Source organism: Salipiger pentaromativorans, assembly GCF_024721115.1.
Taxonomy (GTDB): domain Bacteria; phylum Pseudomonadota; class Alphaproteobacteria; order Rhodobacterales; family Rhodobacteraceae; genus Salipiger; species Salipiger pentaromativorans.
The window spans coordinates 7,041-121,239 of sequence record NZ_JAMDHK010000007.1; the positions used below are offsets into that span (position 1 = coordinate 7,041).

The following is a 114,199-nucleotide window of genomic DNA, read 5'->3' on the forward strand; positions in this document are numbered from 1 at the left end:
GGTCGGATCGCAAGGCGATCCGATCCTCCCCCCACCTCGCAAAAGGACCCGCCGCCCCATGCTCTCCGTCAAAGATTTCCAGGTCGCCTTCAAGACCCGCAAGGGCGAGGTGAATGCAGTCAAAGGCATCTCCTTCGAGCTCGCCCGCGGCGAACGCCTCGGCATCGTCGGCGAAAGCGGCTCCGGAAAATCCGTCACCTCCTACGCGCTCATGCGCATCCTCGATGCCAATGGCCGGATCAAGGCGGGCGACGCGGTCTACTCGGGGATCGACCTGCGCCGCGCCGCCGAACGCGACATGCGCGACCTGCGGGGCCGCGAGATCAGCATGATCTTCCAGAACCCGCGCGCCGCCCTCAACCCGATCCGCAAGGTCGGCCACCAGATCGAGGACGTGCTGCGCCAGCACGCCCGCGCCACCCGGCAGGACGCCCGCAAGAAGGCCATCGAAGCGCTGGAAGCGGTCAAGATCCACGACGCCGAGGCACGCTACGACGCCTATCCCTTCGAGCTTTCCGGCGGCATGTGCCAGCGCGTCGTCTGTGCCATCGCGCTGGCCTGCGACCCCAAGCTGATGATCATGGACGAGCCCACCACCGGGCTCGACATCACCACACAGAAAGCGGTGATGGATCTGGTGGACGGGCTGGTCAAAGCCCGGGGCATGTCCTCGATCCTGATCACCCACGACCTCGGCCTCGCCTCGGAATATTGCGACCGCATCGTGGTGATGAAGGACGGGCGCATCGTCGAGGAAGGTGCCCCCACGGCGCTGCTCGGCACCCCGCAGCACGCCTATACCCGCAAGCTGGTCGATGCCACGCCCCGGCGCGGCGTTGCGATCCGCCAGCTTCTGCCCGCAGAGGACCGCCGCCCGCTCGCTCCGCACGAGATCAAGGATACGCCGCTCATCGAGGTGAAGGATCTCATCAAGACCTATCAGGGCAAATCCGGCCCGGTGCAGGCGGTCAAGGGCATCTCCTTCACCATCCGCGAGGGCCAGTCGGTGGGGCTCGTGGGCGAATCCGGCTGCGGCAAGTCCACAACCTCCTCGATGCTGGTGCGGCTCTTCGATCCGACCTCGGGCCAGATCCTGTTCCGGGGCGCGGATCTGGCGCAGATGCCCGCCGCCGATTTCGCCCGCAGCCCGCTGCGCGGCAAGATCCAGATGGTGTTCCAGGACGCCACCGACAGCCTCAACCCGCGCCACACCGCCCGCCAGTCCATCGCCGAACCGCTGAAGCGGATGACCGATCTGCGCGGCGCGGCCCAGGCCGCACGGGTCGAGGAACTGGCAAGCCTCACCGGCCTTCCCGCGCATCTGCTCGACCGCTTTCCGCATCAGCTTTCCGGCGGGCAGAAGGCGCGGGTCGGCATCGCCCGGGCCATCGCCACCGATCCCGATTTCCTGATCCTCGACGAACCCACCGCCGCGCTCGACGTGTCGATCCAGGCGGTGGTGCTGAACCTGCTTGCCGATCTGCGCGCGCGGCTCGGGATGAGCTATCTCTTCGTCTCGCACGATCTCAACGTGGTCCGGCTGCTCTGCGACCATGTGATCGTGATGAAGGGCGGCGAGATCGTCGATTCCGGCCCCGTCGAGCAGGTGATGGACGCCCCCGCGCACCCCTATACCCGCGAGCTGCTGTCCGCCGCACCGCAAGCCCCGATCCCGGCCCCGGCCGCCTGACCGGCCGCGCCCGACACGACCCTTCAAGACCGACGCCAAAGGACTCACGATGACCCAGGATCTGCCTTTCACCCTGCCCGCCCTGCGCGCCGCCTATGCCGCCGGCGCCCGCCCCGAAGACGTGATCGCCCTGGCCTTCACGCGACTCGACGCCGCGGGCGACCCCGGAGTGCTGATCCATGACGCGCGCGAGGCGGCGCTGGCGGCCGCGCGCGGCCTCGGCCCCCGCGACGACCGCCCGCTCTGGGGGGTCCCCTTCGTGGTCAAGGACAATATCGACGTGGCGGGCATGCCCACCACCGCCGCCTGCCCGGATTTCTCCTATGTGGCGGACACCGATGCCTTCGTGGTCGCGCGGCTGCTGGCCGCCGGCGCCATCTGTCTCGGCAAGGCCAACCTCGACCAGTTCGCCACCGGGCTTGTCGGCCTGCGCACCCCCTATCCGGTGCCGCGCAACGCCATCGACCCCGAGATCGTGCCCGGCGGTTCCTCTTCCGGCTCCGCCGTGGCGGTCGCGCTCGGCGTCGCGGCGTTTTCTCTGGGGACGGACACGGCGGGCTCGGGCCGCGTGCCCGGGGCGCTCAACGGCATCGTCGGGCTCAAACCCTCGCTCGGCGCGCTTTCGGCCAGCGGCATGATCCCCGCCTGCCGGACGCTCGACACGATCTCGATCTTCGCGCTGACCACCGCTGATGCCTGGGAGGTCCTCGCCGTCTCGCAGGCCGAAGACCCCGCCGACGCCTATTCCCGCGCCTTCCCCGCGCCGCGCCTCTCGCCCCTGCCCCCCCGGCTCAGGATCGGCGTGCCGACGCAGGACACGCTCGTCACCGATGGCGACGCCGATCAGGCCGCCAGCTTCCACGCCACGCTGACTCGCATGCGCACACAAGGCGTCGAGGTCGCCGAAATCGACCTCACCCCGTTCTACGATGTCGCTCGCCTGCTCTACGAGGGCGCCTGGGTCGCCGAGCGCACCGCCGCCATCGGCGACCGGCTGACCGACAAGCCCGAAACGCTGCACCCGGTCACCCGGCAGATCGTCTCTGCCGGTCTCGGCCTGACGGCGGTCGATGCCTTTCGCGCCCAGTACCGGCTCGCGGCGCTGCGCAAGCTCTGTCTCGAGGCACTTCAAGGAATCGACATGCTCTGCGTGCCGACCATCCCCCGGTTCGTCACCACGGCCGAGATCGCGGTGGACCCGATCGGGCCGAACTCGCTTCTCGGCACCTACACCAACTTCGTGAACCTGCTCGACATGAGCGGCCTTGCCGTCCCCACCGGGCTGCGGCGCGACGGGCGGCGCGGCAGCGTGACCTTCCTCGGCCGCGCAGGCGACGACGCCCGCCTCGCCGCTGCGGCGATGCTGGTCGAGGACGGGCCCATGGGCGCCACCGGCTGGGCGCGCCCGCCGGCCCCCACGATCGCGGCCGGCGCCGGCGACGACGAGTTGCCGGTTTTTGTCTGCGGCGCGCATATGTCCGGCATGCCGCTCAACGGCGAGCTGGCCGCGCTTGGCGCCCGGTTCCTGCGCGCCTGCCACACGGCGCCCGCCTACAAGCTCTACGCACTGGCCGGCGGGCCGCCACGCCGGCCGGGGCTGGCACGCGTGGCCCAGGGCGGGCGGGCGATCGCCGGCGAGCTCTGGGCGCTGCCGCTTGCCAGCGCCGGGCGTTTTCTCTCCGGCATTCCCGCACCGCTGGGGCTTGGCACGGTCGAGCTGGAGGACAAGAGCGAAGAGGTGGGATTCATCTGCGAAGCCTATGGCCTCGATACCGCGCTCGATGTGTCCGAATTCGGAAGCTGGCGCGCCTATATGGCGCAGGCCGTCGCCCCCGTGCGACCGGCGGCAGAGATCCCGGCCCCGTAAGGCTGCCATACGCGGCCCGGACCCGGCGGGTCAGGGCCTCGTGCGGGCGATCCACTCCGTCAGCGGGTCCAGATCATGCGCCCAGAAAATCGCCAGACCGCGCTCCTGCGCGTCGAGCAGGTTGTGCAGCTTGTAGACGCCGCTGAGCACCGCGCAGGGCACGACCTGCCGCAATCCGAAATCCCTCTTCCAGCTCACCGCCTTGACCGCCGCGTCATTGTTGAGGCGCTTGACCGAATTGGTCGATGAGTTCGACACCTTGCACTCGATCGGCATGACCCGGTCGTCGCGCAGCCGGACGATGATGTCTCCCTTGCGGTTCCCCAGAACGCTCTCGCCGCAGAACTCGCCCTGCGCCGGCGCCTGGGAAATCGTCAGGATCTTGCGCGACGGCACCTCGGTGAAGCCCAGCGCCGTCAGCGCGTCCTTCACCATCGCCTCCTGCCGGTCCTTCCCGTGGGTCCGGCGCAGCGTTTGCGTGCGGCTGGCGGCCATCAGCGCGGCAGAGGCCAGCACCGCCGCGTCCCGCTCTGCGGTCGTGGGCGCACGTCCCTCGATTGCCCAGGCAAAGCGGCGCCGGTCCAGAACCTGCCGCACGACCCCGATCAGGCGCTGCACAAGCGCCGGTGTCTTCTCCAACGTGCCCCGCGCGAGCGAACGGGCATCCGCCAGCACCTTCAGATCGTCCTCCGAGACGGGCGGACCGGCGAGATAGCGGAACGCCTCCAGCAGACGGGGCTCGCCCAGAACCGCAAGCGCCGTCTCCTCCAGCCGGGTCAGATCGCCGGTCACGTCGAGGATCTCCTCCACATGACCGCGATATTCGTCGAACGCCTCGAGATAATCCTCCAGAGGCTCTTCCAGACGCTCGGTCGAAAACGCCGAGATGGCCCGAAGGCGATGGGTCTCGAGATCCGCGTCGCTCCAGACAGGCGGGTCGATCAACAGACCGCACCGGCGGCCAGAAGCGCCGGCCCCGGCACGATGAGCCGCTCCATCTCGCGCGGTTCGAACTTGGTCAGACCGCCGGCATAGGTCCGGCCCGAGCGCTGCGAGATATTGCTCTGAAGATAGGAGACGAGGCTTTTCCTCACCGTGTCGCTCATCGGGTCGCGCGGATAGAGCCCGTGCGCGATATTGATGTGGCGGGCATCGACCTGGTTGATGATGAAGCCGGGCGGGCGGCGCGCCATATAGGTCGAGATGATCGGCGCCGCCGCGCGCAGCCCCACCGACCACCAGGCCTTTCGATGGCTGGCCACATAGCCCTTGTTCGCCCCCATCGCGCGCGCAACCTTGAGAAATTTCGTCACCGCCTTGCGCTCGGCGCTGTCCAGCTCATCGAGATCGGCAGGCAGGTCGATCACCCGGCGCAACTTACGGGAATCCGCCAGCAGCCCGCCGGCCTCGAGCACCTCGCGCGCGCGCGTGATCGTCGGAAACAGAACCGTCTCGGGCAGACCGACGCTGTGGGCGCCGGCGATCCAGACGCCGTTCGCCCCGGTCACCGTGCCCCGGTGGACGCGGCAAAGCTCTCCCAGCTCGACATAGCCCTCGGGCGGCTTCTCGCTGTCGCGGGTCAGATGAGACCAGCGCCCCTCGGCCGCCAGACGCTCGCGCGGGACGGTCCGCCCCTTGCCCAGCTCGCCCAGAGAGGCGAGATCCTCGATGCGCCGGAAAGACACCGCGCGCGGTTTCGCCCCGATGTCGAAGGTCGCGATGGCGGCGGTTGCGGCTGCATCCGGGAAGGGCTGGGCGGTCGGGTCGATCACCGTCACGCTCCTGCCGCCCAGCCGGCCCAGCATCAGCGCACGCACCAGCGCGCCATAGTTCACGTCCAGCCATTCCGATGCGGTGATGAATGCGCCGAAATCCCCGGGCTTCGCGCTGCGCGCCGTCGCCAGGAAGAAATAAGCGTGCAGCCCCGCCAGCCGGCTGGCGGGCAGGTCCAGCTTTGCCGCCTCGGCGGTCAGCCATGTCTTCCACACCGCCCCGATCTTGTGGTGACGCACATAGGGCGGATTGCCGATATAAAGCGAGCTGCCCGCCACCTGCCCAGTGAAGCGGCGGTAATCTCCGAGAAGGATGCGCGCGCGGCCTCCCTGACCGGTCACGGCCAGATTGGCGCGGGCCATCAGCGCCGCCAGCGGATCGACGTCGATGCCGACCAGCTCGGCCTCGGGAAAGGCCTGTCCCGCACGGCACAGGAACCGCGCCGAGCCGACGCCGGGGTCGATCACGCGGGCGGGCGTGCGCGTGGCCGCGGCCCAGTCGATCATCGTCTGGACGATGGGCGCCGGGGTATAGGTCGCCCCCTGGTCGCGCCGCACCTCCGGAGAGCGCAGCACCGAGAACGCATCCCCAAGCGGATCCTCTCCGGCCAGGATACGGTCCTTCAGGTCTGCAATCCGGTGCGGCGACACCGGGCGCGCCTCGGCGGTTTTGGCAAGCGCGGTCTCTGCCGCCGACAGCGCCCCGCCGGCCTGCGCCGCGCCAAGCGCCAGCGCCATTGCGACCAGATCGTCTTCGGTCGCGAAGATGCGGTCGCGATCCGCAAGGCCACCGACCATCACGCGGATGTCTCCTGCCGGCGCTGCGCCGGGGTCCGGAACGGCAGGACCTTGATGTCCTTCTCCTTCTTCCGGGTCTCCGCGATGTCGAAACTGTTCTGCATCTGCATGAGCTCGTCCATCGGCACCCCGAATGCCTTTTCGATCCGCAGCGCCATTTCCGGCGACAGATGCGCACGCGCATTGAGGAATTTCGACAGGGCGGGCCGCGTCACGCCAAGCGCCTGCGCCGCATCGGTCACGGAAAGGCCCAGCGGTGCGATCACCTGCGCCCGCACAAACCCGCCCGGATGCGCCGGAGCCTTATTCGTTGTTTTCGCGATCATTCCCGACCATCCCCTGACATGCTTCGCAGCAGAAGCACTGTGCACTGTAGCGTCACGATTTACAATCATGTTCCGTCTATGTTCCGAAGATATATCCCCCCGCGCAGAGTGCCGAAGGATCACAGGCACCATGTATCGGGACACAGGGTTTTCGGGCGCCCGGGCCGCAATTGCAGCGATAACGCGGCGGAAATGACGCATCCAGGGCAATTCGCATCCTCCCGCGCCGGTTTTTCTTGTTTCCGAAACGCGGGACTTTACTCTGCTCGCAGCCAAGCCGGAATTTCAATCACGTCTGAGCCCGTATTCTCTCGGAGGTCTTTCCATGACATCTCTCTCGGCACGCATTTGGACCCTTGCAGCAACGACCGCGCTTTCCCTGACCCTCGCCGTCACGGATGCCCGCGCCGACGACACCCTGGACACCGTCCTGTTCACCGGGATCGACGGCTATGACGGGGGCGCCGGCATCTATGGCGGCTTTGTCACCGCGCTGAACGGCGACATCACGGCCAGCGGATGGACGCTGTCTGCCAATCTCGGCTATTCGCAAAGCTGGGGCTCGTTCTCGGATACCGACAGCACCGGCGCGAGCGTGCTGCTCGGATATCAGTGGCATACGCCGGGATATTACGCCTCGCTGGCGCTCGGGGTCGATGTGATCGAAAACACCGAGGATCCCGATACCGGAGCCCGCAACAACGGAACCCATACCGGCTATATCCTTCAGGCCGGCTTCCAGACCAAATCCGTCGATGCGCTGTTCTTCCAGGGCTATGGCGCCTATCTCTCGGCGAACGAGCGTCTTTACACGCAGCTCCGCTCCGGCTGGGCCAGCGAGAAGATGACCTTCGGCCTCGAGGCGATCTATGCCGACGAGCGCGACTCGGCCGAAACGGTCCGCTACGGGCTCTTCGTGTCGGATCTGCCGCTCGGCAATGGCAGTTTCGGCATCTCGGCCGGCTATCACGACGACCGGGGCAGCGACGACGACGGTGCGTATATCGCATTCGAATATTCCATCCCCCTGTCGCTGCGCTGAAGCGGCGCGGCCAGGGTCACCGCGGTCCAGGCCGAGGCACAGATCTCGGCCAGATCGTGCCGCGCGCGCCAGCCAAGCAGGCGCTGCGCCGCCGAGGTGTCGGCCCAGGAGGCCGGAATATCCCCCGCGCGCCGCGCGCCCAGGCTGTGCGGAACGGCGCAGCCGCTCACACGCTCGTAACAGCGCAGCAACTCCAGCACCGTCGCACCGCCGCCGGACCCGAGGTTGAGCGCCGTCCCGGGCGCCAGCCCCTCGATCCGGGCCAGCACCGCGAGATGCCCGGCGACCAGATCGTCGATGTGCAGGAAATCGCGCAGCCCGGTGCCATCGGGCGTGTCGTAATCGCTGCCAAAGATCTCGATCCCCGCCGTGAGCCCCGCCGCAACCTCGGACACGCGCGCCACGAGGCTGTCGCAGCCGGGCGCCTCGTCGCCCGGACGGATCAGCGCGGGCGCAGCGCCGGCGGGATTGAAATAGCGCAGCGAGACGGCGCGACGGCCCTCCGCCGCGCGCGCCCATCCCGACACAAGCTGTTCTGCCAGGCGCTTGGTCTCGCCATAGGGGCTGAGCGGACGTAGCGGATGCGCCTCGGGGATCGGCAGCGTTTGGGGCGCGCCGTAGACCGCAGCCGACGACGAAAAGACCAGGGTCTCGCAGCCCGCCCGCGTCATGGCGTCGAGGATGCCCTGCACCCCGCCCACATTGACCGCGTGATACCGCGCCGGATCCTGCACAGAGGCCGCGACATCCTTAAGCCCGGCGAAATGGATAACCGACTCGGCGCGGAAACGCGCCATCGCGGTGGCACAGGCCCCGACATCGCGCACATCCGCGACCAGAACCTGTGGCCGGCGTCCCGTCTCCTCCGTGAGCCGGGCGATGACATCCCGCGAGGCGTTCGAGAAATCGTCGATGACAAGAACGTCATGGCCGTCGCGCAAGAGGCGAAGCACGGTGTGGCGACCGATATAGCCCGCGCCTCCGGTGGCCACGACCCGCATCAGGCCACCCCAATTCCAAAATCGACCCGTATCGCCGCCGCGATACCCCGCTGAAACCCCATGCCCACCCCGAGGGTTTTCCGAATACCTGAATCTGTCCGGCGCGACCTTGCGCGCATGCTTCAATACCGAGAATTGTGCCGGGCGGCGGCCGATCCTGTCAAGCCGACCCAGCGATCCGCGCGCGGGACGGCAAGACTATGACGTTTCGCTGAGCATCCGCGCCATCAGCGCAGCCGCCTGCACGCGGATCGCCGGGTCGGCATTGTCGAGCGCCAACCGGAGCAGCGCCTCCCCCTGCTCCGGGAGCCTGCTGGCGAGCCAGGCCAGCACCGCCTGTTTCTCCGCCCGCGTGCCATCCTCGAGGACAGCGGCGGCAGAGCGCGCCGAAAGGGCCTCGGGCGCCGCCCGGCGGCCTTGCGCCAGTTCCCGCGCCAGCCCGTGGCGCGGCGGCGGCAGATCCTCGCCCGCGAGGCGCGCATACCAGGGTGCCAACGCCCGCGCGCGGGACGGATCGGGCGCCGGCAGCAGCAGGGACAGCGCCGCTCCGGCAGGCCCCGCAACCGCAGTCAGAAGCAGTGCCAGCGGCATCGGCGCCCCGAGGCCGCGCCAATGCGCCGCCAGTGCTGCAAGGACGACAAGCCCGCAATGCGCCGCGACGCGCGCGAGCTGAGGCACCGATCCCGGAAGGCCGGCCCAGATTGCCAGCTCGGCCAGCAGCAGCGCGAGTAGGAGCGCCCGCCTCATTGCAGGCCGGCAGCCCGGTCGCGCAGCTCGGCGCTTTGGCGCAGCGCCTCTTCCGCGCGCTGTTCCAGCCGCGCGGCATCGGCCCGCGCGCCGGCGAGCGCCTTGTCCTGAGCGGCGAGCTGCCGTGCCATCCGGTCGCGCATGCCCCCGACCAGCAGCGCCGCCGCCGCCCAGGCGAGCGGCAGCGCGCCTGTCTCGGAGATCCGCCGCAACACCCCCGTTGCGGGCCCCGGCGACAAAACGGCGATCTCCAGCCCGCCGCACAGTATGGCAGCGGCCATGCCCCAGCCCAGACCGTAACGCGCGGCCATCAGCAACACCGGCAGCCAGAACGGATGTACCGCCAGCCCCTCCGGCGACCAGCGCCCCGTCAGCAGGTAGAGCAGCCCCAGCAGCAGCCCGACCATGGCCAGCAGTTCGACCGCCGGCAGCGCGCGCTGGCGCGGCGCGGGCCCGGCCGCCGGTCCGCTGTCGGGCGGCGGGTGCGGCAAGGGTTCCGTCTGCGGGGGAATCGTCTTGGCAGGCTGCATGCGGAGCGGGCAATATCCAGAACATGGCCGGTCTTCCCGGCCCGGAAAGGCAATGTCCAAGGCCTAGCACGGAATGGCGCGTACCGACAGCATCTCGCATCTCCTCTGCCGGATCACGGCGGTGCTGCTGTGTCTGCTCCTCGGCACACTGCCCGCAGGCGCAGAGGCCCCCGCCACCGACACCCGGCGGATCCTCGCGCTTTACGACGGGCGCGAAACCGACCGGCTGGACGAGACGCGCCTGCACCGTCTGGCCGAAATGCCGCTCAATTTTCTCGGCTACGACCTGATCTATCACGATCTCGCCCAGGGGCTTCCGCCGCCCGCGCCCGAGGCCCGCATCCTCACCTGGTTCAGCGGCCCGCTGCCCGACCGCGCCGGCTATCTCGCCTGGATCACCGCGCAACTGTCGCAGGGGGCCAGGCTTGCCATTCTCGGCGATCCCGGCCTCGCCTCCGAAGGCGCGGGCGATCTGACCGGCGCGCTCCTGACTCAGCTCGGGCTCGAGATCTCGGGCACCCTTCCCGTCACGCGGGATGCCGCGCTCCTGTGGCAGGATGATGCGCTCTACGGGTTCGAGCGGGCGCTGGGGCCGGTGCTGCCTCCGCTGCCGCTGGTCTCTGCCCGGAGCCCGCAGGTGGTGACGCATCTGGCGATCCGCGCCCCGGACGGCCGCGCCAGCGCGGTGATCAACAGCGGCCCCCGGGGCGCCTGGGTGCCGCCGGGCTATGCGGTCTACAGCGCCGGAACCGCAGGCTACAAATGGCTGATCGACCCCTTCGCCTTCTTCGACCGGGTCTTCGGGCCCGGCACGCCGCACCCGGTTCCGGACGTCACGACCGTTTCGGGACGCAGGATCTATTTCAGCCATATCGACGGCGACGGCTGGGCGAATGTCGCTGAGACGCCGGATCCCTCGGGGCGCAAGCGCATCGCCGCACAGGCGGTGCATGACGAGCTGATCGCCCCCTATCCCGATCTGCCGGTGACCGTGGGCATCATCGCGGGCGACATGGACCCGACGCTCGGCGGCACCCCGGCCAACCGCGCCGCCGCGCGGGCGCTGCTGGCGCTGCCGCAGGTCGAGGCGGCGGCGCATGGCTATACCCACCCGTTCGACTGGGGCTTTTACGCGGACTATGACCGCCAGACCGAGGAACGGCTGATGGCACGCGCCGCCGACGCTGTGGCCGCCGCCCGACCGGCGCCGGCACCGCTGGCCCGGATCGCCGCAAGCGCCGCGCAATGGCTGGGCCTGCCGGACACACAGGCACCGGTCACCTATGCCACCGCGGCAGAAGTGCTGCCGCGCAGCTACCTCGCGCGCCCCTTCTCGCTCGACGAGGAAATCGGCGGCGCCCTGGCGACGGTCGCCGGGCTTGCCCCGCCGGAGAAGTCACCCGCGCTTTACCAATGGACCGGAGACACGCTGCCCTTCGAAGCGGCCATCGCCGCCACGCGCCGCGCCGGCGTCGCCAATCTCAACGGCGGCAACGCCCGCTTTGACGCGCTGTTCCCGTCGCTCACCAGCCTGCCGCCGATCGGGCGCCCCGTGGGCGCCGAACGGCAGATCTACGCGGCGGCGTCGAACGAGAGCCTCTATACCAACGAATGGACCGGGCCGTTCTGGGGCCAGGCGCTGCTGTCGCAAACGCTGGACCGGACAGAGCAGCCGCGCCGGCTCAAGCCCTTCAATCTCTACTACCACATGTTCAGCGGCGAAAAGCGCGCCAGCCTCGCGGTGCTGAAAGCGTTTCTCGACCGGGCCCGCGACGGCCGCCATATCGCGCTGCCCGCATCGCGCTATGCCGCCATTGCGCAGGGTTTCTACAGCACCCGCATCCACCGCGTGGCGGAAACCGTCTGGGAGATCACGGATCGTGGCGCGTTGCAGACCCTGCGCATCGACGACCCCGGCTCGCTCCGGCCCGACCCGCTGGCAAGCCATGGCCTGATCGGGGTCCGGCAGGTCAACGATGCGCTCTATCTCGCGCTCGATCCCGCCGTGCCCGAGGCCCGCATCGCCCTTTCCGAAACGCCCTCAAGCGCGCCGCTGCTGATCGAGAGCGGCTGGTCGCTGTCCGGGCTCACGCGCGAGGACTGCGGGTTCCGCCTTCGCGCCGAAGGGTTCGGCCCCGGGCGGATGACCTGGGGCGGGCTTCCGGACGGCGCGCTGTTCCTGACCGTCACCCGGGGCGGTGCGCCGCTCTGGTCCGGCGAGGCCACGGTCTCCGGGGGCATTGCCCGGATCGACCTGCCCCTGCGGGCACGGCCGCCGGTCGAGATCTCGGCGCGCTGCGCGGAGGGGACACAATGAAGGCCCGGACACAGGCGCTGCTTGCCTGCCTCGCCGGGGCCGCCTGCCTGCTGGCGCTGCTGCCGGGCCGCAGCGAGTTCGCCGCGCGCGCGCTCGACGACGGCGACTGGCAGGCCGCCGCTCAGGCGGCAGAGGCAGCGCCCCCCGACGGCGCCGCGTCCCCGGCGCTTCTGCTTCAGCGCGCCCGGCTGCGGTCCGAGGCCGGCGACATTGCCGGCGCCGGAACCGCGCTTGCGGCGCTGCATCGGGCCGTGCCCGATGACCCACCCGCAACGCTGGCACTGGCGCAGCACCTGCGCGCGGCGGGGCGGCTGGACGAGGCCGACAGGCTGCTGGCGGCACTCTCTCCCGACGCGCTGTCCCCGGCCCAGCGCGCCCGGCTGGCGGCGGAACTGCAACGGGATTCTCCCGCCGCCGAACACGCCTTTCTGACGCGGCTACGGGAGGCGGGTCTGGCCGATGCGGACCAGCTCGCCCGGCTGGGCATGATCGCGGCGGCAGAGGGGCGCGACCGCGAGGCCGTCGCCGCGCTGACCGCCGCCGATGCGCGAACCGGAGCGGGGCTGCTGCGCGAACGGCTGACCCTGCTCGACCTGCTTCTGGCCTCCGGGCGCCGCACCGAAGCGCGCAGCCGCGCCAGCCGCTGGGACGTGCTGATGCCCGGGCCGGGCATCGCGACGGTTCTGGAAGAGACCTTTGCCGCGCGCGGCCTCGCCCGCACGGTCATGGCCGGTGCGGATAGCTCCGGGGCGCCCGTCTCGCGCTGCACCCTGCCGCTGCGAAGCTGGGCGATCCAGTTGCAGTCGCTGGTCCCCGACGCGCTGCACCGCGCCACCGAGGATCTGCTGATCATCGACCCGACCGACGGCATTCCCGGCGGCGCCTTCCCCCGGGAAACCATGGAGTTGATGAAGCACCGCCCCGACGGCACACGCCGACTGCTCATCGCCTATCTCAGCATCGGGCAGGCCGAAAGCTACCGTCTCTACTGGCGCCCGGACTGGGAGGAAACGCCCCCCGACTGGCTCATGGGGCCCGATCCCCGCTGGCCCGGCAACTACGAGGTCCGGTTCTGGGAACCGGGCTGGCAATCGCTGATCTACGGCAGCGCCGATGCGGCGCTCGATCGGATTTTGGCGACGGGCTATGACGGCGTCATGCTGGACGGCGTGGATGCGTTCGAACGGCATCGGAGCGAACGCCCGGACGCCGCCGCCCGCATGGCCACCTTCGTGGCCGAACTCGCCCGGCACGCCCGCGCGGGGGACCCGGAATTTCTCGTCTTCCCGCTGAACGGGCACGGGCTTCTTGGCAGGGCCGGGTTCGACACGGCGATCGACGGGCTGGTGGAGGAAGACCTCTATTTCGGCCAGCAGGGCGATGGTGTGGCGAACCCGGCCGAGGGGATCGACTGGAAACGCGACCGGCTGGTGCGGGCGACAGAGCGCGGCCTGCCGGTGCTTTTGCTGGAATACCTGGCCGACGAGGCGACACGGGCCGCCACCGCGGCGCGCGCGGAACGCGACAGGTTGCAGCCAAGCTACGGCGTGCGGCGTCTGGACCGGATCAGCGAGCCCTGGCCGGTCGTCACCGGCGCCTCCCTTGCAAACGGCGCCGCCTGCGGCGGTTAACCCGGCGCGGCGGCGCGGCGGAAGACATGCCGGGGCAGCGCGTCCAGCGCCTCGCGCATCAGAACGAAGCCGACGCCGCCCGCCGCAAGCGCCCCAAGGGGAAAACCCAGCCCCAGCGCCTGCGGACCGATCAACAGCGTCAGCCCCGTCGCCAGCGCCGTTGCGCCGCAAAACACGGCCTGCACCGCCAGATAGCGGCGCGCGAGATCCAGATTGATCAGAACCAGCGCCGCCCCGAGGGCCGCGAGGTAGAACACGCATCCCACCGCCGTGAACGCCAGAACCGGCGCCTGCAACGCGCCGATCCAGCCCGCGGCGGCCATGCGGGGCGCGGCGACACAAACCCCAAAGGCCACCACCGCCTGCACCAGCAAGACGCGCCGCAGATCGCCGACTGTCTCCTGGGCAAGATCGGCGCTTTCGGCGCGGATCTCCTCCAGCGTCGCGTGCCCCAGAAGCTCGCCCATCCAGGCCCGCAAGCGCAGGAAGAGACGGCCCTCGAAGGCGATCAGCAGCAGCGCAAGCCCCGGCACCAGCGCAAGAAGGCCGAAGAACACCGCGCCGTCATAGGCCTCGCGATAGCGCAGGCCGATGGCCGAAACTTGCCCGCCGGGCAGGTTCCAGAGGATCAGCTTGTCAATCCACAGCCCCAGCGCCCCCAGAAGGCTGCCTCCGGCCAGCGCCCCATGCCGCCGCAGCGCCACCAGGTGGTCCCGCATCGCCGGCCAGAGCGGCCCGGCATCGAAGGGAAAGGTGCGGAACAGCGCCCGCGCCAGCGCCCCGGCGGACAGCGCGACCCCCGCGCCATAGCCCCATGCCATGGCGGCCAGCCCGCCACCCGCCACCAGCGCCCCGGCCACCGCCGCGACGCTGAGCACGGTGCCCGCCAGAAGCGCCACCGCCACGGCGCCGAAGCGCCGCAAGGCGGTCGCCTGTCCCGCAAGCCCCCAGAGCAGCGCGAACAGCGCCGCCAGCGCGACCGAGGCGGGCATCACGCCGGAGGCCCGGTCAAGACCCAAGAGCGACAGAAACGCGGGGCAAAGCGCGGCGGCCAGCAGCACCGACAGTGCGGCCATGCCGGAAATCAGCGCGGGAATGCGCTCGGGCCGCTGCGCGTAAAGCGCATCCGACAACGCCCGCCCCGCCACCAGCAGCGGCGCCGCCGTGGCCAGCATCGCCGACAGTACGGCAATGGTCACCACGAGGCGGAAGGCGATCACCGTCTCGGGCCCTGCGATCAGCGCGACCAGCGCGCCCGCAGCGGCGAGCCCGAGCACCGCCAGCATCCACTGCCCCGCCGCCAGCAGAAGCGCCTGCCCTAGCGCCAGTGCCGCCAGACCCAGCCCCCCGGAATGGACCATATGGTCGAGCCTTATGCCGATGCCCGCCATGGTGCCCCCCGCACGGCCAGCGCATCGGCATATAGCCCCGCATAGGCCGCCCGCATCGCATCGGCCCCATAGTGGCGCCGCACCCGGCGCCGCAGATTCTCGCCCATCTCCCGACGCTGCACGGGGTCGCGCAGCAGCTCGGCCAGCCGCGCTGCGGTCTCTTCCGGAGCGGCGAGCCGCGTGACAAAGCCCCCCGGTCCCTCCGGCGGGCGCTCGTCCTCGGCCCCCGTCAGGATTTCCCGGCAGGCGCCCACATCTGTGGCCACGCAGGGCCGCCCTGCGGCACCGGCTTCGAGCAGCGCAAGCGGCTGGCTCTCGCTGGTGCTGGTCAGCACCAGAACATCGCTCTGCTCCAGAACTTCGGTCACCGGCATGAGTCCGGGAAACCGCAGCACCCCCTCGAGCCCGAGTTTGCGCACCAGCGCGGTACAGCTTGCGTAATAGGCCGGATCCTCGTCCCAGGGCCCCGCCACGACTGCGGTGACCTGCGGCAGCTCGCGGCGCAGCGCGGCCACCGCGCGGATAAAGCAATGAATGTCCTTGATCGGCACCACCCGCCCCAGCAGCGCCACCCTCGGCGGTCCCGCGCGACGGGGGCCGATCTGCGCGAACCGCCCCGCGTCGATGCCGTTGGGGATCACGCGGCAGCGGTCGGGCGGCGCGCCCAGCATCTTCTGCTCGTGCCGCCCGGCGGCGCTCAGCGCGACGATGTCGCGACAGGCGCCATAGCAGACCTGCGCAAAGCTCTCGAAGGCCATGAGCCAGAAATCGGCGATGTCGCGGCGCGGCGCAGCGCCGATGTCGCGGTCGGGAAAGGCCGGGTGCAGCCAGTCCGCGAGCATCAGATCGACGCGGCGCTCGTTGGTATAGATCCCGTGTTCGGTCAGCAGCACCGGGCGCCCGGTCTCGCCCCCCGCCCGCGCCGCCATCAGCCCGGCATATCCCGTGGTGACCGCGTGATAGGCGCCGGCCCGCGGCAGCGGTGCGCGCAGCACCGAAAGCACCCCGCCGAACAGCGCGCGCCAGGTCCAGTAGAACTGCACGAACGAGGCGCCGGGCACGAAGCGGTCGTAGAGCGCGCAGACCATACCCCACCCCAGCGGCCCGTCGAGCAGCGCCCGGGCAGGGACCCCGCCTGCCTCGCGGGCCACCGCCGCCGCGAGGTCCGCCAGCGCTGCGGGCGTACCCTCTTCGAGCAGCGTGGCCATGGCCGCCGCGAGCCGCGTACCGCCGGCCTCATCCCCTCCGCCGCGCCCGCGCCCTGCGCGGTCGTCGTCACCGAGCACAACGTCCTGCACCCAGTGCAGGTTTGCGGGCGGATCGTAGCGGCGGGGGCCGGCGCCCGGCGCCGACATCGCAATGACTCCAAAACGCCGCTCCGGCTGGGAGGCCATCAGCGCCTGCGTCCAGCCCGAGACGCCGCCGAACACATAGGGGTAGCTGCCCTCCAGGATGAGGCAGATGTCGGCCTCCGGGGCCCTGTCCTGTCGCCGCACCGCGCGCCTCGCTGTGGTTTCCCTCGGATCTCAGTTTCAAAAGCCAGAGCCCGCGGGGTCAAGAGCCCAGATCGCGCCCGGGTGCGACATTGTCCGAAAGACGCGGGGCTGGCGCCGGTCAGAGACCCTTGTAACATTGCAGGGCAAAGGGTTTGCTGTTGCCGCTTTTCTCGGACTTGGCAAAGAAGACGGCGTTTTCACCCGGTCTGACGGCGCTCCAGTCGATCTCGGCCCGCCACCAGTAGACCTGCCCCTCCGGAACCACATCACCGGCCGAGAACGCGGCCCCGGTCCAAGGGGTGAAGGTGGTGTTCTGACCGGGGATCGGCGGCGGATAGACACCGGGCAGCACGTCCGGGGCACCGTCTCCGATCACCGCCACATACATGATTTTGGTGAACCGCTCGGCGGGGCCCTTGGCCAGCACGGTGTAGAGACTGCCTTCCGAATAGCTCACGATTCCGCCGGTGGCTGCGTCGATCTTGTTGTCGGTCACCCAGGTTTCGAGATCGAACAGCGACTGCGCCCAGACCGAAGGCGGGTCCGACGGGATCGGAACCATCGGGTATTGCCGCTTCTGGAAGGGCAGGAATCCGCCGCCGCCGGCCTTGCGCAGCGCCCCGGCCAGACGGGCGACCTCGGCGGCAATGTCCGCATCGTCGTAACGCCCGGCAGCCGTCAGCAGCGCGGTCAGGCGCGCCGCATCGACACCGCCCAGCGACGCCGGATCGGCCAGTGCGCCGGCCATCGTGTCCAGCGGCACCGCCCCGAATACCTCGTCATCGACCAGCGCCTTGGCAATCTCGGCATCGCTGAACCCGGCGGCGCTCAGCGCCAGCGCGATGGTGATCACGTAATCGTAAAGCGGATTCATGCGTAAAGCCCTTTCAGGAGTTCGGCGTCGGACGTCGCGATCCCCGCCGCTGTGGTGCTGCGGAAGACCGTCGTCAGCGCTTCCAGACGGCGGGTCACGGTCTCTGCCGGCACGCCGGCGCAAAGCAGTCCGGCGGCGAAGACCAGCGGGTAGGGCAGACCGTCCGGCGCGGCAGCCATCAGCGCCGCTTCGGCCGCGGCGGGAGACCCCGCCGCAAGGTTGTCGGACGAGGCGATGACCCACGCCACCAGCGTGGTGCCGCCAGCCGGCGGCGCAATCAGAAGCGGCATGGCGCGCAGCCGCAGCTCCGCCGTGAGGGGCCGGGCCAGATCGGTGGCGGCCGCCTCCGGCACCAGCCGGCGCACAAGCGGCGCAACGGTCTGCGGCGGCAGCTCCAGCCGCGAGAAGGCCCGCACCAGCGCGGCGGGGTCCGGCGGGGTGTCCCGCCAGTCGAGCGCGGCGAACCGGATCGAGAACGCTCCCAGTGCGTAATCCGGCCAGGGGCCGCGTGCCAGCTCTTCGGCCCAGAACGGCGCCACCCGCGCGGCGACCACCGGCGGCGGCAGCACCTTGGCGAGAATGCGCGCCACCTCCAGCCCGCGCTCGACCCCGGTCAGGATATGCGCCGCGCGGACGGCCCGCGCCACGGCCACCGCCGCCTGATCGGAGGGTATCGCCAGACCCTCGCTCAGCGATGCCAGCGCGTGCGCCAGCTCTGCCGGGTCGCGCGACGGGTCGGCCTGCCACACCCCCGAACAGCCGAAGAGCGTCAGCCGGTCGGCGAGGCTCCAGTCATCGGCCCCAAGCGCGACGACCTCTGCCAGCGCCGTATCCGGATCGTCGGCGGCATGGGCCGACCAGAGCGGCAGCCCCGCCAGGGTGCGGGCGGCGAGACAGGGCTCGATCATCTGCCCCGCCGAACGGCTCGCGCCGTCCCAGATGTCGCGCAACTGCAAGGGTGTCGGGTCGGCCGCCGCAACCAGCGCGGAAAGCGCGGCCCCGGTGTCCAGCAGGGTGCCAAGCAGCACCGCGCCCAGACCGGTATCGTCCAGCAGCCCCGCCATCAGCCGACGCACCGCCGCCGCATCCAGCCCCAGATCGAGCGCCCGGACCGCAAGCAGCGGCGCCCGCTCGGCAGGGTCTTCGACCCACCAGCTCTGCGCACCGTCCTGGCGTTGCAGGCCAAGCCGGGTGCGAACCAGCAAGAAATCGTCGAGCGCGACACTGCCGTCCAGCACCGCCGCGATCTCGGACCAGCGCAGCACCAGGCCGCTGCCGGTCGTGCGCGCCACGAGCCCGATTTCCTGCACACGCCGTAGCAGATCTCCGGCGGCGGGCTGGACCGCGGGATCCGGCGCCTCGAGCACAAGCCGGCCAGAGAAACGCAGCGGCGCCGAGCCCCCCGGCGCGAGCCGGTCGCCGACGGTTTCGACCATCCCGTCGTCCCGTTCCAGCCGGGCGGTAAAGGCGATCTCGTCCGTACCGTCGTTCAGCAGGGTCAGCCCCCAGGCCGGATCCGGTGCGATCTCGAGCGCGAGGGGGTCCGAAATCGCGCTCTCGTGCCCGTCTGCCAGCGCCTGCACGACAATGTCGTAGCCGCCCTCCATCACCGTGGAGGGAACAGTCACCGGGCCGGGCAGAGCCAGGTCCTGCGTCGTCGAGCTCCCGTCCGGCGCGTCCACCGTCACCCGCACCGCCGTGGCCGCCGGATCGGCGGTGAGATCGAGCAGCAGCCCGGCGGGCACCACGCGCACCACCAGATCGCGAGGCACCGCAAGATCGTGCCGGATCGGCACCGGGCCGACCGCCACCGGCCCGGCCCAGGCCCCCACCACCTGAGGGTCGGCCCGGCGCATCCGGACGGTAAAGCTCTGGTCTGCGGTCAGGCGCGGATCGTCGTAGACGAGGTCGATGGTCGAGCGTTGCACGACCCCCGGGCTGTTCCCCGGTCCCGCCGATTGCGCCGGGCCGGTGGCCTGCTGCGACGTGACCGTCAGGTCGGGCAAGGGCATTCCCGCCGCATCCAGGATCTGGACCTCGCAGGGGCCCAGCGTCTCGAGCTGGTAGCGCACCGAGATGCCGCCTTCGGCACGGAACTGCGCGGACAGGGCGACCGGCACCTCCAGCACCGCCAGCGTCACCGTCTGCACGGCGGTCCAGGCGCTGAAGGCGGTTTGCGTCTCGGCCCGAACCCGGGCCGAGATGGCCTGCCCCGCCGCAAGTGCCGGACCGGTGACGACTGCCCGCCCCGGAACCGAACGGTCGATCACCGGGGCCGGGTCGAGCGCGGCGCCACCCGCGCCTGTCAGCTCGAGACCGGAGCCGACCCCATCCGGAAGCGACCAGCTCACCGTCAGGGTGGAGCCGTCGAAGAGGCAGGCCAGATCGGCAGGCGGCGCGAGATCTTCCAGCGTGATTTCGAACGGGTCGCTCCACGGGCTGAGAGACCCCGGCATCTCGACCCGGACGGCGAGGCTCAGGGCCGTGCCGTCGATGAGCGCCGGGCCGGTCACGAAGCGCCGGGTCTCGGCACCCTGCGGCGTCACGACCTGGGGTGCCGGCGCCAGCGCCGCGCCGCTGGCATCGGTGATCCGCAGAACCCCGGTCGCGCCGGCTTCCGCCAGCCACTGGACATCCAGACCCCCCGCGCCCCAGCGGGCCTCCAGATCGGTCGGGGCCGCCCAGACCCGGCAGTCGGCCGCGGGGCCCGGGGCGCTGGAAATCTCGCCATCGCGATGCGCCGTGGCCTGCGCGGTGAACCTCCCGGTCGCCCCTGCCGGCAGCGCGACCCTTGCCTCGGGGCTGTCCGCCGTGACCGCCTGCGGCGTCCCCAGCGCCGTGCCGTCGGGCATCGAGAAGACCACCTCGCCGGTGGCGCCCGCCGTCAGCGCAACGGTCGCGACAAGCGCCGAACCGTCGCAGCTTAGCGTGACCTGCGGCGGCGCGGTCTGGACGATTGTCAGCGAGACCGCCGCGCTCCAGTCCCCGAGATAGCTGTCCCGGCGGCCCCGGGCGCGGGCCTGGAATGTGCCGGGGCGCAACGTGTCCAGATCCGCGACCGGATACAGCGCCGAAAGCGCGACACCCGCCGAAAGGACCTGCGCCGGCAGCCCGGGCCCCGAGATCTCCATATCGTAACTGGCCGAAAGCGACGCCGGGTTCCAGTTGCCGCGCAGCCCACCGGACACGCGCTCGAGCGACCGCATCAGGGGGACATGAGGCAGCAGCGCGACACCGCCAGGCGGCGTACCGGACGAGGGGCCACCCGCCGAGGGCGTATCGTCATCGTCGTCATCCCCGCCGCCCAGCGCCTTTTTGATCAGGCCGAAGATGGTAGACGCCACAACCGCGGTCCCGGCCTCCAGCGCGGTGCCAATCGCCGCGCCTGCCTCTTCGGCGGCAGCGGCGAGGATCGCGCGCACCGCGCTCCGGCAGACCAGCGCCAGCCCGTAGGACGCCGCCTTTTTCGCAAAGGCCATGCCCAGGATCATCGCCAGGGTCTCTTCGTCTTCCAGCAGGTTCTTGGCGAAGGTTGCGCCCTGAGTCCGGAGATTGTCGAGAATGAGCCCCGGCAGATCGTCGAAACGGGTGTCGCCGGGGATCGTCAGGCTGACCGGCGGCAGATCCCGCGACAACAGCGGCTGTCCCGAGACCGACCCGATATACATGTCGCAACTGACCGTGAAGGACAGGACCAGCGCGTCGCCCTGAACACTGGCGTCGGGCTTTCCGGCGCTGAACCGCGTGGCCAGCGCGCTGTCGGTGAGGAAATTGGCCAGCGACTGGCAGCCGCCGCCGCTCTTGTCCAGCAGTTCGACCGCGGATTTGATCTCGCGCATCAGGTCGATCACCCCGTCCACGTCGGGGATCGGCCAGTCGGTCAGGGCCAGTGCGGTATGGTCGCTGTAGCGGGTGCAGGTGAAACCCACCGAAAACGCGCCCAGCGGCCCCAGCGCGGGCCCGCCGGAGATCCGTCCGGTGAGAACCGATTTCTCCGCCGGTGCCGTGCCGCCCCGGATCTCCACTTCGGTCTTGACCATGCCCTTGCCGAAGAAATTGATCCCCGTGCTCAGCCGGAATGCCGCCTGCGCCCCGGTGCGGATGCCGATGCTCGGCCCCTTGTCGTAGGCATCGCCCGCCTGGGTGAGCGTGTCGCCGGCAAATTCGAGAAACAACAGCTTGATCGCGTTGTCGAGCTGCACATCGGCCTTGATCGCGCCAAAGCGCGACCCGCCCTCGGCAACGGTCGAGACGTGCAGAGTCAGGTCGATGTCCTCGACAAGCGTCAGCGTGACCAGCGCGGTGACGTGCAGCCCCTCCCGCAAGGGCAGCACCGCCGCCGGAAGCCCGCCGCGCGCGCCCATCTCCTGCGCCGCCGCCGCGTCGTCGAGGTAATAGATCACCGACCCGGCGCGGAACCTCAGGTCGATGAACCCGTGGCTGCTCCAGTCCGCTCCGGCACCGCTGACGAACTGGGCCAGGAAATCCCCGACATCGAAATCGCGGGGCAGGGCGACACTGAACAGTTTCAGCTCGCTGCCCGCGAGATCGAGCCGCGCGGTCATCGCCAGCCGCCGGTCGGTGGCACCGGTCGGCGGCGCCGGCCCCAGCAGCACCGCCCCAAGCACCGCAAGGCTGGTCGAGGCCGCCGCGCCGAACACGCGCGTGACCTCGAGCTGCAAGGCCGTCAGCACAATCCCCGGCAGTTGGAACGGCCCCGAGACCTGCTTGTCCGTGGAGCTGTCGAGCAGATCGAGCGTTCCGCTGGCCTTGGCATCGGTCAGGATCAGCTCGCCGTGAAAGCCGAAGGTGCCGCCGCCGATCCCGGTCAGGACGACCGGTCCCGACAGGGTGATCTGCCGTTCCTGCGCCGGGATGAAGCGGGCGGTCAGCGTCAGTGTCACGATGCCCAGAAGGGTCATCTGCGGCAGCGCGATCTCGACGCTGCTGTTGCCCGGCGTGGCGGCATCAATGCGCGCGGTCAGGGCCGCAGGCGCCGGCGCGGTCGTCGATCCGTCACCGATCTGCACCAGCCGGCCAAAGAGGCTGCCCGCGGGAATGCTGAATTCGGCCGAAAGCAGCAGACCGGTTTCCGGATCGCTGTCGGGCCCGAGCGGCCAGTGCGTCCCCTTGGGCAGATCGCGCGGTTCGAGCCCGTCGAAAGCCGCCTTCAGCGCCGCGCTGCCGCTCTTGGCGCGGCTGTAGACCACAAAGCTGCCGGAGGTCACGTCAATGACCCGCTCGAGCGGTTCCAGACCCTGATGCAGCGCGCTGAAGCTGAAGCCATCGGTCAGCGTGGCCGCCACCAGGACCTGGGTCGGCGCCGGCGTCCCGTCCGGTTTCTTGCCGCGCAGCACCAGCCCATAGGCGGCGGCATGCCCGGCGAGCGTGCCGCGCAGCACCATCAGGTCGCGGTCGAGATTCACGACCAGCCCGATGTCCTCCAGCCCGAGCGGCCAGTTCTTCGGCACCAGCGGCGTCAGCGCCGGTGCCCCCGCCTCGGCCACGAGATCGGCAGCGGTCGGCGCGGTCTCGCCCTGCGCGGGCGGGTTGGCGGACAGCCTGAGGACGGTTTCGGTCCCGGCCTCTCCGAGACGGATTTCGGCCCCTCCGGTCGCAAGGTCGCCGAACCGGAACGCGGCTGCCAGCTTGGCGGTCGCGGCGGTGTCCGTCGCGTCGCTGCCCGGCACATCGAGCTCGACCGCAAGCGCGGTGAGAGCGATGGCCGCCGGCCCGAACCCCACGCTCCAGTTCATTTCCGACGCCAGATCCAGCGCCATCGCGCCAGTCGCGGGCACCAGCCGGATGCCCGCTTCGACGATGATTAGCTGCGCCGGCGCGCCGTCGGCCTGCGGCAATTGCACATCGCCGATGCCGAGATCGGTCAGCACCGTGCCCAGCGACAGCGCCAGCGCGTCACGCAGCCGTCCCTCGAAAGCCCAGTTCGCCTGACCCTCGCCGCGCTCGGCAGCGAGGGCAAAGCGGGTGCCGGCCAGGGTCAGCTCGGCGCGGATATGGCCGGTCACCTCCAGCGACGCGCCGGGATCGTCGCGCAGGGCGGTCAGATCGAGATCGACGCTGTCCAGAACGAAACGGTCCCCGACAAGCGGGATCGGCCTGGGCAGCGCCACCGACAGGGCGAGCCGCGAGACGAACCCCGCACCCTGCCCGCCGGCCGGCGCCTGATAGGCGACCGACAGCGCCCGTAGCTCCGCAAAGGCGGTGGTGTCGGGAAGCTGCCCGGCCTCGTCCGCCGGCGCCATGCCGGCGACCTGCGCGGGCGAAATCAACGCCGAGAGATCCTCGAGGCCGCCGGGCATCCCCACGGCGCCGCTCATGTCGAAGGACCAGCTCCCATCCGCCCGGTAGCGCCCGGCGACACCGAAACTCGTCCGCCCGATGGCAACGGTGCCGCGCAATCCTCCCTCGATCTGACGGCGGGCAGGATCGGCGGGCGTCAGCGCGTCGAGGTCAAGCCCCAGATCGGTGATCGTCAACCCCGCGATGGCGGGGATCGTCCAGCGGCCCACGGACAGCGCAAGGGCGGCACGGTGCAGCGTCGCGCCCGAGGGATCGACGGACAGATAGAGTTCGCGCAGGGCAAAATCGGTCACCGTCCCGAGCCGCCCGAGAGAGGTGGCCACGGCCTGGCCATCGCCACCGAACAGCTCTGCCCCATCGGCGGATTGCATCGGCTGGAGCGTGCGGGCGGTCAGCGCATAGCGGCCGTCCGCCGCCGGCAGCAGCGCCCGCACCTCCAGCGGCGCCAGCGTGCCCATCACCAGACGCCCGCCGATCACCCCGCGCAGACCGGTCAGCCCTCCGGCGGTCGCGACGGCCTCGATCGACAGCGAGGCGAGGTCCATCGACAGGCCGCTCGCCCCCAGCCCCCAGGCCGCAGCGCCGGCACCGCCCGGCGGCGTCAGTGTGGCCGCAAGCGCCATGCGGGTCGCGCCGCTGCCCGGCACATGGCTCAGCGCCATGCGCGTCACGGTCAGCTCCGCCACCCCGCCGACCCCATCGGGCAGGACCGGCGCCTCACCTCCCAGCACGACGGCGAGCCCGGCGATGTCGCCCACCCTCCAGGGCTCGGCCAGCGTCAGGCGCCAGGGCTCGGTGCCCTGAGGGCAGCTCAGCAGCACCTCCAGCGGTGTCGCCGCGCCCAGATCCAGAGTCGCGGCGAAGCGCGGGAAATAGCGCTTTGGCCGGCCCAGATAGGGCGGCGCGACATCGAATTGCGGCCGGGCCGGGCCGAGCGGCACGCTGACGCTGTCCATGCCGATCGCGGCCAGCGAGAGGGTCAGCGCGTCCGGCGAGGTCACCCGCGTGCTGCCCCGCGCGGTATCGACGTCAAGCTGCGCATTGTCGATCCGCGCCACCGAGGCGGCCCAGCCCGAGGCATCGAACATGTCGGCGGGAAACAGCTCTGCCGTCTGAAGCTCGGCCAGGCTGCGGTTGCCGAGCGGACAGGTCAGCACCATCTGCACCGCGCCATCGGTTTCGGTGAAGGCAAGCTCGGCCCGCGCCGCGGCGGCGCCGGCCAGGGTGGCCTGCCCGGCCACCCGGACATGGGTGGCATCCGAACCGATCTCGGGGCCTTGCAGCACAAGCGGGCCGCCCAGGGTGGTGTCGATATGGTGCGAGATATGCCCGGCGCCGATCACGTCGGGCCCGAGCGTGAGCGGATCGCCCGAGGCGGCCTCGGTGCGCAGCCGGTCGAGCAGCGCGCGAAGCTGCGCGCTGACCGGGCGCGATTTGTCGATCCGGATCTGCGACCAGCCGGACCAGCCCCCGAAGGACCGCCCGGCAACCGCCCGCACCCGGACGCCGTAGGTCGTCAGATCGTCCAGCGCCTCCAGCGCGACGGCGGCGGTCGTGGGATCGGGCGGCACAGTCTCTCCGACCGCCGGCTGCGGATCCAGCGGCTGATCCGCCGCATCGGCAATCTGCACCTCATAGGAATCCGCCCCCGCCACCGGATGCCAAGCGATCCGCAGCCCCTCTGCCCCCTGAGTCAGATCCGGCGCCGCGACGAACCCCAGATCGACCAGCGCAAAGGCCGGCAGCGCCGCCGGTGGCGAAACCACGGTGAGGGACAGCGCGATGCTGGCCGGCGGCTGGACCGACGCGCCCGAGACCGTCGCCTGCCCGCCCGCCGGATCATAGGCGATGTCGGGCGCCGGGCTGAGCAATGCGCCGGTGGAATCGGTGACCTCGAGACGGGCCGAGAACCCTGCGGGGATCGCGGCGGCGTCCCAGCGGACATCGACCGATCCGGCCTCGTACCGGGCCGTCAATCCGGTTGGCGCCGCACCCGTCATCTCACCTCTGCCGCGTTGGGCAGCCGCTCGGGATCGGTCCCGGGCAGCAGCGATTGCGAGATCACGTCATCGTCGTCTTCCGGCGCCAGCGCCTCGGGAAAGAGCGGATCGTCGTCCCGCCTGTCGGAGGCTCCGGCAAAGGCCAGCCTGTCATGGGGCGCCTCCGCGAACTCGTCATCGACCAGCATATCGTCCGCCGGCGCCTCGAAGGCGCGGTCGATCTCGAATTCGATGAACAGTTCGTGAAACAGCAGCCAGCGCGCCTCCGGGGCCAGCCGGTTCCAGACACCCGGCACCGCAGAAGAGAACAGCGGCGCGTGAAAGGTCTTGGCCCAGACCGTCCAGCAGCCCGACGCCAGAAGCGAGTCGCGGATCCTGCTCTTTTCGCGTTCGAGCGCCTCGCCAGAAACCCAGAGCCCGCCGCTCTGCCCCGGGCCGAGCAGGTCCGCCACGACCGTGGCCAAACGCTGGAGATAGGCGGTGGCGAGATCATGGGCGTCGGTCCGGGCCTGAACCCGACGGTCGGTCACATCCGGGCGCAAGAGCTCGCGCCGGTTGAGATTCCAGCCCAGAATCGTGCGCTCCACGCGCTCGCGCGCACGGGTGCGTCCACTCGCCAGCGAGATGCCGTCGCTGAACAGCCCAGGCGCCTGTTCCTCGGTCACGATGTCGAGCCATTCCGTGTTCGGCTCGATCCAGACCCCATCGACCTGATCCTGGGCCGCCGGCGCCGCTTGTTCCCGCTGTGTCAGCCGGACAAGCGACCTGTTGGCAAGATCCACCTGGCTGCGCGGCTCGCGGACGAATTTGAACATATGCCATGTCGGATCGCCGGCGATGCGCAGAAACCCGTCGGTGTCGTAATGCGCCTCGGGCCAGACCCAGCTTGCGAGGGCGGCGCGCAGCACGTCCTCGCCGTCGCCGTCATTGGCAAAGGACCGGCGCGAAATGCCCCGGCGGATATTGGCATAGCGCGTCGGGTTGTACCGGGCGAGCCAGTCGAGCCCCTCCTGCGTCCCCGGCGTCTCGCCCTTCGCGCGCCGGCAGGCGTCGCAGGCCAGCGCGACATTGTCCCAGCCATGGCTTTGCGGGATGATCACCCCCTGCGTGATCCGCAGCGGATCGGGCTGCGCGCCGACGACCAGCTCGACATATTTGCGGTCGTCCGAGCAACGGTAAGCCATCGGCACATGGCTGCCCAGCGGGCTTTCGCAATAGGCGCAATAGGGCCCGAAGGCGGCCAGCAGCCGGTGCCGGTAATCCTCAGTGCGCCGGCTGCGGATCTGGAAGAAGCCGTCGATGGGACGCATGGTCAGGCGATCCTCCATTCTCTGGACAACGTGCCGGGCATCTTCGCCGCAAGCGCTTGCTGAAAGCCCGGAATACCGGCAAAGACCGTCACCCAGACGGCCCAGTGCCCCTCTGACGCGGCGACATCGGCGATCCGGCCAAGCAGGGCCTGCACCTCCGGCGCCGCCCGGCCACCGGCGCTGTCCGCCACCGCCTTGTTCAGACGCTTCCGCCAGGACCGCGCCCGAAGATGGCAGAAGGTGCGGGATTGTACCCGCCGGTCGAAGACCGCGGACCCATAGGGCAGCTGGAACCCGTTCAGACGGAAAAGCTCGATGAACCGTTGCGCGGCCGGCGCCAGCGGGTGGTTCGGGTGCGCCACGAGAACGGAGGAAACATAGACCCGCTCGCGCTTGCGGTTGACCGCGAAGGGACGGCCCGGCCCGGAGGGGTCCTCTTCGGTGGTGGACCACACCCGCCCGTCGAGGAAGGCGTCTTGCAGGTCCTCGATCTCCTGATAGGTGAGCGGTCGCTTGCTCCAGCCAAAGGCGCCATGGTCGACGAGTTGCACCCGGAACGGCAGGTCGCCCCCCGCCCGGTTGTCGGCGCCGAAGCGGTTGGGCCAGAGATACTGGCCGGGGTCGAGCACTGCCGCCGCAACGCCCTGATCGAGACGCGGCTGTGCGCCGCGCGCCGCCAGGCAGGCCGGGCAGATCGGCAGGATCGTCGCCGGGTCGAAGGCCTGATCCGGGAACCATTTCACCGGCAGCATCGGCTCGGCGGCCAGGGCGGCGCGTTCGGGCGTATCGCAATAGGCGCAATAGGGGCCGGTCAGCGCGACCAGATCGCGTAGCGCATGGCGAAATCCGGTCCCGATGGCCTCGACCTGCCGCGATGCATGACGCTCCAGGCGGTTTTCGGCAAACCGGCCTTCGGGCGCGGGATTGTCCGCCAGAAAGACCCGGTAGCGCTCGGCGACCTGCTGCACCGTCGTCCGCGACCGTTTGCCCGGGCGCTCCTGGCCACCATCCTCCTCCGTACTGCTGGCCCGGGCCCGCATCAGTTCGGTCTGGGCGTCATAGACGCCGCCCTGCAGGACGTCGGTGCCGTCGGCAACCGGCAGGGTCAGGGCGAGTGGCCGCATCCCCGGCGCCTAAAGCGGGATCTCGACGACCACCGGCAGGTGGTCGCTCACAAGCCGCCGGAAATCGACAAAGGCCTCTTCCACGCTCGTGTAATGCGCGAGATGCGACAGGGCCGGCTGCTTGTGCCGCAGCGCCAGAAGCTCGGCCGCGAGGGTGTTGGTGCCCGCCGGCACCGGCAGCGCATCCTCGATCAGGTCCTCGATCCCGTATTCGATGCCGGCGCCGGCAGCGGCCCCGACCTCGCGGTGAAAGACCTGATCGTAAGGGGCGCTGCGGCAATCGCCGCGGAGCATGCCGGGAAAGGCCTGCTGATAGGTCGTCAGGCTGGTTTCCTGGTTATTGTCCAGCAATTGCACAAAGGCATTGGCCGCCGGCCCCGCACCCGGCGGCGGCGCCATCCGTGCCACCAGAGGGCCGAACGCCTTGCTGCCCCGGGTCTGGGTGCCCGGCGCCGGGACCGCAACCGTCGAGACCTTGACGTTGAAATCTCCGACCAGAAGACATTGATAGCCCTCTTCGCGGAACTCCGTCACCGCCGCCATGCCCTGAGCAGCGCGCGCCACGCCGTTCTGATACCCCGGCCCCGGCGCGTGAAACACCGCGATACGGATTTCCCGCGCGGTCCCGCCAGGCGGCGAGACCTTGAACCGGCCCAGAAACGGCGGCCGGTCGGATTTCTTCTGCCGCGGAAAGCCGATCAGCTTGCCCGTGGCGGGATCCTGGAAGTCGAGCTGGAACGCGGCGGCGTGGGCGGTCGATTTATCGACAAGCGCCGTGTTCCACATGAACAGATATTGTTCCTTGCCGGTGCCGAGCTGGATTTTCGGGTCCGTCGCCTCATGCGCCCAGGTCGTCCCGTTGAGGGCGTGCAAGTGCTTGGCCACTTCCGTACCGATGTATCCGCCAAGCTGCGAGCGCATCTCGCAGAAGGCAGCGATCTGGCATTTGCTGTTGTGCACGACCTTGGCAATGAGCCGAAGCAGCTCGGCGCCTCCGGGCCGCTTGTTCAGCTTGCTGGTTCCCAAGGTCTGGATATTCCAGCTCATGATCGTCAGGCTGCTCATGCGGCGTCGCCTCCCATCCCTGACAGCGAGCTTAAGGGTATGCGCGGAATTGACGCAACGTTAATCTCAGCAAACGGCCCGTTCCGCGCCCAGAAGCGGGCCATGCGGATGTCACCGCCGCAGAAACCGCCGTATTCCATGTAGGCACAACGCCGAAGCGCACGCCCCCTGATCGGGGGCAGTCGGAAAGGCGGCCACCTGTCCCGGTCCCCGGTGCTCGAAACGCGCAGAGCATCGGCGCGAGGCGTTCCGAGGGGGTTTGGAACACAGGGCCGCAGCCGCGCCATCTGCGTCTTCGCCCGAGGGTCTGGCCCTAGCTCAGAAACCCCCGAAACGACCGCAGCGACACGACGAAGAACACCGCCGCGATCCCGGTGAGCCAGAGCATCTGCGGCCAGACCACATCCAGACCAGCGCCACGGAACAGCACCGATTGCGACAGGATCACGTAATGGGTGTTGGGCGCGATCAGCATGATGTTCTGCACCAGCTCCGGCATCGACTCGCGCGGGGTCTGGGCGCCGGAAAGCACCTGAAGGGGCAGCAGCACGAGGATCATCATGATGCCGAATTGCGGCATGGAGCGCGCGAAGGTCGCCAGAAAGATCCCCAGCGAGGCGGTGGCGAAGAGATGCAGCGCGGTCCCCAGCATGAAGAGCGCCAGAGAGCCCTGAAGCGGAATGCCCAGCACCATGTTGCACATCACCACCAGCGCGAAGAGCGTGCCCAGGATCACCACGAGCGACATCGACCAGAGCTTGCTGATCATGATCTCCAGCGGCGTGACCGGCATCACCAGAAGATGCTCGATCGTGCCGTGTTCGCGCTCGCGGATCAGCGCCGCCCCCGCAAGGATCAGCGCCAGCAGGGTGACGCTGTTGGCGATGCCCATGACCGCCTGGAACCAGCCGCCGTTGAGCTCGGGGTTGAACCTTGCGCGCAGTTGCAGATCGGCGGGCGGGCGCGGATCGGCGCGATAGCCGTCGAGAAATTCGGACACCTCCTCGGACACGATGCTCTGCACATAGCCCGCGCCGGAAAACGCCTGGGCCATCTGGGTGGCATCGACATTGAGCTGGATCTCCGGGCGCTTGCCCGCCAGCAGATCGGCCTGGAAATCCGGCGGAATATCCAGCGCGAAGGTGTCGAGCCCCTCATCCATGCGCCGGTCCATCTCGTTCCAGCCGATGCGCCGGGGCTCGGTGAAAAACGGCGGCTGAAACGCCTGCTCGATGCGCAGGCTGAGCGGCGACTGATCCTCGTCCACGATGGCGATGGGGGCGTGGTTCAGCGTCTCGCTGGCGGAGTTCGCCGACGAGGTGATCTGAAGGGTGAAGGAGAACAGGATCAGGAACATCATGATCGGATCGCGCGCCAGCCCGCGCAGTTCCTTGATTCCGAGATGAAAGACATTGCCCAGATCCATCTCACGTCTCCTGTTTGCGCATCAGGAGCGCGCCGAGGCCGATCAGCACCGGGATCGACAGCGCCAGCGGCCAGAGCGCCGGGGACAGCTCGGAAAATCCCAGCCCCTTGGAGAAGGCGCCGCGCGAGATGGTCATGAAATGGGTGGTGGGATAGGCGCGGGAAATCAGCGCGCTGACCCCTTCCATCGACGAGACGGGCGTCACCATGCCGGAAAACTGGATGGCGGGCAGGATCGTCCCGAGCGCGGTGGCAAACACCGCCGCGAGCTGGCTTTTCACGAAAGCCGAGATCACCAGCCCCATGGCGGTCGCCGCCGACACGTAGAGCACGCCCGCCAGCAGGAAGACCGTCAGATCGCCGGTAAACGGCACCCGGAAGAGAAAGATCGCCAGCAGCGTGAGCAGGATCAGGTTGACCGCGGCCAGCACCGTATAGGGCAGCTGCTTGCCGAGCAGGAATTCCAGCCGGGTCACCGGGGTGACATAGAAATTGGTGATCGAGCCCAGCTCGCGTTCGCGCACCACCGAGAGGGCAGAGAGCATGGCGGGAATGAGCAGCAGCAGGATCGGGATCACCGCCGGCACCATGGCGACGAGGCTCTTGATGTCGGGATTGTAGCGGTAGCGCAGTTCGAGCCCGAAATCGCCCGCCACCGCCGCAGGGCCATAGGCTTCGCGCATGCCGGACATCAGCCAGCTTTGATGCATGCCCTGCACATAGCCCATCGCGGTTTCCGCCCGCGTCGGGTTCGACCCGTCGATCCAGCCGCCGATTTCCACATCGCGGCCCCGCAACAGGTCGCGCCCGAAATCGGGCGGGATCTCCAGCGCGAGATCGAGCAGCCCCGCGCGCATGCGCCTGTCCATGTCCTCGGAACTGGTGATCGGGGCCTCTTCGATGAAATAGCGCGAGCCGGAAATCTGGTCGATGTAATCGCGGCTGACCGTGGACTGGTCGTAGTCGAGCACGGCAAAGCGCAGATCCTCGACATCCATGTTGATGCCGTAGCCGATCACCAGCATCAGCAGCAGGGAGCCGAAGACCGCCAGCGCCGCGCGGATCGGATCGCGGCGCAGCTCCATCGCCTCGCGCATCGCATAGCTGAGCATCCGGCGCAGCCCGAAGGTCGCGGGACCCGAGGCGGGCTCATGCGGCGCCGGGGCGCCCGGGGCGGCCTCGGGCGCCTCTTCGGTGACGGTTTCGCCGGTGGCCTCTTCCAGATGTGCGATAAACGCCTCTTCCAGCGTCTCGGCGCCGGAGTCCGCGACGATCTGCGCCGGGCGGTCCGAGACCAGCACCCGGCCCGCATGCATCAGCGAGATGCGGTCGCACATCATCGCCTCGTTCATGAAATGGGTCGAGACAAAGATCGTCACCCCGTCGTTGCGCGACAGGTCCGCGAGGCTCTGCCAGAACGCATCGCGCGCCACCGGATCGACGCCGGAGGTCGGTTCGTCGAGGATCAGGATGTCGGGCGCGTGGATCATCGCCACCGCCAGAGACAGCCGCTGACGCAGCCCCAGCGGCAGCGCGTCGGGACGGGAATTCAGCACCTCGCCCAGATCGAAGCGGGCGACCATCTCGCCGATGCGGCCCGGAATGTCGTCGGGCGGGATCTTGAACAGCCGCGCATGCAGGTCGAGGTTCTGCGCCACGGTCAGCTCGCCATACAGCGAAAACGCCTGACTCATATAGCCCACGCGCCTGCGCACGGCGATGTCCTGCGGATCGACCTCCTTGCCAAAGAGCTTCGCGGTGCCCTCGGTCGCGTCGAGAAGCCCGGTGAGCATCTTCATCGTCGTGGTCTTGCCGCAGCCGTTGGAGCCCAGAAAGCCAAAGATCTCGCCCCGGGGGATACGGAAGCTCACCCGGTCCACGGCGGTGAAATCGCCAAAACGCTTGGTCAGCCCCCCGGCCTCGATGGCGTAATCGCCGTCCTCTTCGCGGATCGGCGGGATCACCACCTCCTTGTGTGCCGCGCGCTCGTCCTCGGGCAGAAGCGCGATGAAGGCGGCGTCGAGCGTCTCGGTGCCGGTGCGCGCCATCAGATCCTCGGGCGCGCCGGTGTCGAGCACCCGCCCCGCATTCATCGCGATCAGCCAGTCGAAGCGTGCCGCCTCTTCCATATAGGCGGTCGCCACCAGCACGCTCATGCCGGGGCGCCCGGCGCGGATGCGGTCGATCAGGTCCCAGAACTGCCGCCGCGACAGCGGGTCGACGCCGGTGGTGGGCTCGTCGAGGATCAGCAGGTCGGGGTCGTGGATCAGCGCGCAGCAGAGCCCCAGCTTCTGCTTCATCCCGCCCGAGAGCTTGCCCGCCGGGCGGTCGCGAAACGCCTCCAGCCCGGTGGCGCGCAGCAGATCGGCAATGCGGGTCTCACGCTCGGCGCGGTCCTGGTTGAAGAGCCGCCCGAAGAAATCCACGTTCTCGAAGACCGACAGCGTCTCGTAGAGGTTTTTCCCCAGACCCTGCGGCATATAGGCGATGCGCGGGCAGACCTGCTGGCGATGGCGGGCAGAGCGCATGTCGCCGCCCAGAACGCTGAGCGTGCCCTCCTGCATTTTCCGCGCGCCCGAGACCAGCGCCAGAAGGCTGGACTTGCCCACCCCGTCCGGCCCGATCAGCCCGACCATGCGGCCTGCGGGAATATCCGTGGACACCGCGTCGAGCGCCCGCACCTTGCGGTAGGCAAGGCTCACATCGCGGATTTCTGCGACAACGGACGGGGAGGTCATTCGATGAGCGTCTGCTGGAGGAACTCCGGCCACGCGGCCTCGGGATCGAGCCGCACATAGGCCATGCCCGGCAGCCCGGTCTTCACCTGTTTGATATAGCGCTGCAACAGCTCCGGGTCGATCCGGGCGCGGACCCGGAAGGTCAGCTTGAGCCGTTCCTGCTCGGTTTCCACGGTGCGCGGGGTGAACTGCGCCACATCCGACACGAAGGAGACGCTGGCCGGAATGGCGATCTCCGGCGCGGCATCCATGACCAGCCGGACCTCGGTGCCGATGCCGACGCGACCCGCCTCTTCGGTGGGCAGGAAAAAGCTCATGTAGACGCTGGACACGTCGATCATGTTGATCACCCGTCCGCCAGAGCCCAGCACCTCGCCCGGTTCGGCCAGACGATACTGCACCCGCCCGTCGCGCGGGGCGGTCAGCGTGGCATCGGCGATCTGCGCCTCGATCCGGGTTACCGAGGCCCGCGCCGCCTCGACCGAAGCCTGCGCATCGACGATCATCGCCTCGGCGGAACCGATGGCCACCTTCGCCGCCGCCTGCGACGCCGTTGCCGAGGCCAGCGCCGCCTGCGCACGGCGTTCGGCGGCACGGTCGTCGTCCAGCGTCTGCTGCGAGACGGTGCTGTTCTGCGCGAGTTGCTCGGAGCGCTCCAGACGCGTGGCGGCGGCATCCAGATCGGCCTGCTGCAAGGCGACATTCGCCTCGGCGGCCTCGAATTCCGCCTGCCGCTGCGCCACGAGGCTTTGCGCCGTGCCGACGGAAATCTCCGCCCGGCGCAGCTGCGCCGCGGCCTCGGCGCGCAGCGCGGCAAGCTCGGTGGTGTCCATCTGCGCCAGAACGTCGCCCGCGGTGACGAAATCGCCCTCGGACACCAGGACATCCTCAAGCCGCCCGCCGGTCTTGGCCGCGATGTCGATGTCCACGGCTTCGAGCCGCCCGTTGGCGCTGACGATGCCCTCGGGCAGCCCGTTCGGCGACAGGCGCCCAAAAGCCGTCCAGCCCGCCACGGCGACGATTGCGGCTGCCAGCGCCAGCCATTTCGGTTGCAGTTTCATTCACATCCCCATGTCTGGCCGCGTGCGGATGCCCCTCCGCCCCGCGTGCCTCCGGTCTTTTTGCGGTGATACAGGACGGTCTTTGCTCCATGCCTGCGGTCTTGTGGCACGATCCGCTTCCGAAAAAGCCAGGTGCTCTGTGGTCACGCGCCGGATATTCTCCAGATAACGGGCCACCACCTCGAGCTCTTCCGCGCTGAATTCATCCGTGATCTGCGTGTAATGCACGCGCAGCTCGGTATAGTCCCGCAGCGCCTGCGCGGCAGCCCGCTCGTCGAGCGAGATCAGCACGCCTCGCCGGTCCTTCGGGTTCGGCTCGCGGGAGATCAGGCCGGCGGCTTCCAACCTCAGAAGCAGCGCAGAGACAGCCCCCGATGTCAGCCCGAGCGCATGGCCGATCTCGGTCGGGCTCATCGGGGCGTTATGCTCGCCCATCAGGCAAATCGCCCGGAAGTCGGTCGAGTGTATTTCGCTCGATTGCGCGCTGTGCTCATACACCGCCTCGATCTGCTGCATGAAGCGCAGCAGCGCCTCGCCCACCCGGCGCACGACGCCGTATCTGTCTGGTTTGTCGCACATACTTTATCTTAATGAAAAAGATACTTCGCGGTAAAGGCAGTTTCGATGCTCAAAAGCACCGGTGGCCCGTGAGATCTCTCAGTCTGGTGCAGCGTCTGCTCAACGGCGAGGAAGCAGACGAACGAGGAAGAGCCGTTCACCGGCCAAAGCCCTCGGTGCGTCGCAACGAATTCAGACATCATAGCCGGCCGCTCGCGAAAGAGGTGGCGCAATTGTCGCTCGGAACAATGGCGCAGCGGCGACTCTTTCTCAGAGTTTCGCGCTCTGCCTTCCGCTTCGGCTCTGTGCGCCGCAGACAAGACAGCCAAGGTCTTCCTGTGCCAGTGCCCATTTGCGGTGACCGAGGCGCGTCGGATGCCTCGGCCCCAGACGCATGCTTGCAGCGATGCAGCACAGGACATCGCGCCATCGTAGCCGAAGCCCAACGACTTCGACGGACATTGTCGAACCGCGACGGGATTTCTGGCAAATCCTTGGAAACTTGGGAAGACAGGACACGCCGGCGCCCAGCAGGCCGCCCTGACGCTCACGGTCGCGATGCCAATACCCTACGCGCGGAACCGCAGCTTTCGAGCCGCGAAAGCCACAGTATCATTCAATCTCTTAGGGAAGATTTCCTCCAACGGGGAGGAAATGGCGGAGAGGAAGGGATTCGAACCCTCGAGACGGTTCCCCGCCTACACACTTTCCAGGCGTGCGCCTTCGACCACTCGGCCACCTCTCCGCCGACCCGTTTAGCGGAACTGCATAACCGGTTGCAAGGGCCAATCCATCCATAAAACAAAGCCCCGGGCAGGCCGGGGCTTTGCAGCAGTGTACCGAGAAACCGGCGCTTACATGTTCGGGTAGTTCGGACCGTCGCCACCCTGCGGCACCGTCCAGTTGATGTTCTGGGACGGATCCTTGATGTCGCAGGTCTTGCAATGCACGCAGTTCTGGAAGTTGATCACGAATTCCGGACCGTTTTCCTTTTCCACGAACTCATACACCCCCGCCGGGCAATAACGCTGCGACGGACCCGCGAATTTCGCCAGGTTCACCGACACCGGCACCGAGGCGTCCTTGAGCTTCAGATGCGCCGGCTGGCTTTCCTCGTGGTTGGTAAACGAGAAGGACACGTTGGTCAGCCGGTCGAAGCTGATCTTGCCATCGGGCTTGGGGTAGTCGATCGGCGTATGCTTGTCGGCGGGCTCGGTCATCTCGGCATCGGACTTGCCGTGCTTGACCGTCCCGAACAGCGAAAACCCGAGCTGGTTGGTCCACATGTCGAACCCGCCCAGGCTCAGCGAGCCCATCAGGCCGTATTTCGACCAGAGCGGCTTGACGTTGCGCACCTTCCACAGATCCTTGCCGATGGCGCCTTCGCGCACCTCGGTCTCATAGGCCGAAAGCTCGTCGGAGGCACGGCCCGCCTGGATCGCCTCATAGGCTGCCTCGGCCGCCGCCTTGCCCGAGAGCATGGCATTGTGGTTGCCCTTGATGCGCGGCACGTTGACCATGCCCACCGAACAGCCCAGCAGCGCCACGCCCGGCGCCACCATCTTGGGCATCGACTGGTAGCCGCCCTCGGAGATCGCCCGCGCGCCATAGGCCACGCGCTTGCCGCCTTCGAGCAGCGCCGCCACATGCGGATGATGCTTGAAGCGCTGGAACTCCATATAGGGGTAGAGATGCGGGTTCTTGTAGTTCAGGTGAACCACGAAGCCGACATAGACCTGGTTGTTCTCGATATGGTAGATGAAGGCGCCACCGCCAGCGTTCTTGCCCAGCGGCCAGCCCATGGTGTGCTCGACCTTGCCCTCGCGGTGCTTGGCGGGGTCGATCTCCCAGATTTCCTTCATGCCGATGCCGAATTTCTGCGGGCATTTTCCGGCGGAGAGATCGTATTTCGCGATCACCTCCTTGGCGAGCGAGCCGCGCACGCCTTCCGACAGGAAGACATATTTGCCGTGCAGCTCCATGCCGGGCTCGTAGCCGGGGCCGGGGGTGCCGTCGGCTTCCTTGCCGAACTCGCCCGCGACCACGCCCTTGACCTCGCCGTTCTCGCCATAGACCAGCTCGGAGCAGGCCATGCCGGGGAAGATCTCGACACCCATCGCCTCGGCCTGCTCGGCCATCCAGCGGCAGACATTGCCCATCGAGACGATGTAATTGCCGTGGTTCGACATGAAGGGCGGCATCGGCCAGTGCGGGATGCTCATCTTGCCGGCTTCACCCAGCAGATAGAACTTGTCCTCGGTCACCGGCACCTTGATGGGGGCGCCCTTTTCCTTCCAGTCGGGGATCAGCGCGTTCAGACCGCAGGGATCGAGCACGGCGCCGGAGAGGATATGCGCCCCCACTTCCGAGCCCTTCTCGAGCACCACCACGTTCAGATCGGCGTCAAGCTGCTTCAGACGGATCGCAGCGGACAGCCCGGCCGGGCCAGCCCCCACGATCACAACATCATATTCCATCGACTCGCGTTCGATCTCGGCCATGCCGACTCCTCCGCTGGCGTTTCACGAAATAAAGTTTCGTACCGAGGTAGCGCGGCAGTGCAGCAAAGGTCAATCAAAACACGGCATCAAAAGCGCCGTCTGCGTCATCTTCCGCATTTAAAACACAGGCGCTCCATGCTGGCACGGCGGTTGCGTGAAGGCTGGCCTCCATCGCATGATTTTCCCGTCTTTTTGCGGAACATCGCGGGAACCTGCCGCATCAGCCCTGCAAAGCGCCGCCTGCCAAGGGTGTCTCCACTTGACGAGGGGGAGGGGAGACACGTTATGTGGCATACTCAGACTCGAATGCACGAAGCGTACGTTCAGGAGCCCTCTCCTTGGAAAAGATCCTCATGACCCGCGCGGGTTTCACCGCGCTCGAAACCGAATTGAAGACGCTCAAGAGCGCAGAGCGGCCCGCCATCATCCAGGCGATTGCCGAGGCGCGCGAGCTGGGCGACCTCAAGGAAAATGCCGAATATCACTCGGCCCGCGAAAAGCAGGGCTTCATCGAAGGCCGGATCAAGGAGCTCGAGGCCATCGTCGGTCTGGCCGAGGTGATCGACCCGACGAAGCTCTCCGGCGCGGTGAAATTCGGCGCCACGGTGACCGTTGTCGACGAAGATACCGACGAAGAGAAAACCTGGCAGATCGTTGGCGAGCACGAGGCCAATATCGAAAAGGGCCTGCTCAACATCAAATCGCCCATCGCCCGCGCGCTGATCGGCAAGGATGAAGGCGACAGCGTTGAAGTCCGCACGCCGGGCGGCGAAAAGAGCTACGAGATTCTCAGCATCGCTTACAAATAAGGTCCGCGCCAGATGGCCGACAGCAACGACAGCCGCCCCACCCCGCTCGGCCTCTACGACAGACCGCAAAAGGCCGGCATGACCGGGATCGAAATCGCGGCGGCCGCGCTGAGCGTCGGCTGGCTTGTGCTGTCCGGGGCGTTTTTCCTGATGTGGGGCGGCGAGGGCACCGACGGGCTGCGCTTTGTGCTGACCCTCATGGTGGTGTTTCTGCCGGTGGCGCTGATCTGGGTGGCCGCGACCGCCGCCAAGGCGAGCAAGACCATGCGCGAGGAAAGCGCCCGGTTGCAGACCGCCATCGACGCGATCCGCAACGCCTATCTGACACAGGCGCAGTCCGGGCGCGGCGACTCTGCGAACGGCTCGATCTCCAAAAAGCTCGACGAAATCGCGGCGGCGCAGCGCAAGACCGAAACCACGCTGGCGATGTTCACCTCGACGCGCGCGGCCGCCGCGGCCGCGCAGCCGCCCGTGGCGGCCCCCGCACCCGAGCCGGGCGACGACCAGCCCGTCCTGTCCCTGGGCACGCCGGCAGAGGCGCTGCAACCGCCGCTGGCCAATGCCGATTTCATCCGCGCCCTGAACTTCCCCGAGACCGCCGAGGACGAGGCGGGATTCGCGGCGCTGCGCCGGGCGCTGAAGGACCGGCAGGCGGCGCAGCTTATCCAGGCGGCGCAGGACGTGCTGACGCTGCTGTCGCAGGATGGCATCTATATGGACGATCTGCGCCCCGACATGGCGCGCCCCGAGGTCTGGCGCGCCTTTGCCGACGGCGCCCGGGGCCGCTCCATCGCGGCGCTTGGCGGGGTGCGCGACCGCTCGTCGCTGGCGCTGACCGCGGGCCGCATGAAGCAGGACCCGATCTTTCGCGATGCCGCGCATCACTTCCTGCGCCTCTTCGACAAGGGCGTTGCGCGCTTCGCCCCCGAGGCCAGCGATACCGAGCTGACCGAGCTGGCCAACACCCGCTCGTCCCGCGCCTTCATGCTGCTGGGCCGCGTCGCCGGAACCTTTGACTGATCCGGGCCGTTACTCCGGCTCCCCGGCGGCGGCCTCCAGCGCCGCCTCGAACCCCAGACCCAGAATCCAGCCCTCCTCGGGCGCTGTCACATCCAGCATCTCGGCAAGACGGTCCGGCGCCAGCCGCGCCAATGCGCGGGCAGTCAGCCGCACCTGATGGGCATCCTTGATCCCGCCCCGTACCACCGCGCGCGCCACCGCATTGCGCAACAAGGAGGGCCAGATCTCGACCACGACCAGCGGCGTGCCGAGCGGCTCGAAAGGCCAGACGGCGAGCTGCCCGGCAAAGCGGGCACGCAGCCGGTGCAGCACTGGCAGACCGGTCATGACCTGCCCGCCGACGGCGCCCGCGCCGCCCATCTGCCAGCAGGTGAAACTGCCCTTCGCCCGAATCTCGGCCGCGCGCCGCTCGGGCAGACCGTGCCCGGCGCGCACATCCTTGCGCGGCAGGCCGTCGATTTCCTCGCGGGTGCCGTTGAACCAGAACGGGCCGATGCCGGGAAACCGCCGGTTGATCTCTCCGGCGAGACGAAAGCGATTGTTGCGCTGCGGGCTGTCCTCCAGCCGTCCGGCCAGCCAATCCCACAAGGCGAACGGGTCGTCCCGCCCGCTCAGCGCCCGGGCGAAACCGCGCGGATAGCCAAAGGGGAAATCGAAGCCGATCATCAGCCGCTCCCCGGCCCCGAGCGCCGCCGTGCAGCGCGCCGCAAGCTCCGCCTCGGCAAGCGCGCGGTTGCGCAGGTAAAGCGGCGGAAGATCGGTACGGCCGACGCTCTCGCCCAGCCAGATCGCATCCTTGCGCGGGCGCGGCCCGGTGTCGTTGCCCCCCGACCAATCGACCATCAGGACCCGGTCGAAGCGCATCAGCGGGCAGGATCGGCCAGAATGAAATCGGCGATGGCCGGAATGTCGTTCAGATCCATAACCGGGCGGTCGATGTCCAGCGCGACATCGCTTGCGACAGCGCGGATCGTCGGATCCTCCTCGGCAATCAGCCCGCCGCCCTTTTCCCCGCGATGCACCTCGATCTTGGGGTGGCTGTCGCGCTTCCAGCCCTCGATCAACACCATGTCGCAGGGCCCAAGCCGCGCAAGCAGCGCCTCGAGCGGCAGCGCCTCCTCCAGCTCGGTGATCTGCGCCACGCGGCGGCCCGAAGCCACGATCACCTCGCCCGCGCCGGCGGCGCGATGTCGGAAACTGTCCTTACCCTCGTGGTCGATGTCGAAGCCGTGATGCGAGTGTTTCAGCGTGCTGACCCGCAGCCCTCGCGCGCGGAACTCACGCACCAGCCGTTCGACCATCGTGGTCTTTCCGGCGTTCTTCCAGCCGGTGACACCGTAAACCTTCATGCCAGCACCGTCTCTGCCGCCGCCAGATCCGCGGGGCTGTTGATGTTGAAGAACGGATCCAGCTCGCCGACGGGAAACGCGGCCAGCCGTCCGCCATGCGCCTCGGCGAAGCCCCGGACGCGGCGCTCGCCCCGCAGCAGCGCGGCGCGCAGCGCATCGCGCAGCGCCACCGGCCAGAGCCCAAAGACCGGATGGGTCCGCCCACCGCTTGCGGCCAGCGCCAGCGGCGCCGGCATCCCCTCGGCCGCCAGCAGAAGCTGCGGCACCAGATCGCAGGGAAAGAACGGCGTGTCGCACGCCACGCTCACCACCGTATCGCCGCCCTGCTCCGCCGCCCAGTCGAGCCCCGCGAGAATCCCCGCCAGCGGGCCGGGATGGCCGGGCACGGAATCCGGCAGCACGGGCAGCCCCGCGGTCGAGAACCGCCCCGGATCACCATTGGCATTGAGCGCCAGCGCCGCCACCTGCGGCTCCAGCCGCTCGGCAACGCGCGACAGCAGCGTCTGCCCGCCAAGCGTCAGCAGCGCCTTGTCGCCGCCGCCCATCCGCGTGGCCAGCCCGCCCGCAAGGATCACTCCGAATGGCTGCTTCACCCCGACCGCTCCCGATGCGCGCGAAGACGTTCCTGCGGCAATTGCATCTTTCCCCGCGCTTGGATACGGCTGTTCCGAACCCTTCTTCGGAGATGAAGTCATGACCGCCCAAGGCGTGAAGTCAAGCTATTGGACCGGCGTCCGCGACGGCGCCCCCTTTCTGCTTGTCATCGTACCTTTTGCCATGCTTTTCGGGGTGCTGGCTACCGAGGCCGGGCTCAATCCCGCAGAGGCGCTGGCCTTTTCCGTCGTCGTGATCGCCGGCGCGGCGCAGTTCACCGCGCTGCAACTCCTCCAGGACCACGCGCCGATCCTCGTGGTGCTGGCCTCGTCGCTGGCGGTCAATCTGCGGATGGCCATGTACTCGGCGTCGCTGACCCCGCATCTGGGCCATCTGCCGCTCTGGCAGCGCGGCGTTGCCGCCTATTTCCTTGTCGATCAGACCTATGCCCTGGCGGTCATCAAATACGAGAAGGAACCGCAGCTCTCGCGCGCCGAGAAATTCGCCTATTTCGTCGGGACGCTGACGCCGATCTGCCCCTTCTGGTACGTCTTCACCGTGGTCGGGGCGCTGGTCGGCGCGACCATTCCGCCGGAATGGGGGCTGGATTTCGCCATGCCCATCGCCTTTATCGCCATGATCGGCCCGGCGCTGCGCACCGGCGCGCATATGACGGCGGCACTGGTCGCCTCGGTCGCGGCGCTGACCTTTGCCTTCCTGCCCTACAATCTGGGCCTGCTGATCTCGGCCGGGCTGGGCATGGCCGCAGGCGCCGAGGTCGAGCGCCGGGTGGGTGCCGCATGATCGACCGGGGTGATTTGTGGATCGTGATCGTTGCGCTCGGGCTGGGCAGCTTTGCCCTGCGCTTCGTCTTCCTGGGGCTGGTCGGCGACCGTCCGATGCCCGCATGGCTCATGCGGCATCTGCGCTATACCGCCGTGGCGGTGCTGCCGGCGCTGGTGATCCCGCTCGTGGTGTGGCCCAGTGCCACCGATGGCGAGACCGACCCGGTGCGGCTCGCCGCCGCAACGGTCACGCTGGCGGCGAGCTATTTCCTGCGCAATGTCATCGTGGCGATGCTGCTTGGCGGGCTCGTGCTCGCCGGCGGCGGTTACTGGCTGGGCTGATTGGCGGTCTCGAACGCCGCGATGGCAACCGCCTTGTCATCGTTGTCCTCTTCCCGCAGCACCCGTTCGCTCACACCGGGCATCCCGGCGAGCTGATCGGCGAGTTTGACCGGGAACCAGGTCTGGTGGATCGATTCGAAGCCCGGCAGGCTCGACAGCACCCCAGAGGTCGCCACCGTGCATTGCGCCGAGGACACCGCGCCATAGCCCTGAACCGTCCGCAGCGCCTGCTCGGCCACTTCCGGCGACACCTCGATGCGCTGGATGCGCACCCGATAGGTCTTGCGGGCGTGCGCGCGCTCGTAGAACTGCTCGATCCGGGGGGTGATGCCGTAAAGCACATCGTCGGATTCGACGAGGTATTTCGCCCGCACGGACCCCGCCGGGTCGAAGACCACGCGCTGCGACGGCGCGTTGATCATCATGCTGGAATGCGCCCCCGCATCGTTGCGGTTGTTGATCATCGTATAGAGCGTGATCGCCGGCGGGCCATCGTGCCGGTAGGTCACCGCGGCGATCTCTTCCGGGGTGGCGTTGGGGGTCTTGGCGCTGGGTGTGGTGCAGCCGGCAAGCGCAAGCGCCGCCAGGCCGGTCAGTACCGCGGCTCGAAACAACATCTGTCAAAGCTCCCGATCGGGGATTTCTGCGATATCAGGCGTTCCACATCGCCATCAGCAGCACAATCACGATGATTGCGACAACCATGCGGATCGTGAACTTGATGAACCCGTGAAAGGTCTTTTCCTGCTCGGTAATATCCATGCTGCCGTGCTTGTACTCAGCCATGTCCAAAGTCCGTCCCTGTGGAATACGTGTTGTCGGCATTTTGGTTAGCCGATTTCCGCAGCGCTGTCACCAGCCCAAAAGACGCAGGCTTCGGGTATCTTTTCCCGCGCGCCCTCAGACCGCCTGCCAGAGCCAGGCGCCATCCGCCCGCAGAACACGGGTCGCACGGCCCTCGTGCCAGAGATGCAGGCAATGGGCCATCGCCTCGACCAGCGCGAGCCCGTATTGCCCGCCCTCGATGCGGCGCCGGAAGAGCGGCACAAAACAATCGCCCGCCGCCTTCGGCTCGGCCAGATGCGCGTGCAGACGGTCGAGTGCCGAATGGTGATTCTCGATGAGCTGCGCCATCCGGAAGGGCAGCCCGGTGAAAGGCAGCTTGTGCCCGCCCAGCACCAGATGATCCGGGCGCGCCAGCCCGGCCAGCCGCTCGCAGGCCTCCAGCCAGTCGCCCACCGGGTCGGCCTCGGGCTCGGTGGCATAGACGCCGATATTCGAGCTGATGGTGGACAGGATCTGATCCCCCGAAAGCACCAGATTGTCGTCGCGCGACCAGAGCGTGGCATGTTCCGGCGCGTGGCCATTGCCGATATGCACGTCCCAGACACGTCCGCCGATGCGGATCGTGTCGTCCTGCCGGATGCGGGTGAAGCCCAGCGGCATCGGCCAGACGCAATCGGCAAAGTTGAAGGGGCGCTCCTTGGCCCGCTCCTCGAAAATCTCGGGCGCCATACCGCAATGCCGCCAATAGGTGAGCTGCGCCTCGGTCGGGCGCTCCTGCGCGTCAAGCAGAAGCATCCGCGAGAACAGCCAGGCGGTGCGGGTGGTGACCAGTTCGGCACCGCGCTCCTGGAACCAGCCGGCCAGCCCCATGTGATCGGGATGATGATGGGTCACCAGCACCCGGCGAACCGGTTTGCCCTTCAGCGGCCCTGCCAGCAGCGCCTCCCAGATGGCGCGGGTCTTGCCTGTGGAAAACCCGGTGTCGACCACCGTCCAGCCGTCGCCGTCGTCCAGCGCGTAGACATTGACGTGATCCAGCGCCATCGGCAGCGGCAGGCGCAGCCAGAGCACGCCCTCGGCCAGCTCGATGGCCCCGCCCTCGGCGGGCGGGGTGTCGAACGGATAGCGGATGCCGACAGTCATCAGGCCGCGAGATCGTCGGGGCTGAGGGCCATCAGGGCCGCCTCGCCGGCGCGCACATGCGCCAGAAGGCCGGCATGCTCCGGCAGGATCCGGGTGATGTAGAACTGCGCGAACCGGCCATGCGGGCCGTCCTTGTCGGCCAGCGCCGCACGCAGGTGGTAATGCCCGCCCAGCACCCGGGCAAAGGCCCGCAGATAGGGCACCGCGGTGCCGAAGCGCTCCGCCATCGGCTGGGCCACCAGCCATTCGGTGGTTTCGCGCAGCGTTTCCGCCGCCTGCCACACCGCCTCGGCCAGCTCGGGCAGCGCCGCCTTGGCCGCCTCGGCATCGGCCTCGATCTCGTCGAGCAGCCGCCCGGCGGCCTCGCCCCCGTCCATCAGCTTGCGGCCCACCATATCCATCGCCTGGATGCCGTTGGTGCCCTCATAAATCGCCGTCACCCGCACATCGCGGTAATATTGCGCGGCGCCGGTCTCTTCGACAAAGCCCATGCCGCCATGCACCTGCACGCCGGTGGACGAGACCTCGCAGCCGACATCGGTGCCAAAAGCCTTGGCGATGGGGGTGAGGAAGGCCGCGCGGGCCTCCCACTCGGCCTCGCCGGTGGCGCGCGCCATGTCGATGGCGATGGCGCAATCGAGCGCGATGGCGCGGGCGGTGAAGATGTCCGCCTTCATCGTTGCCAGCATGCGGCGCACATCCGCGTGGCCGATGATCGTGTCATAGGGGCTTTTGCCCTGCTTGCGCTCGTTGGCATAGGCCAGCGCGTGCTGATAGGCGCCCTCGGCCACGCCCACGCCTTCACCGCCGACCCCCAGCCGGGCGTTGTTCATCATGGTGAACATGGCTTTCATGCCGCCGCCCGGTTCGCCGACGATCCAGCCGGTGGCGCCCTCGAAGGACATCACGCAGGTCGGCGAGCCATGCAGGCCCATCTTGTGTTCGAGGCTCACCACCTTGAGGCTGTTGGCCACGCCGGGGTTGCCATCCGCGTCGGGGATGTACTTGGGCACCATGAACAGGCTGATCCCCTTGGTGCCCGCCGGCGCGTCGGGCAGCCGCGCCAGCACCAGGTGGCAGACGTTTTCGACAAAATCGGCGTCGCCCCAGGAGATGAAGATCTTTTGCCCGGTGACCGCATAGGTGCCGTCGCCGTTCTCGACCGCCTTGGAGCTGAGCGCGCCCACATCCGAGCCCGCCTGCGACTCGGTCAGGTTCATCGTGCCCGACCATTCGCCCGAGATGAGCTTGGGCAGGTAAAGCGCCTTCATCTCCTCGTCGGCGTGATGCTCCAGCGCCTCGATCTGGCCCTGGGTCAGCAGCGGGTTGAGCTGTAGCGCCATGCAGGCGCCCGCCATCATCTCGTTGACCGCCGTCGCCACCGTCAGCGGCAGCCCCATGCCGCCGTATTCGGGATCGGCGGTGATCGCCACCCAGCCGCCCTCGGCGATCGCCCGATAGGCCTCGGCAAAGCCGGGCGAGGCCCGCACCACGCCGTTTTCCAGCACGGCGGGGGTCAGGTCGCCGTTGCGCTGCACCGGCGCCATGACCTCGTCGCACATCTTGCCCGCCTCGGTCAGTACCGCCGTCACGGTGTCGGAGGTGGCTTCGGCAAAGCGCTCGGTCGCCTGCACGGCAGAGAAGCCGACGACCTTGTCCAGAAGAAAGCCGAATTCGGAAACGGGGGCACGATAGGGCATGGGCAAAGTCCGATCACTGTTGGCAACAGGGGGGCGCTCGGCTAGTCAGAGCGTCAATCTCGGGTCGCGAGACTAATGATCCCCGCGCCCGTGTCCAACAGAAACGCGGCGTCACGAGAGCCCATGACACAGATTGCAACCCAGCGTCTCGAAGCCGACGCGCCGGGCATCGCCCGGGCGGCGGAGATTCTGCGGCAGGGCGGGCTTGTCGCCTTCCCGACCGAAACGGTCTACGGGCTTGGCGGCGATGCCGGAAACGACCGCGCGGTGGCGCGGATCTACGAGGCCAAGGGACGGCCCTCCTTCAACCCGCTGATCGTGCACCTGGCCGATCTCGACGCGGTGAAGGCCCTGGTGATCTGGTCCGATCTGGCCGAAACCGCCGCCGCGGCCTTCTGGCCCGGGCCGCTGACCATGGTGCTGCCGCTGCGCGAGGGCGCGCCGGTCTCGAAACTGGTGACGGCGGGGCTCGACTCGCTGGCTGTGCGGCTGCCCGCCAACCCGGTCGCCCGCAACCTGCTGCGGGCCTTCGGCGGGCCGGTGGCCGCGCCCTCTGCCAACCGCTCGGGACGGATCAGCCCGACGCGCGCCGCCCATGTGCTCGACACGCTCGACGGGCGGATCGAGGCGGTGCTGGATGGCGGGCGCTGCGAGGTCGGGCTGGAATCGACCATTCTCGGGCTCGCGGGAAAACCGACGCTGCTGCGCCCCGGACGGGTCACCGCCGAGGCGCTGTCGGACGTTCTGGGCCGCCCGGTGATGGCGCGCAAGGACCGCGAGGCGATCTCGGCGCCCGGGCAGCTTGCCTCGCATTACGCGCCGAAGGCGCGGGTCCGGCTGAACGCGGCGGACTGGCGCGAGGGCGAGGCCCGGCTGGGCTTTGGCCCGGGAGAGGGCGACTGCGATCTCAACCTGTCTCCAGCGGGCGATCTGGTCGAGGCGGCGGCGAATCTCTTCGAATATCTCCACCGGCTCGACAGCGCGGGCGCCGAGGTGATCGCCGTCATGCCTGTTCCGCATGTGGGGCTGGGCGTGGCGATCAACGACCGGCTGAGCCGCGCGGCGGCGCCGCGCGACTGACCGCCCGCATGCATGGCGGCGGGCTCAGGCCGCGCCGGCGCGGCGGGTCACGGCATAGACCACCGAAGCCACCGCCCAGATCGCCAGCACAGCCGCCGCCACCCCGGCGATGAACAGGCCGAAAGCGGCGGACAGAGGCGCCATCCCCGACAGCACCGGCAGCGCCAGCGCGGGCAGCAGGCTGCCCGTGGCCGCCGCATAGCCCATCGTCACGCCCAGCCAGCCAAGCACCGCTGCAAAGCTCAGCAGCATCAGCGCCCGCACCCGCGCATGGCGGAACCGTACCCCGCGGCGGAACGCCGAGACCCGGCGCGCAATGTCATGCTGCACCGCGATCAGCGCCGGCACCACCAGCAGCACCAGCAGCATCCCGAAGCCCAGCCCGTAGACCAGCGTGATCACCGTCGGCTTGAGGAACTGCGCATCCGCCGACCGCTCGTAGAGCAGCGGCGCAAGACCCAGCACCGTGGTCGCGGTGGTCAGGAACACCGCGCGCAGACGGTCCGCCGCGCCGTCGATGATCGCCTGAAAGATCCCCCGGTCGGGAGCGTATTCGTCGATCTGGGTCACCAGCACGATGGAATCGTTGATGATGATCCCGGTCATCCCCAACAGTCCCACCACCGTGAACATCGACAGCGGCACCTCCCACAAGGCATGGCCGTAGATCGCGCCCACCAGCCCGAAGGGGATGATCGACATCACCACCAGCGGCCGCGTCCAGCTTGCAAAGACCCAGGACAGCACCAGATAGATGCCCAGCAGCACCAGGATCAGCCCGGTCTGGGCATCCGCCATGAAGTCGCGCTCCTGTTCGGACAGGCCCGAAAGCCGCCACTCCACCTGGCGTTCGGCGGCGATGGTCGGCAGGATCTCGTCCTGAAGCGCCTGCATCACCTCGGTCGCGCGTTCGGGGTCGTCCTCGGAAATGTCGCCGGTGACCGAGATCAGCCGCAGCCCGTTCTCGCGCCGCACCGTAGAAAACCCGTCCTGCCGCGTCACGCTGACGATGTCGGCCAGCGGCACATAGGCGCCCTCCGGCGTGCGCATCCGCATCCGTTCGAGGAAATCCGCCGTCAGCTCGCTTTCCGGCAACTCCACCCGGATCGCGGCGCTGCGCGGCCCGTCGGGATAGGTCGCCGCCTCGATCCCGCCCAGCCGGTGGCGCAGCACCGTGCCCAGCGCGTCGATGGTGAATCCCAGCGCCTTGCCCTGCGGCGTCAGCTCGAGCACCAGCTCTTCCTTGTCGTAGGACAGGTTGTCCTCGACCGCCGAGACCTCGGGGAAGCGCAGCATCGCGGTCTTGAGATCCTCCGCCGCGCCCTTGAGCGTGCCGGCGGTGGCACCGTAGAACTGCACGTCGAGCGCATCGCCCCCCGGCCCCGAGCGCCAGCCACGGAAACTGATGGTTTCCACCATCGGATGGCGCGTGACCCGTTCCTGAAGCTCGCCCACGAAGGCAAAGCTGGAATAGGGGCGCAGATCGGCGTCGATCAGCTCGATGGAGATGCCGCCGAGCTGGTCGGCATCCTTGCTGTCGGTGCCCGCCAGACCCCGGCCGGCATTGCCGCCGATCTCGGCGATGACGTAATCGAGCGGGTTGCGCCCGTAACGCTCTTCGTATTCCGCGCCGAGCTGCTCGGTCATCTCCTGCAGCATGCGCATCTGCTCGATGGTGTCCTGGCGCGTGGCGCCGGGCGCCATGGCGAAATTGCCGGTGACCGAGGGCTGCTCGGGCGCGTTGAAGAACCGCCATTGCACATCGCCCCGGATCAGCAGCGACGCCTGGCTTGCCAGCGCCAGAACCGCCGCCGCCAGAACCGCGTAGCGCGCCCGGATCACCAGCCCCATGAAGGGGCGGAACAGGTTTTCGCGGATCCAGCGGAACCCGCGGTTCACCAGCCGCGAGGGCAGATCGTACCAATGTTCCTTGGCCGAGGCCTTGATCGCGTGGGACATGTGGTTCGGCAGGATCAGGAAACACTCCACCAGCGACGCCAGCAGCACCGCGATGACGGTGAAGGGGATGTCGCCGATCATGTCCCCGAACCGCCCCCCGATCACCGTCAGGCCGAAGAACGCGATGACCGTGGTCAGCGTCGAGGAGAACACCGGAAGCGCCATGCGTTTGGCGGCGGTCTCGGCCGCCTCCACCGGGCCCAGCCCGTGGCGCGACATGTGGTCGGCGTGCTCGCCCACCACGATGGCGTCGTCCACCACGATGCCCAGGGTGATGATGAGCGCAAACAGCGAGATCATGTTGATCGTCAGCCCCGATGCGTACATCAGCGCCAGCGCCGCCAGCATCGAGGTCGGGATGCCCGCCGCGACCCACATGGCAGTGCGGGCGTTGAGGAACAGGAACAGCAGCACAAGCACCAGAACCAGCCCGGTCGCGCCGTTGTCGATCAGGATGTTCAGACGCCCGGTGATCGCCTCGGCCCGGGTGCGGATCAGATCCACGGTCGTGCCCTCGGGCAGCGCCGCCTGGAATTCGCGGGCCACCTGTTCAACCTGCTGCTGGATCTCGATGGCGTCACCCTTGGCCGAGCGGTCCACCCGGATCGAGATCGCCGGATCCTCGCCCACAAAATAGGTGCGCGCGCGGTCGATGCCCTCGACCCGCACCGCCGCCACATCGCCCACGGTGAGCTTGGTGCCGTCCCGCTCCGAGCGCAGCACGATGGCCGCGATGTCCTCGGCGCTGCGTTTCTCGACCCCGGTGCGGACGCGCGCATTGGCGCCGGCCACATCGCCCGCCGGATTCGCATCGACCTCGCCGGCGATGGCCTGCGAGATTTCCTGCATGGTGACATCGTAGGCAATCAGGTTCTGCGACGGCACCTCGATGATGACCTGCGGCGCCGCAAGCCCGCGGATCGTCGTGCGCGTCACCCCTTCGGCAAAGAGCCGGACCACAAATTCATCGGCAAACCGGCCAAGCTGGCCCACCGCGACCGGACCGGTGATCACCACATCGGTCACCCGGTCGCGCCAGCCGCCGCTGGTGATCGACGGGTCGTCCGCCTCTTCCGGCAGCGTGGTGATGGCATCCACCGCGGCCTGCACATCGTCCACGGCCTTCATCATGTCGTAGCCGGGCTCGAATTCCAGGTCGATGCTGGCCCGCCCCTCGCGCGAGAGGCTTTCGGAATTCACCACCCCCTCGACCGCCAGCAGCGTCGGTTCCAGAACCTGCACGATGCCGGAATCCACATCCTCGGCCCCGGCGCCGTCCCAGGTGACCGAGACGGTCACGTCGTCATCGACCACATCGGGGAAAAACTGCGCGCGCATGTTCGGCACCGCCAGCAGGCCCGAGGCCAGAAGCAGCACCAGCAGCAGATTTGCGACGGTCGGGTGGCGGGTGAAGTAGCTCAGAATGCCGCTGGCCTGGCCGGGGATCTGCCGCATGGTTTAACCTCCCATCCGGTCTTCGATACGCTGCACGACCTGCGCCGGCACCTTCTCCTGCGAAAGCTGCGCGAGGATCCGCTGCTTGGCCTCGGCGGGCATCCCCGCGTTGCCTTCGACAAAGGCGACAAGGCGGGCGCGGCGGTCTTCGCTCAGCTCCAGCATCTCGGGGGCGGCCGGTGCCGCCTCGGCCCCGCCGGCACGCAGCGGGCGGACCTTGATGCCCGCGCCCAGAAGCGGCGTGCGTTCCATCACCACCTCGCGGCCTTCCAGCCCCTCCGAGCGCACCAGAACATCGTCGCCCTGACGGCGCAGCAGTTCGACCGCAACCGCCTCAAGCCGCTCCTCGGCATCCACCACCAGCACCTCGTTCGCCGCATCGAGCGCAGTGGCCGGCAGGCGCGCCACACGTTCCAGCGGTGCCTCGGTGATCTCGACGGTGACGAAATCGCCGGGCTTGAAGCCCGCCGCCCGGTCGAGCGTCGCGAAAAGCTGGCGGCCGGTCTGACCTGCGCCCACCGCCGCGCCTTCGCGCGACAGATGGCCCCGGGCCTGAAGATTGGTGCCGTAGATGTCCAGCACCGCCGTCACCGGCGCCGTCCTCAGCCGGCCCGTTTCGTCGAGCAGGCGGGCGTATTGCTGGGTCGAGACGCGAAAGGAGACCTCGAGCGCGTCGGGATCGACCAGCACCGCAAGCTGTTCGTTGGCCGAGACACGGCGCCCGGCCACCACGCTCACATCGCTGAGCTGGGCGTCGAATTCGGCGCGGATCTCGGTTTCGTCCAGCCGCCGCTGCGCCTCGTCGCGGGCGATGCGCGCGCGGGCGATGCTGGTCTCGGCCTGATCGACCCGCGCCTCGGCCTGAGCCAGCGCCTGGTGCTGCGACACCACCGCCTGGCGCGCCGAGGAGGCGGCCAGTTCGGCCTCTTCCACGGCCGCCGCCGTGCCGACATTGCGCTCGGCCAGATTCTGCTGCCGTTCAAACGCCCGCTGCCGCAGCGCCGCCTGTTCCTCGGCGGCCCCCAGCGCATCCTCTTCAAGCCCGACGCTCCGGCGCGCCTCGCGCAGTTCCGCCTCGGCATCGGTCAGCGCACTTTTGGTGCGCTCCAGCTCGGCCTGCATGTCGGCGGGGTCGATCCGGGCGAGAAGCTGACCGGCCGCCACGCGCCCGCCCTCGACGAATTCCGGCGCGAAGTCGATCAGCGTGCCGCCCACAGCGCTGCGCAGCTCGAGCATCCGGCTGCTCTGGATCTCGCCGAAGGCGGTCAGCACCGGGGTCACCGTTTCGAAAGCGACCGGGGTCACGTTGACGGCAAAGACCCGTTCGCGCGCCGCGGGCATCCTTGGCGTGTCGTTAAGCCGCGCCTGCACCGCATCGCGCACCAACGCCCCGGCATAGACCAAAAGCCCCAGAGTCAGTGAGAGCAGAAAGAGCCCCACAAGGCTCTGTCGGAGAAACCGCATTCCTAATCTTCCCGTACAAGGTCAGAGACCGGGCCAGAAAACCCTGTATATGTTCAGCATATGTGGTCGCGGCGTCAGGAACGCCACAAGGATGATACGCAGCCCCGCGCTATTTCCGTCGCTGATGTTCGTCGAGACGCGGAAAAATTTCGACGAAATTGCAGGGACGGTGCCGATAATCGAGCTGCCAGCGCAGGATTTCGTCCCAGGCATCCTTGCAGGCGCCGGTGCTGCCGGGCAGCGCAAACAGATAGGTGCCGCCCGCAACGCCGCCGGTGGCGCGGCTCTGAACCGCGCTCGTTCCGATTTTCTGCATTGAAATCAATGTGAAAACGGTGCCGAACGCCTCGATTTCCTTTTCATAGACATCGCGGTGGGCCTCGACGGTGACGTCACGGCCGGTCAGACCGGTGCCGCCGGTCGAGAGGATGACGTCGATCTCCTTATCCGCCACCCAGTCACGCAATTGTGACGCGATCTTCTCGCGGTCGTCGGTGGTGATGGCCCGCGCGGCGAGCAGATGGCCCGCATCGGTCAGCCGCTGCACCAGCGTATCGCCCGAGCGGTCCTCGGCCAGCGTGCGCGTGTCGCTGACGGTGAGCACGGCGATACGGACGGGGATGAATTCCTTGCTTTCGTCGATACGGGACATGAAGGGGCCTCACGGACAGGGGTCGGTCACGGGCAGGCGCGGCTGCTCGAAGATCCGTGCAAAGCGCTGCCAGGAGCGATCCTCGGCGATATGGCTGGCAAAGGCCAGCGCCTCACTGTCGCGGGGGCCGCAACTTAGCGCGAGCCGTGCGCGGGTGGCCGCCAGCGCGGCCATCATCGCGGTCCGGCGCGCGCTGTCGGACATCGGCGGCACGGTGTTTTCAGCAAAGAAATCGACCCCGCGCAAGAGTTGCGCCGCCACCCGGTCGCGCTGTTCCGGCGTATAGAGCGCGGGGCAGGCGGTCACCGCCGCCGCCGCGATCAGCAGCCGTTGCAACGCGCAGCCCGCCGCGCCCCAGCCGCTTTGATCGGTCGCGCGCACCTGTCCGGCCCTGCGTTCGACGATCACCGGGCCGGGCAGCTCCAGATGTTCGACGCCCGGCGCGGGAGAGTGCAGCGCCGCCGCGTGGTCGCGGAACAACCGGTCGTAGTCGATGGAAAACCCGTCCTGCGCCACGGCGGGCGCCGCCATCGCAAGACACAGCGCAAGGGCACAGGGCGGGGCGATCCCCCGCCGCCGCCTCACCCCAGCACCTTCAGCTTTGCGGCAAGTTCGAGCATATCGGCCCAGGCCTCGCGCTTCATCTGCGGCTGGCGCAGCAGATAGGCGGGGTGGAACATCGGCAGCGCCGGGCGGCCCTCGGCTTCGGCCCATTTACCGCGCAGCCGCGTGATGCCCCGCCGCCCAAGCAACGCATCGCACGAGATATTGCCCATGATCACCAGAAGATCAGGATCCACCAGCGCGATGTGCCGCGCGAGGAAGGGCTTCATCATGGCGATCTCGTCGGGCTTGGGATCGCGGTTCTGCGGCGGCCGCCAGGGCAGCACATTGGTGATATAGACCGTCTCCTGCCGCGACAGGCCGACGGCGCCCAGCATCCGGTCGAGCAACTGTCCGGCACGTCCGACAAAGGGCTTGCCCTGCAAATCCTCGTCGCGGCCCGGCGCCTCGCCCACGATCATCACCCGTGCCCGGGGCGTCCCGTCGGAAAAGACCAGTTGCCGCGCGCCGCGCTTCAGCTCGCAATGGTCATAGGCGGCCATCGCCGCGCGCAGCTCGTCGAGCGTTGCCGCGCCCGCCGCAGCCTTGCGCGCGATCGCCACCGGATCTGGCCCGCTGTCCACCGGCGGCGGCGGCGCCATCGTCCGGCGCGCAGGCATGGCGGCGGGGGCCGCGCGCGCGGCCTGCGCCTCCGCCTCCACGGCAAAGCGGTCTACCGGCGCTTCGCCAATCGCCTCGTCGGCGCCCAGCTCAAGCTGCCAGTCCAGCGCCGCCCGCGCCCAATGCCAGTCGATCCCCGAATCCATGATCGCAGAGCTTACGCCCGGCCGAGCACGGCCTCCACCGCAAACTGCGGACAATTCAAAGCGGCGGGACCTGGCCGGACAGCGCTTCCATGTGCCGACCGCCTGAGGCGCCCCGGAGACGGGCTGCCGATACGCCCCGTAACCCGGCCCCGCGCCCTGCGCGCTCACGAACACTTGTCCCGAGACCGGCCGCTTCCTATAACCGCCCCCAATCCTTTTGCGGAGCCGTTCATCATGCGTTTCGACCAGCGTCACCTCCTGGGAATCGAACCCCTGCGCCCCGACGAGATCACCACGCTGCTCGACCTGGCCGACCAGTACGTGACCCTCTCGCGCCGCCGGGAAAAGCATTCGAACGTGCTGTCCGGCCTCACCCAGATCAACATGTTCTTCGAGAACTCGACCCGCACGCAATCGAGCTTCGAGATCGCCGGCAAGCGGCTGGGCGCGGATGTGATGAATATGGCGATGCAGGCCAGCTCGATCAAAAAGGGGGAAACCCTGATCGACACGGCGCTGACGCTGAACGCCATGCACCCGGATCTTCTGGTGGTGCGCCACCCGCATTCCGGCGCCGTCGACCTGCTGGCGCAGAAGGTGAACTGCGCGGTGATCAATGCCGGCGACGGGCGGCACGAGCACCCGACCCAGGCGCTGCTCGACGCGCTGACCATCCGCCGCGCCAAGGGAAGGCTGCACCGGCTCAACATCGCGATCTGCGGCGACATCGCGCATAGCCGCGTCGCCCGGTCGAACATCCTGCTGCTGCACAAGATGGAGAACCGAATCCGTCTGGTGGGCCCGGCAACGCTGATCCCCACCGGCATGTCGGACTTCGGCGTCGAGATCTACGAGGACATGCGCGAAGGGCTGAAGGACGCCGATGTCGTCATGATGCTGCGGCTCCAGAAAGAGCGCATGGACGGCGGCTTCATCCCCTCCGAGCGCGAATATTACCACCGCTTCGGGCTCGATGCGGAAAAGCTGTCGCATGCCAAACCGGACGCCATCGTCATGCATCCCGGCCCGATGAACCGCGGTGTCGAGATCGACGGCACGCTGGCCGACGACATCAACCGCTCGGTGATTCAGGAGCAGGTCGAGATGGGCGTGGCGGTGCGCATGGCGGCGATGGATCTGCTCGCGCGGAACCTGCGCGCGCGTCCGACGGAACTCTCTGCATGACCAAAATGCTGATCAACGGCTCGGAGACCGGGACCGTCCGGCTGTTTCACCTCGACCTGCCCCCGGAAGCGGTGGAGCGTTTCACCACCCAGGCGGGCACCGGCGAATACCCGTTGCAATACGCACTCGGCGCGCGCCGCCTGCGGCCGGCCTTCGTCGATGTGGTGGCGATCCGCGATCTGGGCGAGATGAGCCTGTCGGCCTATCTGGCCGAAGCGCATCAGCTCCATGGAGCGGAGTTCCGCCAGATGAAACCGCGCATCGACGCGCTCAAGGGTCATGTGGTGATCCTGCCCAGCCAGGCCTTCGATCACCTGAGCCAGGAGCTGACCATCGCCACGCCGCTGCGCTGGGTCGGCAGTTTCGCCGAGGCCGCCGCCCGCCCGCGGGGCCCTGCGCCGCGCAGCGCGGCGGCCCGCGGCACGCCCGGCGGCGCCCCCGCCGCGCAAGGCCATGCGGGTCTGCGCCGCATCCTCACCCTGACGCTGCTCGGGCTCGGGGTGCTGGTTCTGCTGGTGCTGGCCTCGCTGTTCCGGGTTTCGGGATGACGGCAGGCCAGGCCGCCCCCGCCGCCGGCCTCTCCGGCCTGCTCGACCCGGGCGAGCGCCTTCTCTGGCAAGGCCGCCCCGATACGACCCTCAGCTTCGCACCGCTGCGCCCGGCGCAGATCGTCCTGGGGCTCGCGCTCGCGGCATTCGCGCTGTTCTGGACCGGCAAGGCGCTCCCCACAGGCGGCGCGGACTCGCTGCCGGACCGGATCCTGCCGCTCTTCGGGCTGGTCTTCCTGCTTCTGGGCCTCTACGCGGCGGGCGGCTACGCGCTCTGGGACAGGCTCCGGCGGCGGCACAGCCGCTACCTGCTGACCGACCGCCGCGCGCTGATCGTCACCGATCTGCCGCTCGCCGGGCGGCGGCTGAAAAGCTGCCCCATCGGGCCGGACACCGTGCTCGAACGGACCGAGACCCCGCCCGGCACGATCTGGTTCTCGCATGAGCACCGCCGCCGCGCCCAGGGCAGCACCCGCGCCCCCATCGGCTTCGAGCGCATCCCCGACGCCCGCGAGGTGTTCGGGCGGATGCGCGCCATCCAGCGAGGCGAGATATGACCACCCGCGCCACCTTCACCCCCGACCGCGCCACCTATATCCAAAGCCATATCACCCTCGCGTTGATCGCCATGCCCGGGGCGATGATCGCGCTCTGGCTGACCGGCACCCCGCATATCTGGACCGGCGCCGTCGGCGGGCTTGCCGCCGTGGCGATCCGCGGCTGGTATCTGCTCTCCGAAGAGCTGGGGCATATCTGGGACCTGACGGATGACGGGCTCAAGGGCCCGGCGATGCGATATGTGGCGCTCGCCGATCTGGCCCGGGTGCGCAAGATCGGCTCTGCCGTGCAGCTCGTCACCCGGGGCGGCGACAAGCATCTCATCAAGTTCCAGGCCGACCCGCAGGCGGTCATCGCCCGGATCGAGGCGGCCCGCCCGTCAGGCGAATGACCCTTCCCCTTTCATCTTTCTTCAAATACTCCCCCACCTCAGGCACCGCCCGCGCCGCCGCCCGAGATCTTCGACCAGGGACCGCCACGCCATGACCGCCACGCTCATCACCAACGCCCGCCTGATCGACCCCGAAGCGGGCACCGTCTCCGAAGGCGCGCTGCTGCTGCGCGACGGTCTCATCGCCCAGCGGTTCGACACGCCGGTGCCGGAACTTGCCGAAGCCGCGCAGATCGACGCCGGCGGCGCCTTCCTCGCCCCCGGCATCGTGGATATCGGCGTCAAGGTGGGCGAGCCCGGCGAGCGGCACAAGGAAAGCTACAAGACCGCCGGTCTCGCGGCGGCGGCGGGCGGCGTCACCACCATGGTCACCCGCCCCGACACATTGCCCACCATCGACACGCCCGAAGTGCTGACCTTCATCCGCGACCGGGCCGAGGACGATTCGGCGGTGAACGTGCTGCCCATGGCGGCGCTCACCAAGGGCCGCGAGGGCAAGGAGATGACCGAGATCGGCTTCCTGCTCGATGCGGGGGCCGTGGCCTTCACCGATTGCGACCGCGTGGTCACCGACACCAAGGTGCTGTCGCGCGCCATGACCTATGCCCGCTCGCTCGGGGCGCTCGTCATCGCCCATCCGCAGGAACCCGGCCTGTCGCATGGCGGCGCCGCGACCTCCGGCAAGTTCGCCTCGCTGCGCGGGCTGCCCTCGGTCTCGCCCATGGCGGAATGCATGGGGCTCGACCGCGATTTCGCGCTCGTCGAGATGACCGGCGTGCGCTACCACGCCGACCAGATCACCACCGCCCGCGCCCTGCCCTCGCTGGAGCGCGCCAAGGCCAACGGGTTCGACGTGACGGCGGGCACCTCGATGCACCACCTGACCCTGAACGAGATGGATCTGGCCGACTACCGCACCTTCTTCAAGGTCAAGCCGCCGCTGCGCTCCGAAGACGACCGGCAGGCCACGGTCGCGGCGCTGCGCAGCGGGCTCATCGACATCATCGGCAGCTTTCACACCCCGCAGGACGAGGAATCCAAGCGTCTGCCCTTCGAGGAGGCGGCCTCGGGCGCCGTGGGGCTTGAGACCATGCTGCCGGTGCTGCTGCGGCTCTACCATTCCGGCGAGCTGGATCTGCCCACGCTGTTCCGCGCGCTGTCGCTGAACCCCGCAAAGCGGCTGGGCCTGCCCTGCGGACGGCTTGCGAAAGGCGCGCCCGCCGATCTGGTGCTGTTCGACGCCGACAAGCCCTTTGTGCTCGACCGGTTCAAGCTGCAATCGAAATCCAAGAATACCCCCTTCGACGGCGCGCGGCTTCAGGGTAAGGTTCTGACAACCTTCGTCGCCGGAACCGCAGTCTACCGGAGCGCCTGATGCTTCCCGAAATCACCACCGCCCCTGTCGGGCTCCTGCTCTGGGCCGCCATCGGCTATTTGCTTGGCTCGATCCCCTTCGGCATGCTGCTGAGCCGCGCCATGGGGCTGGGCGATCTGCGCAAGATCGGCTCGGGCAACATCGGCGCCACAAACGTTCTGCGCACCGGCAACAAGACGGCGGCGGCGGGCACGCTGATCCTCGACGGCGGCAAGGGCGCCGTGGCGGTGCTGCTGGCGCGCTGGCTGGCCGGGGAAGACGCCGCCCAACTTGCCGGTCTGATGGCCTTTCTCGGCCATTGCTATCCGGTCTGGCTGCGCTTCAAGGGCGGCAAGGGCGTGGCAACCTTCCTGGGCCTCGTGCTGGCGCTGAGCTGGCCCGTGGGGCTGATGAGCTGCGCCACCTGGCTGGCGGCGGCGGCCTTGTCGCGCATCTCCAGCGTGGGCGCGCTGGTGGCGGCGCTCATGTCCACCGTCTGGATGCTGATGCTGCGGGAATACGATCTCACGGCGCTGACCCTGGCGCTGACCGTGCTGATCTTCTGGCGCCACCGCGCCAATATCGCACGTCTGCGCGACGGCACCGAGCCGAAGATCGGCAAGAAGGGCTGATCGTCGGGACTCGCCGTTTCCGGACCTCATAGAGCGCGCGGACTCGCGCGGGAGGCGCGGGCGGCCTAGACTGCCCGCATGCTCGATTTCGACACATGCAACGCAGCGAGACTGCGCCGGGATCCCGCCTATGACGGGGTGTTCTTTACCGCGGTGAAGACGACGCGCATCTATTGCCGCCCGGTCTGCCCGGTGAAACCGCCGCTGACCAGGAATGTCAGCTTCTACCCCAGCGCGGCGGCGGCCGAGCGCGCGGGCTACCGCCCCTGCCTGCGCTGCCGGCCCGAGACCGCACCTTTCTGCGCCGCCTGGAACGGCACCCGCACCACGGTCGAACGCGCCCTGCGGCTGATCGAGGACGGGGCGCTCGACGGTGCCGGGGTCGAGGCGCTGGCTGACCGGCTGGGGATCGGCGCGCGGCATCTGACACGGCTGTTCTCCGACCAGGTGGGCGCCTCGCCGCTTCAGGTGGCCCAGACGCTTCGCATCCAGCGCGCCAAGCGGCTGCTGGACGAGACGCGGCTGCCGATGACCGAGGTCGCCCGCCAGTCCGGCTTTGGCAGCCTGAGGCGCTTCAACGCCGCCTTTGCCGCGCTTTACGGGCGCCCGCCCTCGGCTCTGAGGAAACCCGCATGACACGGCTGTTCTATTGCCATACCGACAGCCCCGTGGGTCGCCTGCTGCTGGCGGGCGACACCGGGGCGCTGCATTTCCTGAGCTTCCCCTCGGGGCACAAGTCCTTTGGCCCCCATCCCGACTGGGTGTTCGCCGAAGCGCCCTTCGCCGAGGTCCGCCGTCAGCTCGACGGCTATTTTTCCGGCAGCCTGCGCCATTTCGATCTGCCGCTGAAGCTGTCGGGCACCGCGTTCCAGAACCGGGTCTGGACCCTGCTGGCCGAGATCCCCTTTGGCGAGACCCGCAGCTACGGAGAGCAGGCCCGTGCGCTCGGCGCGCCCAAGGCAAGCCGGGCGGTGGGCGCCGCCAACGGCAACAATCCGCTGCCGATCATCCTGCCCTGCCATCGGGTGGTCGGCGCCAACGGGGCGCTGACCGGCTTTGGCGGCGGGCTTCCGGTCAAGCAATACCTGCTGCGCCACGAGGCGGAGGTTATGGGCCTCGGGAACCCGCAGCTTTCGCTGTTCTGAGCGCCTCGGGGCGCCGCCGGGGGGATCCCCCGCGCGGCGGGATCACAACGCGCCGGAAAGATGCAGATCGAGATCGTCGAGCCGGTCCTGCCCCCAGAACATCGCACCGTCGTCCAGCACGTAGAAGGGCGAGCCGAAGACGCCCGCATTGACCGCCTCTTCCAGATTGGCGGCATAGGTCTCGGCCCCGGCCAGCATGCCGCTGAAGCTAAGCCCCGGATCGAACCCCGCCGCGGTCAGGCACGCCTGAACCACCGCGTCGTCGGCAATGTCCTTGTCCTCGGCCCAGACCGCGCGCAGCACCCCATGCACCAGCGCCGCAAGATCGCCACCACCCGCCTTCTGCGCCGCGATGATCGCGTAAGAGGCCGGCGCCGCATTGGCCGGCCAGAAGGCCGGGCGCATGTTCAGCGGCATCTCCGCCTTTTTCGCCTGCCGGGGCAGCTCCTGCGCGCGATAGGCCATGCGGGCCGGATGCCGCTCTTTCGGCGGCAGCCCGCCCGTCCGGGGGAACAGCGCCATGATGTCCAGGGGCTTGTAGGCGATGGAGGCTCCATGCCGCGCGGCGATCTCCTCGAGGCGCAGCCCCGCGAGATAGGCATAGGGGGAGAGAACCGAAAAATAGTAATCAATATGTGCCATTGCGTCCTTCCCTGCGGTGATCGTCTTTGCCCCACGCTAGCCGCGTGATAAGCGACCCGCAACGTCACGAATCTGTTAACTCCCGACCGGAGCCCTCTCATGCCCACCGTCATCGAACCCAAGCTCATTGCGGGCAATGCAAACCTCCCGCTTGCCAACGCCATTGCCCGGCGGATGTCGCTGTATCGCGGCATGTCGGTGGGGCTGGTCGATGCCCGGGTCGAGCGCTTCAACGATCAGGAGATCTTTGTCGAGGTCTACGAGAACGTCCGTGGCGAGGACATGTTCATTCTGCAATCGACCTCGAACCCCGCCAACGACAACCTGATGGAGCTGCTGATCATGGCCGACGCGCTGCGCCGCTCCTCGGCCGCGCGCATCACCGCCGTGATCCCCTATTTCGGCTACGCCCGTCAGGACCGCCGCACCAAGGCCCGCACCCCCATCACCGCCAAGCTGGTGGCCAATATGATCCACGAAGCCGGGATCGAGCGGGTGCTCACCATGGATCTGCATGCCGCGCAGATTCAGGGGTTCTTCGACATTCCCGTGGACAACCTCTATGCCTCGCCGGTCTTCGCGCTGGACATCCTGAAGCAATTCGCCGGCGCGCTCGAGGATGTCATGGTCGTGTCGCCGGACGTGGGCGGCGTGGCCCGCGCCCGCGAGCTTGCCAAGCGGATCAACGTGCCGCTGTCGATCGTGGACAAGCGCCGCGAAAAGCCCGGGGAAGTGGCCGAGATGACCGTTATCGGGAATGTCACCGGCAAGAAATGTATCATCGTCGACGACATCTGCGACACCGCCGGCACGCTCTGCAAGGCCGCCGAAGTGCTGATGGAACACGGCGCCACCGAGGTCCATGCCTATATCACCCATGGGGTCCTGTCGGGCCCGGCGGTGGAGCGGGTCAGCAATTCGGTGATGAAGTCGCTGGTCATCACCGACAGCATCGCCGCGACCGAAAAGGTGGCCGCCGCGCATAACATCCGGATCGTGCCCACCGCGCCGATGTTCGCACAGGCAATCCTGAACATCTGGAACGGGACCTCGGTCTCCTCGCTGTTCGAGACCGATACGCTGGGCCCTATCTATGAGGGGATCCTCTGACAAGCCGTTCCGGCACAAGATAAGAGAGGGCGGATCCTAGCATCCGCCCTTTGCTTTTGTGCCCTTCGGGTCAGTAGAGCTCCCAGTCGTCCTCGTTCTTGACCTCGCCGATGGCGATCCAAGACATGCGCACGCGGGCGACGCGGGTATCGGACCAGGTCCGGAACACCAGGTCGAACGAGGTTTCCGTCACCTTGTCGGCCTGGATGTCGGCGCGCACATTCGCGCCCTGATCCATATCCCAGAGTGACAGACCGGCGTGAACCGACGGGGGCGTGCTGAAGGCTTCGGAGAAGGTGACCGTCTTGCGGCGCTCGCGCGCGCCCGAGCCCGTCCACATGTCGCCGCCATTGGCGAAATCCGAGAACAGTTCCACGTTCCCCTGATCGACCCCCACCCGGGATGCCCGCAATTTCCGCATGTTACTTTCTCCGACGTCTTTCCGGCACCTATCATCGGGCATTCATTATGGAAAGGGAACGGCCCGCGAAACCATTGACCGCCCGGCGTTGCGCCAATGCGAAATGCCGCGTGCAATGCGGATGAGACGGGCTCTCCCAAGGGCCGCGCAGCCCTCCCCTGTCTGGCAATCCCAATAAAAAACCCCGCCGAAGCGGGGTCTTTCGAACCGGAGCCTGAGCCGTTCAGAAGTTGGGCTGCATCGGGTCGAGCCCGATATGCGTGCCCACCGCCACCATGTCCATCAGCAGCTTGGCCGCTTCGTCCACGATGCCCGGCTCGTTCTCGAAATAGGCTTCCTTGACCTGCTTGTAGGCAGCCTCGGCTTCCTTCACCAGCGCCTCGTAAGTCGCCTGATCCATATCCGCATGCGGCACGGCCTTTTCCGCCAGAACCGTCAGGCTGGCGCCGATCTCGGCGAAACCGCCGGTCACGACAAAGGATTCAGACCCCTTTTCGGTTTCGACCTTCAGGATGCCCGGGCGCAGCGTGGTGATCGTCGGCGCATGGTTCGGCATCGCCGTCATGTCGCCCTCGGTGCCGGGGATCGACACCGAAGTGACCTGCGCCGACATCAGGCTCCGCTCGGGGCTCACCAGATCGAATTGCATCGTATCAGCCATTTGGGCCTCTTCTTTCTATCACCCGCCCCGGAGGGTCCGGGGTCTCTGCGTGTCCGGCGAGGAGGCCCCGGACCGGGTCCGGGGCGCTTGATCCTCTATGGCTTACGCGGCTTCCGCGGCCAGCTTCTCGGCCTTGGCCTTCACTTCCTCGATGCCGCCGACCATGTAGAAGGCTGCCTCGGGGAAGTGGTCGTATTCGCCTGCGACCACGGCCTTGAACGAGGAGATGGTGTCCTCAAGCGGCACCTGCACACCGTCGGAGCCGGTGAACACTTTCGCCACGTCGAAGGGCTGCGAGAGGAAACGCTGGATCTTCCGGGCGCGGGCCACGGTCAGCTTGTCCTCTTCCGACAGTTCGTCCATCCCGAGGATGGCGATGATGTCCTGCAGCGACTTGTAGCGCTGGAGGATCCCCTGCACGTCACGGGCAACCTGATAATGCTCTTCGCCGACGATCTGCGGGTCGAGGATCCGGCTGTTGGAGTCCAGCGGGTCCACGGCCGGGTAGATGCCGAGTTCCGAGATCGCACGGTTGAGAACCGTGGTTGCGTCGAGGTGGGCGAAGGTCGTGGCGGGTGCCGGGTCGGTGAGGTCGTCCGCGGGCACGTACACGGCCTGGATCGAGGTGATCGAGCCGTTCTTGGTCGAGGTGATGCGTTCCTGCATCGCGCCCATGTCGGTGGCCAGCGTCGGCTGGTAGCCCACAGCCGAAGGGATACGACCGAGAAGCGCCGACACCTCGGAGCCTGCCTGCGTGAAGCGGAAGATGTTGTCCACGAAGAACAGAACGTCGGTGCCGGACTGGTCGCGGAACTGCTCGGCGAGCGTCAGGCCGGTCAGCGCGACGCGGGCACGGGCCCCCGGAGGCTCGTTCATCTGACCGTAAACAAGCGCCACCTGGCTTTCCGACAGGTTGTCGGGCTTGATCACGTTGGATTCGATCATCTCGTGATACAAGTCGTTGCCCTCACGGGTCCGCTCGCCAACACCGGCGAACACGGAGAAGCCCGAGTGCACCTTTGCGATGTTGTTGATCAGTTCCATGATGAGAACGGTCTTGCCCACGCCGGCGCCGCCGAAGAGGCCGATCTTGCCGCCCTTCGAATAGGGCGCCAGCAGGTCGATGACCTTGATGCCGGTCACGAGGATTTCCGACTCGGTCGACTGCTCGGCGAATTCGGGCGCGGGCTGGTGGATGGCGCGGGTCTCGGTCGCTTCGACCGGGCCCTGCTCGTCCACGGGCTCGCCCACGACGTTCAGGATGCGGCCCAGGGTGGCGTTGCCGACCGGCACCGAGATCGGGCCGTCGGTGTCGGTCACTTCCTGGCCACGCACCAGACCTTCGGTCGAGTCCATCGCGATGGTACGGACGGTGCTTTCACCAAGGTGCTGAGCAACTTCAAGAACCAGTTTCTTGCCGTCGTTTTCCGTGGTCAGTGCGTTCAGAATCTCGGGGAGGTGGTCGTCGAACTGCACGTCGACCACGGCGCCGATGACCTGGGTCACTTTGCCTTTTGCGTTTGCCATTTATCGTCTCCGGTTCTTAGAGCGCCTCGGCGCCCGAGATGATTTCGATCAGTTCGTTGGTGATGACCGCCTGACGCGAACGGTTGTATTCGATGGTCAGCTTGTCGATCATCTCGCCCGCGTTGCGCGTGGCGTTGTCCATGGCGCTCATCCGAGCCCCCTGTTCCGAGGCGGCGTTCTCCAGCAGAGCCGAGAAGATCTGGGTTGCGACGCCACGGGGCAGCAGGTCGGCCAGGATACGCTCTTCGTCGGGCTCGTATTCGTAGAGCGCACCGGCACCCTCGTCGCCTTCCGGAGCGTCGTAGCTCGCCGGGATGATCTGCTGCGCGGTCGGGACCTGGCTGATCACCGACTGGAACACGCTGTAGAAGATCGTCGCCACGTCGAACTCGCCCGCGTCGAAGCGGGTCAGCACGTCCTTGGCGACGCTCTGCGCGTCCGCGTAGCCGAGTTTCTTCACCTCGGACAGATCCACGTGACCGACGAACAGATCGGCGTATTCGCGCTTGAGCTGCTCACGGCCCTTCTTGCCGACGGTGAGGATCTTCACCGTCTTGCCCGCCGCCTTCAGCTCGGCGATGCGGGTGCGGGCGAGCTTCACGATATTCGTGTTGAAGCCGCCGCAGAGGCCGCGCTCGGAGGTCATGACGACGAGCAGCTGCACGTCGTCCTTGCCGGTGCCCGAGAGCAGTTTCGGCGCCGTCGGGCTGTCGCCCACCGAGGCCGCAAGCGAGCCGAGCACCTGGTTGAAGCGCTCGGTGTAGGGACGCGACTGTTCGGCAGCATCCTGTGCCCGCCGCAGTTTTGCGGCGGCCACCATTTGCATGGCCTTGGTGATCTTCCGGGTCGATTTGACCGAGGAGATCCGGTTTTTGAGGTCCTTGAGGCTAGGCATAATCCTGTCCTTTCAGGGCGCTCAGGCGTAGGTCGCGGCGAATTCGTCGAGCACTGCCTTCAGCTTGTCCGCGGGCTCGCCTTTGATCTTGGGATCTTCGGCTTCGATCCAGTCCAGCACGTCCTTGCGCTGGCCGCGCAAGAAGGCGAGCAGTGCCGCCTCGTACTTGCCGACTTCACGCACCGGGATGCTGTCCAGGTAGCCGTTGGTGCCCGCGAAGATGATGCAGACGATTTCCGCGTTGGTCAGCGGCGAATACTGCGGCTGCTTCATCAGCTCGGTCAGACGCGCACCGCGGTTCAGCAGACGCTGGGTCGCGGCGTCGAGGTCGGAGCCGAACTGGGCGAAGGCCGCCATCTCGCGATACTGGGCGAGCGACAGTTTCACCGGGCCGGCCACCGAGGACATCGCCTTGGTCTGAGCGGACGAGCCGACGCGCGACACCGACAGGCCGGTATTCACGGCGGGACGGATGCCCTGGAAGAACAGTTCGGTTTCCAGGAAGATCTGGCCGTCGGTGATCGAGATCACGTTGGTCGGAATAAACGCCGACACGTCGCCGCCCTGGGTTTCGATGATCGGCAGCGCGGTCAGCGAACCTGCGCCGTGATCTTCGTTGAGCTTGGCCGAACGCTCGAGCAGGCGCGAGTGCAGGTAGAACACGTCGCCCGGATAGGCTTCACGCCCCGGCGGACGGCGCAGCAGCAGCGACATCTGGCGATAGGCCACGGCCTGCTTGGACAGGTCATCGTAGATGATGAGCGCGTGCTTGCCGTTGTCGCGGAAGTATTCGGCCATTGCGGTCGCGGCGTAGGGCGCCAGGAACTGCATCGGGGCCGGGTCGGAAGCGGTGGCGGCCACGACGATCGAGTAGTCGATGGCGCCGGTGGCTTCCAGACGCTTCACCAGCTGCGCCACGGTCGAGCGCTTCTGGCCGATGGCGACGTAGATGCAGTAGAGCTTCTTGCTCTCGTCGTCGCCAGCGGCGTCGTTGTAGGACTTCTGGTTCAGGATCGAGTCGAGCGCGATGGCGGTCTTGCCGGTCTGACGGTCGCCGATGATCAGCTCCCGCTGGCCACGGCCGATCGGGATCATGGCGTCAACGGCCTTGAGGCCGGTCGCCATGGGCTCGTGCACAGATTTACGCGGGATGATGCCCGGCGCCTTCACATCGGCAATGCGGCGCTCGGAGGCTGCGATCGGGCCCTTGCCGTCCAGCGGGTTGCCGAGACCGTCCACAACGCGGCCCAGCAGCTCGGGGCCGGCGGGCACGTCCACGATGGCGTTGGTGCGCTTGACGACATCGCCTTCCTTGATGTCGCGGTCGGAGCCGAAGATCACGACGCCGACATTGTCGCTTTCCAGGTTCAGCGCCATCCCCATGATGCCGCCCGGGAATTCGACCATCTCGCCGGCTTTCACCGAGTCGAGGCCGTGCACACGGGCGATCCCGTCGCCGACGGACAGCACGCGGCCCACCTCGGCGACTTCGGCTTCCTTACCGAAGTTCTTGATCTGCTCCTTTAGGATCGCAGAAATTTCGGCTGCTTGGATACCCATTTATCCGACCTCTTTCATTGCATTCTGGAGGGAATTGAGCTTCGAGCGGATCGAAGTGTCGATCATCTTCGAGCCCACCTTGACGACGAGACCGCCGATGAGGCTTTCATCGACGGTCGTTTTGATCTTCACGTCCTTGCCGACGCGGGCCTTCAGCGTCTCGGCCAGCTTGCCGGCCTGAGCGTCGGACAGAGCGGTGGCCGAGGTTACCTCGGCGGTCACTTCGCCCTTCTCTTCGGCGATCATGTCACGCAGCCGGGTCACCAGCTGCGGCAGCACGAAGAGGCGGCGGTTATGCGCCATCAGGCCCAGCGCGTTGTTGAGCGCCGGGATCAGGCCCATCTTCTTGCCGACGGCAAGGATGGCATCCTGCATGGACTGACGGGAATAGATCGGCGACGAAATCAGAGCGCGCAGATCGGCGCTGTCTTCGAGCGCAAGCGCAAGGTCGTTGATATTCCCTTCGAGCTTGCCGAGTTTCTTGTTCTCTTTGGCGATGTCGAAGATCGCCGTGGCATAGCGTGCCGCGATGCCGCTGGAGATCGAAGCTGGTTCTGACACGTCCACCCTTCCGATATGAGGCCCCCGCGACACACGGGGAGGCCCGGCGTCCGGAGGCGTTGTCCCTGCCTTGAAATGCCTCAAGGCGTCGAAATCAGCGCGGATGTAGCAGAGGCTCCCCGCCCTCGCAACATGCTTAGGGTGTTTTAAGACGTCCTGGAACCCGCCTTTTCCCAGACACTTGCGCTGCCTGCGACGTTACGCGCGGGGCATACGCCTGGAAACAAGGCGTTTTTCACAGATTTCCCGCGCCGCACCGGGGTTTCGGGGCGGCTGGGGCGCGTCAATTTGCGATAGCGCAAACGTTAAGAAAGCGCTGCCGCGGCGCGGCGAAACCGGGGCCCGTTACCGCCTAAAGTATCGCCTGCCGCACCCCGGCTTTGCAGGTTGTTTGCGCAACCATGCGCGCGGTCAAGACGCCGCGAGTCACTTTGGGGTGATGCGATTCTGGCACGCCGCCCCGGCGGGCGCCGCTCAGACCGCCTTGGGCTCTTTCTTCGGCGAGGGCGCCAGCACGTCGAGCGGGTTCGGTACGCGCACCTTGTCGCCCAGCCCCTTGCGCTGCGGCGGGTAGCGTTTCGCCACCCGGACGATCAGCACGCCGCCCGCCACGACCGCCGGGATCGCGCGGCCGATCCGCTCCCAGGCCGGCGCGGTGCGCATCCAGAAACGGCGGCTCGACGGCGGCTGATAGAGCACCGACACATGCCCCTGCCGCACAAAATCATGCTGCTTGAGCTGCGCGTCGAGCTGGCCAAGCGAATAGGGCCGCCCGTAGCCGAAGGGGGTCGCATCCGACCGCGCCCAGAGACCGGAGCGGTTCGGCACGATGAACAGCGCCTCGCCGCCGGGGCCCAGCACGCGGTAACATTCCTCGAGCAGCTCCGAGGGCCGTTCAGAGGTTTCCAGCCCGTGCATCATCACCAGCCGGTCCACATGGCCGGTTTCCAGCGGCCAGAGCGTCTCCTCGCAGAGCACAGTCACATTGGGCTGGCCCGCTGGCCAGTGCAGCACCCCCTGCGGCGCGGGCATCAGCCCGACCACCCGGCGCGCGCCGGGCAGATAGGGGCGCAGCAGCGGCACCGCAAAGCCATAGCCCGCCACGGTCTGGCCCTGCGCGTCGGGCCAGAAACTCTGCACCTGATCGCGCACGACCCGCTGCGCGGCGCGGCCCAGCGCGCTGCGGTAGTAGAAATCTCGCAGGGTCTGCACATCAAGGTGCATTGCGGGGCCTTTCCCGATCCGCCAAGCTGGGGCCAGTCTGGCAAAGCCTATAAGGAAAGACCATGGAGATCGTCACCGTTCCCTGTCTCAGCGACAATTACGCCTACCTTGTCAAAGGCCCCGAAGGCGTCTGCCTGATCGACGCGCCCGAAGCGGCTCCGATCATCGCCGCGCTGGAGGCGCGCGGCTGGGGGCTCGATACGCTGCTGATCACCCACCGTCACCACGACCATGTGGAAGGCGTCGCCGCGCTGCGCGGGAAATACGGCTGCACGGTGCTGGGCCCCGCCGCCGAAGCCGACAAGCTGCCGCCGCTCGACACCGCCGTCGAGGGTGGCGCCGCGCTGACCGTTTCCGGCCTCCGGCTCGAGGTGATCGCCGTGCCCGGGCACACGCTGGGCCATGTCGCCTTCTACATGCCCGAGGCAGAGGCGGTCTTCACCGCCGACAGCCTGATGGCGCTGGGATGCGGCCGCGTCTTCGAAGGCACCCCGGACATGATGTGGGACAGCCTGTCCCGCCTGGCCGCGCTGCCGCCGCAGACCATGGTGTATTCCGGCCACGAATACACCGCCTCGAACGCGCGTTTCGCACTGACCATTGAACCGGGCAACGAAGCGCTTAAATTGAGAGCAGACGCCATTGCCAAAGCCCGGGCAGAGGGGCAACCGACCGCCGCCTGCATGCTGTCCGAGGAACTGGCCACCAACCCTTTCCTGCGTCCCGACTCCCCGGAAATCCGCGATCTTCTGGGCATGGAAGGTGCATCCGCAGCCGAGGTCTTTACCGAGATCCGCGCCCGGAAGGACAGGTTCTGAGCCGCCGCTTTTCACGCCAGATTGCATCCTTCACTGCAAATGTGAGCGCCGGAGGCCCAGAAATTTCTTGAAGCGCGGTCGGGATCGACCAAACTTTAACCGTAAGAGGCAAAGCTGGGCATACCCGCCCGGCTACAGACAAGAGGAGCGCCGCCGTGCCGTCTTTCTCGAACACCCTGGAACAGGCCATCCACGCAGCCCTGGCTCTTGCGAACTCGCGCAGCCACGAATTCGCAACGCTCGAACACCTGCTGCTCGCGCTGATCGACGAGCCCGATGCCGCCCGCGTGATGAAAGCCTGCTCCGTGGATACCGAGGAGCTGCGCACCACGCTGGTGGAGTTCATCGACGAGGATCTGTCGAACCTCGTGACCGACATCGAAGGTTCGGAGGCGGTGCCGACCGCCGCCTTCCAGCGCGTCATCCAGCGCGCCGCCATCCATGTGCAGTCCTCGGGCCGCACCGAGGTGACGGGCGCCAATGTGCTGGTCGCGATCTTCGCCGAGCGTGAATCGAACGCGGCCTATTTCCTGCAAGAGCAGGACATGACCCGCTACGACGCGGTGAACTTCATCGCGCATGGCGTCGCCAAGAACCCCGCCTATGGCGAGGCACGCCCCGTGCAGGGCGCGCAGGAAGCCGAGGAAGAGGCCAAGGCGCAGCAAGCCGAGGCGCCCGCCGACAACAAGGAATCGGCGCTTGGCAAATATTGCGTCGATCTCAACGCCAAGTCGCGCAAGGGCGATGTCGATCCGCTGATCGGCCGCGAACACGAGGTCGAGCGCGCGATTCAGGTGCTCTGCCGCCGCCGCAAGAACAACCCGCTTCTGGTGGGCGACCCGGGCGTGGGCAAGACCGCCATCGCCGAGGGGCTGGCGCGCAAGATCGTCAATGGCGACACGCCCGAGGTGCTGTCGAACACCACGATCTATTCGCTCGACATGGGCGCGCTTCTGGCCGGCACCCGCTATCGCGGCGATTTCGAGGAGCGGCTGAAAGCGGTGGTGACCGAGCTCGAGGAGCATCCCGACGCGGTGCTCTTTATCGACGAGATCCACACGGTGATCGGCGCCGGCGCCACCTCCGGCGGCGCGATGGATGCCTCCAACCTGCTGAAGCCCGCGCTTCAGGGCGGCAAACTGCGCACCATGGGCTCGACCACCTACAAGGAGTTCCGCCAGCATTTCGAGAAGGACCGCGCGCTCAGCCGCCGGTTCCAGAAGATCGACGTGAACGAGCCCTCGGTCGAAGACACGGTGAAGATCCTCAAGGGCCTCAAGCCCTATTTCGAGGAGCATCACAGCGTCAAATACACCGCGGATGCGATCAAATCGGCGGTCGAGCTGTCGGCGCGCTACATCAATGACCGCAAGCTGCCCGACAAGGCCATCGACGTCATCGACGAGGCCGGTGCCGCGCAGCATCTGGTGGCCGAGAGCAAGCGCCGCAAGACCATCGGCGCCAAGGAGATCGAGGATGTTGTGGCCAAAATCGCCCGCATCCCGCCGAAAAACGTGTCCAAGAACGACGCCGAGGTGCTCAAGGATCTCGAAGGCGCGCTCAAGCGCGTGGTCTTCGGCCAGGATCCCGCCATCGAGGCGCTCAGCTCGGCGATCAAGCTGGCCCGCGCCGGCCTGCGCGAACCCGAAAAGCCCATCGGCAACTACCTGTTCGCCGGGCCGACCGGGGTCGGCAAGACCGAGGTGGCCAAGCAGCTTGCAAGCTCGCTGGGCGTGGAGCTGCTGCGCTTCGACATGTCGGAATACATGGAGAAACACGCGGTCTCCCGCCTGATCGGCGCGCCTCCGGGCTATGTCGGCTTCGACCAGGGCGGCCAGCTCACCGATGGTGTGGACCAGCACCCGCATTGCGTGCTGCTGCTCGACGAGATCGAAAAGGCGCACCCGGATGTCTACAACATCCTGCTTCAGGTGATGGACCACGGCTCGCTGACCGACCACAACGGGCGCACGGTGGATTTCCGCAACGTGATCCTGATCATGACCTCGAACGCGGGCGCCGCCGAACAGGCCAAGGCCGCCATCGGCTTCGGTCGCGAACGGCGCGAGGGCGAGGATACCGCCGCCATCGAGCGCACCTTCACACCGGAATTCCGCAACCGTCTGGACGCGGTGATCAGCTTCCAGCCGCTGCCGAAAGAGGTCATCCTCTCGGTGGTCGAGAAGTTCGTGCTGCAGCTCGAAGCCCAGCTCATGGACCGCAACGTCACCATCGAGCTCACCCGCCCGGCCGCCGAATGGCTGGCGGAAAAGGGTTACGACGACCGTATGGGCGCGCGTCCGCTGGGCCGCGTCATCCAGGAGAACCTGAAAAAGCCGCTGGCCGAAGAGCTGCTTTTCGGCAAGCTCACCAAGGGCGGCGTGGTCAAGGTCGGCGTCAAGGACGGGCAGCTCTCGCTCTCGGTCGAAGGCCCTGACAAGCTGCGTCTGTCGTCGAAGAAGCCGCCGCTTCTCACCGCCGACTGACGTGCCCCTCGGGCAAGGACACTCCCCGCTCCGCCGCGCCCCGCGCGGCGGAGTTTTCTGTTTCGCCTCCGTCTTTCTGTGTCAGTGCCCAGATCGGGGTGGCCCCGGCACGCCCCGCTGCGCTATGACGGCCCGCAATGCGCCGCAGGGCGCGGGCTCGGGAGGGACGGCGTGAGCAAAACCCCGGAAAAAACAGCGCCAAAGCGGTCGCGGCCGGTGCAGCTGGCGGAAACGATCAAGGAATGGGTGGTCGAGCACGAGCTGCGCGCGGGCGACCGTCTGCCCGGCGAGGCCGAGCTGATGGCCCGCTACGGGCGCTCGAAGGGCACCGTGCGCGAGGCGATGCGCATCCTCGAGGCCCAGGGGCTGGTCGAGACGCGCACCGGCCCCGGCGGCGGCAGCTTCGTCGGCGAGGTCTCGGGCGAACGGGCGCGGGCGCTGCTGGCGAATTACTTCTACTTCCGCGATCTCTCGATTTCCGACATCTACCAGCTCCGCAAATTGCTGGAGCCCGAGGTGGCCGCGTCGCTGGCGGGGCAGCTCGACGAGACGCAGCTCGCCGCGCTCGAGGCGGTGATCGCCGAATACCCCCTGCCCGCCCGCGACACCGAGGAAGAGCGGGCGCAGCATGTCTCCTCGCTGAAATTCCACGCGCTGCTGGCGTCTTATGCGGACAATCCGCTGCTGGCCTTCGTGGTGGAGTTCATGGCGCAGATCCTGACCGAGCTGACGGTGTGGCGGCGGCTCTACGAGCCGCACAACCGCCCGCTCTGGCAGAAGGGGCGCGGCTATCAAATCGAGCTGGTTCAGGCGCTGCGCCGGAGCGACGTCTCGGGCGCCCGCGCGATCATGCGGGCGCATATGGAGCTTGCGGAAACGCTGATGAAGGAACAGGAGGCGCAGGTGCTGCGCCGCTTCATCGCGGAATAACCGAAGCCGTGGGTGCCGCAACCGCACCACGGGCGTGAAGATGGAACGATCGCCCCTGCTCCGAACAAGAGGCCCCGGATCAGGTCCGGGGCGAGACCCGTAGGGTGGGCAATTTGCCCACCGCACCGGACCCTCACCGTGGCGGCGCCTTTTTCGGCGCCCGCGTCCGGTCCACCGCCACCGGCACCACATCGAGCCAATCCGCATAGGGCGACCCCTGTGCCCGCGCCAGCAGCGCCTCCAGCGCATCGAGCGGCGCCTCGGCACAGTCGATCCGCAGGCTCAGCGGCGGATGCTCCGGGTGCAGCACCAGAAGCGCCGCCGATTGCAGCCCCCGGTAATCCGACGCATCCGCATCCGCCGCGCGCAAGCCCGCCAGAAGCCGTGCCGCCATATCGCCCGAGGCGTCGAGATAGCCCCGCCGCAGCGCGGGCAACACGCTTTCCGCCCCCAGCATATTGCCCGCGACCACCAGATCCGGTTCCGCCAGATGCGCCGCCACCGCCAGGCTGTCCGCGCCGGTGAAGGCGCCGGTGCCGCCCGAAGGGTCGAGCGCCGACAACTGCCGGTGCGCCCGCCCGCTGTCGGCGCCGGTCAGCCGCGCCACGGCCTCGGCCGCCGGTTCGCCGGCGCGCATGGCGTCCAGCACATCCTCGCCCCAGAAGGTCGAGGGCGCCGTGCCCTGGCTCGCCGAAAGGCCCGAATCGATGCGCCCGCGCAGAACCCAGCCGCCGACGCAGAGGCTCCCCGTCGCGGCGCCGCCGCCATAGGTGCCGGTTTCGCGGTCATAGGTGAGAAGCGAGAAGGTCACGATCGTCTCCGGCCAATTTTTCCGTTGAATTTATCACGATAATTTGCCTCCACTCAATTCATCATGAGAAATTCCGTCACGGGATCAACAGAGAGGATGAAAAAATGGGAGTTCTGAGCTGGACCCGGAGGGGTGTTCTGGCCGCGGGCACCGCAATGGCGCTGAGCCTGGGGATGCAGGCGGAGGCGCAGACGCCGCCCGGCGTGCTGATCGTGGGCCAGATCGCCGAGCCCAAGGCGCTCGACCCGGCGGCGGTGACCGCGGTGAACGATTTCCGCATCCTAATGAATGTCTATGACGGGCTGGTGCGCTACAAATCCGGCACGCTGGAGGTGGAACCGGCGCTGGCGACGGGCTGGGAGATCTCGGAAGACGGCACCGAATACACGTTCACGCTGCGCGAAGGTGTCTCCTTCCATGACGGATCGCCCTTCAACGCCGAGGCGGTGGTGTTCAATTTCGAGCGCATGCTGAACGAGGATCACCCCTATCACAACACCGGCCCCTTCCCGCTGGCCTTCTTCTTCTCGGCGGTGGAAAGCGTCGAGGCGGTGGACGATCTGACGGTAAAATTCACCCTCAACGCACCCTATGCGCCCTTCCTGTCGAACCTCGCCTATCCCACGGGGCTGATCGTTTCGCCGGCAGCGGTGGAGCAGTACGGCGCCGATTTCGGGCGCAATCCGTCCGGCACCGGGCCGTTCAAATTCGCCGAATGGCGGTCGAACGAGGCGGTGGTGGTCGAGGCCAACCCCGAGTACTGGGACGGCGCGCCGGGGCTTCAGGCGGTGGTGTTCCGCCCGATCACCGACGCCAACACCCGCACCGCCGAGATGCTGGCGGGCGGCATCGACATGATGGTCGAGGTGCCCCCGGTGGCTTTGAGCGAGTTTCAGGGCGATGCGTTCCAGATCTTCGAGCAGGCGGGGCCGCATGTCTGGTTCCTGATCCTGAATGCCAAGGAAGGCCCCTTCGCCGACAAGCGCGTGCGTCAGGCGGCGAATTACGCGATCAACAAATCCGCGCTGGTCGACGACGTGCTGGAGGGCACGGCGGAGGTTGCCGCAGGCCCCACGCCGCCGGCCTTCGCCTGGGCCTATAACGAGGAGCTGGAGCCCTATCCCTACGATCCCGAGAAGGCGAAGGAACTGATCGCCGAAGCGGGCGCCGAGGGGGCAGAGCTGACGTTCTATGTGACCGAGGGCGGATCGGGCATGCTCGACCCCATCGCCATGGGCACGGCGATTCAGGCGGATCTGAACGCGGTGGGGTTCGATACAAAGATCGAGACCTATGAGTGGAACACCTTCCTCGGCGAGGTGAATCCGGGGCTCGAGGGCAAGGCGGACATGGCCGAGATGGCCTGGATGACCAATGACCCCGACACGCTGCCCTTCCTCGCGCTGCGCACCGATGCCTGGCCGGACAAGGGCGGGTTCAACTCGGGCTACTATTCCAACTCGGAGGTCGACACGCTGCTGGAAGAGGCGCGCGTCGCCACCGATCAGGACAAGCGCGCCGAGCTCTACAAGGAGATGCAGAGCATCGTGCAGGAGGATGCGCCCTGGGTCTTTGTCGCGAACTGGAAACAGAACGCGGTGACCAGCGACCGGGTGGAGGGGTTCGAGCTGCAACCCTCCTTCTTTCTGCTGCTGGACGATGTGGTGAAGAACTGATCCCTGTGACAAGCGGTTTCGGACCGGGCTGCGCCCGGCCCGACCGGCGGGGGGCTGCGCCCCCCGGCCCCCCAAGATGAGTATTTCTGGAAAGATGAAAGAGCCGGGGCGGGTTTGACGGGATCCTTGCAACCGACAGGGGGTGCCCTTTGGGGAGCTATATTCTGAAACGGCTGGTCTCGGCGATCCCGGTGCTTCTGGGCATCACGGTGATCGTCTTTGCCATCATGGCGCTGATCCCTGGCGATCCGGCGACGGCCATCCTCGGCTCCTATGCGACGCCGGAGAATGTCGAAAAGCTGAACCGCGACCTTGGGCTCGACAAGCCGGCGGTGCAGCGTTATTTCATCTGGCTGTTCAATATGATGCAGGGGGATTTCGGGCGGTCGTTCTCGCTCAATCGCCCGGTGCTGGACGAGGTGCTGGACCGCTTCGGCGCGACGCTGGTGCTGGCGGGCACCTCCTTTGTGCTCTGCTCGCTGATCGGGGTGGCGGCGGGGGTCGTGTCGGCCGCGCGTCAGTACGGCTTTGCCGACAAGGCCATCACCTTCGTGGTGCTGCTGGGGATCTCGATCCCGTCGTTTTTCCTCGGCATGATGATGATCCTGATCTTTGCGGTGCAGCTGCGCTGGTTTCCCGCCTCGGGCATGTGGCCGATCTATGGCGACCGCAACCTGCTGGTGCTGCTGGATCACCTGCTGATGCCGGCACTGGCGCTCGCGGTTGTGGCGACCGGCGTGGTGGCGCGGCTGTCGCGCTCGGCCATGCTGGAGGTGTTGCGGCAGGACTATATCCGCACCGCGCGCGCCAAGGGGGTGCCCGAGAGGGGCGTGATCTGGCGCCACGCGCTGCGCGCCGCCATGGTGAGCATCATCCCGGTGCTGGGCATTCAGGCGGGCTTTGTGCTGTCGGGCGCGGTCTATATCGAGATGGTGTTCCAGTGGCCGGGCGTGGGCCGGATGCTGGTGGATGCGATCCTCAAGCGCGACATCCTGCTGGTGCAGGGCGGCGTGGTCTTTGTCGCCGCCTGCTATGTGGGGTTCAACATCGTGGTGGACGTGGCGCAGAGCCTGCTGGACCCGAGGATCAAGACATGAGCTTTCTCTCGCTTCTCGCCCGCAACCGTCTGGCGCTGGCCGGGCTGATCGTCATGGCGCTGGTGGTGCTGCTGGCGCTGGTCACGCCGATCCTGCCGCTGGCCGACCCGGATGTGACCAATACCGGCAACCGGTTCCTGAAACCGTTTTCCGAGGGCGCGCTGCTGGGCACCGACCATCTGGGGCGCGATCTGCTGTCGCGGCTCCTGTGGGGGACGCGGCTGAGCCTTGCGGTGGGCTTTGCCGCAGCAGTGATTGCCGCCGTGCTGGGCGCCGCCGTGGGGATTATCGCGGGCTATTACGGCGGGCGGGTGGACAACCTGATCATGCGCGGCGTCGATATGCTGATGGCCTTCCCCTATATCCTGCTGGCGCTGGCCATTGTCGCGGCGCTGGGGCCGGGTCTGCTCAATGCGCTGATCGCCGTGGCCGCCGTCAACATTCCGTTCTTTGCGCGCAATATCCGGGGCATCACCGTGGGCATCGCGCATAAGGAATTCGTCGATGCGGCGAAGCTTGCGGGGATGGGCGATGCGCGGATCATCGTCAGTGAGGTGCTGCCGAACGTGGTGCCCGTCATCGTCATCGCCATGTCCACCACCGTGGGCTGGATGATCCTCGAAACCGCCGGGCTGTCCTTTCTCGGGCTTGGCTCACAGCCGCCGCAGGCGGATCTGGGCTCGATGCTGGGCGAGGCGCGCTCGGCGCTGATCACCAATCCGCATACCTCGGTGGTGCCGGGCGTGATGATCCTGATCATCGTCATGGCGATCAACCTGCTGGGCGACGGGGTGCGCGACGCGCTCGACCCGCGCCTGCGCTCGGGCGCGCTGACCCGGCCGATGGCGGCCACGATGGTGCAGCGCAAGGGGCCGGTGCCCGACCCGCAGGGTGACAATGTGCTCGACCTGCGCGGGCTGGAAACGCAGTTCCACGTGAAGGACCGCATCTATCGCGCCGTGGGCGGGGTGAGCTGGGGGGTGAAGCCCGGCGAATGCCTCGGCATCATCGGCGAGAGCGGATCTGGCAAATCGGTGACGGCGCTGAGCGTGATGGGGCTGGTGGCCTCGCCGCCCGGCGTGATCACCGGCGGGGCGGTGTTTTACAAGGGTGAAGATCTGGTCGGCGCGCCTTATGAGCGGCTGCGCTCGCTGAGGGGCCGCGAGGTGGCCTATATCTTCCAGGATCCGCTGGCGACGCTGCACCCGCTCTACAAGGTGGGCGATCAGCTGGTGGAGGCGATCCGGGTGCACCACCACGTCTCGGACAAGGAGGCGCGCGCCAAGGCGCTGGGACTGCTCAAGGATGTGCGCATCCCCAATGCCGAGAGCCGGCTGGAGAACTACCCGCACGAGATGTCGGGCGGCATGCGCCAGCGGGTGGGCATCGCCATGGCTCTGGCCAACGATCCGGAGGTGATCATCGCGGACGAGCCGACCACCGCGCTCGACGTGACCGTGCAGGCGCAGATCCTGTCGCTGCTCGACACGCTGCGGCGGGAAAAGGGGCTGGCCATCGTCTTTATCACCCATGATTTCGGCGTGGTGGCGCAGCTCTGCGACCGGGTGGCGGTGATGTATGCGGGCCGGATCGTCGAGGAAGGCCCGACGCAAATTGTGCTGGACGCGCCCGCGCATCCCTATACCCGACGGCTCATCGCCTGTGTGCCGGAGCTGGGCGAGGGCAAGCGCGCGCTGCACGCCATCCCCGGCCTGCCGCCCGCGGTGAACGACCTGCCGCCGGGCTGTGCCTTTGCCCCGCGCTGCGACAAGGCGACGGAGGCCTGCCGTCAGGGCGAGATCGCGCTGGACGCCTTCGGCGCCCGCAAACTGCGTTGCCTCTTCCCGGAAACCGAGCTGGAGGCCGCGCAATGAGCATCGCTCTGAAACTCGACGCGCTGTCGAAGACCTTTGTCGTGGGCAAGCAGCTTTTCGGGCCGCCCAAGGGCCGGGTGCACGCGGTGCATCCGGTGACGCTGGAGGTGCCCGAGGGCGAGACGCTGGGTATCGTCGGGGAGTCGGGCTGCGGCAAGTCCACCCTGGCGCGGATGCTGGTGGGGTTGCTGGAGCCCTCGGGCGGCAGCATCGAGATCGCCGGAAAGCCGCTCGACAACGCCGACCCGGCGGTGTTCGGCAAGCGCATCCAGTATGTGTTTCAGGATCCGATTTCCTCTCTGAACCCGCGCAAAACGGTGCGCCAGATCATGGAGGTGCCGCTGAAGCGCCTGCACGGCATGGACAAGGCGCAGCGGGACAGGCGGATTTCCGAGATCTTCGCGCAGGTGAATCTGCGCGAGGAGTTTCTCGACCGCTACCCGCACGAGTTTTCCGGCGGGCAGGCGCAGCGGATCGGCATCGCGCGGGCGCTGGCGGCGGAGGCAAAGATCCTGATCCTCGACGAGCCGGTCTCGGCGCTGGACGTGTCGGTGCAGGCGCAGGTGCTGAACCTGCTGGCGGAGCTGAAACAGCGGCTGGGGCTGACCTATCTCTTCATCTCGCACGACCTTGCGGTGGTCGAAGCGGTGAGCGACCGGGTGGCGGTGCTTTATTTCGGCTCGGTGGTGGAGATTGGCCGCGCCGAGGACGTCTTCGCGAACCCGCGCCACCCCTATACCAAGCTCTTGGCAGACAGCGCGCCGGTGGTGGGGCGCCCGCTCACGGCACCAGAGGGGCGCGAGACCGAGCTGCCAGATCCGCTGAACCCGCCCAAGGGCTGCGCCTTCCGCGCACGCTGCCCTTATGCGGGGGAGCGCTGTGGGGAAGAGGTGCCCCGATTGGAGGGCGAGACGCAGCTTGCCGCCTGTTTCCATCCGCTCCGGTAACGCGGCGGCCCCTCGCGGGCGGGCCGCGCCGGACCTGCCAGCCCGGCAGGAGAGAGACGCCACACTCCCTTGCCTGCGAAGAAAAGCCGGGCAGGCCGGGGCGCGACTTCGCCTTGCCCGCCCCCGCCGCGCAGTCGTATAGCGAAACGACCGGAGCGGGGGACGACAGGGATGCGCGAGGACGGTCTCAAGACACTCAGCGAGCTTTACGAGGGCGACAGCGACCGCGCGCATCGGTTCCGTTATGCGCTGCTGATCTTCGACATCGGCACCATGCTCTTCGTGATCGCCACCTCCTTCACCCATCACGGGCCGGTGGTCGAGGCCGTGGACGCGGTGTTCGGCGTGTTCATCCTGGCCGATTTCATTGCCCGGATTGCGATCTCGCAAAACCGGCTGCGCTTTCTCGTGATGCCGGTGACGCTGGCCGATGTGGTGTCGATCATCTCGTTCCTGGCGCCGCTGGCCGGCGAGGGGCTGGGCTTTCTGCGCGTCGTGCGCACGCTGCGCTTTCTGCACACCTATCAGCTTGTGAAGCGGCTGCGCACGGATTTCCCCTTCTTCCGGCGCAATCAGGACATCTTCATCGCCGCGATCAATCTGCTGGTCTTCATCTTCGTGATGACCGGCATGGTCTATGCGACGCAATACGGCCAGAACCCGCAGATCTCGAACTATGCCGACGCGCTCTATTTCACGGTAACCGCCCTCACCACCACCGGCTTCGGAGACATCACGCTCACCGGGTCGATGGGGCGGATGATCTCGGTCGTCGTGATGATCTTCGGCGTCACCCTGTTCCTGCGGCTGGCGCAGGTGCTGTTCCGGCCCAACAAGGTCCGCCAGACCTGCCAGACCTGCGGCTTGTCGCTGCACGACGCCGATGCGGTGCATTGCAAGCATTGCGGTGCGGTGATCCATATCGAAACCGAAGGACAAAGCTGATGACCGATCTCGTGATCCGCGATTTCGAACCGCGCGACCGCGATGCGCTGTGGCGCATCCTCGAGCCGGTGTTCCGCGCCGGCGATACCTATGCCATCGACCCCGACATTTCGCGCGAGGCGGCGCTGGCCTATTGGTGCGGGCCGGAAAGGCGGGTGTTCTCGGCGGTGCTCGACGGGCATCTGGCGGGCTCCTACTATCTGGTGCGCAACCATCAGGGCGGCGGCAGCCATGTCTGCAATTGCGGCTTTGTCACCGATCCGGCACAGCGCGGCCGGGGCGTGGCGCGCGAGATGCTCGCCCATGCGCTCGCCGCCGCGCGGGCGGCGGGGTTCCGTGCCATGCAGTTCAATTTCGTGATCTCGTCAAACCTGCGCGCCGTGGCGCTCTGGGAAAAAGCCGGGTTCGATATTGTCGGGCGTCTGCCCAGGGCATTCCGTCACCCCGAAAAGGGGTATGTCGATGCGCTCGTCATGTATAAGACGCTGGTGACGGAATGACCCGACCGGGAGATGAGTTTGCCTGAAGACACACACCTGCTGGCCGTCCTGATCGACGCCGACAACACCTCGCCGAAATACGCCAGGGCGATCTTTGACGAACTGGCCTCCTTGGGTGAGGCCAGCGTGCGGCGGCTCTATGGCGACTTCTCCAGCCAGCAAATGTCGGGCTGGTCCAAGATCGCCGCGGATTTCGGCCTCGTGCCGCTGCATTCGCCCGCCAACACCGTCGGCAAGAACGCCTCGGACATCTCGCTGGTGATCGACGCGATGGACCTGCTGCATTCCGGCCGGTTCGACGGTTTCGTTCTGGTCAGCTCCGACAGCGATTTCACCCGGCTTGCCAGCCGCATCCGCGAACAGGGGCTCGATGTGTTCGGGATGGGGATGCAGAAGACGCCGGACGCCTTCCGCAAGGCCTGCAAGCGCTTCATCTTTCTGGAAAACCTCGACGGCGCACCGGAGCAGAAGACCGGCAGCCGCGCCCCGGCCGCGACCGGCAATCTGGAAGAGGCACGCAACCTGATCTTCACCGCCATGGACGCGATCGAGCAGGAAGACGACTGGTACACGCTGGGCAAGCTGGGCCAGTTCATCACCGCCGCCAACCCGGATTTCGACACCCGCAGCTATGGCAAACGCAAGCTGTCCGATCTCGTGGCGGAACTGAAGGTCTTCGAGACGCGGCGGGGACCCGGCAACCAGTTGCTGGTGCGCCGGCTGGATTGACGGAACCGGGCGCGGCCTCCCTGCCCGGTCAGGCGCCGTAGCGGGCGAGGAATGTCGCCACCGCGCCCTCGACGACGCGGGCGATTTCGGCTTCCGAGAAATCGACCTGGATCCCCAGCACCAGCTTGGTCCAGAGATCGGCCTTGCAGAGCTCGGTAAACTGATCGGCCGCAAGCGCAAAATCCGCGATGCGCAATTCGCCGCGCTCCATGGCTTCGCGCAGATAGGCCTTCATCTCGTTATGCATGAGCATCGGGCCGCTCTGGTAGAACTGCATCCCCAGCTCGGGGAAGCGGTCGGCTTCGGCGACGCAGATGCGAAAGACCCGCTGCCCCATGTCGGACAGCAGGAAGCCCAGAAAGGTATGCCCGACCATCGGCAGCACCACACTCGGCGGTTGCGTGAGGTCGATGGTCATCAGCGCCTCGTCGGCCTGCAACTGGCACTGGTTGGTGGCCATCTCCATGAAAAGCAGCCGCTTGTCGGGGAAGTAGCTGTAGAGCGTCGCCTTCGACACCCCTGCCGCACGGGCGATGTCATCGACGCTGGCCCCCTCGAACCCGTCGCGCAAAAAGACCTCACGGGCGCCCTCAAGCACCTGATCGAATTTGCGTCCACGCCGAACGGTCGCCGTGCTGGCCGGCATCTGCTGTCTCCCCTGATGGCGGGATTATACGCTGCGGGCTTCCGCGCGGGCAAGCCATCTCGGCGCCGAGGCCACGGAACCGGAACGGCCTGTCCGGCACCGCCGGGCGCGGGCCGCGACATCTCGTTGCAGGCGAGGGCCGAAAACCCCATTGCACTTCCTTGGCGCAGCCGTATTTTAGAACCATTCCAAACTAGAGGCCCGTCATGCGCTTTTTCACCCAACGCCGGCATTTCAAGGACCTGAGCGAGCAGGAAGTTCTGGCCCTGGCGATCTCTTCGGAAGAAGACGATGCCCGCATCTATCGCAGCTATGCCGAGATGCTGCGCGCCGATTATCCCGATTCCGCCCGGATCTTCGATGCCATGGCGGAAGAGGAGGACGGCCACCGCAAGGCGCTGATCTCGGCGCACCGCATTCGCTTCGGCGAGGTCATTCCGCTGATCCGGCGCGAACATGTGGCGGGATATTATGCGCGCCGCCCGGTCTGGCTGATGAAGAACCTATCGCTGGAGCGCATCCGCGAAGAGGCCGAACTGATGGAGCGCGATGCCGAGCGCTTCTATCTCGAGGCCGCGCGGCGCAGCACCGACGCCGGCACCCGCAAGCTGCTGGGCGATCTGGCCGCCGCCGAAGCCGGGCACGAGCAGCGCGCCGGCGAGCTGGTGCAGGAACATCTCGACGACGACGCGCGCGGTGACGAGGACCGGCTCGCGCATCGGCAATTCGTGCTGACCTGGGTGCAGCCCGGCCTTGCCGGGCTGATGGACGGGTCGGTCTCGACCCTCGCGCCGATCTTCGCCACCGCCTTTGCCACGCAGGACCCCTGGACGACCTTCCTCGTCGGCCTCGCGGCCTCGGTCGGCGCGGGGATCTCGATGGGATTTACCGAGGCCGCCTCGGACGATGGCGAGCTTTCAGGCCGGGGCTCGCCGATGAAACGCGGCATCGCCTCGGGGGTGATGACCACCGTGGGCGGCCTCGGCCACGCGCTGCCCTATCTCATCCCGCATTTCTGGACCGCGACGACCATCGCCTGGATCATCGTGTTCTTCGAACTCTGGGCGATTGCCTGGATCCAGAACAAGTTCATGGAAACGCCGTTCTGGCGCGCCTCGATGCAGGTGGTCCTGGGCGGCGCTCTGGTGCTCGCGGCGGGGGTTCTGATCGGCAGCGGCTGACCCTGCGCCCGTGATACGCCCGGATTTGCGTATTTAGACAAGAGAAGAAAGAGCAAGCCTGTGCTTCTTCTCTTTCCAAATACGCAAATAGGGGCGCAGCCCCCTTCGGCTCCCGACAAGGGGCATAACCGCTGGAAGCCGGGCGCGGACCGTGGCACACCGGCGGGGCGCATCGGCGATAGGGAGACGCGACCATGACCCAGTTCGGCAAGGGCTGCCACCTGCACCTGATCGACGGATCGGCCTTCATCTTCCGCGCCTATCACGCGCTGCCGCCGCTCACCCGCAAATCCGACGGGCTGCCCATCGGGGCAGTCTCGGGCTTCTGCAACATGCTGCAGAAATATGTCGAGGACAGCAGCGGGCCGGATGCGCCGACCCATGTGGCGGTGGTTTTCGACAAGGGCAGCCACACGTTCCGCAACGATCTCTATGATCTCTACAAGGCCAACCGCGAGGCGATGCCCGAGGATCTGCGCCCGCAGATCCCGCTGACCCGCAAGGCCACCGAGGCGTTCAACATCGCCTGCAAGGAACTGGAAGGCTACGAGGCCGACGACATCATCGCGACGCTGGCGGTGCAGGCCCGCGAAGCCGGCGGACGGGTGACGATCATCTCGTCCGACAAGGATCTCATGCAGCTTGTCGGCGACGGTGTCGAGATGCTGGACGCGATGAAGAACCGCCGGATCGACCGCGACGGCGTGTTCGAGAAATTCGGCGTCTACCCCGACCGGGTGGTCGATGTGCAGGCGCTGGCGGGCGACTCGGTCGACAACGTGCCCGGCGCACCGGGGATCGGCATCAAGACGGCGGCGCTGCTCATCAACGAGTTCGGCTCGCTGGAAGAGCTGCTCGACCGCGCCGAAGAGGTGCCCCAGCCCAAGCGGCGTCAGACGCTGATCGAAAAGCGCGACCAGATCGAGCTGTCGAAGAAGCTGGTGCAGCTCGACTGCGCCACGCCGCTCGATTTCACCCTCGACGATCTGGAAGTGAAGGAGCCCGACCCGGAGGTGCTGCTGGGCTTCCTCACGGAAATGGAATTCCGCACGCTCACCAAGCGCATCGCGACGGCGCTCGATACCGAGGCGCCCGCGATCCCCGACACCACGCCCGAGGGCGCCAACCCGCCCGAGGCGGATGCGCCCGAACTGCCGCCCATCGCCCCCGAAACCTATACCTGGGTGAAAAGCGCCGAGGATCTCGCGCCCTGGATCGCCCAGGCGCGGGAGCGCGGCTGGGTGGCGGTGGATACCGAGACGACGGGGCTCAACGAGATGGCCTGCGATCTGGTGGGGATCTCGCTTTGCATCGAACCGGGCAAGGCCTGCTACATCCCTCTGGTGCATCGGGCGGCGGCGACCGACGATCTCTTCGGCTCCGACGAGCTGGCCGAGGGGCAGATGCCGATGCAGGCCGCGCTCGACGCGCTGAAACCGCTGCTCGAGGATCCGGCGGTGATGAAGATCGGGCAGAACATGAAATACGACGCCAAGATCTTTGCGCGCTACGGCGTCGACGTGGGGCCCATCGACGACACGATGCTGATGTCCTACGCGATGAATGCCGGGCTGCACAATCACGGCATGGACGCGCTTTCCGAGCGGTATCTCTCGCACACGCCGATCCCGATCAAGGAGCTGCTGGGCTCGGGCAAGAGCCAGATCACCTTCGACCGGGTGCCCATTGCGGATGCGGTGAAATACGCCGCCGAGGATGCGGACATCACCCTGCGGCTCTGGCAGATCTTCAAGCCTCAGCTTCATCTGGCGCATGTGACGCGGGTGTACGAAGGGCTGGAGCGGCCTCTGGTGCCGGTGCTGGCGGAAATGGAGATGGCCGGGGTGCAGGTGGATCGCGATACGCTGTCGCGCATGTCCAACGCGTTTTCCCAGAAGATGGCGCAGCTCGAGGCGGAGATTCACGAGCTGGCGGGCGAGACGTTCAACGTCGGGAGCCCCAAGCAGCTGGGCGAGATCCTCTTCGACAAGATGGGGCTCGAGGGCGGCAAGAAGGGCAAGACCGGCGCCTATGCCACCGGGGCCGATGTGCTGGAGGATCTGGCGACCGAACACGAGCTGCCCGCGCGGGTGCTCGACTGGCGGCAGCTTTCGAAGCTGAAAAGCACCTACACGGATGCGCTTCAGGAGCATATCAACAAGGAGACCGGGCGGGTTCACACCTCCTATGCCATTGCGGGGGCGAACACCGGGCGTCTGGCCTCGACCGATCCCAACCTGCAAAACATCCCCGTGCGCACAGAGGAGGGCCGCCGCATCCGCGAGGCCTTTGTCGCGCCCGAGGGCAAGACTCTGGTCAGCCTCGACTATTCTCAGATCGAGCTGCGCATTCTGGCGCATATGGCCGACATCGACGCGCTGAAACAAGCGTTCCGCGAGGGGCAGGACATTCACGCCATGACCGCGTCGGAAATGTTCGGCGTGCCCATGGAGGAGATGACGCCGGAGATCCGCCGCAGGGCGAAGGCGATCAATTTCGGGGTGATCTACGGCATCTCGGGCTTCGGTCTGGCGCGCAACCTGCGCATCCCGCGCAAGGAGGCGCAGGATTTCATCGACCGCTATTTCGAGCGCTTCCCCGGCATCAAGACCTATATGGATCAGACCGTGGGTTTCGCGAAGGAACACAAGCGGGTCGAAACGCTGTTCGGGCGGGTGATTCACACGCCCGAGATCGCCGCCTCCGGGCCGCGCGCGGGCTTTGCCAAACGCGCGGCCATCAACGCGCCGATTCAGGGCACGGCGGCGGACATCATCCGCCGCGCAATGATCCGCATGCCTGCCGCCATCGAGGGCCTGCCCGCAAAGATGCTGCTGCAAGTCCATGACGAACTGCTCTTCGAGGTCGAGGCGGGCGCCGAGGACGATCTGATCGCCGCCGCGCGCGCCGTCATGGAGGGTGCCGCCGAGCCGGTGGTGAAGCTCGACGTGCCGCTGGTGGTGGATGCGGGGCAAGGCCGGAACTGGGCCGAGGCGCATTGAGCCGACGATAAGAGTGGTCGGCGGGGGTGGGCAAATTGCCCACCCTACGGGTGCGGCTCTTATCCCACCAGCGCCGGTGCGGGCGCCTGGACCAACCCCTGCCCCCGGTCCAGCGCATCGGTCGCCGGATCGATCCCGGCGCTTGTGCAGGTCGCCAGAAGCCGCGCCCGCACCGCCTCGGCGCTGGCGGGATTGCCCGAGGCGCGCTGCGCCTCCCACCAGAGCGCCGCGATTCCAGCCACATGCGGGCAGGCCATGGAGGTGCCGTTCAGCGCGCGCAGCCCCCCGCCGACCCCCGCCGAAATCACATTGACCCCCGGAGCCGACAGTGTGGGGTTGGTGTTGGAGAAGGGCGCGATGCCGAGGCCGGCAGCCCCCTGCCCCAGCGCACCGACCGAGACGACCCCGACCGCCGCCGCCGGCACCGAGGCCGAGACCTCGAACTGGGGCGAGACCGTGCGACGGCTTTCGTTGCCGGCCGCCGCGCAGACCACGGTGCCGCCGGTAAACGCCGCCTGTGCCCGCAGCATATCCATCAGCGCATCGAACATGCGCAGGTTCATGCGATACCCTTCAAGCGCGGCGGAGGTTGCCAGAAGCGGCGGCCAATCCTGTTCCTGAAGGCGTTCGGCAAAGCCCGGAAAGTCAAAGCCCAGCGACATGGAAATCACCTGCGCCTGCTGGTCCGACGCCCATTTCATCGCCTGGAACAGCATATCGGACGAGCCGCGCCCGTCATCGGCCAGCACCTTGCCGATCAGCGCTTCGGTCACGCCGCGCGCCACGCCGATGCGCTGGCCATCGACATCGCGGCCAAAGACGGTGCCCGCGCAATGGGTGCCATGGCCGTTGGCATCCTCGATCCCGGACCCGGCGAAATCGCGGGTGATCAGATTGACGCCCGCGAAGGCCGGGTGATCGGTGTCGATGCCGGTGTCCAGCACCGCAACCCGCACGCCGGCGCCGGTAAAGGGGCTGGCCTCGGCGCCCACCGCCGCGATACCCCAGGCGGGCTCGGCATCCGCGCTGCGCACATCGTCCAACGGTTCGGGTTCGATGAGCTTGGTGGGCATCGCGCGGGCGACCGCCGTCACCGAGGGATCATGCGCCACGTCGCGCAGATCGCCGGCGCTCAGATCGGCGGTTTCGAGGCTGGGCGCCGGGGGCACGACGCTGGCCAGCGGGCTGTCGAAGGCGCTGGGGCCGAGGGACGGGCCAGAAAAGGGGCCAGAGGGGCGGGGTGCCCGGTTGCGGAATGAGGCATTGGAATCGCGCAGAATGACAAACATGGGATCGCTCGCTTCAATAAGACGGTTTCAAAGTCGTAATGATGCGAGCATACACCCTAAGGTTGATCTGTCGAATGGCCGGATCGTGAAAGCAGCGTAAAATCGCGCGTCAGAGCAGCCCGTTCCTGCGGAACAACGCCTTGAGATCGGCCTCGGGGCGCGGGCCCATGTGGCTGATCACCTCCGAGGCGGCCACCGTTCCCATGCGGCCTGCGGTTTCCATATCCGCGCCGGTTGCCAGCCCGAAGAGGAAACCGGCGGCGAACTGGTCGCCGGCGCCGGTGGCATCGACGGGCACAACCTTTTGCACAGGAACATCCGTGCGCACCCCGTCGCGAATGATGCTCACCCCGTCGCCGGAACGGGTGCAGACCACCAGCGGGCAGATCGCCGCCACCCGGGCGAGATCCTTGTCGAGATGATCGTCCTGATAGAGCGAGCGGATCTCGGCCTCGTTGCCGATGACGTAGTCCATCTCATTGGCGATGAGCCGCAGGAAATCCTCGCGATGCCGCTCGACGCAGAACGGATCGGAGATCGCGATGCCCGCCATGCCACCCGCCGCGCGGCAGGTGCGCGCCATGCGGGTGAAGGCGTCCTTGCCCTTGGGCTTGTCGAAGAGATAGCCTTCGAGGAAGACGATGTCGGCCTGGGCCGCCACCTCTTCCGACACATCCTCGGGCCCGAGCTCGGCGGAAATGCCGAGATAGGTGTTCATCGAGCGCTCGCCGTCGGGCGACACGAAGATCATCGAGCGCGAGGTCGGCAGCTCTCCGCCCGGCACCGGCGCGTTGACGAAATCGGTGCCGTCCTTCTCCATCGCCTCGGCGTAGAACCGGCCCAGCGCGTCGTCATGCACCCGGCCGATAAAGCCGGTGCGCAGGCCGAGATTGCCCAGCCCCGCCAGCGTGTTGGCCACCGACCCGCCGGGCGCCTGCACGCGCCCGTCCATGGCGCCGTAAAGCGTTTCCGCGCGCTCGCGCTCGACCAGCTGCATGATGCCCTTCTGGATGCCCATATGCTCCAGAAAGCTGTCGTCGGCACGGGTCAGCACGTCGACGATGGCGTTGCCGATGCCCACGACCTGATATTTCTTCGTCGGATGCTGGGGGGTAAGCGTCACGGCGTTTTCTCCTCGAATTCGCAAAGGTCGCGGATCAGGCAGGCATTGCACTTGGGCTTGCGCGCGACGCAGATGTAGCGCCCGTGCAGGATGAGCCAGTGATGCGCATGCTGCTGGAAATCCACGGGGATGTTGTCTTCGATGGCGCGTTCCACCGCCACCACGTCCTTGCCGGGGCAGATGCCGCTGCGGTTGCCGACGCGGAAGATATGCGTGTCCACCGCCTGCGCCGGGTAGTGCCACCACATGTTCAGCACCACATTCGCCGTCTTGCGCCCGACGCCCGGCAGCGATTCCAGCGCGGCCCGCGAACAGGGCACCTCGCCGTCATACTGTTCGTGCAGGATCTTCGACAGCTTGATGACGTTCTTGGCCTTGTTGCGGTAAAGCCCGATGGTCTTGATATGCTCGATCACGCCCTCTTCACCAAGCGCCAGCATCTTTTCCGGCGTGTCGGCGATCTGGAAGAGTTTGCGCGTGGCCTTGTTCACCCCGGCATCTGTGGCCTGCGCCGACAGCGCCACCGCCACCACCAGCGTATAGGCGTTGACATGCTCCAGCTCGCCCTTGGGTTCGGGTTCTGCCTCGCGGAAGCGGGTGAATATTTCCCGCAGGGTATGATAGTCGAGCTGCTTTGCCATGCCGCGCTTAATGCCCGCACGGTGTAAGATGCGCAATATTCGGGTCGCTTGCCGGGGCGATTTGTCTAGATAAAGAGCTATTCGCAAGATCATTCGGAGGCAGTGCGATGCCGGAACTCATGGAAACCACAGATGGCCGCTATCATTACGAGACCATGCGCCGCGCCATCGACCTCGTCGATGCTGAGGGGCCGCAGGTGACGCTGGAGGATCTGGCGGCGCGCATGAACATGAGCCCGGCGCATTTCCAGCGGGTGTTCTCCCGCTGGGCCGGGGTCTCGCCCAAACGGTTCCAGCAATATCTGACGCTGGGCCATGCCAAGGCGCTGCTGTCGGAGCGGTTCTCGACACTCGACACCGCCTATGCGGCGGGGCTGTCGGGCAGCGGGCGTCTGCACGACCTGTTCCTGCGCTGGGAAGCGATGAGCCCCGGCGAATACGCGCGCGGCGGCGCGGGGCTGACGATTCGCTGGGGCTGGTTCGACAGCCCCTTCGGCAAGGCGCTGGTCATGGGCACGGAGAAGGGCATCTGCGGCATCGGCTTTGCCTCGGAGACCGGCGAAGAGGCCGCCATGGCGGATCTGCGCAGCCGCTGGCCCGGTGCCTGTTTCATCGAGGACCCGGCGGCGCTCACCCCTTGGGCGGATGCCGCCTTTGGCCGGGAGAAGGGCGAGGTGCCTCTGTTCCTGATCGGCGCACCGTTCCAGATTAAGGTCTGGGAGGCGCTGATGCGCATCCCCTCGGGCCATGTGACCAGCTATTCGGAACTGGCGCAGGCGATCGGCAAACCCAGGGCGGTGCGCGCGGTCGGCACGGCGGTGGGGCGCAACCCGGTCTCGCTGCTCATCCCCTGCCACCGGGCGCTGCGCAAATCCGGCGGGCTGGGCGGCTATCACTGGGGCCTGCCGGTGAAACGCGCGATCCTCGCCTGGGAGGCGGCACGGCTCGAGGCGTGACACCCGCGCTGCCCGGATGCCCTGCTACGGCATGAAAAAGGCGGGCCGATTGGGCCCGCCCTGTTGCTTTGGTGCCCGACCGTGCCTCAGGCCGCTTGCGACGACCGGTCTTCGGTCAGGATCGCATGCAGCGTGGACGGGTCCGGGTTGGCGCGCAGCTTGCTGCACAGCGCCGCGTCGCGCAACGTGCGCGAGACCAGCGCCAGCGCCTTGAGATGTTCCACCCCCGCATCCTCGGGGGCGAACAGCGCCAGCACCACATCCACCGGCTGCCGGTCCACGGATTCGAACTCCACCGGCTTTTCCAGAAGGATGAAGACCCCGCGCACCTCGTCGATCCCGTCGATGCGGGCATGGGGCAGCGCAACGCCATGCCCCACACCGGTGGGGCCCAGGCTTTCGCGCTCCATCAGCGCCTCGATCACCAAGGGGGCCGAGAGGCTGTAGGCGCTCTCGGCCAGCTCGGCGATATCGTGCATCAGCCGCTTCTTGCTGCTGGCCGCCGCGACGACCTTCACCGCTTGCGGCTTCAGAAGTTCCAGAAAGGTCATAGACCGCCTTTCACTGTCTGCTCTGAGGCGCGTTGAACGCGGCTGCGCCGATCGTCTTACGGATCAATCCAGCCGATGTTGCCGTCTTCGCGGCGATACACGACGTTCACGCCATCCTTTTTCTCGTTGCGGAACACCAGCACCGGAGCCCCGGCCAGTTCCATCTGCATCACGGCTTCACCCACCGTCAGCGACGGAATCTTGGTCTCCATCTCGGCGACGATAATGGGCTGCAGCGAGTCCGGTTCCTCGTCATGCGAGTCGGTTTCGCCGGCGAGGATATACGAGGACGCCCCGAAGAGTTCAACGGGCTCTGCGCGTTCCTTGTGGTGGTCTTTCAGCCGGCGCTTGTAGCGGCGGAGCTGCTTGTCGACCTTCTCGGCACAGCCGTCGAAGGCGGCGTAGATCTCGGTCGCCTTGTCCTTGGCCGACGAGGTCAGGCCGGTGGACAGATGCACCGTCACCTCGCAGATATATTCATGTGCGCTCTTGGAAAAGGTGACCTGAGCATCCGTCGGCCTGAAGGCGTATTTCTCCAGCACGACATCCAGCTCGGTCTTGACGTGAGTCTGGAGCGCTTCACCGATATCGATCTGCTTTCCCGTGATCTGATAGCGCATTTCTTTTCCTTCTCTTCGTTGGACCCGCAACCCCTCCCGCCTTTCTGGCAGGTTCGATGTGGTTGTGGATCAGGGGAGACGCAAGGCAGTTGCAGTAAACGCCCATCCATCCCTCTCCTCGGGGGCGTTCAGAAACGGGCATGCAAGGATGCGCTGCGTCATGCTCTTATTTGACTTGAGACTCGGCCTTTCTGTCAATGATCTGTCGCAAACGGGCGGGGAAACTCGTAAGACAATATGAACAATCCGTATTATCCGATGCGGAAGTTCTCGCCGAGATAGACCCGGCGCACATTCTCGTTCTGCACCACCTCGGCGGGGGTGCCCGACATGAGAACCTTTCCATCATGCAGGATATAGGCGCGGTCGACGATCTCGAGCGTCTCGCGCACATTGTGGTCAGTGATCAGCACGCCGATGCCGCGCTTTTTCAGATCCGCCACCAGATGACGGATGTCGCCCACGCTGATCGGATCGACGCCCGCGAAGGGCTCGTCCAGAAGCAGGTATTTCGGGTTGGCGGCAAGGCAGCGGGCGATCTCGACCCGGCGCCGCTCGCCGCCCGACAGCGCCAGCGCGGGCGCGCGGCGCAGATGTTCGATGGAGAACTCGCCCAAAAGCTCCTCCAGCCGCTCGCGGCGGCGGTGGCGGTCGCTTTCCGCGATGTCGAGAACCGAGGCGATGTTGTCCTCGACGGTCAGACCGCGAAAGATCGACATTTCCTGCGGCAGATAGCCGATGCCCAGCCGGGCGCGGCGATACATCGGCAGCCAGGTCGCATCGCGCCCGTCGATCAGTACCTGCCCGCCCTCGGGGTTCACAAGGCCTGCCACCGCGTAAAAGGTCGTGGTCTTGCCCGATCCGTTCGGCCCCAGCAGCGCCACCACCTCACCGCGGTCGAGATCCAGCGTCACGTCGCGGATCACGACCCGCTTGCGGTAACTCTTGCGCAAGTGGCGAACGCGAAGGCCGCTGTCGCCTTCGGTCACGGTCAGTTGGGGGCGGGCCATGTCGGTACTCTTGATTACACTTACTGTTGTTCTTCGTCGGACCCCTGACCGATCACCGTGCGGACCCTCCCCGTCATTTGCGCAGTGCCGTCTTCAAGGTTCACAATCATACGCTCTGAGGTGAGGGCGTTGCTGCCCTGCGTCAAGAGCACGTTGCCCGTCATCACCACAACACCTGTGTCGATGCTGTAATCGGCGCGATCCGCCTCGGCGGCCTCCTCGCCGCTGACAAGGGTGACACCGCCGGTCGCCTCCATGCGGTCGATGCGGCCCTGACCTTCGGTATAGATGATCAGCACCCGCGGCGCGGCGAGCCGCATCTCGCCCTGACCGATCACCACATTGCCGGTATAAAGCGCCGTGCCGTCCGACTGGTTGACCTGGAGCGAATCCGCGCTGACCTCGACCGGGGCGCTGGTGTCCTGCTTCATGCCACCGAAGGCGACCTTGGTTCCCTGCGCCAGCGCCGGCCCCGACAGGGCGAGCAACGTAGCGGCGACGATCAGAATACGCGACATGCAATAGCCTTTATGGATCTTGGGGGTCGTATATCAGGTTTACGCCACCCGTGAAAAGCAGTTGCACATCCTGGCCGTTTTCCTCGGGCCGGATTGTCAGCTTGCCGGCGGTAAAGGTGCCCGCCGGACCGCTGCCGCTGACCGGCGCCAGGGTTTCCGCGTCGATCCGGTCGAGCGCGGTCAGCATGCGCTCGGTGTCCATCACATAACCGGTCGAGCTGACGATATGCACGCGGCCCTCGAGATCGGCGGATTTCTCGCCATCATCGACCAGCGCCTGATCCGCGCTCAGCGTGATCTGGCTGCCGTCGACCATGTCGAGCCGGGCATCCAGCCCATGCGCCCGCACCCGCGCAAGCGTGCCGTCCAGCGGCTCGGCGCTGTTTGCGGTCAGCGTCAACTGATCGCCCTTCGCCGTGGTACCGGCGTAATGCGGCGCCACGATCTGCTCGCGCGTGGCATCGCCGGGATCGACGCCCTCGGCATAGGGCAGACGATTCACCGGCTCGCCCTGGCGCGGCAGAAGGAACAGCGTGGACAGCAGCATCAGCGCCACCAGCGGCAGCAGGATCTTCAGCCAGGCGATGACGCTGGAATATGTGTCCCCCCGCCGGACCATGGTCAGGCGTGCGCGAAGATGTCGGTGTCGGGCCAGCCTTCGAGATCGAGCAACGCGCGGGTCGGCAGGAAATCGAAACAGGCCTGCGCCAGCTCCAGACGCCCCTCGCGCGCCAGCATCCCGTTCAGCGCCTCGCGCAGCCGGTGCAGATGCAGCACATCGGAGGCCGCGTAGTCGAGCTGGGCCCCGGTCAGCTCCTCGGCGCCCCAGTCGCTCGACTGCTGCTGTTTCGAAATATCGACACCCAGCAGTTCCTGGGTCAGCGATTTGAGCCCGTGGCGGTCTGTATAGGTGCGCACCAGCCGGCTGGCGATCTTGGTGCAATAGACCGGAGCGGCCAGCGCGCCAAAGGCATGATACATGGCAGCGATGTCGAAGCGGCCGAAATGGAACAGCTTCAGCACCGTCTCGTCGCGCAGCAAGCGGCAAAGATTGGGCGCCTCGGTCTGGCCCTTCGCGACCTGCACCAGATGCGCATGCCCGTCGCCGCCCGAAAGCTGCACCACGCACAGCCGGTCGCGGTGCGGGTCGAGCCCCATGGTCTCGCAGTCGATCGCGACGACCGGGCCCAGATCGAGCCCGTCGGGCAGATCGCCTTTATAGAGGTGGTTCGCCATTCCGTCGGGCCCTTTCATCTCGCTCGGGTGGGTCGCGCCCGAAATAGGCAAGCGGCGCGCATCATGCAACTGAGCATGCCCCATCGCTTTGCCATATTTGGCAAGCGGGCGGGCAGAAATAAGACCCGATTCGGCGCGAATATGGCACCGGATGGGCGTGGGACGGGCACGATTCGGGCTCCTCCCCTCGCGGCACCTGACCGATTGTAACAATTCGTGACGAAGTTGATTCACTCTAAACGTGTTGGCGCCGAAGCCGTGTCTCCGCCTTCCGAAACGCCCCCGCCCAGGGGGGGCACCTCAAAGCGTATTGGCGCCCAGCCGGGCCGTTTCCATCCGCTTTGCCGACTTCCGGCGTCATCTGGAGATTTAGTATTGTTTCCGATTACGGGCGCGGCCTTTTCATTCTTTTCGCCGCCATGGCATTCCCGATTTTGCAGCCGCAGTATTTATGAATAATATTCAGATTTTCGAAGATCTGTTTCCCTAAGGGAAACAATCAAAGGATGAGCCCGCGCAATACTGTTTCCTGTCCTTATTTCTCGGAAATGCCGACCGCAAGCCCCAGCGCACAAGACCGTGCAGCCGCGAAATCTTGTCTCCCACCGGGAGCCCACCCACCCCCCAATGCGCTGCGCGACCTGCATTGGAGAGGCCCCAAAGGCGCCGATCAAATGGCTGCAATTCAACCCAAAGATGTAGAAGAAACGTTTTGTTGACGGTGCCATGGCCGAGATGCATAACCATCCAAGTCGAGCAAAAAAACATAATTTCGTCACACTACGGCACTTGGGGGTTGGTGCTTCCACTGGGAGTTAACGGTAAGTCTGCTGCGTTCTGCTCGGAACTGACACTTTGACAATCTGAACCGTCTTTACGGCGCCTCGTGCCTGTTCTGCCATCGGCAGAGCACATGGAACCTGCGTGCCGGTGTCATCCGATCCCCTCAGCGTCTTTCTGCTTCTTCCGTCGATAAGCACGCCTCCAGGAGGTCAAATTGACACTGCATATTCGCCATCCGCTGCCGACGGCCGAAATTGAAAAGCTGATTGACGACGCGCTGTTTGTTGCGCCTCGCGCCCTGTTTTACCGCAATATCGCCAAGCGCTCGCTCGACATCGCACTGGTTCTCCTCGGTGCACTGCCGGTGCTGGCCGTGACGCTGGTTCTCGCCGCGATCATCGCGCTCGACGGCAAGTCGCCGATCTACCTGCAAAAGCGCGTGGGCCGGAACGGCCGGATCTTCCACATGTGGAAACTGCGCTCGATGGTGGCCGATGCCGACCGCCAGCTCGAAGCCTATCTCGCCCGCGACCCGGCGGCGCGCGAAGAATGGAACCGCACGCAGAAGCTGCGCCACGATCCGCGGATCACCCGCATCGGCCGGATCATCCGCAAGACCTCGCTCGACGAGCTGCCGCAGCTCTGGAACGTGCTGCGCGGGGATATGTCGCTGGTCGGCCCGCGTCCGATGATGGTGGATCAGCAGGAACTGTACCCCGGCACCGCCTATTACGCGCTGCGCCCGGGCATCACCGGCTTCTGGCAGACTTCCGTGCGCAACGACTCGAGCTTTGCCGAGCGCGCCGGCTTCGACACCGCCTATCTGCGCGAGCTGTCCTTCAAGACCGATCTCCACGTGCTGGCCAAGACCTTCAAGGTCGTCCTGCACGGCACCGGTTGCTGAGCCTCTCTCTCTCTTCTCTCTCCAGGCTCGCTCACGACAAGGCCCCCGCTTCGGCGGGGGCCTTTGCCATTGGCAAGGGTGGTTCGGCTCAGCCTGCATGCATCGCCGGCCCATCATAACCCGGACCAGCGGCGTGCTTCGAACCCCTGTAAAACGCAAACGCGCCGCGGGTGGGCCGCGGCGCGCGCTCTGTCCCGTGGGCCCGAAATCAGGCGTTGGGCAGGATGACGATTTCGACGCGGCGGTTCTGCTGCTTGCCCTCGGCGGTCAGATTCGAGGCAACCGGTTGGTCTTCGCCCCGGCCGATGGCCTGAACGCGCGACGAGGGCACGCCCTCGGAGATCAGCAGGCTGGCCACGGCCTGGGCCCGGCGCTTGGACAGGTCGAGGTTATAACCGGCGTCGCCATCGCTGTCGGTGTGGCCCAGCACCTGCACGGTGGTGTTGGGGTAATCGAGCAGCGAACGGCCGACGGTGCGGATGTCGGCCTGCAGATCCGAGCGCAGCGCGGCGCTGTCGGTGGCGAACAGGATGTCCTGCGGCATGGTCACGATGAGACGGTCGCCGGTATTGGTGATCGCCACGTTGTTGCCGAGCTGCTGGCGCAGTTCCGCTTCCTGCTTGTCGAGCTGGTTGCCGATCACGCCGCCAAGCGCGGCCCCGGCGGCGGCGCCGACCAGGGTGTTCTTGACGGTGTCGTTGTTGTTGCCGCCGATCAGACGCCCGGCCACAGCCCCGCCCACGGCGCCGATCAGCGCGCCCTGCTTTGCCTGGCGGTTGGGATCGTTCTCATCGAACATCTGGCCTTCGGAACAGGCGCTCAGCGTCATCGCCGCGGCGAGAGAAAGAAGAATGGAAGTTCTGGCCCGGATCATCGGTGTGCCTCTTGTCTGACTGGCCCCTGAACGGGGACTCTGTTTGCGTTATAGCGCCACCATGCCGTGGGCCAATATCGCTGTCACGGGGAAATCGGCGAGTCTCCGCCCATCGTGATCGCGCCCCGGCGGCCCCGAAAGCCCGTCCGGCGGTCAGCCCCAGTCGTCGAATCCGAACATGAGATAATCGCGCTGATAGGCCTCGCGCGCGGCGTTTTCGAGCTGATCGTCATAGATCTCGGCCAGCGCATAAGGCGCGCTGACGGGCACATGCACCGGATCCGGCGGTGCCTGGTGCCCCACCTGCATCGCCAGCGCCGGCAGGTAGCTGGCCATCTCGTCCTCGCGCACGATCATGTCGGGCAATGTCAGCTCGGACATGCCCTGGATCACCTGCGCCTGACTGGCCCAATGCCCGTCGATCCGCACCGCCGTCTGACCCGAAAGGTTGGCCCGGAGGAAGTTCAGAAAGGCGGTAAACGCCTCGCGATGCGCCTCGAGCGTGTAATCGCTTCCCGGCTCCTCCTCGGGGATCGGCAGGTTGTGGGCGCGGCGCAGGGTCTTGCGGATGCCCTTGTAGCTGCCGGGGCCCGTGGTCAGGATCTTGGTGCAGAAAGCGTCATGCGCCCGCGCCAGCGGGTGGCGCAGCACGGTAAAGCTGCGGTGCCCGGTGCGTTCGCGTTTCCACTGGCGCAGGCTCTTCTGGGTGAAATCGCGCGCCAGCGCCCCCGCGTCCACCCCGTCGAGCGCCATCAGCCAGTTCTGCACCGCGACCTCGGGCCCGGACTTGATGGGCATGTAGAGCAGCGGCGTCTTCGCCCCGCCGACATAGCCCGGCACCGCCGGCCCGCGGCGCGGCTCGAAATTCGGCGTGCGCGTCAGGTTGAACCGGTCGAGCCGCGCCAGCGCCGCTTCCATCTCGGCGAAATTCTCGACCTTGTCCGAGATCGGCTCCGGGTTCTGCCGCTTCAGCGCGGTGTTGAGGCTGTCGAGCTGCGAATAGGCGCCCAGCCATTTCGCCAGCCCGTTCATCACCTCGACGTTCTGGAGATCTTCATAGGCGACGTAAAACGCCGTCTGCCCGGTCACCTGAAGCGCGTTCATCAGGGTGATCTGGAACGCCTGCAACGCCTCCAGATGGTCCTCGAACTCCGTCGCATCGAACTGCGCCTTGGCATCCTTGCGCTTCTTCACATTGGTCAGCTTCCACTGGCCGGTGGCCTGGGCGATTTTCCAGCTCACGTAGCTGTCGACCGGGTTGCGGGTCAGTACGATCTTGGCGCAGCGCGGATCGGTCAGCAGCGTCGGCAGGATGCGCGGATCGTGGTCGTGAAAGAAGCGGAACCCGCCAAGCCCGCCCGGCGTCGCCAGACGGATCTGATTGAGCAGCCGCTCGGGATCGCGGTCGCGTTCCTGCTGCGAGATGCCCAGAATATCCTCGGAGGTGGGGTAGCCGATGAAATGCGGATTGAACGCCTCGCCATGGCAGGTCAGCCCGGCGAAGGCATTGAGGTTGGCCTCAAGGAAATTCGACCCGGTGCGCATCTCGGCAAAGACGACGAAGTAATCGAAACGGTCGGACATTCAGGGCCTATTTCTTCACGAGATACGGTTTCCGGGCGGTCTTCCGCGCGTTTTGCGGCGCCGGCTCCACCGGGAAGTCGCCCATCAGATAGGGGTGCATCCCCTGGTTCTTGAGATTCTGGAGGAATTGCCCGAACCCCGCCAGATCCTCCATCACCGGCGCCTCGGCGAGCCGGCGGGGGGATTTCTGGCCGATCTCGTCGATCACCACCTGCAACGGCTCCATCGGCGCCTCGATGAATTCCGCCATGGTCCAGATGCGGATGCGCGCCTTGGCATCGGGCGAGCGCAATTGATCCAGCATCGCGCTTTCGATCTTCTGAAGCTGCGCCGCCTCGGCGCGCAGATCGGCGAAATTGGCGTTGGATTTGAACAACGGCACCGCCCAGGCCCCCGAGATCACGCTGATCTGCGCGTTCGGATCGCGGGCGAAATGCCAGTTGATATCGGGGTTGTCATGCGGGCCGTATTGCAGGCATTGCCGCTCGCCTCGGGTGTTCCACAAGAGGTTCGTCAGAAACGCCTTGGGATGGGCATCGCGCAGCTCGGCATTGTCGGAGAGCGCGCCGTTGATCACCGTCTGGCCGCCGGCGAACTCCGCCCGTTCGGGGCCGTAGAGATGGCCATGCACCTGCGCCCCGGTCGCCCGCGCCAGCCAGCTTTCGAAATCCTTGAAAAGCTCGGAAAACCCTTGGAAAACCGAATACTTCCCCGCCGTCACGCCGTTTTCCCAACCGTAGTTCGGGAACCGCGACTGCATGTAGAGCCCCGGCCGCCCGCGCGTCCGCCGGTCGACCGCCTTGGCGAAGATCCGGTCGATCTTGCCGGGGTTCGGCTCCTGCCGGTTCTGCGCCACTTCGGCGTCAGACAGAAACGCCTGGTACAGCCGCTCGGCATGGGGCCAGATCTTGCGCGCGACGAAACAGTCCGAACGGCGCAGAAGCTGGAGATGATCGTCGTAGAAGATATGCGGCTTGCCCTGGAAGTCGAATTTCGACAGCGTCAGAGACCGGCTTTCGATATTGGTCGAGTACAGCCGCGCCAGCGTCTGGAAATAGCTTTCGTCCGGAATCCAGACCTTGCGGAAGTAGCGGTCGAACTTGCGGCGCTCCGGATCCTGAAGGATCGCCGAGAGCGTCTGCCGCGTCAGGCACCACCACTGGCTGCCCATATGCGGCACCACGCCCTTGGGCACCCGCCGGCGGAACCCGATGCCCCGCTGGAGTTCGACGAACTTGTCGAAGAGATAGCGGCTCTTGCGCCAGGAAAAGGGGAAGAGCAGGGTGAACCGCTCGTGGTCGAGCCCGCCCACCGTCCAGGGCACATCGGCGGTGGTGGCGCTTTCGATGAAATCGGTGCGCGGCCGCTCGGCCAGATAGTCGATCAGCTCATCGACCGGGCGCAGCGGCAGGCAGGAGCCCGAGGTCAGATAGACGTGGCGCACTTCGGGGAACCGTTCCAGCATCAGCTCCGAAGCGTCCTGGCTCGCCGCCACCAGCCCCCAGGTGCCCCATTCGCAGCGGTGCCGGCGCGAGAACAGAACCTCGGGCAGATCCGACAGCGCCGCGACGAACCCGTCATAGACCTTTTTCGAAACCATCTTGTCGACATGGATGACGACCGGACAGCCCGCCTTGGTCCAGTGCCGCGCCACCTGCTCGGCACGACCCAGCGCGGTGTGGACAAGCATCACGATGCCCACGCTCATGCCCAGTTCCCCTTGGACATGAGGCCGAGAATCTCGAGCTGGCGCCAGTTGATGTATTTCTCGGACCATTTGCACCAGAGCTCGGGGTTGTCCTTGATCCCGGCGTGATAGGCCAGATATTCGGTCGAGCCCGCGTAGTGCTGTTTGCGCTTCAGCTCTTCCTCGGCCTTGGCGCCGAACGTGTCGAGGAATTTGGTGTGCAGCAAGAGCCCGCTGGCCTTTTCCCCGCCCCACTCGTCGTACACAAGGTTCAGACCGCGCGGCAGCAACATATGGGTCGAGCTGACATAGGTGTAGCGCTTGTCCCATTTGACCAGCGGGATCTTGTTCAGCGCCGGGGCCCGTGCAGGCCGGTCGGGGAAGAAGACCCGCGCGCGCGGACCGCCCTGGATCCAGAGATTGCCGAAGCGCGGATTGCGTCTGACCGTGTAGTTGCCCGCGTCGAACCACGAGGCGATCTCGATCGGGTTCTGCCCCGGCTGGTAAGGCTGGGCGTCGATCCGGCCCTTGGGGTACATGTCCAGCAGCATGGCCGAAAAGCTCTTGATCGACGAGGCGTCGAGCCAGTCGGTCAGCGCGCGCAGCGGGCGCGTGTCGCAGAACGGGTAGAGAAAGAACTCGTCGGGATCGACGGTCAGCGCCCAGTGGCCATGCGCGTATTTGCGCAACAGGAAGTTGATCCAGTCCATCCCGAAGCGCGAGCGCTTGTAGCTGCCCCGCGTCGTCCAGACCGACACGTCCTCCTGCCGGGACAGGTAGTCGAGCGAATTGTCGGTGCTGTCGTTATCGACGAAGAAGAAGTGATTGACCCCCATATCCCTGTAATATTTCAGGAAATAGGGCAGCCGGATGCTTTCGTTGCGCTGGGTGCAGAACACCAGAAGATCAGACGAGCGGATGCGGTCGGTGCGGTTCGACACCGGCATGAGCTCGCGACTCTTGCGCAGGGCGCGGATGCGCCAGCGCTTGCGCTGAAGCCTCAGCCGGTATGACCGCCATGCGCTCAATATCTGCCCTCGTAAGAGCCGGAATCTCCGGCCCTGCTGCCTGTCCGGCTATCAGATCAGGGTTAACACGGTCTTGAAATGCACATCCCAGCCCGGAAGGGCCGCCCCCTCTGCGCTGCGCATCTCGCTGTCCGGATCCGCCCGACGATCTTCGGCCATCCTTCTTATCTTGTCGGCCCAAAGATAACGCTTTGATACGTTTGCGTAAACGGGAATATCCCCAAGAACTTCCCGGAGCACGGGCAAATCATTGGCCAGCACCGGCACACCCAGCGCAGCGGCCTCCATCGGCGGCAGGCCATAGCCTTCTGCATGGCTCGGGAACAGCAACCCGGCACTGCCTCTCAGCAGCGCCGCCACCTGGTGGTCATCCAGCCCGGGCAGTTCGTGCACCCGCGCGATACCCCGGTCGAGCCGCGCAAAGACCCCGGCATTGTTCCAGCCCCGCCCGCCGCAGATCAGCAGATCGGCATCGGGCGCCTCTTGCTCCCAGATGTCCAGCAGCAACGCATGGTTCTTGCGCGGCTCGACGGTGCCCAGCACCACGAAATAGCGCCGTCCGCTCCAGGGCCCCTCCGGCGCCGCAGAGGGCACCGGCACGGGCACCCCCAGATGCGCCACGACGGTTTCCGGCGCCAGCCCCAGCGGCCCGAGGTGCCGCCGCAGATCCCGCTCCGTCTGCCGGGAATTGCAGATCACCAAATCGGCAAAGCGCCCGGTGCGCAGCAGAAAGCCCCGGAACCGCTCCGGGATGCCGGCGGCCTGATAGGCCGGGTAATCCAGCGGGATGGTGTCGTGCAGCAGCACGGCAATCTTCATGCCCGGCACCCGGCGCAGCGCGCCCACCACCCGGTCGGTGAGGTTCGTGTGCCCGGTGTTGAGGTAATGCGTACCTGCGGGCAGGCGCCGCCGCAGCATGCGGGGCAGCCAGTGCGGCAGACAGCGCGCGACGGCCACCCGGCGCAGCGCGGTTTCCGCGCCCGCACGCGCGGCATCGCGCCCGCGCAGGCGCGACAGACGGTCGGGCGCCGGCCAGTCGTTGGCGTCGAGACGGCGCTTGAGTTCGGCGCAGCCCCGGCGATCCAGCAGAAGATAGCCCAGCGAAGACCGCACCAGCCCGTAGAGCGGCCCGGTGTCGAGAAGCTGCGCCAGATAAGCGTATTCGACCCGGTCGATGCCGGTGAATGGCCGCCCCGCCCGCGACACCAGCCGCGTCAGGTCGAGCAGGCGCGGCGGCGCCTCAGCGGTCGTAATGTCCATTCCGGTGCCATCGCCACGCATCGGCGATCATCTCCGCCATGGTCGAGCGCCCGGGCGCCCAGCCGAGTTCGGCGGCGGCACGGGTCGAACCCGAGACAAGCTTGGTCGCGTCGCCGGCCCGGCGCGGCCCGATGCTGTAGGGCACCTCGCGATTGGTCACCGCGCGCGATGCCTCGACCACCTCGCGCACCGAGAACCCCTTGCCGGTGCCCAGGTTGAAGACCCGGCTCGGCTTGCCATCCCGCAGCCATTTCAGGCCGAGAAGATGCGCATCGACCAGATCCATCACATGCACATAATCGCGAATGCAGGTGCCGTCGGGCGTGTCGTAATCCTCGCCGTGAATGGTCAGCGCCGGGCGCGTGCCGACGATCGCTTCCAGCATCACGGGGATCAGATGGGTCTCGGGACGGTGATGTTCGCCCACCTCGCCCTCGGGATCGGCACCCGCCACGTTGAAATAACGGAAGATCACATGGCGCAGCCCGTAGGCGGCCTCGAAATCGCGCAGGATGTTCTCGACCGCGCGCTTGGACGCGCCATAGGCGTTGAGCGGCTCCTGCGGCGTGGTTTCGTCCAGCACCACATTATCGTGTTCGCCATAGGTGGCGCAGGTCGAGGAGAAGACGAAGTTCAGACAGTTGGCGGCGGTGGCCGCCTCGATCAGCGTCAGCGAGCCCTCGACATTGTTGCGCCAGTAGCGGCCCGGTTCGGACATCGCTTCGCCCACCTGGCTGAGCGCGGCGAAATGCATCACGGCGGCGGGCCGGTATTTGGCAAAGACCTCATCCAGCCGGGCACGGTCGGAAAGTTCGCCCCGTTCGAACGGGCCGAACTTGACCGCGTCCTGCCAGCCGGTGACCAGATTGTCATAGGTAACGGGGGTAAAGCCTGCCGCGTTCAGAACCTTGCAGGCGTGCGAGCCGATATAGCCCGCACCGCCGGTCACCAGAACATGCGTCACGCGGATTACTCCGCCGCTTTGCGCGCCGCAACGACCTCGTGCAGATAGGCTTCGAGATCGTCGCGCAGCTCCTCACGCTCCAGGCCGAAGGCAACGGTGGCCTGGAGGAACCCGGCCTTGGACCCGCAATCGTAGCGCCGGCCGTTGAAGCGATAACCATAGACGCCTTCGCCGTCGATCTCGTCGGCGATGGCATCGGTGAGCTGGATCTCGCCCCCGGCACCGGACTTCATCTTGTTGAGGTTCCTGAGCACCTGCGGCGACAGGATGTAGCGTCCGATCACGGCAAGATTCGAGGGCGCCTCGCCCGCCTTGGGTTTTTCGACCATGGCCCTGACCGACACCATCGAACCCATGTCCTCTTTCACGTCGAGAATGCCGTAGGACGACGCCTTGTCGGCGGGCACTTCCATCGCCGCGACCATGTTGCCGCCGGTTTCCTCATACGCCTCGACCATCTGCTGCAGGCAGGGTTTGTCGGCTGCGATCACGTCGTCAGGCAGCATGACGGCAAAGGGCTCGTTGCCGATCAGCCGGCGCGCGCACCAGACCGCGTGGCCCAGGCCCAGCGCCTTGTGCTGGCGGATATAGGCGATCTCGCCCGAATCCATGTTGGTGGATTTGAGCACTTCAAGCAGCTTGTCCTTGCCCTTCTTCTTCAGCTCCTGTTCGAGCTGCGGGGCGTGGTCGAAATAATCCTCAAGAGCGCCCTTGCCCCGCGAGGTCACGAAGATGAACTCCTTGATGCCGGCGGCGCGCGCTTCGTCGATGGCGTATTGCACAAGCGGCCGATCGACCAGCGTCATGATCTCTTTGGGAACCGATTTCGTCGCCGGGAGGAACCGCGTGCCAAGCCCCGCAACCGGGAAAATCGCCTTTGTAACCTTGTTGCGCATTATACCTGATCCTCAAATTCCAAGGGACGTCTTAACGACATCGTTTAAACTTTTCCCTAACACGATATTGTTGCCGAGAACACAGGACAAATAAGGCAATTTTGCGATATTGGCGGGGGATTGTCGCGGCATAGGAGATAATCAGCCGATGCCGCGAATTTCGGCGATCCGCCGCAGCTCTGCACGCAAACGAGGCCCGAAAAACCATGGCCGGATGGCCGCGCCGCTGCGCTCGCTGCGGCCCCAGAGCCCGCCGATCTGCTCCCAATAGCCGTCCGGGTGAAACCGCAGCCGGTGATAGAGCGCGGTATGCGAAAACCGGAAAATGCTGACGATCCGGCCCTCGCCGGCCAGCCGCGCCGCCTCCCTGCGCATCGCCGACCGTTTCCAGACCCGTCCCGACAGCACCGCGCGCGGTGCGCCCGGCCGGCCAGGGAACGGCAGAAACGGCGCCTCCGCCGGCGGGATCGGCGCCGCGCCGCCGACAGCCCGCCCCTGACCGGCCCGCCAGCCGCGATCCAGCCCGCGCATCAGCCGCAACACATCGTCGGGCCCGAGCGGACCGCGCCGCATGTAATCGAGCAGGCCCCGGCGCTGCCTTGCGCGGAAGGCCCTCCAGGCGGCGATGCGCTCTGCCTCCGGACAGTGCTTGGCCAGAAACACCGCCATAGAGGCGCCGATTTCGCTCAGATCGCGCGGCGTGCGGTCGGCGGCGCGGCGGTCGCTGGCCGCATAGCCGTGATGAACCTGCGCCAGCGGCACCACGGCCGTGGCATGGCCGGCTGCGGCATGGCGCAGGTCGAGATCGGTTTCGTCGAGGAAGAAGCGAAAGGCCGGATCGAACCCACCCATCGCCGCCAGCACCGAACGCCGATGCGCCATGTTGGTGCCCTGCAACTTGATCGCCGCGCCGGGATCCGGGCGCAGCACGCGCGGCGCCATGCCCTCCAGCGGCAGCTCGGCCTCTTCCGCTTGCGAGGTCACGCTGCGGGCGCGCCATTGATAGTCGATCCCGTTGCGCCCCCGCACATAGCCGCCCGCCGAGGCCACCTCGGGATCGGAAAAGGGCGCTGCCAGATGGGTCAGCCAGGTGGGTTCGGGAACCGCGTCGTCGTCGAGAAAGGCCACGACCTCGCCCGCCGCCTGCGCAATCCCGAGATTGCGCGCCGCCGAGATATTGGCCTCGTCATAGTGCAGCAGCTTGATCTGTGCCGCGTCGGGGCGGGCGGCGACCGCGGCGGCGCCCTCTGGGCAGGCCACCACGATCACCTCGAAGCGGGGATAGTCGAGCTGCGCCACGCCGGTCAGGCAGAGGGTCAGCGCATCCGGGCGACCCCGGCTTACGATCACCAAGCTGACCGGCAGCGGCTCCATGCCGGGCTCAGCCCTCTTTCAGCTCCACGCCGGGCGCGTAGGCAATGAAGAACGGGTTCGCGAACCCGGCCTTGCCATAGGCCAGCGGCGTGTGATCGTCGAAGCGCACCACGCGCCCGCCGGCACCGTTCAGCACCGCGTGGCCGGCGGCGGTGTCCCACTCCATCGTGCGGCCGAGGCGCGGGTAGAGATCCGCCTCGCCGGTCGCGACCAGGCAGAACTTCAGCGAGGAGCCGGCGCTCTTGGAATCCTTGACCGAATATTGGTTGATATAGGCGTCGGTCGCCTCGTCGCGATGCGATTTCGAGGCCACAACCATCAGCGCCGAATTGTCCGCATCCGACACCGACAGCGGCGTCAGCGCGCCCGGGGTCTCCTTGTCGAAGGGTCCGGCCTCTTCCACCGACTTGCCCAGCGCATCGGTGTAGAACATGCGGCCCCTGGCCGGCGCATAGACGACACCGCGCGTCGGCACGCCCTCTTCGACCAGCGCGATGTTCACGGTGAAATCGCCGCGGCGCTTGACGAATTCCTTGGTGCCGTCCAGCGGGTCGACGATGAGAAATGTCATCACCTCCTGCGTGTGGCTGTCGGCTTGCTCTTCGGTCACCAGCGCGACATCCGGAAACACCTCGCGCAGACCGGCCGAGATCAATTCATCGGCGGCCTCGTCGGCCTCGGTCACGGGGCTCTGATCCGACTTCGATTTCACCTCGAAATCGTCGCTGTTGTAGATCTCCATGATCTTGTCGCCCGCCTCGAGCGCAAGCCGCCGCATCACCTGAACGAGAGTTTCGTAATTCAAAGCCGATCTCCTTTTCCGCACCAAAGCGGGTTTATTGATTTGAAAGTCTCCTCCCCTTATGCTGCCCCTCATCAAGATGGGCAAGAAGACCCGTCGCCCCCAGACGCGCATCGGAGCAGTGCCGCCATGTTTCAGACCACGAAGCCACGTTCGCGGCTGGGTTCCGCGCTCTATATCGCCGAACTGATCTATCACAACTCGGTCCGCGCGGTGCGCAAGAGCCATGGCAACGCCTTCATGGCGCTGTTCATGAACATGCTGCAGACGATCATCTTCGTGCTCGCCTTCTACTTCATGTTCCAGATCCTGGGCATGCGCAGCACGGCGATCCGCGGCGACTTCATGATCTACATCATGACCGGCGTGTTCCTCTACATGACCCATTCCAAGACGCTGGGTGCCGTGGTCGGCTCGGAAGGGCCCGCCAGCCCGATGATGCAGCACGCGCCGATGAACACAGCCATCGCCATCGCCTCGGCGATGCTCAGCACGCTCTATATCCAGATCCTGTCGCTGGTCTTCATCCTCTTTGTCTATGACGTGGCCTTCAATCCCTTCGTCATGCAGGAGATTCATGATCCCATCGGCTGCCTCGCGATGATCCTGCTGTCGTGGTTCTCGGGCGCGGCCATCGGCATGGTGTTCCTGGCGGCGAAACCCTGGTTCCCGACGCCGGTGCAGATCATCACCACCGTCTATCAGCGGGCGAACATGATCGCGTCGGGCAAGATGTTCGTCGCCAACTCGCTGCCCAGCTACATGCTGGTGATGTTCGACTGGAACCCGCTCTTCCACACCATCGACCAGTCGCGCGGCCATGCCTTCGTCGATTACAACCCCCGCAACTCGAGCTGGGAATACGCGCTCTACCTGTCCCTCGTGCTGATCATGATCGGGTTGATGGGCGAATTCTACACCCGCAAACACGCCTCCGCCTCCTGGGGCGCCCGCCGCTAAGCCCACCCCCTCGCAGGCAGGAATTCCTCACTTTGGGACGCGGCGGCGCTGCGCTATCCTGACCGCAAGAGGATTTTGCCGAGAGGAGATCGGGATGTTCCCCAAGGGTGTCTTTCTGGCCATGGGCCTGTGCCTCGCCACGCCGCTCGCAGCGCAGGACCTGCCTGCGCTGTTCGATGTGACCGGCGTTGCGGCAAACGATGTGCTGAATGTGCGGGCCGCGCCCGATGCGGCGGCCCCGGTCGTCGGGGCGCTGGCGCACAACGCGCAATTCGTCGAGGTCACCGCCGTAAACGCGGCGGGCACCTGGGGGCGTGTGAATCTCGGCGAGGGCGCGGGCTGGGCCTCGCTGTCCTTTCTGGCGATGCAGGCCGGCAGCGTCCTTCCCGACGCGCAGGAGGTGACCTGTTTCGGCACCGAACCCTTCTGGAGCTACAGCGTCACCGCAGATGGCGAAGCCACATGGTCGGCCATCGACGACGAGGTGGTCACGATGCGCGCCGGGCCGATCCGCCGCGCCGACGCCCGGTTCGAGCCGTTCGTCTCGGTCGCCGGCGGCCCCGATCAGCAGGGCGTTCTGGTCATGCACAAGGATCCGCAATGCTCCGACGGCATGTCGGACAACCTGTACGGTCTGTCCGCCACCGTGGTGCTGACCGGCAAGCTCAGCCGCGCGGTGTCGGGCTGCTGCTCGCTGGAGCTGCCCTAACGGCGGGCGCCTGCCGGTCCGGCCCGTCAGGTGACCACCCGCAGCGTCAGATTGATCCGCCCGCCCTGTGGCAAGAGCGTGGACGATCCGAAGCGGATCCGGTCCACGCCGTGGTGCTTCAGCCGCGCCGCGCCGCCCATCACCACCACATCTCCCGAACGCAGCCAGACCGACTCGGTCTTGCCGCCGCGGTCCTCATTGCCCATGCGGAACAGCCCCTCGTCGCCCAGCGAGACCGAGACCACCGGGCAGGAGAAATCCACCTCGTCGCGGTCCTGATGCAGCCCCATGCGGGCACCTTCGCCATACCAGTTGATAAGACAGCACTCGGGCGCGCGCGGGCAGTCGGCCACGGTCTCCCAGAGGGCCATGATCTCGTCCGGAATCGGTGGCCATCCCATGCCCTCGGGATGGCGCGGCTCATAGCGGTAGCCGCGCCGGTCGGTCACCCAGCCGAACCGCCCCGCCGAGGACATCCGCACCGACATCTTCTGCCCGCGCGGCGTCACCGGCTGATAAAGCGGCGCCACGCGCAGACAATCGCGCAGACGCGCGACGACGGTCTCCTGTGCCGGACGGTCCAGAAAGCCGGAAAAGATCTGAAACCCGCGCCGCTCGATACGTTCCACCATGACCTCTTTTTTCGCATTCGCCCGCCCGCCGCAAAGAAAATCCAGTCATTTGCCGGAATCTCGCCGCGCAGGGCGCTTGCAGGGCTCAAACCCCCTCCTTATATACCCTCCGAAGCCGCGAGGCCCCGGCCGGACGGCGCTTCACACCAGCGGGGCTGGATGCCGTAATCGGGTCCCTCGCCTCGCGTCATCGCCTTGACTACGAAAGGGATCGAACATGGCCAAAGTGATCGGTATCGACCTCGGCACCACCAACTCCTGCGTTGCCATCATGGACGGGTCGCAAGCCCGCGTGATCGAAAACGCCGAAGGTGCCCGTACCACCCCCTCCATCGTCGCCTTCACCGACGACGAACGCCTCGTCGGCCAGCCCGCAAAGCGGCAGGCTGTCACCAACCCCGAAGCCACCATCTTTGCCGTCAAGCGTCTGATCGGCCGCCGCACCACCGATGCGGAAGTGACCAAAGACCAGAAGATCGTGCCGTACAAGATTGTCGACGGCGGCAATGGCGACGCCTGGGTTGAAGCCAAGGGCGACAAATATTCCCCGAGCCAGATCTCGGCCTTCATCCTCGGCAAAATGAAGGAAACCGCCGAAAGCTATCTCGGCGAAGACGTGACCCAGGCGGTCATCACCGTCCCCGCCTATTTCAACGACGCCCAGCGTCAGGCCACCAAGGACGCCGGCAAGATCGCCGGTCTGGAAGTGCTGCGGATCATCAACGAACCGACGGCTGCCGCCCTGGCCTATGGTCTCGACAAGAAGGAAAGCAAAACCATCGCGGTCTATGACCTCGGCGGCGGCACCTTCGACGTGACCATCCTGGAAATCGACGACGGCCTCTTCGAAGTGAAATCCACCAACGGCGACACGTTCCTCGGCGGTGAAGACTTCGACATGCGGATCGTCAACTACCTGGCGGACGAATTCAAGAAAGAGCACTCGGTCGATCTGACCAAGGACAAGATGGCCCTGCAGCGTCTGAAGGAAGCTGCCGAAAAGGCCAAGATCGAGCTCAGCTCGTCGAGCCAGACCGAAATCAACCAGCCGTTCATCTCGATGGGCTCGAACGGCCAGCCGCTGCACATGGTCATGAAACTGACCCGCGCCAAGCTGGAAAACCTGGTGGGCGATCTGATCAAGGCGTCGATGAAGCCCTGCGCGGCCGCGTTGAAAGACGCCGGTCTCTCGAAGGACGAAATCGACGAGGTGGTTCTGGTCGGCGGGATGACCCGGATGCCGAAGGTCATCGAAGAGGTGACCAAGTTCTTCGGCAAGGAGCCGCACAAGGGCGTGAACCCGGATGAGGTTGTGGCCATGGGCGCCGCGATCCAGGCCGGCGTGCTGCAAGGCGACGTGAAGGACGTGGTTCTTCTCGACGTGACCCCGCTGTCGCTGGGGATCGAGACGCTGGGTGGCGTGTTCACCCGCCTGATCGACCGCAACACCACGATCCCGACCAAGAAATCGCAGATCTTCTCCACCGCCGAGGACAACCAGTCGGCCGTGACCCTGCGCGTCTTCCAGGGCGAGCGTGAAATGGCGGCGGACAACAAGCTGCTCGGCCAGTTCAACCTCGAAGGGATCCCGCCGGCACCGCGCGGCATGCCGCAGATCGAAGTGACCTTCGACATCGACGCCAACGGCATCGTGTCGGTCGGCGCCAAGGACAAGGGCACTGGCAAGGAACAGCAGATCACCATCCAGGCCTCCGGCGGTCTCTCGGATGAAGACATCGAGAAGATGGTCAAGGATGCCGAGGCCAATGCCGAGGCGGACAAGGAACGCCGCGAACTGGTCGAGGCCCGCAACCAGGCCGAAAGCCTCATCCACTCGACCGAGAAATCGATCGAGGAGCATGGCGACAAGGTCGACCCGTCCACCATCGAAGCCATCGAGCTGGCCGTGGCCGCGCTCAAGGATGACCTCGAAAAAGACGATGTCGGCGCCGAGAAGATCAAGTCCGGCATCCAGAACGTGACCGAAGTCGCCATGCGTCTGGGCGAGGCGATCTACAAGGCGCAGGCCGATGCCGCCGAAGGCGGCGAGGCGCCCGACGCCGCGGATGCCTCTGGCCCGGCCTCGTCGGATGACGACATCGTCGATGCCGATTTCGAGGATCTCGGCAACGACAAGCGTAGCTGAGCATAGCTCTCGGAACAGACGGGGGGCCGGTCCGGATGCCGGACCGGCCCCTTTCCGTTCCAAGCCAAAGGAGGGCATGAATGTCCAAGCGTGACTATTACGACGTGCTCGGCGTCAACAAGGGTGCCTCCGCGGACGAGATCAAGAAGGCCTATCGCAAGAAGGCCAAAGAGCTTCACCCCGACCGCAACGCCGACAATCCCGAAGCCGAAGGCCAGTTCAAGGAAGCCAACGAGGCTTACGAAGTTCTGAAGGACGCCGAGAAAAAAGCGGCCTATGACCGTTTCGGCCACGCCGCCTTTGAGGGCGGCATGGGCGGCGGTCCGCGTCCGGGCGGCGGCTTTCAGGGCGGCCAGGGCGATTTCGCCAGCGCCTTTTCCGATGTGTTCGACGATCTCTTCGGCGATTTCATGGGCGGGCGCCAGGGTGGCGGCGGGCGTCAGCGCGCCGCGCGCGGGGCCGATCTGCGCTACAATCTGCGCGTGACGCTGGAAGAGGCCTATAACGGGCTTCAGAAGACGATCAACGTGCCGAGCTCGGTGCAATGCGGCGAGTGCAACGGCTCCGGGGCCGAGGGCGGCGCCGAGCCGGTGACCTGCCCGACCTGTTCCGGCATGGGCAAGGTGCGCGCGACGCAAGGGTTCTTCACGGTGGAACGCACCTGTCCGACCTGTTCGGGCCTGGGCCAGATCATCAAGAACCCCTGCGGCAAATGCGGCGGCACCGGACGTGTACAGAAAGAGCGCGCGCTGTCGGTGAACATCCCCGCCGGCGTCGAAACCGGCACCCGCATCCGGCTGGCCGGCGAGGGCGAGGCGGGCATGCGCGGCGGGCCTCCGGGCGATCTCTACATCTTCATCGAGGTGAAGAAGCACGAGATCTTCGAACGCGAAGGCGCCGAGCTGCATTGCCGCGTGCCGGTGAGCATGGCGACGGCGGCGCTGGGTGGCGACATCGAGGTGCCGACGATCGACGGCGGCCGCTCGCGCGTCAAGATCCCGGCGGGCAGCCAGTCGGGGCGCCAGATGCGCCTGCGCGGCAAGGGCATGCCGGCACTGCGTGGCGGCGCCTCGGGCGACATGTTCATCGAGCTGGCGGTGGAAACCCCGGTGAACCTGAGCACGCGCCAGAAGGAGCTGCTCCGCGAGTTCGAGGAGCTGGGCGAGGACAACAACCCGGAATCGCACAGCTTCTTCTCGTCCGTGAAGAACTTCTGGGATTCGATGAAGGGGTAAACGCCGGACCGGGCCATTTGGCCCGGCAAACGCTCCGATGGAGCGTTTGAGGCGGTTGCGGGCGGAGCCCAGGAGATTTCCAATCGCTCCAGCGGAGCTTTGGGACTGTCCCCAGCCTCTCCAACCTCACCCGACACAAGGGCCGCGCCTCTGCGCGGCCCTTGTCACGTTAACCTTTTCCTAACCGCACCGCGCGACGCTTGGCCCATGACACAGGCGCGGCAATTCTCCGATTCCCAGGCAGAGCTCTTCGCTCATGACGAGGCCCCCGCCGCGCTGGCGCCGCCCGGCCGGGTGCTGCCCTCTTATCTCCGCGATCATCGCACGCGCCTGCGTCAGCGATTCCTGGCCGGGGGCGCCGAGGCGCTGCCGGACTATGAGATGCTCGAGCTGGTGCTGTTCCGCGCGCTTCCCCGACGCGACGTAAAACCTCTGGCCCGCGCCCTGCTCGACGCCTTCGGCGATTTCAACGGCGTCGTCTCCGCCCCCGCCACGCGGCTGACCGAGGTCTCCGGCGTGGGCGAGGCGGTGGTGACGGAGTTGAAAATCGTCGAGGCCGCGGCACATAGGCTGGCGCGATCCCGGGTATTGCAGAAACAGGTGGTCAGTTCCTGGGACGCGCTGCTGGCCTATTGTCAGACCGCCATGGCGCATCGCGAGACCGAACAGTTCCGGATCCTGTTCCTCGACCGCAAGAACGTGCTGATCGCGGACGAGGCGCAGGCGCGCGGCACGGTGGATCACGTCCCGGTCTATCCGCGCGAGGTGGTGAAACGCGCGCTGGAGCTGAACGCCAGCGCGCTGATCCTGGTGCACAACCACCCGTCGGGCGATCCGACGCCCAGCCAGGCGGACATCGACATGACCCTGCAGATCCAGCACGCCGCAGAGGCGCTCGGCCTCACCCTGCACGATCATCTGGTGATCGGAAAATCGCGGGAAATCAGCTTTCGCCGCGATGGGCTGCTGTGAACGGTCGAGGAAAGCCCGCACGGGCTTGACGAGACCCCTCCTCCGCCCTTGCGGGCGTCCTCGGTTCAGCGCAGCCAGACCTCGACACGCCGGTTCACCTGCCGTCCCCAGACGGTATCGTCGCACGCCATGGGCATCGCTTCACCAAAGGCTTCGGTCGCCAGGTCGATCCGGTCCAGATCCGCGGCCTCCGCCGCCTGTTCCACCGCACCCCGCACCGTTTCAGCCCGTTTGCGCGCGATCTCCAGATTGCCCTCCGCCGGCCCTTGCCCGTCCGAGAACCCCACGAAAACCAGCCGCCGGCCATCGTATTCGCCGGCCTCAAGAGACCGCGCCAGTTGCTGCACGTTGGAGCGCGACTGCGCATCGAGCCGCGCCGAACCCGGCTCGAAGCGAAACGAGGTGGTCAGCCGCCGCATCGGCGACAGCACCGTCACAAGCTCCTGCAACCCGGCCAGACCGTCTTCGCCCACCGCCACCGCAATGGCATTGGCCAGCCGGTCGCCCTGCTGGTTCAGCGGCAGCTCTTCCGGCGCCTGGTCCACAAACCCCGCGCGCCGGATCACGATCTGCGCCGGGGCGCTTCTCGTATATGAGAGAAACTCCCGCACAAGGGCAGGCAAGCGCCGGGCCGGGAAATAGAGGAACATGGGCGCTGTGAGCGGATAATCCTCGGTCTTGATCGCCGCCCGGCGCCCGCGCAACTGGAACCCGCAGCTTCCGGTCAGATAAAGCGGCTTGGTATTGCCGATCTCGGAATAGCTCGCCAGCCCAAGCCCGAACGGATCGCGCGCCACGGCATGCGCCAGCGCGCCATTGCTGTCATGGCGCTGAAGCTCGCCGTGCAGCGTCAGGCGCGAGGGGCGCAGCAGCCGGTCCTCGACCCCCTGCGACAGCCCGGATTCCGCGTTGCGCAGATGCAGCACCACCGGCGCATCGGGCCCGCCGAGTTCGCGCCAGTTGCTCAGCCGGCCCGACAGCACCCGCGCCAGATCGGAAAGCGAGATGGCATCGACCGGATTGTTCGCCGCCACAACCGGAATCATCGCATCGAGCGCCAACACGCGGCTGCGATTGGGTTCGGACAAATCGCCCAGCCCGCCTTCCCGCGCCAGGCGCAGCTCGGCCAGGCGGATCTCCCGAAGTGCCATGACGATGTCGGCCTCGTCGGCCAGCAGATCGGCAAAGCCCTGGTCGGTATTGCTGACCCGAAAGACGAACCGGCCCACCACCCGCTCCTCGCGCGGGTCGCTCAGCACATAGCGGAAGTGGCTGTCGTCGATCGCTTCGCGCAAC

The 114,199-nt window shown here is 67.0% G+C and carries 98 protein-coding genes and 1 tRNA gene (1 of these 99 running past the window's edge); 38 read left to right on the forward strand and 61 right to left on the reverse strand.

The window, feature by feature from the left end; all coding sequences use genetic code 11:
• The first annotated feature begins 58 nt into the window (after positions 1-58).
• Both M4578_RS12545 and atzF read left to right on the forward strand, forming a co-directional pair.
• Positions 59-1,690, forward strand: a complete 1,632-nt coding sequence (locus tag M4578_RS12545; RefSeq protein WP_258093617.1) for a dipeptide ABC transporter ATP-binding protein — start codon at positions 59-61, stop codon at positions 1,688-1,690.
• 49 nt (positions 1,691-1,739) lie between these two features.
• Positions 1,740-3,557 carry an allophanate hydrolase gene (atzF, locus tag M4578_RS12550; RefSeq protein ID WP_258093618.1) on the forward strand — a complete coding sequence of 606 codons (1,818 nt, stop codon included), beginning with the start codon at positions 1,740-1,742 and terminating at the stop codon, positions 3,555-3,557.
• 30 nt (positions 3,558-3,587) lie between these two features.
• Here the strand turns inward: atzF and M4578_RS12555 are convergent, their stop codons facing one another.
• Genes M4578_RS12555 through M4578_RS12565 form a run of 3 tightly spaced genes read right to left on the reverse strand, consistent with a single transcriptional unit; the run spans position 3,588 to position 6,453 of the window.
• On the reverse strand, positions 3,588-4,502 hold the full coding sequence (locus M4578_RS12555) for a XamI family restriction endonuclease (RefSeq protein ID WP_258093619.1): 915 nt from the start codon (positions 4,500-4,502) through the stop codon (positions 3,588-3,590).
• A complete protein-coding gene (locus tag M4578_RS12560) occupies positions 4,499-6,127 on the reverse strand; it encodes an Eco57I restriction-modification methylase domain-containing protein (protein WP_258093787.1) in 1,629 nt (542 codons plus the stop codon). Before M4578_RS12560 ends, M4578_RS12555 begins: the two co-directional genes overlap by 4 nt.
• Positions 6,127-6,453, reverse strand: coding sequence for a HigA family addiction module antitoxin (locus M4578_RS12565; protein WP_258093620.1), 327 nt, complete (start codon positions 6,451-6,453; stop codon positions 6,127-6,129). The genes M4578_RS12560 and M4578_RS12565 overlap by 1 nt, the downstream gene beginning before the upstream one ends.
• A gap of 325 nt (positions 6,454-6,778) precedes the next feature.
• Between M4578_RS12565 and bcsS the strand changes: the two genes are divergently transcribed.
• The gene (gene bcsS, locus M4578_RS12570) at positions 6,779-7,495 is read left to right on the forward strand and encodes a cellulose biosynthesis protein BcsS (RefSeq protein WP_258093621.1); all 717 of its coding nucleotides are present in this window, start codon (positions 6,779-6,781) and stop codon (positions 7,493-7,495) included.
• Here the strand turns inward: bcsS and galE (M4578_RS12575) are convergent.
• The 3 genes from galE (M4578_RS12575) to M4578_RS12585 all read right to left on the reverse strand — a co-directional run bounded on the left by galE (M4578_RS12575) (position 7,420) and on the right by M4578_RS12585 (position 9,773).
• The gene (gene galE / locus M4578_RS12575; RefSeq protein WP_258093622.1) at positions 7,420-8,496 is read right to left on the reverse strand and encodes a UDP-glucose 4-epimerase GalE; all 1,077 of its coding nucleotides are present in this window, start codon (positions 8,494-8,496) and stop codon (positions 7,420-7,422) included. The two genes, bcsS and galE (M4578_RS12575), sit on opposite strands and share 76 nt — an antisense overlap.
• A 198-nt stretch (positions 8,497-8,694) precedes the next feature.
• The gene (locus M4578_RS12580; protein ID WP_258093623.1) at positions 8,695-9,243 is read right to left on the reverse strand and encodes a hypothetical protein; all 549 of its coding nucleotides are present in this window, start codon (positions 9,241-9,243) and stop codon (positions 8,695-8,697) included.
• Positions 9,240-9,773 (reverse strand): hypothetical protein, encoded by a 534-nt coding sequence (locus M4578_RS12585; RefSeq protein ID WP_258093624.1) that lies wholly within the window; start codon positions 9,771-9,773, stop codon positions 9,240-9,242. The genes M4578_RS12580 and M4578_RS12585 overlap by 4 nt, the downstream gene beginning before the upstream one ends.
• Before the next feature lie 73 nt (positions 9,774-9,846).
• On the opposite strand from M4578_RS12585, the gene M4578_RS12590 reads away from it, so the two are divergent.
• Together M4578_RS12590 and M4578_RS12595 are read left to right on the forward strand one after the other, a co-directional pair.
• Entirely contained in the window at positions 9,847-12,090 is a 2,244-nt protein-coding gene (locus M4578_RS12590) for a polysaccharide deacetylase family protein (RefSeq protein WP_258093625.1), read from the forward strand.
• The gene (locus M4578_RS12595) at positions 12,087-13,721 is read left to right on the forward strand and encodes an endo alpha-1,4 polygalactosaminidase (RefSeq protein ID WP_258093626.1); all 1,635 of its coding nucleotides are present in this window, start codon (positions 12,087-12,089) and stop codon (positions 13,719-13,721) included. The genes M4578_RS12590 and M4578_RS12595 overlap by 4 nt, the downstream gene beginning before the upstream one ends.
• Here M4578_RS12595 and pelG read toward each other — a convergent pair.
• The 13 genes from pelG to M4578_RS12660 form a co-directional block, all read right to left on the reverse strand.
• The gene (gene pelG, locus M4578_RS12600) at positions 13,718-15,112 is read right to left on the reverse strand and encodes an exopolysaccharide Pel transporter PelG (protein ID WP_258093627.1); all 1,395 of its coding nucleotides are present in this window, start codon (positions 15,110-15,112) and stop codon (positions 13,718-13,720) included. The two genes, M4578_RS12595 and pelG, sit on opposite strands and share 4 nt — an antisense overlap.
• Positions 15,094-16,608 carry a GT4 family glycosyltransferase PelF gene (gene pelF / locus M4578_RS12605; protein ID WP_258093628.1) on the reverse strand — a complete coding sequence of 505 codons (1,515 nt, stop codon included), beginning with the start codon at positions 16,606-16,608 and terminating at the stop codon, positions 15,094-15,096. Before pelF ends, pelG begins: the two co-directional genes overlap by 19 nt.
• A 118-nt stretch (positions 16,609-16,726) precedes the next feature.
• The gene (locus tag M4578_RS12610) at positions 16,727-17,482 is read right to left on the reverse strand and encodes a hypothetical protein (RefSeq protein WP_258093629.1); all 756 of its coding nucleotides are present in this window, start codon (positions 17,480-17,482) and stop codon (positions 16,727-16,729) included.
• Positions 17,479-25,779, reverse strand: coding sequence for a hypothetical protein (locus M4578_RS12615; protein ID WP_258093630.1), 8,301 nt, complete (start codon positions 25,777-25,779; stop codon positions 17,479-17,481). Before M4578_RS12615 ends, M4578_RS12610 begins: the two co-directional genes overlap by 4 nt.
• 20 nt (positions 25,780-25,799) lie before the next feature.
• Entirely contained in the window at positions 25,800-27,113 is a 1,314-nt protein-coding gene (locus M4578_RS12620; protein ID WP_258093631.1) for an HNH endonuclease, read from the reverse strand.
• A gap of 2 nt (positions 27,114-27,115) precedes the next feature.
• The gene (locus M4578_RS12625) at positions 27,116-28,237 is read right to left on the reverse strand and encodes a hypothetical protein (protein WP_258093632.1); all 1,122 of its coding nucleotides are present in this window, start codon (positions 28,235-28,237) and stop codon (positions 27,116-27,118) included.
• A gap of 9 nt (positions 28,238-28,246) precedes the next feature.
• Positions 28,247-29,302, reverse strand: a complete 1,056-nt coding sequence (locus M4578_RS12630; RefSeq protein WP_258093633.1) for an exonuclease/endonuclease/phosphatase family protein — start codon at positions 29,300-29,302, stop codon at positions 28,247-28,249.
• A 313-nt stretch (positions 29,303-29,615) separates the two neighbouring features.
• Positions 29,616-30,728, reverse strand: coding sequence for an ABC transporter permease (locus M4578_RS12635; protein ID WP_258093634.1), 1,113 nt, complete (start codon positions 30,726-30,728; stop codon positions 29,616-29,618).
• Between the two features lies 1 nt (position 30,729).
• Complete coding sequence (rbbA, locus tag M4578_RS12640) at positions 30,730-33,465, reverse strand: ribosome-associated ATPase/putative transporter RbbA (protein ID WP_258093635.1); 2,736 nt, start codon at positions 33,463-33,465, stop codon at positions 30,730-30,732.
• Positions 33,462-34,526 (reverse strand): HlyD family secretion protein, encoded by a 1,065-nt coding sequence (locus M4578_RS12645; RefSeq protein WP_258093636.1) that lies wholly within the window; start codon positions 34,524-34,526, stop codon positions 33,462-33,464. The genes rbbA and M4578_RS12645 overlap by 4 nt, the downstream gene beginning before the upstream one ends.
• The gene (locus M4578_RS12650) at positions 34,527-35,105 is read right to left on the reverse strand and encodes a MarR family winged helix-turn-helix transcriptional regulator (RefSeq protein WP_258093637.1); all 579 of its coding nucleotides are present in this window, start codon (positions 35,103-35,105) and stop codon (positions 34,527-34,529) included.
• Between the two features lie 634 nt (positions 35,106-35,739).
• A tRNA-Ser gene (locus M4578_RS12655) sits at positions 35,740-35,829 on the reverse strand.
• A gap of 109 nt (positions 35,830-35,938) precedes the next feature.
• On the reverse strand, positions 35,939-37,585 hold the full coding sequence (locus tag M4578_RS12660; RefSeq protein WP_258093638.1) for an electron transfer flavoprotein-ubiquinone oxidoreductase: 1,647 nt from the start codon (positions 37,583-37,585) through the stop codon (positions 35,939-35,941).
• Between the two features lie 338 nt (positions 37,586-37,923).
• Between M4578_RS12660 and greA the strand changes: the two genes are divergently transcribed.
• Together greA and M4578_RS12670 are read left to right on the forward strand one after the other, a co-directional pair.
• A complete protein-coding gene (gene greA / locus M4578_RS12665; protein WP_258093639.1) occupies positions 37,924-38,394 on the forward strand; it encodes a transcription elongation factor GreA in 471 nt (156 codons plus the stop codon).
• Positions 38,395-38,406: 12 nt separating this feature from the next.
• Complete coding sequence (locus M4578_RS12670) at positions 38,407-39,414, forward strand: hypothetical protein (RefSeq protein ID WP_258093640.1); 1,008 nt, start codon at positions 38,407-38,409, stop codon at positions 39,412-39,414.
• Positions 39,415-39,423: 9 nt separating this feature from the next.
• Here M4578_RS12670 and M4578_RS12675 read toward each other — a convergent pair whose 3' ends face one another.
• From M4578_RS12675 to mobA, 3 genes are read right to left on the reverse strand one after another with little or no spacing between them, the layout of a single operon-like run.
• On the reverse strand, positions 39,424-40,278 hold the full coding sequence (locus M4578_RS12675) for a molybdopterin guanine dinucleotide synthesis (RefSeq protein WP_258093641.1): 855 nt from the start codon (positions 40,276-40,278) through the stop codon (positions 39,424-39,426).
• Complete coding sequence (mobB, locus tag M4578_RS12680) at positions 40,278-40,763, reverse strand: molybdopterin-guanine dinucleotide biosynthesis protein B (RefSeq protein WP_258093642.1); 486 nt, start codon at positions 40,761-40,763, stop codon at positions 40,278-40,280. The genes M4578_RS12675 and mobB overlap by 1 nt, the downstream gene beginning before the upstream one ends.
• On the reverse strand, positions 40,760-41,356 hold the full coding sequence (gene mobA / locus M4578_RS12685) for a molybdenum cofactor guanylyltransferase MobA (RefSeq protein ID WP_258093643.1): 597 nt from the start codon (positions 41,354-41,356) through the stop codon (positions 40,760-40,762). Before mobA ends, mobB begins: the two co-directional genes overlap by 4 nt.
• 100 nt (positions 41,357-41,456) lie before the next feature.
• Between mobA and M4578_RS12690 the strand changes: the two genes are divergently transcribed.
• Together M4578_RS12690 and M4578_RS12695 are read left to right on the forward strand one after the other, a co-directional pair.
• On the forward strand, positions 41,457-42,161 hold the full coding sequence (locus M4578_RS12690) for an AzlC family ABC transporter permease (protein ID WP_258093644.1): 705 nt from the start codon (positions 41,457-41,459) through the stop codon (positions 42,159-42,161).
• A complete protein-coding gene (locus tag M4578_RS12695) occupies positions 42,158-42,484 on the forward strand; it encodes an AzlD domain-containing protein (protein ID WP_258093645.1) in 327 nt (108 codons plus the stop codon). The genes M4578_RS12690 and M4578_RS12695 overlap by 4 nt, the downstream gene beginning before the upstream one ends.
• Here the strand turns inward: M4578_RS12695 and M4578_RS12700 are convergent.
• The 4 genes from M4578_RS12700 to M4578_RS12715 form a co-directional block, all read right to left on the reverse strand.
• Complete coding sequence (locus M4578_RS12700; RefSeq protein ID WP_258093646.1) at positions 42,469-43,101, reverse strand: hypothetical protein; 633 nt, start codon at positions 43,099-43,101, stop codon at positions 42,469-42,471. The genes M4578_RS12695 and M4578_RS12700 overlap by 16 nt on opposite strands.
• A 34-nt stretch (positions 43,102-43,135) precedes the next feature.
• Positions 43,136-43,270 carry an aa3-type cytochrome c oxidase subunit IV gene (locus tag M4578_RS12705; RefSeq protein ID WP_258093647.1) on the reverse strand — a complete coding sequence of 45 codons (135 nt, stop codon included), beginning with the start codon at positions 43,268-43,270 and terminating at the stop codon, positions 43,136-43,138.
• 114 nt (positions 43,271-43,384) lie between these two features.
• Positions 43,385-44,413 carry an MBL fold metallo-hydrolase gene (locus M4578_RS12710; RefSeq protein WP_258093648.1) on the reverse strand — a complete coding sequence of 343 codons (1,029 nt, stop codon included), beginning with the start codon at positions 44,411-44,413 and terminating at the stop codon, positions 43,385-43,387.
• Positions 44,413-46,113, reverse strand: a complete 1,701-nt coding sequence (locus M4578_RS12715) for an acyl-CoA dehydrogenase (protein ID WP_258093649.1) — start codon at positions 46,111-46,113, stop codon at positions 44,413-44,415. Before M4578_RS12715 ends, M4578_RS12710 begins: the two co-directional genes overlap by 1 nt.
• Before the next feature lie 123 nt (positions 46,114-46,236).
• Between M4578_RS12715 and M4578_RS12720 the strand changes: the two genes are divergently transcribed.
• Positions 46,237-47,193, forward strand: a complete 957-nt coding sequence (locus M4578_RS12720) for an L-threonylcarbamoyladenylate synthase (RefSeq protein WP_258093650.1) — start codon at positions 46,237-46,239, stop codon at positions 47,191-47,193.
• A 24-nt stretch (positions 47,194-47,217) separates the two neighbouring features.
• Here the strand turns inward: M4578_RS12720 and M4578_RS12725 are convergent, their stop codons facing one another.
• From M4578_RS12725 to M4578_RS12745, 5 genes are all read right to left on the reverse strand, one after another.
• Positions 47,218-50,607 (reverse strand): efflux RND transporter permease subunit, encoded by a 3,390-nt coding sequence (locus M4578_RS12725; protein WP_258093651.1) that lies wholly within the window; start codon positions 50,605-50,607, stop codon positions 47,218-47,220.
• Between the two features lie 3 nt (positions 50,608-50,610).
• Positions 50,611-52,071: an efflux RND transporter periplasmic adaptor subunit gene (locus M4578_RS12730; RefSeq protein ID WP_258093652.1), complete on the reverse strand. Its 1,461-nt coding sequence runs from the start codon at positions 52,069-52,071 to the stop codon at positions 50,611-50,613.
• A gap of 109 nt (positions 52,072-52,180) precedes the next feature.
• A complete protein-coding gene (moaB, locus tag M4578_RS12735; protein ID WP_258093653.1) occupies positions 52,181-52,723 on the reverse strand; it encodes a molybdenum cofactor biosynthesis protein B in 543 nt (180 codons plus the stop codon).
• A gap of 9 nt (positions 52,724-52,732) precedes the next feature.
• The gene (locus M4578_RS12740) at positions 52,733-53,308 is read right to left on the reverse strand and encodes a hypothetical protein (RefSeq protein WP_258093654.1); all 576 of its coding nucleotides are present in this window, start codon (positions 53,306-53,308) and stop codon (positions 52,733-52,735) included.
• Entirely contained in the window at positions 53,305-54,093 is a 789-nt protein-coding gene (locus tag M4578_RS12745) for a uracil-DNA glycosylase (RefSeq protein ID WP_258093655.1), read from the reverse strand. The genes M4578_RS12740 and M4578_RS12745 overlap by 4 nt, the downstream gene beginning before the upstream one ends.
• Positions 54,094-54,327: 234 nt before the next feature.
• Between M4578_RS12745 and M4578_RS12750 the strand changes: the two genes are divergently transcribed.
• The 8 genes from M4578_RS12750 (at position 54,328) to M4578_RS12785 (ending at position 59,906) form a co-directional block, all read left to right on the forward strand.
• Positions 54,328-55,278, forward strand: coding sequence for an aspartate carbamoyltransferase catalytic subunit (locus M4578_RS12750; protein WP_258093656.1), 951 nt, complete (start codon positions 54,328-54,330; stop codon positions 55,276-55,278).
• Positions 55,275-55,826, forward strand: a complete 552-nt coding sequence (locus M4578_RS12755) for an aspartate carbamoyltransferase catalytic subunit (protein ID WP_258093657.1) — start codon at positions 55,275-55,277, stop codon at positions 55,824-55,826. The genes M4578_RS12750 and M4578_RS12755 overlap by 4 nt, the downstream gene beginning before the upstream one ends.
• The gene (locus tag M4578_RS12760; RefSeq protein WP_258093658.1) at positions 55,823-56,383 is read left to right on the forward strand and encodes an aspartate carbamoyltransferase catalytic subunit; all 561 of its coding nucleotides are present in this window, start codon (positions 55,823-55,825) and stop codon (positions 56,381-56,383) included. Before M4578_RS12755 ends, M4578_RS12760 begins: the two co-directional genes overlap by 4 nt.
• Positions 56,380-56,775 carry a hypothetical protein gene (locus tag M4578_RS12765; RefSeq protein ID WP_258093659.1) on the forward strand — a complete coding sequence of 132 codons (396 nt, stop codon included), beginning with the start codon at positions 56,380-56,382 and terminating at the stop codon, positions 56,773-56,775. The genes M4578_RS12760 and M4578_RS12765 overlap by 4 nt, the downstream gene beginning before the upstream one ends.
• Before the next feature lie 91 nt (positions 56,776-56,866).
• The gene (pyrC, locus tag M4578_RS12770; protein ID WP_258093660.1) at positions 56,867-58,150 is read left to right on the forward strand and encodes a dihydroorotase; all 1,284 of its coding nucleotides are present in this window, start codon (positions 56,867-56,869) and stop codon (positions 58,148-58,150) included.
• Positions 58,150-58,761, forward strand: coding sequence for a glycerol-3-phosphate 1-O-acyltransferase PlsY (gene plsY, locus M4578_RS12775; protein WP_258093661.1), 612 nt, complete (start codon positions 58,150-58,152; stop codon positions 58,759-58,761). Before pyrC ends, plsY begins: the two co-directional genes overlap by 1 nt.
• A 78-nt stretch (positions 58,762-58,839) precedes the next feature.
• On the forward strand, positions 58,840-59,397 hold the full coding sequence (locus M4578_RS12780) for a bifunctional transcriptional activator/DNA repair enzyme AdaA (protein ID WP_258093662.1): 558 nt from the start codon (positions 58,840-58,842) through the stop codon (positions 59,395-59,397).
• Positions 59,394-59,906, forward strand: a complete 513-nt coding sequence (locus M4578_RS12785) for a methylated-DNA--[protein]-cysteine S-methyltransferase (protein WP_258093663.1) — start codon at positions 59,394-59,396, stop codon at positions 59,904-59,906. The genes M4578_RS12780 and M4578_RS12785 overlap by 4 nt, the downstream gene beginning before the upstream one ends.
• Before the next feature lie 42 nt (positions 59,907-59,948).
• On the opposite strand, the gene M4578_RS12790 is transcribed toward M4578_RS12785, so the two are convergent.
• Positions 59,949-60,548, reverse strand: a complete 600-nt coding sequence (locus tag M4578_RS12790; protein WP_258093664.1) for a 2-hydroxychromene-2-carboxylate isomerase — start codon at positions 60,546-60,548, stop codon at positions 59,949-59,951.
• Positions 60,549-60,647: 99 nt separating this feature from the next.
• Between M4578_RS12790 and M4578_RS12795 the strand changes: the two genes are divergently transcribed.
• Positions 60,648-61,658 carry a ribose-phosphate pyrophosphokinase gene (locus M4578_RS12795; protein ID WP_258093665.1) on the forward strand — a complete coding sequence of 337 codons (1,011 nt, stop codon included), beginning with the start codon at positions 60,648-60,650 and terminating at the stop codon, positions 61,656-61,658.
• 70 nt (positions 61,659-61,728) lie between these two features.
• Here the strand turns inward: M4578_RS12795 and M4578_RS12800 are convergent, their stop codons facing one another.
• The 7 genes from M4578_RS12800 to M4578_RS12830 form a co-directional block, all read right to left on the reverse strand.
• Complete coding sequence (locus M4578_RS12800; RefSeq protein ID WP_258093666.1) at positions 61,729-62,079, reverse strand: H-type lectin domain-containing protein; 351 nt, start codon at positions 62,077-62,079, stop codon at positions 61,729-61,731.
• 223 nt (positions 62,080-62,302) lie between these two features.
• Positions 62,303-62,740: a F0F1 ATP synthase subunit epsilon gene (locus tag M4578_RS12805; RefSeq protein ID WP_258093667.1), complete on the reverse strand. Its 438-nt coding sequence runs from the start codon at positions 62,738-62,740 to the stop codon at positions 62,303-62,305.
• Between the two features lie 102 nt (positions 62,741-62,842).
• Positions 62,843-64,267 carry a F0F1 ATP synthase subunit beta gene (gene atpD, locus M4578_RS12810; RefSeq protein WP_258093668.1) on the reverse strand — a complete coding sequence of 475 codons (1,425 nt, stop codon included), beginning with the start codon at positions 64,265-64,267 and terminating at the stop codon, positions 62,843-62,845.
• A gap of 16 nt (positions 64,268-64,283) precedes the next feature.
• Complete coding sequence (locus M4578_RS12815; protein WP_258093669.1) at positions 64,284-65,162, reverse strand: F0F1 ATP synthase subunit gamma; 879 nt, start codon at positions 65,160-65,162, stop codon at positions 64,284-64,286.
• 21 nt (positions 65,163-65,183) lie between these two features.
• Positions 65,184-66,722, reverse strand: coding sequence for a F0F1 ATP synthase subunit alpha (atpA, locus tag M4578_RS12820; protein WP_258093670.1), 1,539 nt, complete (start codon positions 66,720-66,722; stop codon positions 65,184-65,186).
• The gene (locus M4578_RS12825) at positions 66,723-67,289 is read right to left on the reverse strand and encodes a F0F1 ATP synthase subunit delta (protein ID WP_258093671.1); all 567 of its coding nucleotides are present in this window, start codon (positions 67,287-67,289) and stop codon (positions 66,723-66,725) included.
• A gap of 468 nt (positions 67,290-67,757) precedes the next feature.
• Positions 67,758-68,507: a class I SAM-dependent methyltransferase gene (locus tag M4578_RS12830; RefSeq protein ID WP_258093672.1), complete on the reverse strand. Its 750-nt coding sequence runs from the start codon at positions 68,505-68,507 to the stop codon at positions 67,758-67,760.
• Between the two features lie 62 nt (positions 68,508-68,569).
• Here M4578_RS12830 and gloB point away from each other — a divergent pair, with 62 nt between their 5' ends.
• The 3 genes from gloB to M4578_RS12845 all read left to right on the forward strand — a co-directional run bounded on the left by gloB (position 68,570) and on the right by M4578_RS12845 (position 72,741).
• Positions 68,570-69,325, forward strand: coding sequence for a hydroxyacylglutathione hydrolase (gene gloB / locus M4578_RS12835; protein ID WP_258093673.1), 756 nt, complete (start codon positions 68,570-68,572; stop codon positions 69,323-69,325).
• A 155-nt stretch (positions 69,326-69,480) separates the two neighbouring features.
• Positions 69,481-71,811, forward strand: a complete 2,331-nt coding sequence (clpA, locus tag M4578_RS12840; protein WP_258093674.1) for an ATP-dependent Clp protease ATP-binding subunit ClpA — start codon at positions 69,481-69,483, stop codon at positions 71,809-71,811.
• 216 nt (positions 71,812-72,027) lie between these two features.
• Complete coding sequence (locus tag M4578_RS12845; protein WP_420854813.1) at positions 72,028-72,741, forward strand: FadR/GntR family transcriptional regulator; 714 nt, start codon at positions 72,028-72,030, stop codon at positions 72,739-72,741.
• A gap of 133 nt (positions 72,742-72,874) precedes the next feature.
• On the opposite strand, the gene M4578_RS12850 is transcribed toward M4578_RS12845, so the two are convergent.
• The gene (locus tag M4578_RS12850; protein WP_258093676.1) at positions 72,875-73,552 is read right to left on the reverse strand and encodes a DUF1028 domain-containing protein; all 678 of its coding nucleotides are present in this window, start codon (positions 73,550-73,552) and stop codon (positions 72,875-72,877) included.
• Positions 73,553-73,656: 104 nt separating this feature from the next.
• On the opposite strand from M4578_RS12850, the gene M4578_RS12855 reads away from it, so the two are divergent.
• The 7 genes from M4578_RS12855 to M4578_RS12885 all read left to right on the forward strand — a co-directional run bounded on the left by M4578_RS12855 (position 73,657) and on the right by M4578_RS12885 (position 81,320).
• Entirely contained in the window at positions 73,657-75,228 is a 1,572-nt protein-coding gene (locus M4578_RS12855) for an ABC transporter substrate-binding protein (protein WP_258093677.1), read from the forward strand.
• Between the two features lie 149 nt (positions 75,229-75,377).
• Positions 75,378-76,325, forward strand: a complete 948-nt coding sequence (locus M4578_RS12860; RefSeq protein ID WP_258093678.1) for an ABC transporter permease — start codon at positions 75,378-75,380, stop codon at positions 76,323-76,325.
• Positions 76,322-78,199 (forward strand): dipeptide/oligopeptide/nickel ABC transporter permease/ATP-binding protein, encoded by a 1,878-nt coding sequence (locus M4578_RS12865; protein WP_258093679.1) that lies wholly within the window; start codon positions 76,322-76,324, stop codon positions 78,197-78,199. Before M4578_RS12860 ends, M4578_RS12865 begins: the two co-directional genes overlap by 4 nt.
• A complete protein-coding gene (locus M4578_RS12870) occupies positions 78,196-79,146 on the forward strand; it encodes an ABC transporter ATP-binding protein (protein WP_258093680.1) in 951 nt (316 codons plus the stop codon). The genes M4578_RS12865 and M4578_RS12870 overlap by 4 nt, the downstream gene beginning before the upstream one ends.
• A gap of 171 nt (positions 79,147-79,317) precedes the next feature.
• Positions 79,318-80,091 (forward strand): potassium channel family protein, encoded by a 774-nt coding sequence (locus M4578_RS12875; protein WP_258093681.1) that lies wholly within the window; start codon positions 79,318-79,320, stop codon positions 80,089-80,091.
• Positions 80,091-80,591, forward strand: a complete 501-nt coding sequence (locus tag M4578_RS12880; RefSeq protein ID WP_258093682.1) for a GNAT family N-acetyltransferase — start codon at positions 80,091-80,093, stop codon at positions 80,589-80,591. Before M4578_RS12875 ends, M4578_RS12880 begins: the two co-directional genes overlap by 1 nt.
• Positions 80,592-80,609: 18 nt before the next feature.
• On the forward strand, positions 80,610-81,320 hold the full coding sequence (locus M4578_RS12885; protein ID WP_258093683.1) for an NYN domain-containing protein: 711 nt from the start codon (positions 80,610-80,612) through the stop codon (positions 81,318-81,320).
• Positions 81,321-81,348: 28 nt separating this feature from the next.
• Here the strand turns inward: M4578_RS12885 and M4578_RS12890 are convergent, their stop codons facing one another.
• Positions 81,349-81,966: a TetR/AcrR family transcriptional regulator gene (locus tag M4578_RS12890; protein WP_258093684.1), complete on the reverse strand. Its 618-nt coding sequence runs from the start codon at positions 81,964-81,966 to the stop codon at positions 81,349-81,351.
• A 206-nt stretch (positions 81,967-82,172) separates the two neighbouring features.
• Between M4578_RS12890 and mbfA the strand changes: the two genes are divergently transcribed.
• Both mbfA and polA read left to right on the forward strand, forming a co-directional pair.
• Positions 82,173-83,147, forward strand: coding sequence for an iron exporter MbfA (gene mbfA / locus M4578_RS12895; RefSeq protein WP_258093685.1), 975 nt, complete (start codon positions 82,173-82,175; stop codon positions 83,145-83,147).
• 194 nt (positions 83,148-83,341) lie between these two features.
• A complete protein-coding gene (gene polA, locus M4578_RS12900) occupies positions 83,342-86,149 on the forward strand; it encodes a DNA polymerase I (protein ID WP_258093686.1) in 2,808 nt (935 codons plus the stop codon).
• 59 nt (positions 86,150-86,208) lie between these two features.
• Here the strand turns inward: polA and M4578_RS12905 are convergent, their stop codons facing one another.
• The 3 genes from M4578_RS12905 to nth form a co-directional block, all read right to left on the reverse strand.
• On the reverse strand, positions 86,209-87,438 hold the full coding sequence (locus M4578_RS12905) for a S8 family peptidase (RefSeq protein WP_258093687.1): 1,230 nt from the start codon (positions 87,436-87,438) through the stop codon (positions 86,209-86,211).
• A gap of 109 nt (positions 87,439-87,547) precedes the next feature.
• Positions 87,548-88,561 (reverse strand): adenosine kinase, encoded by a 1,014-nt coding sequence (locus tag M4578_RS12910; protein WP_258093688.1) that lies wholly within the window; start codon positions 88,559-88,561, stop codon positions 87,548-87,550.
• Positions 88,558-89,202 carry an endonuclease III gene (gene nth / locus M4578_RS12915; protein ID WP_258093689.1) on the reverse strand — a complete coding sequence of 215 codons (645 nt, stop codon included), beginning with the start codon at positions 89,200-89,202 and terminating at the stop codon, positions 88,558-88,560. The genes M4578_RS12910 and nth overlap by 4 nt, the downstream gene beginning before the upstream one ends.
• Positions 89,203-89,309: 107 nt before the next feature.
• Between nth and M4578_RS12920 the strand changes: the two genes are divergently transcribed.
• Positions 89,310-90,158, forward strand: a complete 849-nt coding sequence (locus M4578_RS12920) for a methylated-DNA--[protein]-cysteine S-methyltransferase (protein WP_258093690.1) — start codon at positions 89,310-89,312, stop codon at positions 90,156-90,158.
• 86 nt (positions 90,159-90,244) lie between these two features.
• Here the strand turns inward: M4578_RS12920 and M4578_RS12925 are convergent, their stop codons facing one another.
• The 6 genes from M4578_RS12925 to M4578_RS12950 all read right to left on the reverse strand — a co-directional run bounded on the left by M4578_RS12925 (position 90,245) and on the right by M4578_RS12950 (position 94,093).
• Positions 90,245-90,709: a PTS sugar transporter subunit IIA gene (locus M4578_RS12925; protein ID WP_258093691.1), complete on the reverse strand. Its 465-nt coding sequence runs from the start codon at positions 90,707-90,709 to the stop codon at positions 90,245-90,247.
• A 56-nt stretch (positions 90,710-90,765) separates the two neighbouring features.
• Positions 90,766-91,329, reverse strand: a complete 564-nt coding sequence (gene hpf / locus M4578_RS12930; protein WP_258093692.1) for a ribosome hibernation-promoting factor, HPF/YfiA family — start codon at positions 91,327-91,329, stop codon at positions 90,766-90,768.
• 251 nt (positions 91,330-91,580) lie between these two features.
• Complete coding sequence (lptB, locus tag M4578_RS12935; protein WP_258093693.1) at positions 91,581-92,339, reverse strand: LPS export ABC transporter ATP-binding protein; 759 nt, start codon at positions 92,337-92,339, stop codon at positions 91,581-91,583.
• Positions 92,340-92,359: 20 nt separating this feature from the next.
• A complete protein-coding gene (lptA, locus tag M4578_RS12940; protein WP_258093694.1) occupies positions 92,360-92,857 on the reverse strand; it encodes a lipopolysaccharide transport periplasmic protein LptA in 498 nt (165 codons plus the stop codon).
• A 10-nt stretch (positions 92,858-92,867) separates the two neighbouring features.
• Entirely contained in the window at positions 92,868-93,476 is a 609-nt protein-coding gene (gene lptC, locus M4578_RS12945) for an LPS export ABC transporter periplasmic protein LptC (protein ID WP_258093695.1), read from the reverse strand.
• A 2-nt stretch (positions 93,477-93,478) separates the two neighbouring features.
• Complete coding sequence (locus M4578_RS12950) at positions 93,479-94,093, reverse strand: ribonuclease D (protein ID WP_258093696.1); 615 nt, start codon at positions 94,091-94,093, stop codon at positions 93,479-93,481.
• A 997-nt stretch (positions 94,094-95,090) separates the two neighbouring features.
• Here M4578_RS12950 and M4578_RS12955 point away from each other — a divergent pair.
• Positions 95,091-95,780, forward strand: coding sequence for a sugar transferase (locus M4578_RS12955; protein ID WP_258093697.1), 690 nt, complete (start codon positions 95,091-95,093; stop codon positions 95,778-95,780).
• A gap of 208 nt (positions 95,781-95,988) precedes the next feature.
• Here M4578_RS12955 and M4578_RS12960 read toward each other — a convergent pair whose 3' ends face one another.
• The 9 genes from M4578_RS12960 to cysQ form a co-directional block, all read right to left on the reverse strand.
• A complete protein-coding gene (locus M4578_RS12960; RefSeq protein ID WP_258093698.1) occupies positions 95,989-96,654 on the reverse strand; it encodes a YiaD family glycine zipper/OmpA-like lipoprotein in 666 nt (221 codons plus the stop codon).
• A 153-nt stretch (positions 96,655-96,807) separates the two neighbouring features.
• Positions 96,808-98,238, reverse strand: coding sequence for a sulfotransferase family 2 domain-containing protein (locus M4578_RS12965; RefSeq protein WP_258093699.1), 1,431 nt, complete (start codon positions 98,236-98,238; stop codon positions 96,808-96,810).
• Between the two features lie 7 nt (positions 98,239-98,245).
• On the reverse strand, positions 98,246-99,946 hold the full coding sequence (locus M4578_RS12970) for a beta-1,6-N-acetylglucosaminyltransferase (RefSeq protein ID WP_258093700.1): 1,701 nt from the start codon (positions 99,944-99,946) through the stop codon (positions 98,246-98,248).
• On the reverse strand, positions 99,943-100,953 hold the full coding sequence (locus tag M4578_RS12975; protein ID WP_258093701.1) for a glycosyltransferase family 2 protein: 1,011 nt from the start codon (positions 100,951-100,953) through the stop codon (positions 99,943-99,945). Before M4578_RS12975 ends, M4578_RS12970 begins: the two co-directional genes overlap by 4 nt.
• 51 nt (positions 100,954-101,004) lie before the next feature.
• The gene (locus M4578_RS12980; RefSeq protein ID WP_258093702.1) at positions 101,005-102,213 is read right to left on the reverse strand and encodes a glycosyltransferase family 4 protein; all 1,209 of its coding nucleotides are present in this window, start codon (positions 102,211-102,213) and stop codon (positions 101,005-101,007) included.
• Positions 102,194-103,177 (reverse strand): UDP-glucose 4-epimerase GalE, encoded by a 984-nt coding sequence (gene galE, locus M4578_RS12985; RefSeq protein ID WP_258093703.1) that lies wholly within the window; start codon positions 103,175-103,177, stop codon positions 102,194-102,196. The genes M4578_RS12980 and galE (M4578_RS12985) overlap by 20 nt, the downstream gene beginning before the upstream one ends.
• Positions 103,178-103,182: 5 nt before the next feature.
• On the reverse strand, positions 103,183-104,073 hold the full coding sequence (galU, locus tag M4578_RS12990) for a UTP--glucose-1-phosphate uridylyltransferase GalU (protein WP_258093704.1): 891 nt from the start codon (positions 104,071-104,073) through the stop codon (positions 103,183-103,185).
• A 141-nt stretch (positions 104,074-104,214) separates the two neighbouring features.
• Complete coding sequence (locus M4578_RS12995) at positions 104,215-105,447, reverse strand: glycosyltransferase family 2 protein (protein WP_258093705.1); 1,233 nt, start codon at positions 105,445-105,447, stop codon at positions 104,215-104,217.
• A 7-nt stretch (positions 105,448-105,454) separates the two neighbouring features.
• A complete protein-coding gene (gene cysQ / locus M4578_RS13000; RefSeq protein ID WP_258093706.1) occupies positions 105,455-106,252 on the reverse strand; it encodes a 3'(2'),5'-bisphosphate nucleotidase CysQ in 798 nt (265 codons plus the stop codon).
• Positions 106,253-106,378: 126 nt separating this feature from the next.
• Here cysQ and M4578_RS13005 point away from each other — a divergent pair, with 126 nt between their 5' ends.
• Positions 106,379-107,209 carry an ABC transporter permease gene (locus M4578_RS13005; protein WP_258093707.1) on the forward strand — a complete coding sequence of 277 codons (831 nt, stop codon included), beginning with the start codon at positions 106,379-106,381 and terminating at the stop codon, positions 107,207-107,209.
• A 94-nt stretch (positions 107,210-107,303) separates the two neighbouring features.
• Positions 107,304-107,918 (forward strand): SH3 domain-containing protein, encoded by a 615-nt coding sequence (locus tag M4578_RS13010; RefSeq protein WP_258093708.1) that lies wholly within the window; start codon positions 107,304-107,306, stop codon positions 107,916-107,918.
• Positions 107,919-107,944: 26 nt separating this feature from the next.
• On the opposite strand, the gene M4578_RS13015 is transcribed toward M4578_RS13010, so the two are convergent.
• The gene (locus tag M4578_RS13015; protein WP_258093709.1) at positions 107,945-108,550 is read right to left on the reverse strand and encodes an alpha-ketoglutarate-dependent dioxygenase AlkB family protein; all 606 of its coding nucleotides are present in this window, start codon (positions 108,548-108,550) and stop codon (positions 107,945-107,947) included.
• Positions 108,551-108,767: 217 nt separating this feature from the next.
• On the opposite strand from M4578_RS13015, the gene dnaK reads away from it, so the two are divergent.
• The 3 genes from dnaK to radC all read left to right on the forward strand — a co-directional run bounded on the left by dnaK (position 108,768) and on the right by radC (position 112,903).
• Positions 108,768-110,696, forward strand: coding sequence for a molecular chaperone DnaK (dnaK, locus tag M4578_RS13020; RefSeq protein WP_258093710.1), 1,929 nt, complete (start codon positions 108,768-108,770; stop codon positions 110,694-110,696).
• Positions 110,697-110,776: 80 nt separating this feature from the next.
• Entirely contained in the window at positions 110,777-111,931 is a 1,155-nt protein-coding gene (gene dnaJ / locus M4578_RS13025) for a molecular chaperone DnaJ (RefSeq protein ID WP_258093711.1), read from the forward strand.
• A gap of 207 nt (positions 111,932-112,138) precedes the next feature.
• A complete protein-coding gene (gene radC / locus M4578_RS13030; RefSeq protein WP_258093712.1) occupies positions 112,139-112,903 on the forward strand; it encodes a RadC family protein in 765 nt (254 codons plus the stop codon).
• A gap of 65 nt (positions 112,904-112,968) precedes the next feature.
• On the opposite strand, the gene M4578_RS13035 is transcribed toward radC, so the two are convergent.
• A protein-coding gene (locus tag M4578_RS13035; protein ID WP_258093713.1) for a phosphate ABC transporter substrate-binding/OmpA family protein crosses the window boundary here: on the reverse strand, positions 112,969-114,199 show its 3' portion. The gene runs 323 nt beyond the window's last position; 1,231 of the gene's 1,554 nt are visible here — the last part of the coding sequence; its start codon lies beyond the right edge, outside the window — the gene reads right to left on this strand; it ends in the stop codon at positions 112,969-112,971.

What these genes read in the sequence shown, in the direction of transcription:
- M4578_RS12545 (WP_258093617.1), top strand. Translation starts at nt 59, where the DNA reads ATGCTCTCCGTCAAAGATTTCCAGGTCGCCTTCAAGACCCGCAAGGGC.
- atzF (WP_258093618.1), top strand. Translation starts at nt 1,740, where the DNA reads ATGACCCAGGATCTGCCTTTCACCCTGCCCGCCCTGCGCGCCGCCTAT.
- M4578_RS12560 (WP_258093787.1), bottom strand. Translation starts at nt 6,127, where the DNA reads ATGGTCGGTGGCCTTGCGGATCGCGACCGCATCTTCGCGACCGAAGAC.
- M4578_RS12565 (WP_258093620.1), bottom strand. Translation starts at nt 6,453, where the DNA reads ATGATCGCGAAAACAACGAATAAGGCTCCGGCGCATCCGGGCGGGTTT.
- bcsS (WP_258093621.1), top strand. Translation starts at nt 6,779, where the DNA reads ATGACATCTCTCTCGGCACGCATTTGGACCCTTGCAGCAACGACCGCG.
- galE (WP_258093622.1), bottom strand. Translation starts at nt 8,496, where the DNA reads ATGCGGGTCGTGGCCACCGGAGGCGCGGGCTATATCGGTCGCCACACC.
- M4578_RS12580 (WP_258093623.1), bottom strand. Translation starts at nt 9,243, where the DNA reads ATGAGGCGGGCGCTCCTACTCGCGCTGCTGCTGGCCGAGCTGGCAATC.
- M4578_RS12585 (WP_258093624.1), bottom strand. Translation starts at nt 9,773, where the DNA reads ATGCAGCCTGCCAAGACGATTCCCCCGCAGACGGAACCCTTGCCGCAC.
- M4578_RS12590 (WP_258093625.1), top strand. Translation starts at nt 9,847, where the DNA reads ATGGCGCGTACCGACAGCATCTCGCATCTCCTCTGCCGGATCACGGCG.
- M4578_RS12595 (WP_258093626.1), top strand. Translation starts at nt 12,087, where the DNA reads ATGAAGGCCCGGACACAGGCGCTGCTTGCCTGCCTCGCCGGGGCCGCC.
- pelG (WP_258093627.1), bottom strand. Translation starts at nt 15,112, where the DNA reads ATGGCGGGCATCGGCATAAGGCTCGACCATATGGTCCATTCCGGGGGG.
- M4578_RS12610 (WP_258093629.1), bottom strand. Translation starts at nt 17,482, where the DNA reads ATGAATCCGCTTTACGATTACGTGATCACCATCGCGCTGGCGCTGAGC.
- M4578_RS12620 (WP_258093631.1), bottom strand. Translation starts at nt 27,113, where the DNA reads ATGCGTCCCATCGACGGCTTCTTCCAGATCCGCAGCCGGCGCACTGAG.
- M4578_RS12625 (WP_258093632.1), bottom strand. Translation starts at nt 28,237, where the DNA reads ATGCGGCCACTCGCCCTGACCCTGCCGGTTGCCGACGGCACCGACGTC.
- M4578_RS12630 (WP_258093633.1), bottom strand. Translation starts at nt 29,302, where the DNA reads ATGAGCAGCCTGACGATCATGAGCTGGAATATCCAGACCTTGGGAACC.
- M4578_RS12635 (WP_258093634.1), bottom strand. Translation starts at nt 30,728, where the DNA reads ATGGATCTGGGCAATGTCTTTCATCTCGGAATCAAGGAACTGCGCGGG.
- rbbA (WP_258093635.1), bottom strand. Translation starts at nt 33,465, where the DNA reads ATGACCTCCCCGTCCGTTGTCGCAGAAATCCGCGATGTGAGCCTTGCC.
- M4578_RS12645 (WP_258093636.1), bottom strand. Translation starts at nt 34,526, where the DNA reads ATGAAACTGCAACCGAAATGGCTGGCGCTGGCAGCCGCAATCGTCGCC.
- M4578_RS12650 (WP_258093637.1), bottom strand. Translation starts at nt 35,105, where the DNA reads ATGTGCGACAAACCAGACAGATACGGCGTCGTGCGCCGGGTGGGCGAG.
- M4578_RS12660 (WP_258093638.1), bottom strand. Translation starts at nt 37,585, where the DNA reads ATGGCCGAGATCGAACGCGAGTCGATGGAATATGATGTTGTGATCGTG.
- M4578_RS12670 (WP_258093640.1), top strand. Translation starts at nt 38,407, where the DNA reads ATGGCCGACAGCAACGACAGCCGCCCCACCCCGCTCGGCCTCTACGAC.
- M4578_RS12675 (WP_258093641.1), bottom strand. Translation starts at nt 40,278, where the DNA reads ATGCGCTTCGACCGGGTCCTGATGGTCGATTGGTCGGGGGGCAACGAC.
- mobB (WP_258093642.1), bottom strand. Translation starts at nt 40,763, where the DNA reads ATGAAGGTTTACGGTGTCACCGGCTGGAAGAACGCCGGAAAGACCACG.
- M4578_RS12690 (WP_258093644.1), top strand. Translation starts at nt 41,457, where the DNA reads ATGACCGCCCAAGGCGTGAAGTCAAGCTATTGGACCGGCGTCCGCGAC.
- M4578_RS12695 (WP_258093645.1), top strand. Translation starts at nt 42,158, where the DNA reads ATGATCGACCGGGGTGATTTGTGGATCGTGATCGTTGCGCTCGGGCTG.
- M4578_RS12700 (WP_258093646.1), bottom strand. Translation starts at nt 43,101, where the DNA reads ATGTTGTTTCGAGCCGCGGTACTGACCGGCCTGGCGGCGCTTGCGCTT.
- M4578_RS12705 (WP_258093647.1), bottom strand. Translation starts at nt 43,270, where the DNA reads ATGGCTGAGTACAAGCACGGCAGCATGGATATTACCGAGCAGGAAAAG.
- M4578_RS12710 (WP_258093648.1), bottom strand. Translation starts at nt 44,413, where the DNA reads ATGACTGTCGGCATCCGCTATCCGTTCGACACCCCGCCCGCCGAGGGC.
- M4578_RS12715 (WP_258093649.1), bottom strand. Translation starts at nt 46,113, where the DNA reads ATGCCCTATCGTGCCCCCGTTTCCGAATTCGGCTTTCTTCTGGACAAG.
- M4578_RS12720 (WP_258093650.1), top strand. Translation starts at nt 46,237, where the DNA reads ATGACACAGATTGCAACCCAGCGTCTCGAAGCCGACGCGCCGGGCATC.
- M4578_RS12725 (WP_258093651.1), bottom strand. Translation starts at nt 50,607, where the DNA reads ATGCGGCAGATCCCCGGCCAGGCCAGCGGCATTCTGAGCTACTTCACC.
- M4578_RS12730 (WP_258093652.1), bottom strand. Translation starts at nt 52,071, where the DNA reads ATGCGGTTTCTCCGACAGAGCCTTGTGGGGCTCTTTCTGCTCTCACTG.
- moaB (WP_258093653.1), bottom strand. Translation starts at nt 52,723, where the DNA reads ATGTCCCGTATCGACGAAAGCAAGGAATTCATCCCCGTCCGTATCGCC.
- M4578_RS12745 (WP_258093655.1), bottom strand. Translation starts at nt 54,093, where the DNA reads ATGGATTCGGGGATCGACTGGCATTGGGCGCGGGCGGCGCTGGACTGG.
- M4578_RS12750 (WP_258093656.1), top strand. Translation starts at nt 54,328, where the DNA reads ATGCGTTTCGACCAGCGTCACCTCCTGGGAATCGAACCCCTGCGCCCC.
- M4578_RS12755 (WP_258093657.1), top strand. Translation starts at nt 55,275, where the DNA reads ATGACCAAAATGCTGATCAACGGCTCGGAGACCGGGACCGTCCGGCTG.
- M4578_RS12760 (WP_258093658.1), top strand. Translation starts at nt 55,823, where the DNA reads ATGACGGCAGGCCAGGCCGCCCCCGCCGCCGGCCTCTCCGGCCTGCTC.
- M4578_RS12765 (WP_258093659.1), top strand. Translation starts at nt 56,380, where the DNA reads ATGACCACCCGCGCCACCTTCACCCCCGACCGCGCCACCTATATCCAA.
- pyrC (WP_258093660.1), top strand. Translation starts at nt 56,867, where the DNA reads ATGACCGCCACGCTCATCACCAACGCCCGCCTGATCGACCCCGAAGCG.
- plsY (WP_258093661.1), top strand. Translation starts at nt 58,150, where the DNA reads ATGCTTCCCGAAATCACCACCGCCCCTGTCGGGCTCCTGCTCTGGGCC.
- M4578_RS12780 (WP_258093662.1), top strand. Translation starts at nt 58,840, where the DNA reads ATGCTCGATTTCGACACATGCAACGCAGCGAGACTGCGCCGGGATCCC.
- M4578_RS12785 (WP_258093663.1), top strand. Translation starts at nt 59,394, where the DNA reads ATGACACGGCTGTTCTATTGCCATACCGACAGCCCCGTGGGTCGCCTG.
- M4578_RS12790 (WP_258093664.1), bottom strand. Translation starts at nt 60,548, where the DNA reads ATGGCACATATTGATTACTATTTTTCGGTTCTCTCCCCCTATGCCTAT.
- M4578_RS12795 (WP_258093665.1), top strand. Translation starts at nt 60,648, where the DNA reads ATGCCCACCGTCATCGAACCCAAGCTCATTGCGGGCAATGCAAACCTC.
- M4578_RS12800 (WP_258093666.1), bottom strand. Translation starts at nt 62,079, where the DNA reads ATGCGGAAATTGCGGGCATCCCGGGTGGGGGTCGATCAGGGGAACGTG.
- M4578_RS12805 (WP_258093667.1), bottom strand. Translation starts at nt 62,740, where the DNA reads ATGGCTGATACGATGCAATTCGATCTGGTGAGCCCCGAGCGGAGCCTG.
- atpD (WP_258093668.1), bottom strand. Translation starts at nt 64,267, where the DNA reads ATGGCAAACGCAAAAGGCAAAGTGACCCAGGTCATCGGCGCCGTGGTC.
- M4578_RS12815 (WP_258093669.1), bottom strand. Translation starts at nt 65,162, where the DNA reads ATGCCTAGCCTCAAGGACCTCAAAAACCGGATCTCCTCGGTCAAATCG.
- atpA (WP_258093670.1), bottom strand. Translation starts at nt 66,722, where the DNA reads ATGGGTATCCAAGCAGCCGAAATTTCTGCGATCCTAAAGGAGCAGATC.
- M4578_RS12830 (WP_258093672.1), bottom strand. Translation starts at nt 68,507, where the DNA reads ATGCACCTTGATGTGCAGACCCTGCGAGATTTCTACTACCGCAGCGCG.
- gloB (WP_258093673.1), top strand. Translation starts at nt 68,570, where the DNA reads ATGGAGATCGTCACCGTTCCCTGTCTCAGCGACAATTACGCCTACCTT.
- M4578_RS12855 (WP_258093677.1), top strand. Translation starts at nt 73,657, where the DNA reads ATGGGAGTTCTGAGCTGGACCCGGAGGGGTGTTCTGGCCGCGGGCACC.
- M4578_RS12865 (WP_258093679.1), top strand. Translation starts at nt 76,322, where the DNA reads ATGAGCTTTCTCTCGCTTCTCGCCCGCAACCGTCTGGCGCTGGCCGGG.
- M4578_RS12870 (WP_258093680.1), top strand. Translation starts at nt 78,196, where the DNA reads ATGAGCATCGCTCTGAAACTCGACGCGCTGTCGAAGACCTTTGTCGTG.
- M4578_RS12875 (WP_258093681.1), top strand. Translation starts at nt 79,318, where the DNA reads ATGCGCGAGGACGGTCTCAAGACACTCAGCGAGCTTTACGAGGGCGAC.
- M4578_RS12880 (WP_258093682.1), top strand. Translation starts at nt 80,091, where the DNA reads ATGACCGATCTCGTGATCCGCGATTTCGAACCGCGCGACCGCGATGCG.
- M4578_RS12890 (WP_258093684.1), bottom strand. Translation starts at nt 81,966, where the DNA reads ATGCCGGCCAGCACGGCGACCGTTCGGCGTGGACGCAAATTCGATCAG.
- mbfA (WP_258093685.1), top strand. Translation starts at nt 82,173, where the DNA reads ATGCGCTTTTTCACCCAACGCCGGCATTTCAAGGACCTGAGCGAGCAG.
- polA (WP_258093686.1), top strand. Translation starts at nt 83,342, where the DNA reads ATGACCCAGTTCGGCAAGGGCTGCCACCTGCACCTGATCGACGGATCG.
- M4578_RS12905 (WP_258093687.1), bottom strand. Translation starts at nt 87,438, where the DNA reads ATGTTTGTCATTCTGCGCGATTCCAATGCCTCATTCCGCAACCGGGCA.
- nth (WP_258093689.1), bottom strand. Translation starts at nt 89,202, where the DNA reads ATGGCAAAGCAGCTCGACTATCATACCCTGCGGGAAATATTCACCCGC.
- M4578_RS12920 (WP_258093690.1), top strand. Translation starts at nt 89,310, where the DNA reads ATGCCGGAACTCATGGAAACCACAGATGGCCGCTATCATTACGAGACC.
- M4578_RS12925 (WP_258093691.1), bottom strand. Translation starts at nt 90,709, where the DNA reads ATGACCTTTCTGGAACTTCTGAAGCCGCAAGCGGTGAAGGTCGTCGCG.
- hpf (WP_258093692.1), bottom strand. Translation starts at nt 91,329, where the DNA reads ATGCGCTATCAGATCACGGGAAAGCAGATCGATATCGGTGAAGCGCTC.
- lptB (WP_258093693.1), bottom strand. Translation starts at nt 92,339, where the DNA reads ATGGCCCGCCCCCAACTGACCGTGACCGAAGGCGACAGCGGCCTTCGC.
- lptA (WP_258093694.1), bottom strand. Translation starts at nt 92,857, where the DNA reads ATGTCGCGTATTCTGATCGTCGCCGCTACGTTGCTCGCCCTGTCGGGG.
- lptC (WP_258093695.1), bottom strand. Translation starts at nt 93,476, where the DNA reads ATGGTCCGGCGGGGGGACACATATTCCAGCGTCATCGCCTGGCTGAAG.
- M4578_RS12950 (WP_258093696.1), bottom strand. Translation starts at nt 94,093, where the DNA reads ATGGCGAACCACCTCTATAAAGGCGATCTGCCCGACGGGCTCGATCTG.
- M4578_RS12960 (WP_258093698.1), bottom strand. Translation starts at nt 96,654, where the DNA reads ATGATCCGGGCCAGAACTTCCATTCTTCTTTCTCTCGCCGCGGCGATG.
- M4578_RS12965 (WP_258093699.1), bottom strand. Translation starts at nt 98,238, where the DNA reads ATGTCCGACCGTTTCGATTACTTCGTCGTCTTTGCCGAGATGCGCACC.
- M4578_RS12970 (WP_258093700.1), bottom strand. Translation starts at nt 99,946, where the DNA reads ATGAGCGTGGGCATCGTGATGCTTGTCCACACCGCGCTGGGTCGTGCC.
- M4578_RS12980 (WP_258093702.1), bottom strand. Translation starts at nt 102,213, where the DNA reads ATGGACATTACGACCGCTGAGGCGCCGCCGCGCCTGCTCGACCTGACG.
- galU (WP_258093704.1), bottom strand. Translation starts at nt 104,073, where the DNA reads ATGCGCAACAAGGTTACAAAGGCGATTTTCCCGGTTGCGGGGCTTGGC.
- M4578_RS12995 (WP_258093705.1), bottom strand. Translation starts at nt 105,447, where the DNA reads ATGGAGCCGCTGCCGGTCAGCTTGGTGATCGTAAGCCGGGGTCGCCCG.
- M4578_RS13005 (WP_258093707.1), top strand. Translation starts at nt 106,379, where the DNA reads ATGTTTCAGACCACGAAGCCACGTTCGCGGCTGGGTTCCGCGCTCTAT.
- M4578_RS13010 (WP_258093708.1), top strand. Translation starts at nt 107,304, where the DNA reads ATGTTCCCCAAGGGTGTCTTTCTGGCCATGGGCCTGTGCCTCGCCACG.
- M4578_RS13015 (WP_258093709.1), bottom strand. Translation starts at nt 108,550, where the DNA reads ATGGTGGAACGTATCGAGCGGCGCGGGTTTCAGATCTTTTCCGGCTTT.
- dnaK (WP_258093710.1), top strand. Translation starts at nt 108,768, where the DNA reads ATGGCCAAAGTGATCGGTATCGACCTCGGCACCACCAACTCCTGCGTT.
- dnaJ (WP_258093711.1), top strand. Translation starts at nt 110,777, where the DNA reads ATGTCCAAGCGTGACTATTACGACGTGCTCGGCGTCAACAAGGGTGCC.
- radC (WP_258093712.1), top strand. Translation starts at nt 112,139, where the DNA reads ATGACACAGGCGCGGCAATTCTCCGATTCCCAGGCAGAGCTCTTCGCT.